The organism is Ruegeria sp. BHSC029, from assembly GCF_059613085.1.
This window is the reverse complement of record NZ_JBXWRU010000002.1, coordinates 498,167-610,039: the sequence shown is the minus strand read 5'-3', so window position 1 is coordinate 610,039 and position 111,873 is coordinate 498,167. Positions and strand designations below refer to the sequence as shown.

Below are 111,873 nucleotides of genomic sequence, written 5' to 3'. Positions count from 1 at the left end.
AACTTAGCGCGGACAGCGATCACATCGTTGGCGGATACGAGGCTTTTGCCGACGAATTCGCAACCATTCTGTCCCGCCAGTTGGACAGCTGACATGGGTGCGGCGATCCAGCAATCGTCTGGCGGCAACGGACGACGCCGAGGGCGGCGGCGCGGGCGTGCGCAGCCGATGGGTGAAATCAACGTCACACCCTTTGTCGACGTGATGCTGGTGCTGCTGATCATCTTCATGGTCGCGGCTCCGCTGATGACCGTGGGGGTCGAGGTTGATCTGCCCAAAACTGCCGCCAGCGCTCTGCCCGGCGACAACGAGGAACCGCTGACCGTCACGCTGACAGCCGAAGGGCGGGTTCAGATACAGACCACCGAGGTGTCCCGCGACGAGTTGATCGGTAAGCTGCGCGCCATTGCTGCCGAGCGCAGCAGCGACCGCGTCTACCTGCGGGCCGATGGCGCCATTCCTTATGCGCAGGTCATGCAGGTCATGGGTGCGTTGAATGCCGGCGGGTTTTCGAATGTGGGCCTTGTCACCGATACTGGCGGGCCGGCGCTGGACGCGGGCGGAGAGTGAGGCTGCGCGGTGGATACCGGCACCAAGATTTCGGCGATTGCCCATGTGACATTGATCGGATGGGCCCTGTTCGGCGGCACGTTCCGATCCGAGCCGCTGCCTTTTGCAGTGCAGGAGGTGTCGGTGGTTTCGGCTGAGCAATTCGCTGCCCTGACGGCGCAAAGCGATGCGCCCGAAGTTCCGACGCCCCCCAACGCATTGGAAGACCCGATCGTGCAACCCCCGGCACCCGAAGTGCCGGAGCCGTCGGTCGAAGAACAGCCGCGCCCCGAGCCGGTCACGCCACCTGAACCGGAGCCCGAGCCGCAACCCGAGGCAGTTGAGACTCCACCCGAACCCGACGTGATCGAGCAGCCTCCGGTACTGGATGAACCGGAACCCGAGGTTGCGGTTTTGCCGGCGCTGCCCGAGTCCCAGCCCCGCCCGGCGGACAAGGTGGCCCCCGAACCCATCGCTCCGCCGCCACTGGATGCAAAGCCGGACGATATCGAAACACCGGCGGTTTCGCTGGATGAAGGGGCTGAGATCCAGCAGGAGCAGCAAGACCAGACCGCGCCCGAGGAAGCCACGGACCAGATCGTGACCGAGGCGGAAGAGGCCAAGGACCTGTCGCCACAAAGCTCGCCGCGTCCCCGGGTTCGGCCCAATCGGCCCAAGCCCGCGGAAACCGAACAGACCGCGACCGCCGAGCCTGTCGAACAGGCTGCGGAACCCGACGAGGCCGCGATCAATGACGCGCTGGCCGAGGCCTTGGGCGGGGCGTCCGAGCCGTCCGGTCCGCCTCTCACCGGCGGTGAAAAGGATGCGATGCGTCTGGCTGTTTCGCGGTGCTGGAACGTGGGCTCGTTGTCGACCGATGCGCTCAAGACCGTTGTGGTGGTCGGTTTCTCGCTGAACCGCGACGGCTCGATCGTTCCCGGCAGCCTGCAGCTTCTGGACAGCTCCGGTGGCTCGGACGGGGCCGCAAAACAGGCATACGAGGCCGCCCGGCGTGCGATTTTGCGCTGTGGAGCAAAAGGATATGACCTTCCTGCTGACAAATACGAGCATTGGAAGGATATTGAGATCACCTTCAATCCCGAGAGGATGCGGATCAAATGATGAAACTTCTGACCAGCCTCTTCGTTGGCCTGACCCTTCTGTCGGCCCCCGTGTCTGCGCAAACCGGCCCACTTCGGCTGGAATTGGATGAAGGCATCATCGAACCTTTGCCATTTGCGGTGCCCAGCTTTGTACCGGACAGTCCGGCGGCCAGCCAGTTTGCGGCCGACATCAGCCGCGTCATCGCCGAGGACCTCACCGGAACCGGCCTGTTCCGTGAGATTTCGCCGGATGCATTCATCAGCCGTGTCAGCAGTTTCGAAGCGCCGGTCCAATTTGCGGATTGGAAGGCGATCAATGCCGATGCGCTGGTCACCGGCGCGGTGAATGTCTCGGGCAATACCCTGTCCGTCCGGTTCCGGGTCTGGGATGTATTCTCGGGTCAGGAATTGGGCAACGGCCTGCAATTTGCTGGTACAACCGAGGGCTGGCGCCGAATGGCGCACAAGGTGGCTGATCAGGTCTACAGCCGCATCACCGGTGAAGGAGGCTATTTCGACAGCCGAGTGGCTTTTGTCTCGGAAACCGGCCCAAAGGATCAGCGCCGCAAGCGGCTGGCCATCATGGATTATGACGGGGCGAATGTTCAGTACCTGACCGACAGTGCCGCGATCGTTCTGGCCCCGCGCTTTTCGCCAACGGGCGACCGGTTGCTCTACACTAGCTATGAAAGCGGCCGTCCGCGGATCTACGTTCTGGATGTTGGCCGGGTCAAGCGGCAGGAATTGCAGACTCAGGAAGGTACGATGAGTTTCTCGCCGCGCTTTTCGCCTGATGGACGCTCGATCGTCTACTCGCTGACGCAGGGCGGCAATACGGATCTGTGGAAAATGGATCTGGCATCCGGGCAAAGCGTGCGCCTGACCAATACGCCCGCAATTGAAACCGCGCCCAGCTATTCGCCTGACGGATCGCGGATCGTCTTCGAGAGCGACCGGTCAGGCAGCCCTCAGTTGTATATCATGCCGGCAAATGGCGGTGAGGCGACCCGCATCAGCTTTGGCCAAGGGCGCTATGGGACGCCCGTCTGGTCACCACGCGGAGATCTGGTGGCCTTTACCAAGCAGAACAAGGGCCGGTTCCATATCGGCGTGATGCGACTGGACGGTAGCGAGGAGCGGCTGTTGACCGCCTCGTTCCTGGACGAGGGGCCCACATGGTCGCCCAATGGCCGGGTCATAATGTTTGCGCGGGAAACCCAGGGCGCCAGCGGGCGTTCGACCCTGTACTCGGTCGACATTTCGGGCCGAAACCTGCGCCCCGTACGCACCCCGGACGGTGGCAGTGACCCGTCCTGGGGGCCACTGTTGAATTAAGAGACCGCCGGTCGCGCCGAAGTTCACAAGGCAGGCTGGCTGTGATAGACAGACGTCAATAAACAAACGGGACAAGAGGCAACAGAAATGAACGTATTGAGCAAGTTTGCGGCTCTGGGCGCGCTGGCGCTGGTGGCCGCATGTACCAACAACGATCCCTCGGCTTTGGGCGGTGGCGCCGGCGGCAACGGCGCAATCGTCCCGGGTTCTCCCAGCGACCCACGTTCGCCCGCCTATTTCCAGCAGGCGATCGGTGACCGGGTCCTGTTTGCCGTGGATCAGTCCACGCTCTCGCCCGAGGCGCAGACGATCCTTCAGGGGCAGGCCCAGTGGCTGTTGGCCAATACCGACTACGTCGCCACGATCGAAGGTCACGCGGATGAACAGGGCACGCGGGAATACAACCTTGCGCTGGGCGCCCGTCGGGCAAATGCGGCGCGTGAATACCTGATTTCCCGCGGTGTGGCCGGAAACCGTCTGCAGACGATCAGCTATGGCAAGGAGCGCCCGATCGAAATCTGCAGCACTGAGGAATGCTATTCCAAGAACCGCCGCGCGGTCACCGTGCTGACCGGTTCCACAACGGGGTAACAGGATGAGAATTGCGGGATTGGTTCTGGCGGCGGCTTTGACCCTTGCCAGCGGCGCGCAAGCGCAGGATCAGCAGACTCTGGCCGATATTCGCCAGGAGCTGACGGTGCTGCATGTCGAAATCCAACGGCTCAAGCGCGAGTTTTCCACGACAGGCTCGCCCGCGCCGAACCTGTCCGGCAGTTCGATTCTGGAACGCGTTGACGCCATTGAGGCCGAGTTGCAGAGGCTGACTCGGCAGACCGAGCAACTGAATCAGCGTGTTCAGAATGTCGTGACGGACGGAACCAACCGGATCGGAGATCTGGAATTCCGTCTCTGCGAACTGGAACCCGGTTGCGAGTTCACGGGCGAAGACACACCGACATTGGGTGGAGATAGCGACACAGCGGCCATCACCGCTCCGGTGACGACGCCCGGCGAGGCCGCCGGCGGCGACCAGGTCGAACTGGCCGTAGGTGAACAAGCCGATTTTGATGCCGCGTCGCAAGCCCTTGCGGACGGAGATTTCCAGACGGCGGCCGATCTTTTTGCGAAATTTGACAGCGCGTATCCCGGCAGCCCGCTGGCCCCCGAAGCCAACCTGAGGCGAGGACAGGCCCTGGAAGGGCTGGGTGATACCCGCGAAGCGGCCCGGGCCTTCCTTGCCAGCTTTACCGGCGATTCCGAAGGGCCGGTGGCCCCCGAGGCGTTGTACGAACTTGGGGCAGCATTGGGTCGGTTGGGCCAGGTTGAGCAGGCTTGTATCACGCTTGGAGAAGTCGGCGTCCGGTTCCCGTCGTCGGCCTTTGTGGCCACGGCAACCGAGGAAATGGCGTCGCTGAGCTGTTCTTGAACTCACCAGCCGACATCCTTCCGGAGCGCGTCAGGGCGCTGTTGCCCGAAACGCTTCCGTCGCGACTGGGCGTGGCCGTGTCCGGTGGAAGCGACTCGCTTGCATTGCTGCATCTTTTGGTCCGGATCGCCCGGGATGAAGATGTTCGGCTGTTTGCGGCCACTGTCGATCACGGCCTGAGGCCGGATGCGGCCGCCGAGGCCGCCAGTGTTTCCGAGACATGTGCACATTTGGGCGTGTCCCATGTCACTCTGAAATGGACGGGATGGGACCGGTCGGGAAACCTGCAGGATCAGGCTCGGCAGGCGCGCTACGGTTTGCTGCGGGACTGGGCGGTGTCGCAGGACATTCCTGCGGTCGCTCTGGGCCATACCGCAGATGATCAGGCGGAAACCGTGTTGATGCGTCTAGGGCGCGCCGCTGGCGTGCGCGGATTGTCGGCCATGTCTTTCGCGCGCGAACTGGAGGGTGTCACGCTTTGGCGACCTTTGCTGGGCGAAATGCGCACCGCCTTGCGGGACTACCTACAGGCTGAGGGGGTGCGATGGATCGAAGACCCTTCGAATCAGGACTTGCGCTTTGACCGGATCAAGGCCCGCGAGGCGTTGGGCCATCTGTCCGGCTTGGGGATCACGGCTGAACGTTTGTCCCGCGTTGCCGCGAACCTCGGGCGTGCGAACCGGGCGCTTGAGCATTTTGCGCAGGAATCCGCCCGCCGTGTTGCGAAAGAGAAAGCCTGTGCGGTGCGTGTGGATCGCGCCGGTTTTGGCGCGCTGCCTGAAGAAATACAGCGCCGGCTTGTTGTCGGGATCCTCCAGCGGATCACGGGTCCGGGGTACCCGCCGCGGCAAAGCAAAGTCGAGCAGGTCGTACAGGCCGTTATTGCGGGACGTTCGTCGACGCTGAGCGGTTGTCAAATCCTGACGGACGGGAATAGTTCGTGGTTTTGCAGAGAGCTGACCGCCGTTTCGGCATGCGTGGCCCGACCGGCCGAACTCTGGGATGGGCGTTGGATCGCGACAGGGCCGGACACGCCCGGAGCACAGATCCGTGCGCTTGGCGAGACCGGGTTGCCACAAGTACCCGACTGGCGCGCGACAGGGGTGCCGCGCATGGTGCTGATGGCCACGCCCGCCGTTTGGCTGGGCGACCAAATCGTGTCCGCGCCATTTGCCGGTTTTTTGAACGGATGGACGTTTGAAATGGACCCGAAATTCCCCGAGCTTTCGGCTTCTTTTTTATCGCATTGAACCTGCTTCAATCATCTCTATTTTAAGAGGCAACCCGGCAGCGCCTCATCTGCCGATGTCTTTTGGGAGAATTTTCTTGGGCAACGCTCGCAATATAGCCTTCTGGGTCGTTCTCTTCCTGTTGATCCTTGCACTGTTCAATCTGTTCAGCGGACCGGGAGGAACCCTCCAGAGCAATGAAAAAACCTATTCGGATTTCGTAAGCGCCGTCGAAGCAGGCGACGTAAAAGGCGTGACGCTGGATGGTGAGCAGATCCGTTACACAACCAGTTCCGGCGGGAATTTCGTCACGATCAAGCCCGGTGATGCCGAAGTCACCAAGCTGCTGATCGAGAAAGACATCCCCGTGCGGGCGGAAAAGCAACAGCAATCGGGTTTCCAGTCTTTCCTGATCACGCTGCTGCCGTTCCTGCTGCTGATCGGTGTCTGGGTCTATTTCATGAACCGGATGCAGGGCGGTGGCAAAGGCGGTGCCATGGGCTTTGGCAAGTCCAAGGCCAAGATGCTGACCGAAAAGCACGGCCGCGTGACCTTTGACGACGTGGCGGGCATCGACGAGGCCAAGGAAGAGTTGGAAGAGATCGTCGAATTCCTGCGCAACCCGCAGAAATTCTCGCGCCTTGGCGGCAAGATCCCGAAAGGTGCGCTGCTGGTTGGCCCTCCGGGCACCGGCAAGACGCTGCTGGCCCGTGCGATTGCAGGCGAGGCCGGCGTTCCGTTCTTCACCATTTCCGGTTCGGACTTCGTGGAAATGTTCGTGGGTGTGGGCGCGTCCCGCGTGCGCGACATGTTCGAACAGGCCAAGAAGAACGCGCCCTGCATCGTGTTCATCGACGAGATCGACGCCGTTGGCCGCCATCGTGGTGCCGGATATGGCGGGGGCAACGACGAACGCGAACAGACCCTGAACCAGCTTCTGGTCGAGATGGACGGGTTCGAGGCAAACGAGGGCGTCATCATCCTGGCTGCAACCAACCGCAAGGACGTGCTCGACCCGGCGCTGCTGCGCCCGGGCCGCTTTGACCGTCAGGTGACCGTCGGCAACCCGGACATCAAAGGTCGCGAAAAGATTCTTGGCGTTCACGCCCGCAAGACGCCTTTGGGTCCGGATGTCGATCTGCGCATCATCGCGCGCGGCACACCCGGCTTCTCGGGGGCTGACCTTGCCAACCTTGTTAACGAAGCCGCGCTGATGGCCGCACGTGTCGGTCGGCGCTTTGTCACCATGGAAGACTTCGAGAACGCCAAGGACAAGGTGATGATGGGGGCCGAGCGCCGCTCGATGGTGCTGACCCAGGACCAGAAGGAAAAGACCGCCTATCACGAGGCCGGCCATGCCGTGGTCGGCATGACCCTGCCGTTGTGCGATCCGGTCTACAAGGCCACGATCATCCCGCGCGGCGGCGCGCTGGGCATGGTGGTAAGCCTGCCTGAAATGGACCAGCTGAACTATCACAGGGACGAATGTGAGCAGAAGCTGGCCATGACCATGGCGGGCAAGGCGGCCGAGGTCATCAAATACGGTGAAGACCACGTCTCGAACGGCCCGGCCGGCGACATCATGCAGGCCAGCCAATTGGCGCGGGCCATGGTGATGCGTTGGGGCATGTCCGACAAGGTCGGCAACATCGACTATGCCGAGGCGCATGAAGGCTATCAGGGCAACACGGCCGGGTTCTCGGTTTCGGCCCATACCAAGGAACTGATCGAGGAAGAGGTCAAACGGCTGATCCAGCAGGGATATGACCGCGCCCATCAGATCCTGACCGAACACAAGGAAGAATGGGAGCGTCTGGCTCAGGGTCTGCTTGAATACGAAACTCTGACGGGTGACGAAATCAAGCGCGTCATGAATGGCGAACCGCCGAATGAGAGTGACGACGAAAGCGACAAGTCCGATCACGGCAATGCCGCGAGCGTGACGGCGATTCCCAAGACCAAGGTCAAGAAGACCCCGCCCGAGGGCGGGATGGAGCCTGAACCTTCGGCATGACGCAAGAGACCCGGCCCCAGAGCCGGGTCTTTTCTTTTCGGCCTTTTCATCAGGGCAGCGAGCGTTAGGCTGCAGCGAACTTTGATCCGCTGTCGAAAGGAAATGGCATGCCTGTCCTGCGTGAAACCGAATTCAAGGCCCGGGTCGTCTGGTTGGGCCACGTTCCCGCCGGGCAATCCCTGCGGGCTCAGCCGGTGCCGCAGCTCGACCTTGGGTTCTCGGGCGACATTGGCGCGCGTCATGAAGGACTCAATCGACCATCCTGCGTGCGGGTCAAGAACCTGTACCCGGAAGGCACCGAAATCCGTAACGTGCGACAGCTGACGATCCTGGCTGCCGAGGAAATGGCGGCCATTGCTTCTGACATGGGCGTGGACCGGCTGGATCCGGCCCTTTTGGGTGCAAGTATCGTTGTCGAGGGCATTCCGGATTTCACGCATGTTCCGCCCTCGTCTCGGCTGCAGGCGGATACGGGATTGACCCTGACCGTCGATATGGAGAACCGCCCTTGTGTCCTGCCCGGACGTGAAATCGAAGCAGAGTCACCGGGGCACGGCGCCCGCTTCAAACCGGCCGCACAGGGCCGGCGCGGGGTGACTGCTTGGATCGAACGGCCGGGGCTTCTGAGGCTCGGAGACAGTCTGACCCTTTACGTCCCCGATCAGCGCGCATGGAACCCAAAACAGACGGCGGTTTCCGATTAGATACGTCCGAACAAGTCCTACGCCGTTTCGCGGCCTGAAAATGTCGGAATCCACATCCATTCAAACCGTACACAACGGTATGGATTTGGCAGCACCGACGCGCGGCGTCGGTTTTGCACGGAATTCAATCAGGGATCTTGCCCAATGAGCTACAAATCCGACATTGAAATCGCTCGCGAGGCGAACAAGAAGCCAATCCAGGAGATTGGTGCAAAAATCGGCATCTCGAGCGACGACCTGCTGCCATACGGCCATGACAAGGCCAAGGTAAGCCAGAATTTCATCAACTCGGTCCAGGACCGCGAAGATGGCAAGCTGATCCTTGTGACTGCAATCAACCCGACGCCCGCGGGCGAGGGCAAGACCACCACAACCGTCGGTTTGGGTGATGGCCTGAACCGGATCGGCAAGAATGCGATGATCTGTATCCGCGAGGCCTCGCTTGGTCCGAACTTCGGCATGAAGGGGGGGGCCGCGGGCGGTGGCTATGCGCAGGTCGTTCCGATGGAAGAGATGAACCTGCACTTCACCGGTGACTTCCACGCCATCACCTCGGCCCACTCGCTGCTGTCGGCGATGATCGACAACCACATCTATTGGGGCAACGAGCTGGAAATCGATACCCGCCGCGTCGTTTGGCGCCGGGTCGTCGACATGAACGACCGCGCCCTGCGCCAGATCACGGCCTCTTTGGGGGGCGTGTCGAACGGTTTCCCGCGTGAAGCAGGTTTCGACATTACCGTTGCGTCCGAGGTCATGGCGATCCTGTGCCTGGCCAACGACCTGAAGGATCTTGAAAAGCGCCTGGGCGACATCATCGTGGCCTACCGCCGTGACAAGACCCCGGTTTATTGCCGCGACATCAAGGCCGAAGGCGCGATGACCGTTCTTCTGAAAGACGCGATGCAGCCCAACCTGGTGCAGACGCTGGAAAACAACCCGGCCTTCGTGCATGGCGGCCCGTTTGCCAACATCGCGCATGGCTGCAACTCGGTCATCGCGACCAAGACCGCGCTGAAGGTAGCCGACTATGTCGTGACCGAGGCCGGATTCGGGGCCGATCTGGGCGCGGAGAAGTTCATGAATATCAAGTGCCGCAAGGCAGGCATTGCGCCGTCGGCCGTGGTGCTGGTTGCAACGGTTCGCGCGATGAAGATGAATGGCGGCGTGGCCAAGGCCGATCTGGGCGCGGAAAACGTCGACGCGGTAAAGTCGGGCTGTGCCAACCTGGGCCGCCACATCGAAAACGTGAAATCCTTCGGCGTGCCGGTCGTCGTCGCGATCAACCACTTTGTCACCGATACCGATGCCGAGGTTCAGGCGGTCAAGGACTACTGCGCCGAGCATGGGGTTGAGGCGGTTCTGTCGCGGCATTGGGAACTGGGCTCGGAAGGATCTGCAGATCTGGCAAAAAAAGTCGTTGAACTGGCTGATGCCGGTACCGCGAATTTTGCGCCGATCTACCCCGACGAAATGTCCCTGTTCGAGAAGATCGAGACCATCGCCAAGCGCATCTACCGCGCCGACGAGGTTCTGGCCGATGCCAAGATCCGCAACCAGTTGAAGGAATGGGAAGCCGCCGGATACCGCAATCTGCCGGTCTGCATGGCCAAGACACAGTATTCCTTCTCGACCGATCCGTCGCTGCGCGGCGCGCCCACCGGCCACTCGGTTCCGGTGCGCGAGGTGCGCCTGTCGGCGGGTGCCGGCTTTATCGTGGTGGTCTGCGGTGAGATCATGACCATGCCCGGTCTGCCCCGCAAACCGGCGGCTGAGACAATCCGCCTCAACGACGAAGGGCAGATCGAGGGCTTGTTCTAAGCCGCTGAATAAGACATCTCGTGGTCCGGGGAATCCCCGGGCCATGAGGAGATTGCGATGCCCACTCTGACACTGCCGCAGGACTGTCATTCCATGCAGGAATTGCGGGTTCAGATCGACAAGCTGGACCGCCAACTGATCGAACTGTTGGCGACGCGCGCAACCTACATCGATCGCGCGTCCGAATTGAAACCGGGCGAGGGCCTGCCGGCCCGTATACCCGAGCGTGTCGAGGATGTGGTGCAAAAGGTGCGTTCAAACTCGGTTGAGGTGGGCATGGACCCCGATCTGACCGAAAGGCTTTGGCGCATCTTGATTGATTGGTCGATTGCGCGCGAGGAGAACGTGCTCGGCCCCGACTGAATGACCGGGCGCCCTTCGCGCCCGATCCGCTTTTTGAAAGAAGGGATCAAAGGATGGTAGCTCAAGTCATCGACGGCAAGGCCTTTGCGGCCAAGGTCCGCGCGCAAGTCGCCGACCAGGTTGCAAAACTCAAGGAAGAAAACGGCATCACCCCCGGTCTGGCAGTAGTCCTGGTCGGTGAAGATCCGGCCAGCCAGGTCTATGTCCGCTCCAAGGGCAAGATGACTGTCGAAGTGGGCATGAACTCATACGAGCACAAGCTGGATGTCGACACGTCCGAGGCAGATCTGCTGGCCTTGATCGAGAAGCTGAACAACGATCCCGCGGTGCATGGCATTCTGGTCCAGCTTCCGCTGCCCAAACATCTGAATGAGGACCTGGTAATCAACTCGATCGACCCGGCCAAGGATGTCGACGGGTTCCACATCTCGAACGTTGGTCTGTTGGGCACCGGTCAGAAGTCCATGGTTCCCTGCACGCCGTTGGGCTGCCTGATGATGTTGCGCGATCATCATGGCTCGTTGTCCGGCATGGATGCGGTGGTGATCGGCCGGTCGAACATCGTGGGTAAGCCGATGGCCCAATTATTGCTGGGCGACAGCTGCACCGTGACCATCGCGCACAGCCGTACCAAAGACTTGCCCGATGTCGTGCGTCGCGCCGATATCGTCGTGGCCGCGGTGGGCCGCCCCGAGATGGTACCTGGCGACTGGATCAAGGAGGGTGCCACCGTCATCGACGTTGGCATCAACCGGATCGAGCGTGATGGAAAAACCAAGCTGGTCGGCGACGTGGACTATGCAAGCGCGGCCGAGCGCGCAGGCGCTATTACACCGGTTCCCGGTGGTGTTGGTCCGATGACCATCGCCTGCCTGTTGGCCAACACTCTGACGGCTTGTTGCCGGTCGAACGGCCTGCCCGAGCCCGAAGGCCTGACGGCCTGACCACTGGCGGCCCTGGGGCGGAGCGTCCGCCCCGGGGCCAACGTGGGGATGAAACGACCCCCACTAGCACGCCGCAAACGTGTTTGATTGTCTGACATTTCGTGATAAGCTTGAGTTTCCAGCCGGTTACGAAGTGAATAAGTGGGCGTCTGAGGGACAAGGGCTGGGTCCCGAAAGGCTGCTCATTGATTTTGATATGTTGTCAAAACTGAGCCCATTCATTGCAGAATGCACGCCTCAGAGGGTGGTCGCCGGTATTCTGTTCGTCCCGTTGCTCGCCTATGCTTTTCCACCGTTCCGAGAAATGGATCTACCCTTTTCCGTACGTCTGGCGTTCTGGGCAGGAGTGATGATTCTGGCGGTTGTGGCAACGTGGGGGTCTCGGCAGTTGGTGAAGGATCGTCTGGACCATGTCGGACTGACGGTTCGGGACGTGGCGTTTGCCTTGGTGATCCTTGTATTGTTCACGCCTGCGTTGTGGATCCTGACGTGGATCCTGTGCGCTGCCAGTGGCCACGATGCCCCCGGTTTGCTGGCGGTTGGCACCTACGGTGCGCTGTTTAGCACAGGTCTGGTTCTGGTCAGCAAAGGCGAAGCCCCGCCTGAAAATGACGAAGTCATCAAAGCACCCCAACCCCGTTTGGTGAGCCGCCTGCCGGACGGGTTTCGTGGTGATATCCTGCGGCTTGCGGTCCGGGATCACTACGTTGATGTGGTGACCACCAGCGGAACCTATACGATCCGGTCGCGCTTTACTGACGCGATTGCTGAGATGGAGCCGATTTCGGGCCATTGTACCCACAGATCCCATTGGGTTACGGACGCGGCCATTCTGGAAATTCGGAAAAACAACGGCAAAACCTACCTGCGCCTTCGGAACGATGATCTGGTTCCCGTCAGCCGCAAATACAAACCCAAACTCGAAGAAGACGGTGTGATCTGAACCAGCTGTCGGCTAACGCGGCATCACCGTCAGCTGTGGCTGCGGGCCGGTCAGAATGGCACGGGCGTCCGGCTGCATCAACTGAGACAACGCGGTATCCGAGCTGCGCAGCCCTCCAGTATATGTCCCATAAGCCGGCATGATCACCCGACACCGGTCAAACAAAAATGCCGGGCGCGAGATCATGCGGCCCGGCGCATTGAGCCGGACCTTGGGGTGAAAATGCCCTGAAACTTCGCCTTGCGCGTCGGGTTCCGCAATATGGCGGAAGACCAGCACGTCTTGGCTCCACTCGGCCAGATGGGTGCCGCTCAGCGCGACGGGACCCGGATCATGGTTGCCCTCTATCCAGATCCACAGCCGCCCGGCCTGCAGCGCAGAAATCTCGAGCCGATCTGCATCGCTCAGCGTTTCCGAGGCTTCGAGATCATCGAAACTGTCCCCCAAGCATACCACCGTCTTGGCGCCGGTCGTGTCCAGATCGGCGGCCAGCCGGGACAGTGTCTCTCGGTTGTCATAAGGGGGAAGGGCCGGTCCGCCCCGCCGAACGATCCGAGATGACTTGCCCAAGTGCAGGTCCGAAACACAAAGAAGATCGTGCGCCGGCCACCAAAGCGCGCCCGATCCCATGGCGTGCAGCCGGGCACCCGCAAACGAAAATTCAAGGCTGTTCATGGTCCGTTCTTTGCCCGTCGGGCCGTGATTTGCAAGTCGTTTCTTCAGGCGGGTTCCAGGCCAGCGTCGCGCAACAGACGGGCGCTTTCTTCCGCCAGCAGCCGCTCTTCGGCCGCGCCCTTGACCGGAACCTTTCCCACCTCGAGCAGCAAGGGCGCCGCCAGTGGTGACACCCGGTCCAGCCGGATCAGGTCGATCCGGTCGCCGATGCGCGCGATCATGGCCTCGATCCGTCCGAAATCGACCAGCCCGCGCATGGCTTCTTCGCGGGTGATCTGCATCAGCAGGTGGTTGGGGTCGTATTTCTGCAGCGTGTCGTACAGGATGTCCGACGAAAAGGTCGCCTGCCGCCCGCTTTTGCGTTGGCCACCTGTGTTGCGCTCGATCAGCCCGGCGATGGTGGCCGAAGCGCGGAAGGTCCGTTTCATCACCGCGTTGCCCGCCAGCCAGTTGTCCAACCCGTCGCGCAGGGCCTCGATCTGGAACAGGGGGCTGGGATCGGTGACCGCGTCCAGTCCCCAGATCAGCGTGGCATAGTCGGTCGCGACAAAGCCCAGCGGGGCCAGCCCGGTTTCCTCCATACGTTTGGTCAGCAGCAGACCCAGCGTCTGTTGTGCGTTGCGTCCGGCAAAGCCGTAGACGCACAGGTTTTCGCGGCCGTCATTGGGAAAGCTCTCGATCAACAGCCGGTCACGCCCGGGCAGCCGCGACATCCGGCGCTGCAGTTCCAGCCATTCACCCGTATGTTCGGGCAGTTGCGGCCAGCCGGGCTGTGCGAACATCCGCAGGATGCGGTCGCTCAGCTGGGTCGAAGTGGCGAACTTGGTGCCCGAGAAGGTGGCGATCTTGGGCTTTTTGTCCGCACGGCGCGTGACCTCGACAACCGTTTCGCGCAGCCCTTCATAGCGCACGATCTGACCGCCGATCAGGAAGGTGTCGCCGGGGGTCAGCGATGCGGCAAAGGCCTCTTCGACCTCGCCCAAGGGTTTGCCGCCCCGGTTGCGTTTCAGCCGGACCTTCAGGGTATCGCTGTCCTGGATCGTGCCCAGGTTCATGCGGATGCGTTGCGCCGCGCGCGGGTCACGCAGCTGCCACAACCCGTCGGGGCGCTGTTGCAGGCGCTGCCAGCGGTCATAGGCCCGCAGCGCATAGCCACCAGTTGCGCAGAACTCCAGACAGGCATCGAAGGCCGCGCGGGACAGATCGGCATAGGGACCGGCCGAGGTGACCTCGGCATAAAGGGCATCGGCATCGAACGGTCCGGCGCAGGCCGCGATCAGGATGTGTTGGCACAAAGCGTCACGCGGGCCGGGGCCGCGCGGCTCGCCGTCCAGATCGTGCGCGCGCGCGGCCTCCAGCGCGGCGACGCATTCGACCACCTCGAACCTGTTGGCAGGCACCAGCAGGGCCTTGGACGGCGCGTTGTAGCGGTGGTTGGCCCGCCCGATCCGCTGGACCAGGCGCTTGACGTTTTTGGGGGCGCCGATCTGGATCACAAGGTCCACGTCGCCCCAATCGATTCCCAGATCAAGGCTGCCGGTGCAGACGATGGCGCGCAGGTCGCCACGGACCATTGCCGCCTCGACCCGTTCGCGCTGTTGCCGGTCGAGGCTGCCATGGTGGATGCCGATGGGCAGGCCTTCGTCATTGGCCAGCCACAGGTTGTGAAAGAAGATCTCGGCCTGAGCGCGGGTGTTGTGGAAAATCAGCGTCGTTTTGTGCCGCCGGACCTGCTCCAGCACCGCCGGAATGGCATAGGCCGCGCCGCCCCCGGCCCAAGGCGGCATTTCGGCCGTTTGAAGCATGGCGATATCGGGGTCGGGGCCGGGGTCGGCCAGAACGATGTCGCAAGGGTCGGGGTGGCGGGCCAGAAAGCGCGCGATGGCGTTCGGGTCCTCGACCGTCGCCGACAGGCCCACGCGCCGCAGATCGGGGCACAGGGTCTGAAGGCGGGCCAGGGCCAGCATCAACTGGTCGCCCCGCTTGCTTTCGGCCAGCGCGTGTATCTCGTCCACGATCACGCGCTGGACGCCTTGGAACATGCGCGGCGCGTCCTCGTAGGACGTCAGCAGCGCCAGGCTTTCCGGGGTCGTCAGCAGGATATGCGGCGGGTCGACGCGCTGGCGTTTCTTCTGGGTGGGGGTGGTATCGCCGGTGCGATCCTCGATCCGGATCGGCAAGCCCATCTCGTCGGCCGGGCCGCGCAGGTTGCGCTTGATGTCGGCGGCCAGCGCTTTGAGCGGCGAGACATAGATCGTGTGCAGCCCCGCGTGCCGCCCCTCGGCCAGTTCGATCAGCGAGGGCAGGAACCCGGCCATCGTCTTGCCGCCACCCGTGGGCGCGATCAACAGCGTCGCCGGGGCCCGCGCCCGGTCGATCATGGCCTGTTGATGCGGGTGGATGGACCAACCTCTGGCGGTAAACCAGGTGTCAATCCGGGCGGGAATCTGCGTCATATGCGCAGACTAGCCCGCCCGGTGACAAAGCGGAATGCGGTTTGGGCCCGTCTTACTTAACGATTTCCTCGTCCTTGACGAACATGTTCGCCCAGGCGCGGTCGATCAATTCCGGGCTCATTTGATAGGGGATGCCCTCGAATTCGCAGATCGAGATCATCTGATCGATCAGGAAGATCGGCTGATAGTTCGCATAGACATTGTTGATGGTCGGGTATTTGACCTTCAACAGATGTACCAGTGCGGCTTCGTCCAACGGAATGCCGCGCTTGCGGGCCACCATGGCGAAGATCTTCAGGAAGTTTTCCTGGTTCGGGCCGTCGATCTTGATCTTGAAGAAGATCCGGCGAAGCGCGGCCTGGTCGAAGATCTCGTTCGGGTGGAAGTTGGTCGAGAAGATGACCAGCGTGTCGAAGGGAACTTCGAACTTTTCACCCGACTGAAGGCCCAGAATGTCCTTGCCCTCTTCCAGCGGAACAATCCACCGGTTGATCAGGGCCTGCGGCGGCTCGGCCTGGCGGCCAAGGTCGTCCACGATGAAGATGCCGCCGGTCGATTTCAGCTGCAGCGGCGCCTGATAGGTGCGCGCCGTGGGGTTGTAGACCAGGTCCAGCATGCTCAGCGACAGTTCACCACCCGTGACCACCGTGGGGCGTTCACACTGGACGTACCGCGTGTCGAACCGCTTGCGGCGGCGCAGGCTGTTCGGGTCGTCAGCCTCTTGCTCGATCGCTGTGTGCACGATCGGGTCGTACACGGTAATCACCTGACCGGCATATTCGATGGCATACGGAACAAAGACGTTGTCACCCAACGCATCCCGAATTCCGTTTGAAATCGAAGACTTACCGTTACCCGGCGGGCCGTACATCAGGATCGAGCGACCGGCGCTGACCGCAGGGCCCAGGTGGTCAAGCAGGCTGTCCGGCAGGACAAGGTGCCCCATGGCGCCGGTCAGCTGATCGCGCGTGACTTGGATGTTCCGGATCGACTGTCGTTTGACCTGCTCGCGGTAGACTTCCAGCGGAACGGGCATGGCGCCAAAGTATTCGGATTGACTCAGCGCGTCCAACGCCCGTGCCTTGCCGGCGTCGGTCAGTTGATAGCCCATTTCGTTGCCGCTGTTGGCGTTCAATGTCCCAGTCGCCTCAAGCAGCTTCTGTTCGCGGGCGATGTCGACCAATTCCTGCGTCACCGAACTCGGCAGACAGATCGAGGCGGCGATCTCGCTCACCGTGTCCACATTCTTGCGGAAAACGGTCTTCAGAAGGATGTCCCGCATCATAACAAGCGGAAGCTGCATTTCCCCCAGACCCTTCGGGGCAGGAGGAGCCATAACGGATGAGGTCTGCATGTTCATGAGCGCGGCTCGTATATCCAGTTGTCAATCCTTGTGTCCCGAAAGGGACCACTTGCGGAAAATCTGGCGCAGCTTTGTGGCAGGACCAAGGCGCGGGCAAGGCGCAGACATGATGGTTTACGAGCCGTTAATTGCGCCCAAAATCAAATAGATGCCAAGACTCGCACCCAAGGCCAGCCCCATGGGGAAATTCTTGCCCTGATCCCAGCTTTCCCAGTTCGGAGCGATCTGGCGCAGGCGAGAGTATTTGGCCAGCCGATGGGTGGCAAACGCGGCCAGCGTCGTGACCATCAGAATCACCATCACCAGCAAGAAATCACCAACCCATACGAACGGAGCCGCAGCCGCGCAGAACTTGGCGTCGCCCGCACCCATGGCGCCTGCGGCATTGAGAAGAATGCCAAAAAACAGCACGACCACCAGATGGAACAGCTGCCAGGCATAGACCGGCAGAGAAAACTGCAAGGGCCCGATGCTGGCCCCAACCCATTCGCCCGACCAAGGTGGCAGCACAATCAGCCCGACCACCACAAAAACCAGCGCCAGAGCTGTGACCGCATGGTTCTTGATCTTCATTTCCCGCATGTCGGTGAACGCGACATAGAAACAGATGGGCAGCACAAATGGTAGAAACCACAGGGCTGCCACTGCAGGAATTGCCATGCCTTATGCTTCCTCGAGCGCGCGGAGCGACCGGACCGCTTCGTCGAAATGCTGCGGATGGGTGGCGATGGCTTCTCGGAACAGGTTCTTGGCAGTGTTGATGTCACCGCGCTTCACGGCCGAGATGCCCATCGTGTTCAAGAGTTCCGCACGTTCGGTCTGGGACATCGGGATCACCGGCATGGAATAATTCCCCTGCGCCGAGCGGGCAAGAACCAGATTGTTCTTTGCCGTGAACAGTGAACTGTCCTGTCGGATGGCTTCGGTGAACAGGCGCTCGGCCTCGGAATATTGGCCGCGGGTCAACTTGGAATACCCCCAGTTGTTCATCACGCCGGCCGGCCGTGTGGTCAGCCCGATTGCGGTTTCATAGAACTGGTCCGCACGCTTCCAATCCTTGCTGGCATCTGCCACCAAGGCTTCAAGCCGATAGCGTTTGAACGTCTCGTAGGTCGGGGGGATCTGGTCCAGCGCTGCCTTTGCCGCCTTCCAATCACCACTGCGGACCAACGAGTCCGCATAATCGACGCGATCCGCGTTCGTTGCACCGGACATCGCGGTCACGCGCTTCCAGGCGGCCGATGCTTCGGTGCTGCGCTTGGCGCGAGTCAGCGAAATGGCAAGGCCGCGCTGCAAATCGATCCGATCTGGATTCTTGCCGGCTGCTCCACGGAAATAGGTCACTGCCTCGTTCGGGTCAGCCGCATTGAGCATCACGTCGTTGAGGTTCGTCTCATCGATGACGTTCACTTCCTGGAACGTGCGTTCGACCTTTTCCTCTTCGGTTTCTTTTGCGCATGCAGACAGGATCAGCCCGCACACGACGACTGTCGGAATCAGGAATTGTTGGCGCATTTTTGCGTCCCTTACTGCTCTTGCCTCTGTTACTGGTTCTTCCGCAGCAGGAAAGCTCCGTTCCCTTGCTGCTCCAGCGTATATTCTTGTTCTTGTGGTGTATTATTAACAGGATTTTCCATTTTTGCGAGCGCTAAGCGAAGATTGTCACGGATTGCGTCACTTTCGCCATTGTCCAGCGCATAGGCCCTTTGGAAGACCTGCGCGGCCTCGGCATACTCACCTTTTTCCATCAGCAGAACGCCGAGATTGTTCCACGCAACCGACCAATCCGGGTCTTCCTCGACCGCTTGTCGCAAGAGGGGTTCGGCTTGTCCCAGCCGCCTGAGGCCGAGATTGGCGGTTCCGATCGAGGTCAGGATTTCCGGGGTCATCCCTTCCGTCAGGGCCGCGCGGGTGAACGATTCCATGGCCAGTTCGTATTCTCCGGCTGCCATCAATCGGTTCCCGACAGCAATTTCGTCAATCGGCCCACCTTTGGGGTCGACGCCGGGGGCGAAAGGCCCGTTCGAAAGACTTGGGTCCGTACACGAAGCCACCACGGCAAGAACCGCGGTGGCTATCATCAGGCGGTGGAGCCCGAAGCGGGCGCACCGGTTGCATGAGGGCATGGGCTTATTGGCCTCTGTTACCGAACTCCATGATGCCTTTTGCCGAGGGACCGACCAGAATGATCAGCAGCGGCGGCACCGTCAGCATCATTGTGGCAAGGGTCATTTTCGTTGGCAACTTGTTCGCGGCTTCTTCGGCGCGCATGACGCGTTTGTCGCGCATCTCGCCGGCATAAACCCGCAGGGCGTCGGCAATCGACGTACCGAATGTGGCCGATTGGATCATCACCGTCACGAAAGAGCTCACATCCTGGACACCGCAGCGCGTCCCGAAATCGCGCAGAACTTGATCTTTCTCTTTGCCGGCCTTCATCTCATAGGCGACGATCTCGAATTCCTGGGCAATATCGGGGTAGGAGGCTTTCATCTCTCCGGCCACACGCACGATCGCCTGGTCCAGAGACTGACCGGCTTCCACACAGACCAGCATCAGGTCAAGCGTGTCGGGAAAGCCCGCGGTAATGTTCTCCTTGCGCTCTTCGATCCGGCGCGTGATCCAGTATTTGGGGATGTAGTATCCAATGGCACCCGGTACCAGAACGCGGATCATCATTTGCTGGCCGGTGAATTCCTGCCCGTTTGAAAACACGGTCACCAGGAGAACACCCAAAACGATCCCGGTGATCCCCAACGCAAATTGCGCAAAGTGGAAGAACCGAACAGAGTCTTTCGAGCGGTAACCGGCCTGGCGCAGCTTGAGCTCCATGGCCGAGTATTCTTCTTCATCTTTCGGCTCGAGGAAGGTCGCGAACTTTTCAAGCTGTTCGTTCCGGCCGGAGTTGCGCAGCTGATCCTTCTTGCCGCGCTTTTCCTTTTTGGGTGCAGCATTTGCACGCTGCAGCTTTTTCAAGGGATCTTCCGGCTGGTTCAAGAGGATCGGAATGGTCACCAGAACCATGAACAATCCCAGCACGCCGACGACGATCAGCGGGCCGAACTCGCCCAATTGATCCGTCAGCATGTCGTTGATTTGGGTCAGAAATTCCATGGTCGTGCCCTCAGACCTTGATGTTGGTGAGAATGCGCATGACGATCAGGTTCAGCGTCAGCATGATCCCCACGACAAAACAGGCAGGAATGAACCATTTGTGGTCCAGAACCGAGTCATAATACCCGGGGTCCTTGACCAGAATGAAAACCAGGCAAAACAGTGGGAACCCCGACAGGAACTTGCCCGACCACTGCGCCTCGGCCGTGATCGCCTTGACCCTGCGGAACAGACGGAACCGTGCACGGATCACCTTGGCAAGCCCATCAAGGATCTCGGCCAAGTTGCCGCCCGACTGCTGCTGGATGCCAACGGCGACCGCGAGAAAGCGCAAATCCTGCATGTCCAGACGTTCGGCCATGTCCTTCAACGCCTCGCCCACGTCACGGCCATAGGCGCATTCGTCGGCAATCACGCCGAATTCGGTCGCAAGCGGATCCTGCACCTCGTTCGCGACGATCTGGATCGTCGAAACGAAAGGGTTGCCGACCCGAAGTGAGCGCACCATCAGTTCCACTGCATCGGGCAACTGCTCCTCAAGCATGCCCATCCGCTTCTTGGCCTTGTGATTGACCCAGGCATAGACAGCGCCGACACCGATTGCGATCGACAGAGCCGCACGTAGGATGGTGTCGGTTCTGGTGCCGATGCTCAGGCCCATGAACGCGACCATGGACACCAGCGCCATGATCATGACCAGTTGCCGCGGGCTGAAGGCAATCGCCGCCTTCTGGGCCTTGTCGGCCAACAGCGAGTAGAGCGGAATGCTCTGCGACTTCATGTGCTGCTGCATTTCCTTGCGCAGCTGCTCCAGAACCTGTTCGCGCCCGACGCCTTTGTCGATCATGTCCAGACGGCGATTGACGCGGCTGTTCAGGCTGATGGATTTGCCAAAAGCCACCAGATAGATACCTTCGACCAGCGCCAGAACCCCGACGAAGATCGCGACATAGATGAGCGCCTCGGTTGGCAGTTGCATGCCCTGATCTCCTACATTGTCGTCGGTTCGTAGATCGATGCGGGCAGGTCATACCCCCACAGACGGAACCGTTCGGAATAGTGGCTGCGAACGCCGGTGGCCGTGAAATGACCAATGATCTTATTGTCGGGCGTCAGGCCAACTCGTTGGAATTTAAAGATTTCCTGCATCGAGATTACGTCACCTTCCATTCCCGTGATCTCGGTGATCGAGGTCATGCGGCGCGAACCATCCTGCAGGCGGCTGGCCTGGACGATCAGGTTCACAGCGCTTGCGATCTGGCTGCGCACGGCCTTGATCGGCATTTCGATCCCGGCCATCGCGATCATGTTTTCAAGACGCGAAATACCGTCGCGGGCCGAGTTGGCGTGGATCGTGGTCATCGAGCCGTCATGGCCAGTGTTCATGGCCTGCAGCATGTCGATCACCTCGGCGCCGCGCGTTTCGCCCACGATGATGCGGTCAGGGCGCATCCGTAGAGCGTTCTTCAGACAGTCGCGCGGGCTGACTTCGCCTTTGCCTTCCACGTTGGGCGGGCGGCTTTCCATCCGACCCACATGGGTTTGCTGCAGCTGCAGTTCCGCCGTGTCCTCGATGGTCAGAATGCGTTCTGCGTCATCGATGAAGCTGGACAGCGCGTTGAGCGTGGTCGTCTTACCCGAACCCGTACCACCAGACACGATGATGTTCAGACGAGTGGAGACGGCGGCCTGAAGATACGCGGCCATTTCTTCGGTAAACGCCCCGAAATTGACCAGGTCGTCGATGCCAAGCTTGTCTTTCTTGAATTTCCGGATGGAAACCAGGGACCCGTCCACCGCGATCGGCGGAACCATGGCGTTGAAACGAGACCCGTCGCGCAGACGGGCGTCAACATAGGGGTTGGATTCATCGACCCGTCGACCAACGGCGGACACGATCTTGTCGATGATCCGCATCAGGTGCTTTTCGTCTTTGAACGATACGTCGCTCAATTCGAGCTTGCCGAAGCGTTCAACAAAGATCTGATGCGGGCCGTTGACCAGAATATCGCTGACCGAGTCGTCTTGAAGCAGTGTTTCCAGTGGACCCAGACCGGTGACTTCGTCGTACAATTCCTTGTTCAACTGGGTCCGGTCTTCGCGATTGAGAACGATGTTCTTGGCTTCCAGAACCTCGCCCGCAATCGCGCTGATTTCGGTGCGCAGTTCGGCTTCGGCCGCGTTTTCCAGAGCCGCAAGGTTCAGGTTTTCCAGAAGTTCCCGATGCAGCTCGATCTTGATTTCGCTCAGCCGTTCCTTGCGCTTGCGTTCGCGGTCGTTGCCCTTGGCTTCCGCGGCGGTTTTGGCCACCGGTTTGCGGGCAATCGCGGTGGACGGCGACGGTGCCGCTGCCGGAGCAGCTGGGGCTTCGGCGGCCTTGGGGGCTTGCGCAGGGGTCGCAACCGGCTGCGCACCTGATGGTTTTTTGTAACGTGAGAACACGGCGGTTTCTCCCCCTAATAGCCTTTGTTATGCCGCTTCGGCGCTGTTGCTGCCGAGGCTGTGCAAGGATTGAGCCAGCTTTGCGATTTCGCGGCGAAGAGGGTTTTTGCCGGCCGAGCTGGCCAAAGGCAGACCATGGTCGCCGCTTTGCATGACCGGCTTGCCGCCGTCCGGCAGTTGCAGGTCGATCGAGATTCCCAGGCTTTCACCCATGCGCTTGACGCGGCTTTTACCGCTCAGATCCGTGAACTTGGGTGCGCGGTTCAAAGCAAAGCGAAGTTTGTTGAACGGCAATTCCTCGGCTTGAAGGGCACGTTTCAGACGCAACGCGTTCTGAGCGGACCGCATATCCAGTTCGATCAGAGCAAAATAGACATGCGCAGCCTGCAAAACGGTCTCGGACCAGTGCACCAGCGTTTTCGGCATGTCGACCACGACATAGTCGTAGTGCTTGCGGGCCATGTCGATCACCCGCTGGATGTCTTCGTGCGTGAGAATATCCAGAGGCACCATGTCGGTAGGGGCCGTCAGAACATCCAGCTTCTCGTCGAATGTCTGCAGTGCTTGCCCAAACACTTCGTCATCCATGGCCACGGTGTCCGACAGCATTTCGAACACGGTTTCACGGCGGGGCAGGTCCAGATAGGTCGAAATGGTGCCGTATTGCAGATCCAGATCGATCAGGCAGACCTTTGGGGCATCCTTTTGCGATACGGTGGCCAATTCCCAGGCCAGGTTCACGGCCAGAGTCGTTGCACCGACACCACCGGCCAAGCCCTGAACAACAAACAAAGCGCCTTCTTTCGAAGCTCCTGAGGCCAGCGGGACGGAAACCTGTTGCGGAGTCACGACAGGTTCTGGCGCATTCATGCGGTCGATCGCTTCCTGCAGTTCGTTCTCGGGAAGAGGGTAGGGGACGAATTCATCGGCACCCTTTCGCAGCAACTGATGAAGAGCGGCGGGGGTCACGTCCTCGGCAATCAGGACGACTTTGATCTTCTTTTCCTTGGCCTGGGTGATGATCTCACCCATCAAGGTCAGATTGTCCTCGTCCTCACCGTCGATCGCGAGGGCCACGAATTGAAGAGACTCAGCTTCAGGCTGGCTGAAAAAGGCAAGGGCCTCGGCAAAGCCAAGGTCACCCCAGCGCTCGCCCAAAGCGGCTTCCATGTCCTCGATCAGCAGGTCGAAGTTCTGGACATCTCGGCTGATGGTACAGGCCAGAATGCCGGTGTCGTCGTTTTGCGGCGTTGCGCTCGTCATTAACACAATCCTCGTCGTGAGAGCGCAGCAAACGTCGATACAATACCAGTCCGTGTTTCAGCTTGCTGTCGCCCTAAGCGGTCAATTCTGGCCGCAGGTCACCCAATTGTTCACAATGTTGCGTGGAAGTGGGGCAAGAATTGGGCGCAAAAAAACCAATTGTAGGGAATTGGGCGACGATGTCGCCCAATTTCTGATTATTGTTCGCTGGTTTCGCCGATAGCCGTTTCGCGGCGCAGCTGGCTTTTGAATGTCGCGCTTTCGATGTACTCGCGATAAACGAAGTCAGCATACTTGCCATCCAGGATGTTGGGATGGCGATCGACCAGACCCGACACCTCGGTAACAGTGCGGCGGTTGCGGCGATCCCGATTGGGCGTGGCCACCAGTGGCTGTGTTTTGCCATACGAAACAACGGCTTCCAGACGCGAGCGGGAAATACCCTGTTGCGCGAAGAAGTTGACGACCGCTTGCGCACGGCGCAGACCCAGACTGTTGTTGTAGGACTGGGATCCGACGGCGTCGGTGTGGCCGTACACGCGGAAACGTGCTTCGGGGAACTGTTTGATCCAGTTCGCCTGATACAGCAGAATCTGGCGTGCTGCCGAATCCAGCTGCGCACTGTCGAACGCAAAGTTGATCTGGGTCGGAACCTCGGCAGCGAATCGCTGCGCCAGGATCTGGCCATAGGTCAACTCGCCATTCATGACCTGGATGTTGTTCAGCGTTGCGTTGCCGAACGCGCCCTGGTCCACTTCATAGCCGGCCTCACGGGTACAGCTGGCGACAGCGACTGTAAGACCCAGTGTGATGATCCACTTCTGCATTGGTCTGTCCTCCCTATCAATCCAGGACGTAGCCGTAGGAATTGCCAAAGTCCTGCTTGGCGACTTCCGATGCGGCTCCATTGCCAACCCGTTCCGTCCGGGCAGTTCTGCCGTTCATGAACAGGTCGAATTCGCTGGGCGGCTTCACGCGGTCGGTCGGCAGCGCCAGGGCTTCGCCACGGGTCGGGGAAACCAGATGCGCGGTGATGATGATCACCAGTTCGCTCTGCTCGCGCTGGTACTCCGCGCTGCGGAACAATGCACCCAGAACAGGTACGTCACCCAACCACGGGATTTGGTTGCTCAGGTCGGTAAAGTCGTCCTGAATCAGGCCGGCGATCGCAAAGCTCTCACCATCTCGCAGTTCGACCGTTGTGCTGGTCTGGCGCGTGATGAAGCTGGGGACCGTGTCACCGTTGATGGTGAAGTTCGAGCTGGTGTCGATGCTGGACACCGCTGCCGCCATCTCAAGGTTGATCAGGTCACCGTCGACGACGCGCGGAACGAAGTCGATTTCGACACCGAAAGCCTTGTATTCAATGGCAACCACACCGTCATCCTGAGGAACCGGAATCGGCACTTCGCCACCGGCGAGGAAGGTTGCCTCCTGCCCGGACAATGCCGACAAGTTGGGCTCGGCCAGGCTACGGGCCAGGCCCTTGGCTTCCAGCGCTTCCAGCAGCAGCCGGACCTGGGTGGAGCCTGCGCCAAAGCCGAACAGAATCGCGCCAGTATTCGACTGAACCGCCGGGATGTTGTTGGCCAACGCGTTGCTCAGGGACAACTGGTTGTTCAGCGTGTTGATACCACCGGTCGCGTCACCGCCGGAAAAACCAAGCGAGGCGGACAGGTTCTTGGCGACCGACCGGTTCATCTCGGCAAAGCGGACCTTCAGCATGACCTGCTGTACGCCGCCGACATTCATCAGGTTCGACACACGCTCGGGAGCATAGCGCTCGGCCAGTTCCAGAGCACGTGCCAGTTTGGCTGCGCTGGAGACCGTGCCCGAGAGAACGATGCCGTCATTGGCGGTACGCACTTCGATTCGCTCATTTGGCAGAATCTGGCGCAGGCGCTCTTTGAATTCGGTCACATCGGGCGCAACGCGAACGCGGACGTTCGTGATCAGGTTTCCGGCGCCGTCAAACAATGTCAGCGTCGTCATGCCTGGTGCCTTGCCCAAGACGTAGATTGTGCGGTCCGAGAGCGACGAGATGTCCGCAATGCCTGCATTCGCGATGCTGAGCTCTGCAAACGGCTGTTCGCTTTCAACCACGATGGCGCGGTTCATGGGCACATCCAGCGTTTCCGCCGTGCCTTTTTTGACCACGCGAAGATTTTGGGCCCAGGCGGAATCGCCGACCGGGCTCAGAACTAGGGCCAACCCCAAAAGGGTCGAACCAATCAAGGAACGTATTGTCATGTGACCTGCCTCTCCGATCACCACTCTATTTTTTTGGGTCTTATGCCCTATGGTGACGAACTCTGCGCGAATTCCGGATTTATTGCAATAATCAAGGGTTTCTGGAATTTTCCTTATGTGGACAATGCGCAACAACCCAAACGAAACGAGCCGCGCATTATGCGCGGCTCGGGCATGGTAACGCTCTGAATGGGCGTCAGTTTGTGCAGGGGATCGGGGTCTCGACGATCTGGTCGCCGCGGCGAGTCCGGATGGTGCAGACCTTCTCTGCCTCTTTCTTCGGTGCGGGGGCTGCTTCTTCGATTCCCAACAGTTTGCGTTGGTCAACTTCAATCGCACTTGCGATGGTTTCATCCTGAACCCCGACCAAGGCCAGAGACAGGCGTCCGGTGTTTTGCGCCTGCGCCAGGGCCGCGATCTGTTCCGGCGTGGCGGCAACGGTGACGGTCCGGGCAATGGTCGTGCCGGTCACATCCGATCCTGCCGTCTGATCGACGGCGATCAACTCGATATTGGTCTGGATCAAGCGGGTGATTTCGCCGTTTGCCCCCTCGACCGCGCTGCGCAGCGATCCGGTCCAGTACACATCAACAACGTCGCCGGGGCGAAGAAAGCCCGAAACGCCCGAGGCAACATCAACACTGATGGCGAACGCGCGCATACCTTTTTCAAGACGCGAGGTCAGGCCGGCCAGCTCACCCGGTCGGGTGATCTTGACCTCCATGATGGCCTCGTCCTTTTCCATGGTGCGCAGAACAAAGCGTTCATTGTTGCCGGTTTCCGGGAACAGAACCGTCATATCGGTGAACGAACCTTCCGGAACCGCATTCTCAGGCCATTCCACGACGCGCACATCCTCCTGGGTCAGGCGTTCGCCGTATTTCAGCGGACGTTCAGATACGATCACGCCGACGGTCGGAACGACGTCGACCTTGGCGTTGGCAAGGGCCTCTTCGGCCATTTGCCGTTCACGCGCCAGGGCGTTCTGATACTCGGCAATATAGTTGCGGGCCATATAGACCGCACCGCCAGCCAGGGCGACCCCGACGATCAGGACAAGACCAAATACAGCTCGCATGCGTATACCTCTTTATTGCTCTGGCCGGACCTGTATCGGTCCGGGCAGGACATTGAAACAGCATATTTCGTAAATCGGAATTGTGTCGAAATGTGGGACAAATGGATATTTTTCGTTGTTTTATTGGCACAGAGCGTTGCGAACGAGCATCTCGTGACGTGGCGTCTGCTGTATCCCAGCATGGGTTGCGCGGTGCGGAGAAGGCAGGGGGCAAACGTGAACAACCGCGCCCGGCTGGCGCGGTTGTCATGTGGCCGGTCGGCCAAGTTCCCGAAAATCAGTTGCCGCCGGATCCGTTCGATCCACCGGTGATGATCCCACCAACGGCCGTGTTGCTGTCGCCGGTGCTGATGCTGATTGCCGAGTCGGAAAGGGCCGCCTCAACATCGTCAGCCAAGCCCTCGGTCCCACCTTGGATCAAAGCGTAGGCAATCGCTGCCAGGCCGGTGACGGCTGCGGTCAGGACCACCCAGTCGACGGTGATCGCACCGCTATCATCTTTTTTGAAGTTCCTGATGAACTTGATCATTTCGCGTCCCTCCTGACAGAGTGATTCCGCCCAGTTCCGGTTTCTGATGGCGACCAGAATTCTCGCGGGCACCTAAATACTAGTTATCAAAGACTTAAACGCGGTCTCCGTGGCGGAAATTGGGCCAAACGTGGGCCATGCTTGGCCCGGCGCCCGAAATCCGATGCGCAGCGTCTGTCTTGCTTAAAAGGAAAAGGCCGCGCCCTCAGGCGCGGCCTTGTATCCCGATTGGGATGAAGTCAGCTTAGTTGCTGCCAGCGGTGGTGATACCACCAGCTGCCGTGTTCGAACCGGTGCTGATCGTTGCGCTGGTCAGGGCGCTGGAAACGTCGGTTGCCAGGCCGGTCGCGCCGCCTTCGATCTGCTGGTAAGCAACGGCTGCCAGGCCAACAACGGCTGCGGTCAGAACGACCCAGTCAACAGTTACGGCGCCGTCTTCGTCTTTGCGGAAGTTCTTGATGAACTTGATCATGTTACGTCCCTCCTAAAGGATCAAAAAGTCAATAAAACCTCGGGGTCTTTCAGAGCTTCATCTCTCAGTCGGCTCATGACCGTCTCGGTATGGCACTATGTTTGCCCCTCGTGCGTGGCAGGAATTGGGCCAAACAACGAATTTTTTGCCTCAGGCTTAACTTTTTGGTCACTAATCTGGTAACCTATTGAAATAAAAAATAAAAAATTTTTGACACTAACCCGCCACGCTGTTTCGGCGGTGCAAAATTGCGCCAAATGAGGCAAAACCGCCCCAATTCGCTTTGTTTTTCTGGCCTTGCGGGAAGATTCGCGTATCAAATCAACTCAAAAGAACAGATGAGGCAGGCAGAAATGGTTTTCCGGGACGCACTGACATGCGCCGGCGTTTTGGCGTTGCTGGTTGCCGTGGCGGCTCCGGCACCTGCTGCGGACATCGAGCCACGCGGCGTTTACAAACGGATCAAGGCTCCCAAAGCGGGGGAACGCCCGCGAGTGACGGTACAGATCAGTCCGCAAGAACACGCATCAACACCTTCAGCGCCCAGCACGGGCCCCGATTTGGTCGTGCCCGATATCATAGCCCGGACCAAAGTCCCTCCGGCGGCCTTTCCGGACATAATGAAGAAAAAGACCCCCGTGGGCGCGTACAAGGCGTTCTGGGACAAGGTATCGCCAGATATGACCCGAGCCGGCCCAGGCCGCCTTGACGAAGCCCTGCAGGCTTTGGCGGCGACCCAGATTTCATCTCCGCGGCTGCAGAACCTTCAGAAGATCGTCGAGCAGCGCGGGGTCGATATTCTCCGTACGACTGTAGGAACAAAAGTGTCGCCAGCGCTGGTCCTTGCGGTCATGTCCGTTGAATCAGGTGGTCGCCCCACTGCCGTCAGCTCCGCTGGAGCACAGGGTTTGATGCAACTGATGCCTGCCACGGCCAAGCGGTTCGGCGTGACCGACAGCATGTTGCCGGAACAGAATATCGCCGGCGGCGTGAAATACCTGGACTGGCTGATGGGTGAGTTCAACGACGACCCGATTCTCGTCCTGGCGGGATACAACGCCGGTGAAGGCGCGGTGCGAAAGCACAATGGCGTTCCGCCTTATGCTGAAACGCGCGACTATGTCCCCAAGGTTCTTGCCGCCTTCCAGGTGGCCCGAGCGTTGTGTGCCACTCCGCCTATGCTGATTTCCGACGGGTGCGTCTTTCAGTCCATGAATTAAAAAAGGCCCGCCGATTGGCGGGCCTTTCGGTTTCTGTGTTTGCTCAGAAGTCAGCCGGCGATGGTCGCCTCAGTCGCCGCGCGCATCTCTTCTTCGCTGACGCCATCGGCCAGTTCGACGATCTTCAACCCGCCTTCGACCACGTCCAGCACGCCCAGGTTGGTGATGATGCGGTCAACCACGCCCTTGCCGGTCAGCGGCAGGGTGCATTCCTTCAGCAGCTTGCTGTCGCCGTGCTTGTTGGTGTGGTCCATCACCACGATGACCCGTCCGACGCCGGCCACCAGGTCCATCGCGCCGCCCATGCCCTTGACCAGCTTGCCCGGAATCATCCAGTTGGCCAGATCGCCTTTCTCGTCGACCTCCATCGCGCCAAGGATCGCCGCCGCGATCTTGCCGCCGCGGATCATGGCAAAGGACGTGGCGCTGTCGAAATAGGCGGTGCGGGGCAGTTCGGTGATGGTCTGCTTGCCGGCGTTGATCAGGTCGGGGTCCTCTTCGCCCTCATAGGGGAAGGGGCCCATGCCCAGCATGCCGTTTTCCGATTGCAGGGTGATGTCCTTGTCGCCCACATAGTTCGCCACCAGCGTCGGAATCCCGATGCCGAGGTTCACATACATGCCGTCTTCCAGTTCCTCGGCCGCACGCGCGGCCATCTGATTGCGGTCCCAGGGCATTACGCTTCCTCCTTCTTGCGGGTGGTGCGCTGTTCGATGCGCTTCTCGTGCTGACCTTGAATGACCCGGTGCACATAGATGCCGGGCAGGTGGATGCAGTCGGGGTCCAGCGAACCGCGCGGCACGATCTCTTCGACCTCGGCCACACAGATCTTACCGCAGGTCGCGGCCGGCACGTTGAAGTTGCGGGCGGTCTTGCGGAACACCAGGTTGCCGGTGTCGTCGGCCTTCCATGCCTTGACGATGGCCAGATCGGCAAAGATCCCTTCCTCGAGGATGTGGGTCTCGCCGTTGAACTCCTTGTGCTCTTTGCCCTCGGCGATCACGGTGCCGACGCCGGTCTTGGTGTAGAAGCCCGGGATGCCCGCGCCGCCGGCGCGCATGCGCTCGGCCAGGGTGCCTTGCGGGGTGAATTCCAGCTCAAGCTCGCCCGACAGGTACTGGCGCATGAACTCGGCGTTCTCGCCGACATACGAGCTGATCATCTTCTTGACCTGCCGCGTCTGCAGCAGGATGCCGATGCCGAAATCGTCGACGCCTGCGTTGTTCGAGGCAAAGGTCAGATCCTTCACGCCAGATTCCTTGATCGCCTGCAGCAGCAATTCGGGAATGCCGCACAGGCCGAACCCGCCGGCCGCGATCAGCATGCCATCCCGAAGTATCCCATCGAGGGCCTCGGTGGCATTGGCATAGACTTTCTTCATGGAAAACTCCCCCAATGACATGGTGATGGGCAGGTTGTGCCGCCGCGTCATTGGGAAGTCAATGAAACCTGCGGGCAGGTGGTATTTCTACCTAACCGCCCGCGGGGGCCGGGATCAGCCGGCTTTCTTCTTGGTGGCTTTCTTCTTGGGCGCGGCCTTTTTGCGGGTGCCTTTCTGGGCCGCCTTCTCATTGACAAGTTCCACCGCCATTTCGGGCGTCACGTCCTCGGGCTTGATGTCCTTGGGCAGGGTCGCGTTGATCTTTTCCCACTTCACATAAGGCCCATAGCGCCCGTCCAGAACCTGGATCGCGCCGCCGTCGGGATGCTCGCCCAGTTCCTTCAGCGGTTTGGCCGCAGCCCGTCCGCGCCGCCCGGGATTGGCGCGTTTTTCCGCCAACAGTTCGACGGCGCGGTTCATGCCGATCTCGAACACGTCGTTGGGATCCTTGAGGTTGGCATAGACCGGCTTTGCCTCATCCGGCAGCTGATGCATGATATAGGGACCGAAGCGCCCGAAATTGGCGCTGATCATACCGCCCTCGGGGTGTTCGCCAATCTCGCGCGGCAGGCTCAGAAGGGTCAGCGCCTTCTCAAGGTCCATGTCATCCTTGCTCCAACCCTTGGGCAAAGAGGCGCGCGGCGGTTTCTTGTTCTCGGGCGTGGCTTCGCCGCGCTGGACATAGGGGCCGAAGCGTCCGGATTTCAGCCAGATCTCATCCTCGCCACCCATGCCCAGCATGCGTTCCTCGCCCTCGGCGCCTTCACCGGCGATGGGGCGGGTATAGGTGCATTCGGGATAGTTCCCGCAGCCCACGAATCCGCCGGTCCGCGAGGTTTTCAGGTGCAGCCGTCCGACCCCGCATTTGGGGCAGATGCGCGGATCCGAGCCATCCTCGCGCGGGGGGTACAACTGCGGGGCCAGTGCCTCGTCCAGTTTGTCGAGCACTTCCGAAATCCGCAGCTCTGACGTCTCGGCGATCGCGGCCGAGAAATCGCGCCAGAACTTGGAAAGCAGGTCCTTGTAGTCGCGGGCGCCGGCGCTCACCTCGTCCAGCTGCTCTTCGAGGTTGGCAGTGAATTCGTATCCCACATACTGGCGGAAGAAATTCAGCAAGAAGATCGTGACGATCCGGCCCTTTTCCTCGGGGATCAGGCGGTTCTTGTCCTTGCGGACGTAACCGCGGTCCTGAATCGTGGTGACGATCGAGGCATAGGTCGAGGGTCGCCCGATGCCCAACTCCTCCATCCGTTTGACCAGGGTCGCCTCGGTATAGCGCGGCGGCGGCTGGGTGTGGTGTTGCAGCGCCAGAACCGCCTGGTTTTCCGACAGGATGGCCTTCTTGTCCGCGCCGTCGGCGGTGGCCTTGTCAAACTGATCCTTCAGCGTGGTCTTGGCAAAGCGCGCCGGATCACCCTGCATGATCTGGGGCAGGCGCTTGTCATCTTCGTCCTCGACATCGTCGCGGCCTTCCTCGTAGACGCGCATGAATCCGTCGAACAGCACGACCTGACCGGTGGCGCGCAGCCCCACCTGACCGTCATCGCTGCCGATTTCGACGGTCGTGCGTTCCAGCCGCGCAGCGGCCATCTGGCAGGCGATCGTACGTTTCCAGATCAGATCGTACAGCTTGCGCTGATCGTCATCCGACAGTTTCAGGGCGGCCGCATCCTTGGTCATGTCCGTGGGCCGGATGCATTCGTGCGCTTCCTGCGCATTCTTGGCCTTGTTCTTGTACATGCGCGGGCTGTCCGGCACGTATTCGGTACCGAACCGGTCCTTGATCGCGTCCCGCGTGGCGGCGACGGCCTCGGGGGCCATGTCGATGCCGTCGGTTCGCATGTATGTTATGTGCCCGGCCTCGTACAAACGCTGCGCCACCTGCATCGCGTGGCGGGCGCCCATGCCGAATTTGCGGCTGGCTTCCTGCTGCAGGGTCGAGGTCATGAACGGGGCGCTGGGATTGCGCGCGGCTGGCTTCGCTTCGACCGAGGTCACGCTCAGTGCGCGGCTGGTGATGGCCTGCACCGCCAGTTCGGCCTGGGTGGCGTTGGCGATGTCATGCTTGTCCAGCTTCTTGCCGGCCAGCGTGACCAGCCGCGCCTCATAGGTCTGGCCGCGCGGCGTTTCGAACAGCGCCTTGACCGACCAGTATTCCACGGGCTTGAAGGCCTCGATCTCCATCTCGCGCTCGACGATCAGGCGCAGGCAGACCGATTGCACGCGGCCGGCCGATTTCGCGCCGGGCAGCTTGCGCCACAGAACCGGCGACAGGTTGAAGCCGACCAGGTAATCCAATGCGCGCCGGGCCAGATACGCCTCGACCAGCGGCATGTCCACCTCGCGCGGGTTCTGCATGGCCTTGGTCACCGCATCCTTGGTGATGGCGTTGAACGTCACGCGGCTGACGGCCGTATCCTTCTTGATCGAGCGGCGTTTGGTCAGCGCCTCCTGCAGGTGCCAACTGATCGCCTCGCCCTCGCGGTCGGGGTCGGTTGCCAGGATCAGCGCGTTGTCATCCTTGAGCGCGTCGGCGATGGCCTTGACGTGTTTGCGGCTGTCCGTGCCGACCTCCCAAGTCATCGAAAACTCGTGGTCGGGATCCACCGATCCATCCTTCGGAGGAAGGTCGCGAACGTGGCCGTAAGAGGCCAAGACCGTGTAGTCGGGGCCAAGGTATTTATTGATTGTTTTTGCTTTGGCCGGGGATTCTACAACAACTACAGGCATTTAGTTAAAAACCTCGCTCGACGGATTGGGCGCCTTCTATGGCCGTGCAAAATGTGTAGGGCAAGATGGATTTGTCAATGCACAGTCTGAAAGGCCCGAAATCCGGCCTAATTGAGACCGTTTGCCCGGGTTGGAACCACCTCGGCAGATCAGACGGCGAGGCTCAGCAACCCGCCCGGCTGGCGACGGATCAATCCATCCAGCTCCAGATCGGTCAAAGCGGGGCCGATCACGCTGGCAGGCGCATCGACATCCCGGATCAACTGGTCCTCGGCCAAGGGCGAAGGCCCCAATCGTTCCAGGATTCGGGCGTGGAGCGTCTCGGGATGAGTGATTGTCTGCGCGACGGGCGCCGTGTCGGGGGCAGGTTCGGGCGCTCTGCGCGGCTGCGGTGGCAGGGCGTCGATTACATCCTGCACGCAGCGCACAAGTGTGGCGCCTTCGCGGATCAGAAGATTGCAGCCGGCGGCGCGGGCGTCGAACGGATGGCCGGGCACGGCAAGAACCTCGCGTCCCTGGTCCAGTGCGTCGCGCGCCGTGATGAGGCTGCCGGACTTGGCGGCAGCCTCGACGACGACGACGGCCTGAGACAGACCCGATATGATCCGGTTGCGGCGAGGAAAGTGGCGGGCCTGCGGGGTCACGCCCAGTGGTTGTTCGGAGATGCGCAATCCTCTGGTCGCGATGTCGCGCGCCAGTTCCTTGTTTTCCGCCGGATAGATGATGTCGACGCCACCTGCCATGACCGCAACGGTTCCCGTTTGCAGCGTGGCCAGATGCGCGGCAGTGTCGACACCGCGGGCCATGCCGGAGACGACTACATATCCACTCTCACCCAACCCCCCTGCCAGAACCCGCGCCATCCTGGTTCCCAAGGACGAACAGTTGCGGGCACCAACAAGCGAGATCATAGGGCGCTGAAGCATCGAAACGTCGCCTATTGCCCAAAGCATAGGAGGGGCATCGTTCAGATCGGTCAGTGCCATTGGATAGTCGGCGGCCCCAAGGCACAAAAGCCGCGCTTTGGCGGTTTTTGCGGCCTTGAGTTCCGCCTCGATGACGCCGGGCGGGCATATTTCATACCCTTCAATTCCGGCAGCGCGTGCCAATTCCGGCAACGCGGCCAGCGCATTCTGCGCCGAGCCATGTTCGTGCATCAGGCGCCGGAACGTTGCCGGGCCAACCTTGCGCGAGCGCAACAGGCGAAGCCAGGAAAACCGGTCCTCTTCCGTGGTGGGTGGGAGTGGGGGGTGATTGGAAGAAAGCTGCTCTTCGGTCATCCGTCGCTCCGCCTGATTGCAGAACTGGTTTACGGCGTGACGGGTTAACAGCTTGTGAATCGCAGAAAATTTTAGCGTGTTCCAGTGTGGGTTTCGCGGAATGGGCGCGCAAATATTTGAAAGTAATAACTTTTCTCAGGCCGCCTATTTCGATGCGCTACGGTTCATTCCTTTTGTGGCCGGCAGCACGGATTAACCATGATGCCGGCCGAAGGCGCGCGATTCGCATCAGGCGGCCGATCCTCCGACCGTCAGCCCCTCCATCAGCACTGTGGGTTGACCCACACCCACGGGCACCCACTGACCGTCCTTGCCGCAGGTTCCCAGGCCGGGATCCAGGGCCATGTCGTTGCCCAGACCCCGGATACGTTTCAACGCTGAAGGACCGTCGCCGATCAGCGTTGCGCCCTTGACCGGCGCGCCGATTTTGCCGTTCACGACCCGGTAGGCCTCGGTACAGCTGAACACGAATTTGCCGTTGGTGATGTCGACCTGGCCGCCGCCGAAACCCACGGCCCAGATGCCGTCCTTGATCTCGGCCACCAGATCCGCCGGGTTGGCATCGCCGCCCAGCATGATCGTGTTGGTCATGCGTGGCATCGGTTTGTGCGCATAGCTTTGCCGGCGCCCGTTGCCGGTGGGGGACACGCCCATCAGGCGCGCATTCTGCCGGTCCTGCATGTAGCCAGTCAGGATGCCGTCTTCGATCAGCACGGTGCGCGAGCTCGGTGTCCCCTCGTCATCCACGGTGATCGATCCGCGACGATCCGGGATCGTCCCGTCATCCACCACGGTCACGCCCTTGGAGGCGATCCGCTGCCCCATCAGCCCGGCAAAGGCCGAACTCCCCTTGCGGTTAAAGTCTCCTTCCAACCCATGCCCGATGGCCTCGTGCAGCAGGATGCCGGGCCAGCCGGGGCCCAGTGCGACTTCCATCACGCCGGCCGGAGCGGCAACGGCGTCAAGGTTGACCAAAGCAATGCGCAGCGCCTCTCGGACCTTGTCCTGCCAATCGGACGGGTCAATCAGGCCGTCCAGACCAACGCGGCCACCACCTCCGGCCGATCCGCTTTCGCGCCGGCCGTTCTGTTCGACGATGACCGACACGTTCAGGCGGGTCATCGGACGAACGTCGCGTACCATGGTGCCATCGGGGCGGAGTATCTCGACCTCTTGCACGGACGCGGCGATCACGGCGCTGACTTGAACCACCCTGGGGTCCAGATCGCGCGCAAATCCGTCGATTTCGCGCAGAGTCTCGACCTTGACCGGAAAGCTGGCGGATTCGATCGGGTCTGCATCCGTATAAAGCTGTTTGTTTGTGCGCCTTGGCGCGTCGGCCAAAGTGCCTCCTCCGTCACCAACCGCCAGCCGGGCGGTTTCCGCAGCACGTTTCAGCGAGGGCATTGATACATCTGTCGAGTGGGCATAACCGGCCACATCACCCTGCACGGCACGCAGCCCGAATCCCTCGGACGCATCGTAAGATGCGGTGCGCAGGCGTCCATCGTCAAATGCAAGTGTTTCGGATTTCCGACGCTCTACAAACAGCTCGCCGTCTTCGGCCCCGGCGGTGGCCGAGCGCAGTACGGCCAGTGCCTCGTCATGCGGCAATGCGGTCTCGAACGGGCGAAACGGGGCTTGAGTCATGGGTTGCGGCCTTTCGCGTTTGATCCAGATCAAAAATAGCGTCTGTTTGACGCAAGCATTTTGCTTTATCTACCTCCCGGAATATGGTTTTTAACGCGGCCAAAGACAACGGGAGAGGTGTGACCGATTCACACCTGTTCGCCAGAGACGCAAAGATCAAACGATCAGGACAGAAAATGAAGAATGCTTTGATGCTTTCGGGGGTGTTCGCAGCCCTCTCCAGCCTTCCCGCCATGGCTCAGGATCTTGAGATCATCGGCAAGCCGGTCGACGGCGGCATGGGCTTCCAGCCGGCGGCCACCAGCCTGGCCGAAGGGATTCACCGCCTTGATGGTATGATTCTGGTTATCATCACTGCGATCTGTCTGCTGGTCGCAGGCCTGCTGGTATACTGCATCGTGCGCTACAACCAGCGTGTAAACCCGACCCCGGCGCGGTTCTCGCACTACACCCCGGTCGAAATTGCCTGGACCATCGGCCCGATCCTGATCCTGGTCTTCATCGGTGCGTTCTCGCTGCCGGTGCTGTTCAAACAGCAGGAAATCCCCGAGGGTGATGTCGTCATCAAGGTGACCGGCAACCAGTGGTACTGGACCTATGAGTATGTCGATCACAACTTTGCGTTCGACAGCTACCTGCTGGGTCACCCGGCCACCCTGGACGAAGGTGCACGCCCCGCCGATGCGGATGTGACCCCGTTCGTTCTGGACGATGCGATGCGCGCCAAGCTGGCCGATGCCGGCTACAGCGAGGATGAGTGGCTGCTGGCCACCGACACCGCCGTCGTGGTTCCCGTCAACAAGGTGGTTGTGATGCAGGTCACCGCGGCCGACGTGATACACTCGTGGACGATCCCGGCGTTTGGCGTCAAACAGGACGGCGTTCCGGGCCGTCTGGCCGAGCTGTGGTTCCAGGCCGACAAGGAAGGTATCTACTTCGGGCAGTGCTCCGAGCTGTGCGGCAAGGACCACGCCTACATGCCGATTACCGTCAAAGTCGTCAGCGAAGAAGCCTATCAGGAATGGCTGCAGGGCGCGTTGGACGAATACGCCGGCCAGCCGGCGTCGTTCCAGATCGCCTCGAACTGACGATCCCGGGGCCTGAGGCCCGATCGAAACCAGGGACAGGCTGCGCGGGTTTCGCGCAGCTTTCGCACCACAAGGACCTGACATGACCGACGCGAGCATCAATGCCAGCACACTTGCCGCACAATCCCGTGCGGACGAGGCCGGCTTTGGCGACTATTTCGCCCTGCTCAAGCCGCGGGTGATGTCGCTTGTCGTATTCACCGCGTTGGTGGGTCTGCTGGCCGCCCCTGTGCCGGTACATCCGTTCGTCGGCTTTTGCGCCATCCTGTTCATCGCCATAGGTGGCGGCGCCTCGGGCGCGCTGAACATGTGGTGGGACGCGGATATCGACAAGGTTATGAAGCGCACCAAGGGCCGTCCGATCCCGTCGGGCAAGGTCGAGCCCGGCGAGGCGATGGCACTGGGCCTGGCCCTGTCGGGTCTGTCGGTGATCATGCTGGGCTTGGCGACCAACTGGTTCGCGGGCGCGTTTCTGGCCTTTACCATCTTTTTCTATGTCGTGATCTACACGATGTGGCTCAAGCGCCTGACGCCGCAGAACATCGTGATCGGAGGCGCCGCGGGCGCTTTCCCGCCGGTAATCGGCTGGGTTGCCGCGACGGGTTCGATGACGCTCGAGCCGTGGCTGATGTTTGCCCTGACCTTCATGTGGACCCCGCCGCATTTCTGGGCGCTGGCGCTGTTCATGCGCTCGGATTATGACGACGCCGGCGTGCCGATGCTGACCGTAACGCATGGACGCCGCGCCACGCGGACCCATATTCTGGTCTATACCGCATTGCTGGCTCTGCTGGCCGTGGGCACGGCGTTCTCGGGCATCGGTGGGCCGATTTACCTCGCTGTTGCCGTGGTGTTGAACGCTCTGTTCCTGCGGGGGGCATGGGCCATCTCGCGCCGCACCGAAGACGACGCGGAGGCGGACAATTTCAAGGTCGAGCGCAGCTTTTTCAAGCTGTCGCTGCTGTACCTGTTCCTGCATTTCGGCGCGATCCTCGCCGAGGCGCTGCTGAAACCCTACGGGTTGGGAGGCTGGTCATGAGCCTGCGCAAAAGCCATGAGCTGCACCAGCGTCGCTTCGGCCGCAACCTGGGTGTCGGGCTGACGTTGGCGGCGTTCATCGTGATCATCTTCGGCCTGACCATCGTCAAGGTCTCGGGCAGCGATTTCGGCGTGCCCAGCGAGGAGGTTCAGAACTGATGGCTTTGAGCGGACCGCAGAAGACCGTTGCACAGACCGTTGGTCTGGTTGTTCTGATGGGCAGCCTGGCCTGGGCGGCCGTGCCGTTCTACGACTGGTTCTGTCGGGTCACCGGGTTCGGGGGCACCACCGGCGTTGCCGAGGCCACGCCCGACGATATCCTCGACCGGGTGGTGACCGTTCGCTTCGACGCCTCCAAGGCCAAGGACATGCCGTGGGAATTCAAACCCGTCGAGCGAGAGATGAAGGTGCGTATCGGTGAGACCGGTCTGGCCTTTTACGAAGCATACAATCCGACCGACAAGCCGGTTGCGGGACAGGCATCGTACAACGTGACGCCCTATTCCGCCGGCGGATACTTCCAGAAGATCGCATGTTTCTGTTTTGAGGAGCAGGTTCTGGAGCCCGGCGAACGCGTCGAGATGCCCGTAACTTTCTTCGTCGACCCCGAAATGGTGGAAGACCCCGAAGCACAGTATGTTCATACGATCACGCTGTCGTATACATTCTATGAAATAGACCTGCCCGAGGGCTATGCCGCCCTGGATGCGCAGGCAGAAACAAACACGAACTAACGCCTGTAGGTGAGGGACGCTGATGGCACACGCAAAAAACCACGATTACCACATTCTGGCACCTTCGATCTGGCCGCTGATCGGCGCGATCGGTGGCTTCGTCATGCTGTTCGGAGCCGTCTTGTGGATGCACGGCATGACCTCCTTCGTGTTCTGGGGTGGTCTTGTGGCAGTTCTCTACACGATGTTTGCCTGGTGGTCCGAGGTCGTGGCCGAAAGCCGCGCGGGTGATCACACTCCGGTCGTCCGGATCGGGCTGCGCTACGGGTTCATCCTGTTCGTCATGTCCGAGGTGATGTTCTTCTTCGCCTGGTTCTGGTCGTTCTTCAAACATCGCATGTATCCGATGTACGACTATGCCGGCACCGAATACATCCAGCCTGACATCCACGCGGTGGACCCGTTCCACCTGCCGCTGATCAACACTCTGGTTCTGTTGCTGTCGGGCTGTGCGATCACTTGGGCGCACCACGCGCTGGTCCACGACAACGACCGCAAGGCGCTGATTCAGGGTCTCGCGATCGGTATCGTCCTGGGTATCGCCTTCACCTTCCTGCAGGCCTTCGAATACTATGAACTGCTGGCCCACGAAGGCTGGGAGTTCGGCGGCGATCAGTTCTACTCGAACTTCTTCATGGCAACCGGCTTCCACGGCGCACATGTGATCATCGGCACCATCTTCCTGACTGTCTGTCTGATCCGCGCGCTTCGTGGCGACTTTACCCCGGAGAAACACGTCGGGTTCGAGGCGGCCGCATGGTACTGGCACTTTGTCGACGTTGTCTGGCTGTTCCTGTTCTTCGCAGTCTACATCTGGGGTCAGGCACCGCTGATGTAACGCCCCGCGAGGCTGCCGAATTGCAAAAGCCGCCCCTCGGGGCGGCTTTTTCTCGATCAGGGGCGCAAGGGATTGCGCCCCGTACAATTGCAAGGTTGCATTTCCTTGCGCACAGACCGTAACAAGACGCCGGCTTGACCCCGAGCCGCTATGATACGCAACAAGGGCCAGACATGCGCCGCATCCTGTTTCTGCTGATTTTTGGACTCGCCGGGCTGGCGGTTCTTGTGTCTCTGGGCACTTGGCAGGTTCAGCGTCTGGCCTGGAAAGAGGGCATTCTGGCCGACATCGAAGCCCGGATCGCCACCGATCCGGTGCCGCTGCCCGAGGCGGTCGACCCTGAAGCCGATCGCTATCTGCCCATAGAGGTATCGGGCGAGATGCTGCCCGGCGAAATCCATGTACTGGTTTCCGTCAAACAGGTCGGGCCGGGCTATCGGATCATCGCGCCGTTCCGAACCGGTGACCGCATGATCCTGGTGGATCGGGGCTTTGTGCCCACAACGGCCAAACAGGCCGAACGCCAGATCGGCCCCATGAAGGTTGTCGGCAATCTGCATTGGCCGGACGAGATCGACGGCTATACCCCCGAACCGGACCCGGCGGGCAACATCTGGTTTGCCCGCGACGTGCCCGCGCTGGCCGATGCGCTTGGGGCCGAACCGATCCTACTGGTTGCCCGCAGCCAGACCGATCCCGCCATCACGCCGCTGCCGGTGGATACGGCGGGTATTCCCAACGACCATCTGCAATACGCGGTGACATGGTTCGGCCTGGCGCTGGTCTGGGCCGCAATGACCGGATATTTCCTGTGGCGCGGCCGCGCCCCATCAGAAAGTGACGCGCAATGAAATATATCTCGACCCGCGGGCAGGCGCCCGAACTGAGCTTTGAAGAGGCGATGCTGACCGGTCTGGCCCGCGACGGCGGCCTGTACCTGCCTGCCGAGATTCCGGTTCTGAGTCAGGACGAGATCGCCGCGCTTGCCGGGCTGCCCTATGAAGAGATCGCGTTCCGCGTCATGTGGCCGTATGTCAGCGGCTCGTTCGCCGGGGACGAATTCAAAGAGATCATCGCCCGCGCCTATGCCGGGTTCGGCCATAATGCTCGCGCGCCTTTGAAGCAGCTGAACGAGAACCACTTTTTGCTGGAGCTGTTCCACGGGCCCACGCTGGCCTTCAAGGATTTCGCCATGCAGTTGATCGGCCAGCTGTTCCAGGTGGCGCTGAAGCGGCGGGGCGAACGTGTTACCATCGTGGGCGCCACCAGCGGCGACACCGGATCGGCCGCGATCGAGGCTTTCCGGGGGCTGGATGCGGTCGATGTGTTCATCCTTTTCCCGCATGGCCGCGTCTCCGAGGTGCAGCGCCGCCAGATGACCACCCCCGCCGACAGCAACGTGCACGCGCTGGCCGTCGATGGCGATTTCGACGACTGTCAGGCCGCCGTGAAGGACATGTTCAACGATTTCGACTTCCGCGACGGGGTCAAGCTGGCGGGGGTGAACTCGATCAACTTTGCCCGGGTGCTGGCGCAGGTGGTCTATTACTTTTCGGCCGCGACCAGCCTGGGCGCGCCACACCGCAAGGTCAGCTTCACGGTGCCCACCGGCAATTTCGGCGACATCTTCGCCGGCTATATCGCCAAGCGGATGGGTCTGCCCATCGACCGTCTGGTGGTGGCGACCAACCAGAACGACATCCTGCATCGCTGCCTGTCCGGGCAGGGCTATTTCAAGGGCGACACCATCCCCTCGATCAGCCCGTCGATGGATATTCAGGTCAGCTCGAACTTCGAGCGCGCGCTGTACTATGCCTATGGCGAGGACGGGCGGGCCGTGGCGCAGTTGATGGACGAGCTGAAACAGGGCGGCTTCTACGTCAGCCAGGGCGCGATGGAGGCCCTGCGCGAAAGCTTCGACTCGGGCCGTGTGTCAGAAGAGGAAACGCTGGCCACGATCAAATCCACGCTGGAACACAGCGCCGAGCTGGTCTGCCCGCATACCGCCGTGGGCATCAAGGTGGCCGAAGACACCCGCGCCGCCGATGTGCCCATGGTTACTCTGGCCACCGCGCACCCGGCGAAATTCCCCGCCTCGGTCGAGCAGGCCAGCGGTGTGCATCCGCCTCTTCCCTCGCGCATGTCCGATCTGTATGAACGTCCGGAACGGGTGACCCGCATCGCCAACGATCTGGGCGCCATCGAGGATCATATCAAAAGGCATATTGCTGAGTGACTGTCAGACTGGACCAACTAACAAACGGCTTTCGGATCGTCAGCGAACAGATGCCGGGGCTGCAATCGGCCGCCATCGGCATCTGGGTGACCGCCGGCGGGCGGCACGAGCGGATCGAACAGAACGGCATCGCGCATTTCCTCGAGCATATGGCCTTCAAGGGCACCGAGCGGCGCTCTGCTTTGCAGATCGCCGAGGCGATCGAGGATGTGGGCGGCTATATCAACGCCTATACCTCGCGCGAGGTGACGGCCTATTACGCCCGGGTGCTGAAGGATGACGTGGCGCTGGCGATGGACGTGATCGGCGACATTGTCCTGAACCCCGTCTTCGACCCGCGCGAGATCGAGGTTGAGCGCGGCGTGATCCTGCAGGAAATCGGACAGGCGCATGACACGCCCGACGATGTGATCTTTGACTGGCTGCAGGAACAGAGCTATCGCGACCAGCCGCTGGGCCGCACCATTCTGGGGCCGACCGAACGGGTCAGCGCCTTTTCGCGCGACGACCTGTCGGCCTTCGTGGCCGAGCACTATGCGCCCGATCAGATGATCCTGTCGGCGGCGGGCGCGGTCGATCATGACCAGTTGATGAAACTGGCCGAAGAGATGTTCGGCCATCTGCAACCCCGCAAGGGGCTGCTACCGGAACCTGCGCGGTTCACCGGCGGCGAGGCGCGGCGGGACAAGGCGCTGGAGCAGGCGCATTTTGCCCTGGCGCTGGAAAGCCCGGGCTATCGCAATGACGAGATCTATACCGCGCAGATCTATTCGACCGCGCTGGGCGGCGGCATGTCCTCGCGCCTGTTTCAGGAAGTGCGTGAGACCCGCGGGCTGTGCTATACGATCTTTGCCCAGACCGGCGCCTATGCCGACACGGGAACGACCACGATCTATGCCGGCACTTCGGCCGATCAGGTGGGCGAGCTGGCCACCATCACCATCGACGAGATGAAGCGCGCCGCCGAGGACATGAGCCCCGAGGAGGTTGCCCGCGCCCGCGCACAGATGAAGGCCGGGATGCTGATGGGGCTGGAAAGCCCCTCGAACCGGGCCGAACGTCTGGCCCGGCTGGTGCAGATATGGGGCCGTGTTCCGCCGCTCGAGGAAACCGTGGCCAAGATCGACGCGGTCAGCACCGCCGACGTCCGGGCCTTTGCCGAAAAGATGGCGGTTCAGGCCCCGGCAGCACTGGCGCTCTACGGACCTGTGGGTGGTGCGCCGACACTGGCGAGGCTGCAGGAGAGGCGCGCGGCGTGATGCTGTTGGGCAGACGCAGGCTGAAACTCGAGACCGAGCGGTTGAGCTTGCGCCCGCCCGTGCATTCCGACTTCAACGACTGGGCCGCGCTGCGGCTGGCCTCGCGCGAGTATCTGACCCCGTGGGAGCCGATCTGGGCCAAGGATCATCTGACCCGCAAATCGTTCACCAACCGTGTCTACTGGGCGCAACGCTCGGTGGCCAATGGCACGGCGGTTCCGCTGTTCCTCTTCCGCAGAACGGATGACATGCTGGTGGGCGCCATTACGCTGGACAACATCCGCCGGGGGCCGGCGCAGGCCGGAACGCTGGGCTATTGGACCGGGCAGGCCTTTGCCCGGCAGGGTTACATGCGCGAGGCCATCGGCGCCGTGGTGCATTACGCCTTTACCCGACTGGACCTGAGCCGGATCGAGGCCGCCTGCCTGCCGGAAAACGCCGCCTCTCGCGGGCTGTTGGAAAGCTCGGGGTTCAAATACGAGGGCGTGGCGCAATCCTATCTGCAGATCAACGGGCGGTGGCGGACGCATGTGCTCTATGCGTCGCTGCGCTCGGACCGGCGCGGGCGGACGGACGCGGGCTAGGGCGCCCGTTCGGACCTGATGTGGGCGGGACTGTTTCCGAAATTTGGGCCCAGTGACGTGACTCGAGGCGCCGATGCGCTAGACTTCCGATCATGCGGAGTGTTTTGGCGGGTCTGATCTTGCTGGCAGGGACGGCGGCGGCGCAGGAGCGTCGGCCGAGCCATTGCATCGCCATCGCCCAGAACACCCCTGGAATCCAGTATCTGCACAAGGCGGCGTGGCAGGATCCGGTGCCCGAATTCTCGGTCCGGATCAGCTATGTCGCGCATGCGTCCTTTCTGATCCAGACACCCGGCGGGCTGAATGCGGTGACCGACTATACCGGCTTCATCGGCGGCGCGGATCTGATCCCCGACATCGTGACGATGAACCACGCCCATGACACCCATTGGACCGCCTATCCCGATCCGGCCATCCCGCATGTGCTGCCGGGGTGGGGCGAGTTCGGGCAGGGCATCGAACACCACCTCGACCTGGGCGAATTGCTGGTGCGCAACGTATCGACCGACATCCGGTCCGCTTATGGCGGGGTGGAAGAGCGCGGAAACTCGATCTTCGTGTTCGAGGTCGAAGGTCTTTGCATCGGCCATCTGGGGCATCTGCACCACATCCCCAGCGACGAGCAGTTCGCGGCCCTTGGGCGGCTGGACGTGGTCATGGCGGCGGTGGACGGTGGCACGACCATGCCCTTGCCCGAGATGATCTCGGTGCTGCAGCGGCTGAAAAGTTCGGTCATCATTCCGATGCATTGGTTCTCGGGATATTCGCTGGACCGGTTCCTGGCCGATATCCGATCCGATTTCCCGGTGCGCCGGGACGGGGTTTCGGAAATTGAAGTATCGCTGCGGACCCTGCCGGACCGCCCGACGGTGGTGGTGCTCGAGCCGCGATACCTCATGGAATTGGAATAAGCCTTGCCGTGCGCCTCGGGCTTGGGCATGCAGAGGGTATGCATTTGAACCCTGCCGATGAAACCTTTGCCGAAACCATCCGCGCCCGCCTGGGTGACGATGTTCTGCGCCCGGTCGAGCCGCGCTATCTGGAAGAGCCGCGCCGCCGCTTCGCCGGGCAGGCGGGTCTGCTGGCCTTGCCCCGCACGGTTGAGGAGGTCGCAGCCTTGGTGCGTTTGGCGTCCGAGGCCCGTGTGCCGGTGGTGCCATACGGCGGCGGCACCGGTCTTGTGGGCGGACAGGTCATGGCCAATGGCCCCGCGCCCCTGATCCTGTCGCTTGAGCGGATGCGCGCGATCCGGGCCGTCTACCCGACCGAAAACATCCTGATCGCCGAGGCCGGTGCTGTGCTGGCCGACATTCAGGCCTCGGCCGAGACGGCCAACCGGCTGTTTCCGCTGTCGCTCGCGGCGCAGGGGTCCTGCCGGATCGGGGGGAACCTCGCTACCAATGCCGGGGGCGTGAACGTCCTGCGTTATGGCAATGCACGGGATCTGTGCCTGGGGCTTGAGGCGGTTCTGCCCAACGGGGAGATCTGGCACGGGCTGGGGCGGTTGCGCAAGGACAATACCGGCTATGATCTGCGCAACCTGCTGATCGGGTCCGAGGGCACGCTGGGGGTCATCACCGCCGCCTCGCTCAAGCTGTTCCCCCGTCCTGCCGGGCTGGGCACGGCGATCTTTCAGGTCACCAGCCCCGAAGCGGCGATCGACCTGCTGGCCCTGGCCCGCGACCATTTGGGCGAAACCGTCAGCGCGTTCGAACTGATCCACAAGCAGGGGCTGGATTTTCTGGCCGAGGTCTTGCCGGACGTGCGGCAACCCTTTGACACACCGCCGGACTGGTCGGTCCTGATCGAGCTGGGATTGCCGGCCGGGCACGAGCCCGAGGCGGCGCTGGAGTCCTTGTTCGTCGCTGCCGAAGCCCGTGGTCAGGTGTCGGACGGCGTCATCGCCCAAAGCGCCGCGCAGCGCGACGGGCTGTGGTCAGTGCGCGAACGCATCCCCGAGGCGAACCGGCTGATCGGTTCAGTGTCCAGCCACGATATCTCGGTTCCGATTTCGCGTATCCCCGATTTCATCCGGCAAGGCGGCGAGGCGATTGCGGCCCTTGGGCCATTCCGGGTGAACTGCTTTGGTCATCTGGGGGACGGCAACCTGCACTACAACGTCTTTCCGCCCAAAGGCCACGACCGGGGCGAGTTCGACGACCGACGCGGCGAGATCAAGCGCGCGGTTCATGACCTGGTGCATGAATTTGAAGGATCGGTCAGTGCCGAGCATGGGGTGGGCCGTCTCAAGACCGGTGATCTGGAACGCTACGGTGATCCGGCCAAACTGACGGCCATGCGCGCCATCAAGTCTGCCTTGGACCCGCTCGGGATCATGAACCCGGGCGCCGTCCTGTCAGGTGAGTGAGTGCGGCCCGGACGCTCCGGGCCGCAGCTGCGCGTCGTTTACGACGCCGGCAGGATAACCTTGTCGATGACGTGGATCACGCCATTACTGGTTTCGATATCTGCCTGAACGACATTTGCGTCATTGACCATGACACCATTGTCGAGATCGATTGTGATCTCTCCACCCTGAACGGTGGCGGCGGTCATGTCGTCGGACAGATCACCCGACATCACTTTGCCCGGAACCACGTGATAGGTGAGGATCGCAACAAGCTGATCCTTGTTCTCGGGCTTCAGCAGCGTTTCCACGGTGCCTTCGGGCAGAGCAGCAAAGGCTTCATCCGTGGGCGCGAAAACGGTGAATGGGCCTTCGCCCTTCAGCGTGTCAACCAACTCGGCAGCCTGCACGGCTGCGACCAGAGTGTTGAAGCTGCCGGCTCCGACAGCGGTGTCCACAATGTCCTTGCCGTGGCCGTCGGCCATGGCAGCGGTCGAAAACAGGATACTGGCGACACCGGCAACAGCGAATTTGCGAAACATGATCTACTTCCCTTGTTGAGGATGTCATCGGCGACATCAGGGGCGATACGGTGACATGCCGGAAGGAGATCATGCGTCGGGGGCAAAAAACCGACTGGAAAACGAACAACGCCGCGCTAAGCGCGCGGCGTTTCCAGCGGCAAGTCACGAAATCGTGACCGTTGTCTGTTCACAGCCCTTCGAATTCGCACAGGACATGGACGTCCATGCCCATCTCCTCCAGCACCTTCCGGCCACCCAGCTCGGGCAGGTCGATGATGAAGGCGCAGCTGACGATCTCGCCGCCCAGACGTTCGATCAGCTTGATGCCTGCCGCGGCAGTGCCGCCGGTGGCCAGCAGGTCATCGACGACCAGAACCTTTTCACCGGGCTGGATCGCGTCATCGTGGATCTCGACGATGGCCTCGCCATATTCCAGCTTGTATTCCTCGCTGATCGTGGTGCCCGGCAGCTTGCCCTTCTTGCGGATCGGAACGAAGCCCACGCTCAGCTGGTGAGCGATCGCGCCGCCCAGGATGAAACCGCGCGCCTCAAGCCCCACGACCTTGTCGATGCGCTCGCCGGCATAGGGGTGCAGCATCTGGTCGATGGCCATGCGAAACCCGCGGGGATCCGCAAACAGGGTCGTCACGTCGCGGAACATGATCCCTTCGTGGGGAAAATCGACGATGGTCCGAATGTAATCCTTGACCGTTTTGCTTCTGGACATGGGGCAACCCTTCTTGCGTCAAAACACGGCGGTGTTTGGCGTATCACGGCCAGTCATGCAAGCCACGGCTGCCTTCCTGCGCGTATTTGCTGCGGAACAGATGCGCCCGGACCACCCGCCCTTGGAGGGCTGCGGGTATCGACAAGCGATGCGCTTTGTCTATACAAGGTGCCACGCGCTGATGCAGGCCCAGAACAAGGATGACAGCAGTGGCCAAGGCCGACCTCAAGGGATCCACCAAAAAGAACAGCCAGCTGGTTCTGCGCCTGGACAAGGACGAACGCGACGCGTTCGTTGCGCTGTGCCGCGATCTCGACACCTCGGCCGCGCGCGAGATCCGCAAGTTCATTCGCGCGTTCATGGCCGAGAACGCCGGGACCTGACTGCCTTCAGGCCGGGCGGCGCAGTACCGCCGTGGCCACGCCCATTCCGATCAGGGTCAACCCTCCGAAACGGGTCATGCCGGTGATGATGCCGGGGCGGCCGATTACGCGGCGCAGCCGGTCGGCCAACAGCGCATAGGCCAGCGCGTTCAGCCCGGCCAACCCAACGAAAGTGGCGATCAATATGGCGAACTGCGGGCCCAACGGCTCGGCCGGGCGCAGGAATTGCGGCACGAAGGCAATGAAGAAGGCGATGGATTTCGGGTTCAGGGCAGTAACGGCGGCCGCATGGCCGAACACGCCGCGCGCGGTGACGTCGCGCCCGGTGGCCACCGCCTGCATCCCGCCGGACGGCGCACTGCGCAGCAGCTTGATGCCCAGCCAAACCAGATAGGCGGCTCCCACCCACTTCAGCACCGAAAACAGCGTGGCCGACGCCAGCACCAGCGCCCCAAGCCCCAGCAGCGAAGCGGTCATGGCGATCAGGTCCCCCAGCGCAACCCCCGTGGCCGAGGCCACGGCCACGCTGCGCCCTTTGGACAGTGCATAGCTGAGCACCAGCAGAACCGTCGGTCCCGGGATCAGCAGAAGGGCGGTCGAGGCTGCGACAAAGGCCAGCCAAAGTTCAAAATCCATCATCCAACTCCGTCAAATCCGCAGCAGCTAGCCTAAGAAAACACGTGGCCGTCAAGGCCGCCTACAATACCCGGCCCGCCACCGTATCCAGCTTGGCCAGCACTTGCGGGTCGCGCTTTTCCGGGGCCGTCAAAATCGCGTGGTCCAGCGCACGGTCGCAGCCATGCGGGCAGGGCGCGCGGTCCGCTCCCAGCATGGCGGGCAGGCCTTTGACCAAGGCGCGCGCCTTCTCGGCGTTGCCGGTCAGCGTCGCGATGATCGCGGTCACGTCCACTTCGCCGTGATCGGGGTGCCAGCTGTCATAGTCGGTGACCATCGCCACCGAGGCATAGCAAAGCTCGGCCTCGCGGGCCAGTTTGGCCTCGGGCATGTTGGTCATGCCGATCACGTCGCAGCCCCACTGCTCGCGGTACATCTTCGATTCCGCCAGCGTCGAGAATTGCGGCCCTTCCATCGCCAGATAGGTGCCGCCACGGTGCACGGTGATGCCGGCCGCCCGGGCGGCGGATTCACAGGCATCGCCCACGCGCGGGCAGGTCGGATGGGCCACGCTGACATGGGCGACGCAGCCGGTGCCGAAAAAGCTTTTCTCGCGGGCGAAGGTGCGATCGATGAACTGATCGACGACCACGAAATCGCCCGGCGCCATGTGTTCGCGGAAGGAGCCGCAGGCCGAAACCGAGATCACATCGGTCACCCCCAGCCGTTTCAGCGCGTCAATATTGGCGCGATAGGGCACCTCGGTCGGCGAATGCACATGCCCGCGCCCGTGGCGGGGTAGAAAGGCCATCTCGATGCCGTCCAGTGTCCCGGTCAGGATCTGGTCGGAAGGCGCGCCCCAAGGCGTTTCCACGGTGACCCATTGCGGCGATTCCAGCCCGTCGATGTCATAAATTCCCGATCCGCCGATGACGGCAATTTTTGTCTGGGCCACGTTCGTTCTCCGCTGCGATACCTGCCTGAGGGAATATCTGCGGGCTTGTCGGGCATTTGGCAAGGCTTGCCGGTGTTATTGCGCCGCACAGGCGCCACAAGGGGCGTCGCCTTGCAGTTTTTGCATGACAGCCTGCCATCGATGGGCTAGCAGACAGCGCCGAAGGCGGGTATACGACCGCCTTCGCGCGAACATTCTGACCCACAGGACCAATTCATGCCCCGAGCCTTGCTGGCAAGCTTTGCCAATCGCCTCGCCATTCCCGATCTGAGCTGGATGCCGGACGAAAAGCTGACCCCCGCCCGCCTGCGGATCGAGCTTTTGTCGGGCCTGACCGTCGCCCTGGCCCTGGTGCCCGAAGCGGTGGCCTTTGCTTTCGTCGCCGGGGTTCACCCGCTGGTAGGCCTGTATGCGGCGTTCCTCGTGGGGCTGATCACCGCGCTGATCGGGGGTCGTCCGGGTATGATCTCGGGCGCAACCGGTGCGCTGGCGGTCGTCATGGTGGCGCTGGTGGCGCAGCACGGGGTCGAATACCTGTTCGCCACAGTGGTTTTGATGGGCATCCTGCAGATTATCGCGGGGGCCATGCATTGGGGCCGGTTCATCCGCCTGGTGCCGCATCCGGTGATGCTGGGCTTTGTCAACGGCCTGGCGATCGTGATCTTTCTGGCGCAACTGGGCCAGTTCAAGGTGCCGGGCACCATGGAAAACACCGGCCACGGCATGAGCGGTGGTGAATGGCTGTCCGGGATGCAACTCTATACGATGCTGGGGCTGGTCGCGCTGACCATGGCGGTGATCTGGGTGATGCCGCGCATCACGCGCATTGTGCCAGCGCCGCTGGCGGGCATCGTCGTGGTGGCTGCGCTGGTGATCGGCATGGGGCTGGATGTCCCGCGCGTCGGAGACCTGGCCTCGATCGAGGGCGGCCTGCCGAAATTCCACATCCCCATGGTTCCGCTGACCTGGGAGACGTTTGAGATCATTCTGCCCTACGCCGTCATCCTGGCCGCCATCGGCCTGATCGAATCTCTGCTTACGCTGAACCTGGTGGGCGAGATCACCGGCAAGCGCGGTGGTGCGTCGCAGGAATGCATCGCGCAGGGCACCGCCAACGTCGTGACCGGGTTCTTTGGCGGCATGGGCGGCTGTGCGATGATCGGTCAGTCGATGATCAACGTGAAGTCCGGCGGCCGCACGCGCATCGCGGGGATCGCTGCCGCGCTGTTCCTGCTGGTGTTCATCCTTGTCGGCTCACCCCTGATCGAACAGATTCCGCTGGCCGCGCTGGTTGGCGTGATGTTCATGGTGGTGATCGGCACGTTCGCCTGGAATTCGTTCAACATCCTGCGCAAGGTGCCGCTGACGGATGCCTTCGTCATCGTTCTGGTCACCGTCGTCACCGTGATGGAAGACCTCGCTGTGGCCGTCGTGGTCGGCGTGATCGTTTCGGCGCTGGCCTATGCCTGGAACAACGCCAAGCGCATCCACGCGGTCACCCGCGACTCGGAAACCGAGAAAGGCGCCAAGGTCTACGAGATCAAGGGGCCGCTGTTCTTCGGCTCGTCTGAGGGGTTTGTCGAACTGTTCGATGTCCAGAACGACCCGGAAACGGTGATCGTGGACTTCGCCGACAGCCGTGTGGTCGACCAATCGGCCCTGCAGGCCATCGAAAACATCGCCGCGAAATACGAGGCGGCAGGAAAGCGCGTCATGCTGCGCCATCTCAGCCGGGATTGCCACAAGCTGCTCAAGAAAGCAGGTCACCTGATGGTCGACAGCGACGATGACCCGGATTACGGCCTTGCGGTCGACTATTCTGTTCGAACCGGCGTTCTGGGCGGCCATTGAGCCCCCAAACCCGGCTCAATCGTCTGGACGATTGAGGGAAAACAACTCCGTCACCACCGAGTAGTCGCGATACCCAAGCCGCGACAAGGGTTGAAAGGTGGTGACGTCGAACTTGCCGTCCTTCAGGCAGTCATCGCGCAGGTGCACGCCGACGACTTCTCCGAAAACCACCCGGTTGGCCTGGCCGGGCAGCGTGACGATCTGGGTCAGTTTGCATTCCAGCGCGGCGGGGGCGCCTTCGATGCGAGCGCATGGGATGGTTTCGCATTCCACAGGTGTCAGGCCGGCGTGGGCGAACTCGTCCACCTCTTTCGGAAGGCTGGCCGAGCTTGCGTTCATCGCGTCCCGATGGGCGTGGGCCACCACGTTGACGCAAAAGACGCCGGTCGCCTCGATATTGGCGATGCTGTCCTTTCCGCGGTCCTGGTCGTGTTTCGTGCCGGTGGAGGCAAACATCACCTGCGGCGGCGTATAGGCGACCCCGTTGAAGAATGAATAGGGCGCCAGATTGTTGATCCCATCGGCGCTGCGGGTCGAGATCCATCCGATCGGGCGCGGCGTGATGATGGCGTTGAACGGGTTGTGCGGCAAACCGTGACCGTCTTCGGGGCGATAGAACATCTGATCTCCAAGCGTTTGCTCAAGGCCTAGCGAAGTGCTAGGGCGATTGCCAGAGTCGAAAAGAGGGCCGCGGTGCAGCAGTTCGGGATCAGGCCGGAAGAGCCGGAGGATTGGTGGGAAGTCGAAGCCCTCTACGACCTGTGTTTTGCACCGGGGCGCGAGGCGCTGTCGTCTTACCGCTTGCGCGACGATGTTCCGCCAGTGCCGGGCCTGTCGATGACTGCCCGTGACGGGCAGGGCATCTTGGCTGGGGCCATCCGATTCTGGCCGGTTCATGTTGGCGCACACGACGCGCTTTTGCTGGGGCCCGTTGCCGTCCACCCGACCCACCAGGGGGAAGGTTTGGGTGGTTTTCTGATCCACGAAGGTATCGAAGCCGGGCGGGCCAAAGGGTGGGACCGGGTCATGCTGGTCGGTGACGCGCCCTATTATTCACGCTTTGGGTTTGCCCGGCTCGAGGGTGTTGAGATGCCCCCACCAACCAACCCGGATCGGGTTCTCGGGCTGGATTTGACCACCGGCGCATGGCACGGAGTGAGTGGTTCGGTGACCCGCTGGACGCGCTGATCTATTGAAACGGCGTTGTGAAATGCCAATGTTTCAGGGTCAGGAGGACACCGAATGAATGACGTCGTTCTCGTCGGAGAAATCGACCCCGACGCTGAGTTGGACCGGCTGGCAAGCCACTACCGCAGCGCGGGCGGCAGCGGTATCAGGTTGCTCAATCGTCTGGGTGGATCGGCTGAGTCGCTGCTGGAACAGCTGCCCGGTTCGGTGCGCGATGGGCTGACCGGTGCAACCGAGCAGGCCTTGTGGCTTGCAGTTCGTGCCGCTGACGGATCGCGCCGCGCGGTTCCCGACCAGAAGCCGTGGGTCAACACCGCCATATCGACCACGATGGGCGCCGCGGGTGGGGCTGGCGGCCTGACGACGGCGTTGATCGAGCTTCCGGCGACCACGGCCATGTTGTTGCGCTCAATACAGGGTGCCGCATCGCGTGAAGGTTTTGACCCCTCGGCAAGGAACGTGCAGTTCGATTGCATCCGCGTTTTGTCGGCGGCAGGTCCCTTGGCGCATGACGACGGCGCAGACATGGGGTTCTTTTCAGTCCGACTGACCGTGACGGGCCCCGCTCTGCAAAAGATCATTGCCGCCGTCGCGCCGAGATTGTCGGTCGTTTTGGGGCAGAAACTGGCGGCTCAGACCGTTCCGGTATTGGGGGCCTTGGCCGGAGGTGGCGCGAACTACCTCTACGCCCGGTACTATCAGCAGATTGCCCGTGTGCATTTCGGCCTGCGGCGTCTGGCGATCGATGCCGATATTCCGCATGACGAGCTTGTGCAGCGTCTGCAACGTCGCATGTTGGCCTGACCCACAGTTTCAAAATTGGACAGAACCGCAGGATGTGGTATCCTGCACCTAATTGGCCCGCAAGATAAGTGGCCGAAAACAGGCAAGAAGAACAAAACAAGAGGCGGGGCAGCGTGAAAAGCGCAGGGCTGTCACCAGACATTCTGTCCGAAACCGGGGCATTTCCGGTTCTGCCGCAGTCTGCGGCTCTATGCTACCGGCTTCGGCGCGGGGTGCCTGAGATATTGTTGATCACGACCCGGGGGTCGGGGCGGTGGATCATCCCCAAAGGCCGCATGATCGACGGCCTTAGCGGGTCTGAGACCGCAGCGCAGGAAGCTTGGGAAGAAGCCGGTGTGACAGGCCGTTGTGAGACGCGCAGTATCGGGCAGTTCTCTTTCGACAAACACCACCGGGATCTGGGGCGGGTGACATGCGTCGTTGATGTCTACCCGTTGCTTGTTACCAAGACGGCGGATCGGTTCCCCGAAGTCGCAGAACGGCGGCGTAGATGGATGCTGCCGGAAAAAGCAGCACAAGCGGTTTCGATCGGCGGGCTTTCCGGGCTGTTGCGGTCAAATGCGCTCAATCCTCATTGAACCGCCTCTGTAAAGACTTGATATTGCCATGTCTGTCAGTATCTATTGGACCACCGACATTTTGGGCGACAGATGATTCAATATTCACTGAAATGCTGCAATGGTCACGCGTTTGACAGTTGGTTCCAGTCTGCGGACGCTTACGACAAGCTGTCCAAGGCTGGAATGGTCTCTTGCGCGACTTGCGGCAGCACCCAGGTCGAAAAGGCGATCATGACGCCGCGGGTCCAGTCTGCGCGCTCATCTGCTGCAATGCCGCGCGCGGAGAACAGTGATCGACCCGAAGTCCAGCGCCAACCGACCAAGGCCGAGATTGAGCGTGTTCTCAACGCCCTGCGCGCCAAGGTCGAGGCGAATTCCGATTATGTCGGCCGCGAATTTGCGCGCGAGGCCCGCAAGATACATCTGGGCGAGGCCCCGGAGCGCGCCATCTACGGCGAGGCCAAGCCGGAAGAGGCCAAGGCCCTGATCGAAGATGGGGTTCCGGTGGCCCCTCTACCGTTCATTCCAAGCCGAAAGACGAACTGAACCGTGCATCTTGTTATCACCGGCGCCAATCGCGGCATTGGGCGCGCTCTTGCTGAGTGCTATCGTGGCCGAGGCGATACTGTCACCGGCACCGCACGGGACGATTCCGCCGATATTCGTCTGGACGTTACCGACCCGGCGCAACAGGCGCAGATGGCGCGCAAGTTGGATGGCCAGCCCGTAGATCTGTTGATCTGCAACGCTGGTGTCTACTTGGACAAAGGCCAGACAATCGACGGCTACCCGGCCGAGATGTGGGACCAGACTTTTGCGGCCAACGTCACCGGGGTGTTTCTGACCATTCAGGCCTTGTTGCCCAATCTGCGTGCGGCGCGCGGAAAGATCGCGATCATCTCGTCGCAGATGGCCTCGCACACGCGGGCGCCCGGGGGAAGCTATATCTATCGGGCCTCCAAGGCGGCTGTGCTGAACCTTGGTCGCAACCTGGCGGTGGATCTCAAGGACGATGGCATCGCCGTCGGCATCTATCACCCGGGATGGGTGCAGACGGACATGGGCGGCCGGGCCGCCGACATCACCGTGTCACAGGCCGTTGCCGGGTTGACCGAGCGTTTCGATGCACTGAGCCTGGACTCCACCGGCTGCTTTGAAACCTGGGACGGGCAGGCACATCCTTACTGAGCGGCAAGCGCTGCCTTGGGGATCTCGTAGACTTCACCGGGATCGATGAAGATCACCAGAATTTCGCCCCGCGTTTCCGAAGTGATCTTCGACGTCGAGCTGCTGGAATCCGGCTTTCCATCGGTGAAATAGATGCGGCGTACTTCCCCAGTATCCAACTGAACCGCCAGGGTTGCAGTGCCATCGTCCTTGCGCCTCAACTCGGCAGGGCAATTTTTCAATGGCTGACCCGCCAACGCGGCGCAGGGGACCGTTCCCAACGCGTTCTGGCCGTCCGTTCCGGACAGTGAAGCCACCTGGGCCAGAGCCGGGCCGGACATCAGCGCACAGGCGAAAACAAAACGCAGCATGGTATTCCTCATGGTTTAAATCCTTGACGATACGCTGACATTGCTGCCGGTCCTTGTAAAGCGTTGCGCTGCAGTGTCCTGCCGTTCTATGTGCCCTTGCTCTTGTGTGTTGCCTCGCATAAGACGCTCGGGACCGGAAATCCAAGGCGCGGAGACATTTGCCCCCATGCCCGTACTCGTGATGAAATTCGGCGGCACATCCGTCGCCAACCTCGACCGCATCCGCCGCGCGGCCAAGCGCATCGGCGTCGAAGTGGCCAAGGGCTATGACGTCATCGTCATCGTGTCGGCCATGTCGGGCAAGACCAACGAATTGGTGGGCTGGGTCGACGAGATCTCGCCGCTGTATGACGCGCGCGAATATGATGCCGTGGTATCCTCGGGCGAGAATGTCACCGCCGGTCTGATGGCGCTGACGCTGCAGGAAATGGAGATCCCCGCCCGCAGCTGGCAGGGCTGGCAGGTGCCGCTGCTGACCGATGGCGCCCATTCGGCGGCGCGGATCCTTGATATTCCGACCGACAACATCAACCAGAAGTTCGGCGAGGGCATGAAGGTCGCGGTGGTGGCAGGCTTTCAGGGTCTCAGCCCCGAGGGGCGGATCACCACGTTGGGCCGGGGCGGTTCGGACACCACTGCCGTGGCTTTTGCCGCCGCCTTCGACGCCGAACGCTGCGACATCTTCACGGATGTGGACGGCGTCTATACCACCGATCCGCGCATCTGCGAGAAGGCGCGCAAGCTGGACAAGATCTCGTTCGAGGAAATGCTCGAACTGGCCTCGTTGGGGGCCAAGGTGCTGCAGACCCGCTCGGTCGAGCTGGCGATGCGGTACAAGGTGAAACTGCGTGTTCTCTCAAGCTTCGAGGAACAGTCCGACGAGGCCGGAACCCTGGTCGTCGACGAGGAGGAAATCATGGAATCCAATGTAGTCTCGGGTGTGGCCTATTCGCGGGACGAGGCCAAGATGACCGTCGTGTCGGTCGCCGACCGCCCCGGCATCGCCGCGATCATCTTCAACGCGCTCAGCGATGAGGGGATCAACGTCGACATGATCGTGCAAAACATCTCGGACGAGGGGCGCACGGACATGACCTTTTCCTGCCCCACCAACCAGGTGGCGCGCGCCGAAAAGGCGCTGTTGGCAGTCAAGGAGCGTGGCGAGTTGAACTATGCCGAGCTGGTCGCCGACACCGATGTGGCCAAGGTTTCGGTGGTGGGCATCGGCATGCGCTCGCAGTCGGGCGTGGCGGCCAAGATGTTCAAGGTACTCTCGGATGAGGGGATCAACATCAAGGTCATTACAACCTCCGAGATCAAAATTTCCGTCCTCGTCGACCGGAAATACATGGAACTTGCCGTTCAGGCGCTGCATGATGCCTTTGAACTGGAAAAGGCGGCCTGAGCATCTCGGCCAAGGTCCCGCCTGACACCGCAGAGTAGATCGGGCGATGGCAGACGGAATGGAAACAGAATCCCGCAAGCTGCTGGGGCGGCTGCGCGAGGAGATGGCAAGCGAGGCTGCCGGTCAGGAGCGTCTTGACCGGATCACTCACCTGATCGCCGACAGCATGCGGTGCGAGGTGTGCTCGATCTATCTGTTCCGCGACGACGAAACCCTAGAGCTGTGTGCCACCGAAGGTCTTGCCCCCGAGGCCGTGCACCAGACCCGCATGCGTCTGGGGGAAGGTCTCGTTGGCCGGGTGGCCAAGTTCGGCAAGGTCGTCAACGCCGCCGATGCGCCCTCCGAGAAAGGTTTCCGGTACATGCCGGAAACAGGCGAGGAGCGTTTTTCGTCGTTCCTGGGCGTGCCCATTCAGCGGCTGGGGCAGAAGCTTGGGGTTCTTGTGGTCCAGTCCCGCGCTCAACGCGAATTTTCCGCGGATGAGGTCTATGCGCTTGAAGTCGTGGCAATGGTCCTTGCTGAAATGGCCGAATTGGGTGCGTTTGTGGGCGAAGGTGCCGCCCTTTCACCTTTGCATCAGCAATCCATATTGCTGCGCGGTGGCCCGGCACAGGAGGGCTCGGCCGAGGGGCATGTCTGGCTGCATGAGCCGCGTGTCGTCGTCACCAACCCGATCGCCGACGATCCACATCGCGAGCTGGAGCGGCTGAACGAGGCGGTCGAAGAGCTGCGCGTGGGCGTCGACAAGATGCTTGAAATCTCGCGGGGCGGCGACACGGAACAGCTGCAGGTTCTGGAAGCCTACCGGATGTTCGCCAATTCCAAGGGCTGGATGCGCCGGATGGAAGAGGACATCGCCCGCGGTCTCAGCGCCGAGGCGGCGGTGGAAAAGGAGCAGTCGCAGGCCCGCGCCCGGATGAGCCAGGTCACCGACCCTTATCTGCGCGAGCGTCTGGCGGATCTGGACGATCTGTCCAACCGTCTGCTGCGCATTCTGACAGGGCAGGGCGGGTCGAACGGTAAAGAACTGCCGCCCGATCCGATCCTGGTGGCGAGGAATATCGGCCCGGGTGACCTGCTGGAATATGGCCGTTCGCTGAAAGGTGTCGTGCTCGAGGAGGGCTCGGTCGGCAGTCATGCCACCATCGTCGCCCGCGCTCTGGCCATCCCGCTGGTGGTACATGTCGGACGGATTACGACCGAGGCTTTGAACGGCGACCATATTCTGGTCGACGGGGATGAGGGCGTCGTGCATCTGCGCCCCGAGGATACCGTCGTCAGCGCCTTCCGCGACAAGATGGCCATGCAGGCCGAGGCGCAGAAACGCTATGCCTCGATCCGCGAAACCCCGACCGTGACCAAGGATGGCGAGCGGATCAATCTGGTGATGAATGCCGGCCTGATGGCCGACTTGCCGTCGCTCAAGACGTCCGGGGCCGAGGGCGTAGGCCTGTTCCGCACCGAATTGCAGTTTCTGATCCGCAACCAGATGCCCAAACGGTCGGAACTGGTGGCGCAGTACAAGCGCGTTCTGGATTCGGCCGATGGCAAGCGCGTGGTATTCCGCACGCTGGATATCGGGTCGGACAAGGTGCTGCCCTACATGAAACATGTCGCCGAGCCCAACCCGGCGCTGGGTTGGCGCGCCATTCGCGTGGGCCTGGACAAGCGCGGCGTGATGCGGATGCAGCTGCAGGCCCTGTTGCGCGCGGCGGATGGCCGTCCTCTGACGGTCATGTTCCCGTTTGTCGCCCAGGCCGACGAATACCGCGAGGCCCGTTGGGAAGTGAACAAGACGCTGGAGCGCGAAAAGCGCTTGGGTCATGTGCTGCCGGAAACGCTGGAAGTTGGGGCGATGCTGGAAACACCATCATTGGCCTTCGCCCCCCAGAAGTTCTTTGACGAGGTCGATTTCATCTCGATCGGCGGCAACGACCTGAAACAGTTCTTCTTCGCCGCCGACCGTGAAAACGAGCTGGTGCGCCGCCGCTATGACACGCTGAATGTCAGCTTCCTCAGCCTGATCGAGCGCATCGTCGAACGGTGCGGAATTTCCGACACGCCGCTGAGTTTCTGCGGCGAGGATGCCGGCCGCCCGATCGAGGCACTGTGCCTGGCGGCGATGGGCATCCGCACCCTGTCGATGCGCCCGGCCTCGATCGGCCCGGTCAAAAGCCTGTTGTTGCGGTCCAACCTGCAGGATGTCCGCAAGATCATCGCCGACGCCCGCCATCGCGGCGAACAATCGGTGCGCCCGGCGATCATGGAGTATCTGCGCGACAACGGCTGAGGCCATGATGACCGCGAAAAAAGGCCCGATTCCGAAATCCGGGCTTGCTTTTTGGGCTTGGTCTTTCTATCCAAGCCACGAATGTTAGCGGTAACAGGGTGTCTGGCTGCAGACCGCGCCGGATTGTCCGAAGAAGGGAGCCAGCCATGGTTTCACGCGTAATCCCGGTAGATCCGTTCGATCTGGTCCTGTTCGGCGCGACCGGAGATCTGGCCCAGCGCAAGATCCTGCCGGGCCTCTACCATCGGTTCGAAGTGGGGCAGATGCCCGAAGATGCGCGCATCATCGGGACCGCGCGGTCGGATATGGACAATGACGGGTTCCGCGCGCAGGTGCGAAAGTCGATGAAGGAATTCGCGCCGTCGTTCAAAAAGGACGTGCTGGATCGGTTTCTGGCCCGGGTCGAATACGTGCCGGTCGATGCGCTTGGCGAAAACGGCTGGGACAAGCTGGCCAAGTCGCTGCGCCCTGACGTGGTGCGCGCCTATTACCTGTCGGTCGGTCCGAAACTGTTTCCCGGCATCGCGCAGCGCCTGCATGATCACGGGCTGGCCACGCCCGACAGCCGCATCGTGGTCGAGAAACCTTTCGGCCATGATCTGGCCTCGGCCAAGGCGCTGAACGAAGGTCTCGGCGCCTGTTTCGAAGAACATCAGATCTATCGGATCGACCATTACCTGGGCAAGGAAACGGTGCAGAACCTGATGGCGCTGCGCTTTGCCAACTCGCTTTTCGAACCGCTGTGGAACGCGACCCATGTGGATCATGTCCAGATCACCGTGGCCGAAACCGTCGGGGTCGAAGGACGTGGTGCCTATTACGACCAGTCCGGCGCGATGCGGGACATGGTGCAGAACCACCTGGTGCAGCTTTTGTGCCTGACCGCGATGGAGCCGCCCTCGACCTTCTCTCCCAACGCGGTGCGCAGTGAAAAGGTCAAGGTGATCGAGGCACTGGAACCTGTCGCCCCGACCGACATCGCCCGCGGCCAGTACCGGGCGGACAAGGGCGGCGACGGCTATGTCGATCATGTGGGCAACCCCCACAGCCTGACCGAAAGCTACATCGCGCTGAAGGTGCGCGTGGGCAACTGGCGCTGGTCGGGGGTTCCGTTCTATCTGCGTACGGGCAAGCGTCTGCGCGCGCGGGAATCCGAAATCGCGGTGTTTTTCCGCGACCCGCCGCACACGATCTTTCCCAATGTCGGCCCGCTGCAAGGCAACGTTCTGGTGATCCGCCTGCAGCCTGACGAGGGCATCACCCTGCGCACCACGATCAAGGATCCCGGCCCGGGCGGCTTCCGCCTGACGGACGTGGCGCTGGACATGAGCTTTGCCGAGGCGCTGGGTGCCGATGTGCGCGCGCAGGACGCCTATGAGCGGCTGGTGATGGACGTGATCCGTGGCGACCAGACCCTGTTCATGCGCGGCGACGAGGTCGAGGCCGCCTGGGCCTGGGTCGATCCCATCATCAAGGGCTGGGAAGAGCGCGGCGACCGTCCCTCGCGCTATGATCAGGGCAGTTCCGGCCCGGAAGACGCATTGATGCTGATGCATCGCGACGGGCGCCGCTGGCGCCAGATCGGAGGTTGAGATGGTTCACAACGTCATCACCGACGTCACCCAAAGAATAATCGAGCGCAGCGCCGATCCCCGCCGTACCTATCTGCAGCGGATGGAGCAGGCCCGGTCCGAAGGGCCGGCGCGCGCGCACTTGTCGTGCAGCGGACAGGCCCATGCCTATGCCGGGGCAGGGGCCGATCAGCAGACGATGGCCACGACCAGCGTGGGCAATCTCGGCATCGTCACCGCCTATAACGACATGCTGTCGGCGCATCAGCCGTTCGAGCGCTATCCCGAACTGATCCGCCGCGCGGCCCGTGCCGCGGGCGGCACCGCGCAGGTCGCGGGCGGGGTTCCGGCCATGTGCGACGGGGTCACGCAAGGCGAGGCCGGGATGGAGCTGTCGCTGTTCTCGCGCGACGTGATCGCGCTGGCAGCGGCGGTGGCGCTCAGCCACAATACCTTTGACGCGGCGGTGTTTTTGGGGGTCTGCGACAAGATCGTGCCGGGGCTGGTGATCGCGGCGCAGAGCTTTGGCCACCTGCCGGCGGTGTTCCTGCCCGCCGGCCCGATGACCAGCGGCCTGTCCAACGACGAAAAGGCCAAGGTGCGCCAGAAATTCGCCGCCGGCGAAGCCACGCGCGAAGAACTGATGGCCGCCGAGATGGCCGCCTATCATGGGCCGGGCACCTGCACCTTCTACGGCACCGCCAACACCAACCAGATGTTGATGGAGTTCATGGGCCTGCACCTGCCGGGCTCCAGCTTCGTCAACCCCAACACGCCGCTGCGCGATGCGTTGACCGAGGAGGGCGCCCGCCGTGCCCTGTCGCTCAGCGCGCTGGGTAACAATTACACGCCAGTGTGCCAGATCCTCGACGAACGCGCCTTCGTGAACGGTATCGTGGGGCTGATGGCCACGGGCGGGTCGACCAACCTGCTGATCCACCTGATCGCCATGGCCCGTGCCGGGGGCATTGTGCTGGACTGGCAGGATTTCTCGGATATCTCGGGCGTCGTGCCCCTGGTCGCGCGGGTCTATCCCAACGGTCTGGCCGACGTGAACCATTTCCATGCGGCGGGAGGACTGGGCTACACCATCGGCACGTTGCTGGATGAAGGCCTGCTGCATCCCGACACGCTGACCGTGGCGGGGCAGGGGCTGCATCATTACACGCAAGAACCCAAGCTGATCGATGGCGCGCTGATCTGGGAGGACGGCGCAGGCCACAGCCTGAACGAAAAGATCCTGCGCCCGGCCAATGACCCGTTCCAGCCCACCGGCGGCCTGTCGCGCCTGAGCGGAAATCTGGGCACCGGAGTGATGAAGGTCTCGGCCGTGGCCCCCGAACACCAGGTGGTCGAGGCCCCGGTTCGCGTCTTCCACGACCAGGACGAGGTCAAGGCCGCGTTCAAGGCGGGCGAGTTCACCGATGATGTCATCGTCGTGGTCCGCTTTCAGGGGCCCAAGGCCAATGGTATGCCCGAACTGCACTCGCTGACCCCGATCCTGTCGATCCTGCAGGGGCGCGGGCAGAAGGTGGCGCTGGTGACCGATGGCCGCATGTCTGGGGCCTCGGGCAAAGTGCCCGCGGCGATCCATGTCTGCCCCGAGGCGCTGGATGGTGGCCCGGTCGCCAAGCTGCGCGATGGCGACCTGCTGCGGGTCGATGCGGTGCGGGGCCAGCTTGAAATCCTGACCCCCGGCGTGCTGGAGCGCCCCGTCGCCACCGCCGATCTTTCGGCGCATCAATACGGGGTGGGCCGCGACCTGTTCACCACGTTCCGCAACGCCGTCGGCTCGGCCGATGCCGGTGCCAGCATTTTCGGAGCCTGAACCTATGTCCGCAAAAACCCAACGTACCCGCGAGATCTGCGCATTGGCGCCCATCGTCCCGGTTCTGGTCGTCGATGACGCCGCCCATGCCCGCCCGCTGGCCGAGGCACTGGTGGCCGGTGGCCTGCCTGCGCTCGAGGTGACCTTGCGCACGCCCGCGGCGCTGGACGCGATCCGCGCCATGGTGCAGGTGCCCGGCGGGGTCGTGGGGGCCGGCACGCTGGTCACGCCCGACGATGTCCGCGCCGCAAAAGAGGCGGGCGCGCAGTTCGGCGTATCGCCCGGGGCCACCGATGCCCTGATCGCCGCCTGCGAGGCCGAGGGCCTGCCGCTGCTGCCCGGCGCGGCCACCGCGACCGAGGCGATGCGCCTGCTCGAGCAGGGCTATGACATGCTGAAGTTCTTCCCGGCCGAAGCCTCGGGCGGGGCGCCTGCGCTCAAGGCGATCGGCGCGCCGCTGCCGCAGATCACCTTCTGCCCGACGGGCGGCGTGTCGCCCGCCAACGCGCGCGACTACCTGTCCCTGCCCAACGTGATCTGCGCGGGCGGCAGTTGGGTCGCGCCGAAACAGATGGTGGCGCAGGGCGACTGGGCGGGGATCGGAGCCCTTGCGCGTGAGGCGGCCGCCCTGATGGATTGACCTTGCCGGGCCGGGCGCTAGGGTGGGCGCCATTGCAGGCAGGTTGATCCACATGACAGACAGTATTTCCTTCGCCCAAGGGCGAAATTATCTGGCCATTCCGGGCCCTTCCGTGATTCCGGACGCGGTGCTGCAGGCGATGCACCGCCCGTCGCCCAATATCTATGCCGGTGAGCTGGTCGAGATGATGCCCGACCTGACGGCCGACCTGCGCCGCGTGGCTCGTACCCGGCACGAAGTGGCGATCTACATCGCCAACGGCCACGGCGCGTGGGAGGCGGCGCTGTCCAACGTTCTGGCGCCGGGGGAAACCGTGCTGGCTCCGGCTTCGGGGCGGTTCACCCATGGCTGGGCGGAAATGGCCGAGCGTCTGGGCGTCAAGGTCGAGCTGATCGATTTCGGTCCGTCCGACCCTTGGGACTTGGACCGGATCGCGCAGGCCCTGCGGGCTGATGCCGGCCACCGGATCAAGGCGGTTCTTGCGGTGCATGTGGACACGTCCAGCTCGATCCGCAACGACATTCCGGCGCTGCGGGCGCTATTGGACGACCTGAACCACCCGGCATTGCTGATGGCGGATTGCATCGCTTCTCTGGGCTGCGACCGGTTCGAAATGGATGACTGGGGCGTCGATGTCATGGTCACCGCCTGCCAAAAGGGGCTGATGACCCCGGCGGGCATGTCCTTCGTGTTCTTCAACGACCGGGCCAAGGCCAAACGGGCCGCGATGCCGCGCGTTTCGGGCTATTGGGACTGGCAGCCGCGATCAGAGCCCGACTGGTTCTATCAATATTTCGGCGGCACCGCGCCGACGCACCACCTGTACGGCCTGCGCGCCGCCCTTGATCTGATCCATGCCGAGGGGATTGAGCAGGTCTGGGCCCGCCATGCGCAGCTGGCCCATGCCGTCTGGGCCGCCTGTGAGAAGTGGGCCGAGGCCGGGGCGCTGCACCTGAACGTCGGCGATCGCACGCATCGCAGCCATGCCGTCACCGCTCTGCGCTTGACCGAGGGTCGCGGCACGCCCCTGCGCAGCTATACCGAGCGGCACCTGGGCTTGACCCTTGGCATCGGGCTGGGCATGGCGGACGAGGAGTCATGTTTCCGGCTGGGCCACATGGGCCATCTGAACGGGCACATGGTCATGGGTCTGCTGGGCGGCATCGAAACCGCCATGGCCGCGTTGGAGATCCCACGCGGGTCCGGCGCGCTCGAGGCTGCGGCGGGGGTTTTGGCGGGTTAGGCGCTGCGCGCGGCCGCCAGCGCCTGCGGCAGGGCGGCGGCAAAGGCGTTCAGGTCGGCTTCGGTGCCGCAACTGACGCGGATGCAGCGGTTCTGCGGGGCTGCAAATGGCATCCGCACGAAGATCCCCTGCGCCACCAGCGCATCCAGCACCGCCTTGGCAAATGCTCCGTCGCGCCCGCAGTCGATCGCCACGAAATTGGTGGCCGAGGGCAGCGGGGCCAACCCGTTGTCACGCGCGATCGCGCCGATCCGGTCGCAGGCCGAGGCGATCTGTGCTTGTACCTGCGTCAGCCAGTCCTGATCGTGCAGGGCGGCCAGCGCCCCGGCCTGCGCCATGCGGTTCATGCCGAAATGGTTGCGCACCTTGTTGAAGGCCGAGATCAACCCGGGCGCTCCGATCGCATAGCCGACCCGTGCGCCGGCCATGCCGTAGACCTTGGAAAAGGTGCGCATCCGGATCACGCGCGGATCATCCGCCGCGACCGGCGCGGCGGTGCCGACGGGCGCGCATTCCACGTAAGCCTCGTCCAAAACCAGCAGAGAGCCGTCCGGCAGAGCGTCCATCGCCGCGACGATGTCCGTGCCGCGATGCCAACTGCCCATCGGGTTGTCCGGGTTGGCCAGATAGACCAGCTTGGCGCCGACCTCGGCTGCCTTGGCGAACAGGGCGGCCGGGTCCTCGTGATCGTTGGCATAAGGCACCTTGTGGATCGTCCCGCCATAGCCCGCGACGTGGTAGTTGAAGGTGGGATAGGCCCCGTCCGAGGTCACGACCGCATCGCCCGGACCGACCATCAGGCGCACCAGATAGCCCAGCAGCCCGTCGATGCCTTCGCCGACCACGATGTTGTCGGGGCTGATCCCGTGATGATCGGCCAGCGCATGGCGCAGATCGTGGTTCTCTGGGTCGCCATACATCCAGATGCCGTCAGCGGCCTGCCGCATCGCCTCGATCGCGCGGGGCGAGGGGCCGAACACGCTCTCGTTCGCGCCCAGCCGGGCCACGAAGGGGGCGCTGCGCTGGCGCTCCTGCGTCTCGGGGCCGACGAAGGGCACGGTTGCGGGCAGGGATTGGGCAAGCGGGGTGTATCTGGGTCCGGTCATGGGCGCAGATAATCCCAAGGGCATGGCCGGGGCAAGCCTTGCATGGGGCCGGGGCGTCCGCACCGATCTGCCCTCACGTCGGGCTGGCGTCGGCTGCGGGTTTCGGGGCATGGTTTGCCCGGAACACCAAACCCGGAGGCCCAGATGGCGCGCGTATCAGTCGAATACAGGAACCACATCGCCCATGTCACCCTGACCCGCGGCGACAAGATGAACGCGCTGGATGATGCGATGGTCAAGGCGATCCTGGCAGCGGGGCAAGAGGTCGCCGCCTCGGACGCACGTGCCGTGGTGCTGTCGGGCGAGGGCAAAAGCTTCTGCGCGGGGCTCGACATGGCCAGTTTTGCGGCCATGGCGCACAAGGACCCGACCGAGTGGTTGATGACCCGCAGCCATGACGACGCCAACGAGATGCAGGAACTGGCGCTGATCTGGCGCCGCGTGCCGGTGCCGGTGATCTGCGCCATTCAGGGCGTGGCCTATGGCGGTGGTCTGCAGATCGCGCTGGGCGCCGATATCCGGATCGCCCATCCCGACGCCAAGCTGGCGGTGATGGAGATGAAATGGGGCATCATCCCCGACATGGGCGGCATGGTCCTGTTGCCGAAACTGGTACGGTCCGACGTGCTGCGCATGCTGACCTATACCGCGCGGCCCATCGGTGCCGCTCAGGCCGCCGACTGGGGGTTGGTCACCAGCCTGTCGGATGATCCGCTGACCGAAGCCATCGCGCTGGCTGAGGATATTGCGGGCAAGAGCCCCTCGGCCATCCGCGCCGCGAAACGCCTGATCGAGGTGGCCGAAACCAAGTCGCGCGCCGAGGTTCTGCTGGCCGAATCCGCCGAACAGGTCGAGCTGATCGGCAAACCCGACCAGATGGAAGTGGTGATGGCCCAGATGCAGGGTCGCAAGCCCGAGTTCAAGTAAACTCGCGGGCCGCGGCCAGGTGGGCCTCAGCCCCGCAGGCGCGTCGTCACCCAATAGGCGATGCCGCCTGCCAGCAGACCCCAGACCGCCGCGCCCAGGCCAAACACGGTGATGCCCGAGGCGGTGATGGCAAAGGTCAGGATCGCGGCTTCGCGCTCGGCCGGAACCTCGAGCGCGGCGAAGGTGGCATTGGCCATGACCCCGATCAGCGCCACGCCGGTCAACGTGCCCATCAGCATCGGATCGGCATGGGCGGCAAACCCGGTTATGGCCACGGCGAACATCCCGAATAGGCAATAGAACACCCCGGCCATGACAGCCGACCAATAGCGCTGATCCCGGTCGGGGTGGCTGTCCTCGTTCGAGCACATGGCGGCGGTGATGGCCGCGAGGCAGGTCGCCGGCGCGCCGAAGGGGGCCGACAGGATGCTGGCCCCGCCCACGGCCGAGAATAGCCGCCCTGCCACCGGGGCATAGCCAAAGCTGCGCATGACCGCGATGCCGGGGATGTTCTGCGTGGCCATCGTGACCACGAACAGCGGCACCCCGATGCCGATCATCGACGCCACCGAGAATGTGGGCGTGGTCCAGACCGGCGCGGCCAGCAGGTGGTCGGGGCGGACCGACGGTCCGTCAGAGAACAGAACTACGACCAGCGCGGCGGCCAGCACGGCGGCGGGGACCGCCAGCAGTCTGTGCACACGTCCGGCGATGAACCAGGTCAGGATCACCGGCAGGGCCTGCCAGGGGATCTCGACCGCGGCCTGAAACGGGACGATGCACAGCGGCAGCAGCACTCCGCCCAGCATCGCCTGCGCCAAGGAGGTGGGAATCGCCGCCGCCAACCGTCCCAGCGGGCGCCACATTCCGGCCAGCACGGTCAGCGCCCCCGCAAACAGGAACGCGCCGATGGCACCCGAGAAACCCGCGGCCGGCGCGGCCGAAACCGCCAGCAGCGCCGCACCGGGCGTAGACCAGGCCACGCTGATCGGTTGGCGGTACCACAGGCTGAGCGCGATCGCCGCCAGCCCCATGGCAAGGGCGGCCATCATCAGCCCCGATGCCGCCTGCGGCCCCGAGGCGCCCATGGCATCGAGCCCTTGCAGGACAATCGGAAAGGAACTGAAAAAGCCGACTACGGCCACGACCAGCCCGGTTGAAACGGTCTGCATCGGCGGAAAGGGTCTGGACATGGGGGCCTCGGTGGATTGGTCCCGAGATTGCTAGCAACCGTTTGGCCCGGTGAACAGGGTCGGGTGCAAAAAACCCCGCCGGGCGTGCGCGGCGGGGCTTCTGCAAGCGTGTGCGAGGGGCTGACGGATCAGGCGATCTCGGCCAGTCGGGCCAGCGCCTCGTTTATGCGGGCCTCTTCCTCTTCGCGGGCGGCGAGGTTGGCCTTGGCCTCTTCCACCACCTCTTCCGGGGCCGAGGCCACGAATTTAGGGTTGTTGAGACGCCCGCGCAGACCGCCCAGTTCCTTGGCCAGTTTGCCCTTGGCTTTTTCCAGCCGTTCCTTTTCGGCGCCGATGTCGATGATGTCGGCCAGCGGCAGACCAAAGGACGCGCCGGGCGCGGCGATCGAGATCGTGCCCTTGGGCAGCGTATCGGCCTTGGTCAGGCTGTCGATCCGAGCCAGCCGTTTGATCAGCGCCTCGTTCCGGTCCCAGGCGGCCTGGCCGTGGGCGTCGATCTCGGTCACCAGCATCGGCACGTACAGGCCCGCCGGAACGCGCATCTGGGCGCGGGCCGAGCGGGTGTTATCGATTACCGAGATCACCCAGTTCATCTCGCGATCCGCGTCGGCATCGACCAGATAGGCGGCGGCATAGCTGGGCCAGTCGGCATGCACCAGCATCTTGGGCCGCGCGCCGGTCAGGCCCCACAGCTCTTCGGTGATGAAGGGCATGATCGGGTGCAGCAGGACCAGGCACTGATCCAGAACCCAGCGCATGGTGGCGCGGGTCTCGGCCTGGGCCTCGGCATCGTCGCCCTGCAGCAGCGGTTTGGACAGTTCCACGTACCAGTCACAGACCTTGCCCCAGACAAAGGCATAAAGCGCATTGGCGGCATCGTTGAAGCGATAGCTCTCGAGCGCCGCGTCGACCTCTTCCCGCACCCGGGCGGTTTCGCCGATGATCCAGCGGTTTACGGCGGCCTTGGGCTGCAACTCGGCCACGTCCAGTTGCGGGACGGCGTCGGTAAAGACCTCGTTCATCTCGGCAAAGCGGACGGCGTTCCACAGCTTGGTGCCAAAGTTGCGATAGCCGGTGATGCGCTCGCGCGACAGTTTCAGCACGCCGCCGATGGCCGCCATCGACGCGTTGGTAAAGCGCAGCGCGTCGGCGCCGAACTCGTCCACGATTTCCAGCGGGTCGATGACGTTGCCGGTGGTCTTGGACATCTTCTTGCCCTTCTCGTCGCGGACGAGCTGGTGCAGATAGACGGTGTGGAACGGAATTTCGTTCACCACGGCCAGCTGCATCATCATCATCCGGGCGACCCAGAAGAACAGGATGTCGAACCCGGTGATCAGGACATCGGTGGGGAAGTAGCGCTGCAACTCCTCGGTCTGTTCGGGCCAGCCCAGCGTGCCGATGGGCCACAGGCCGGACGAGAACCAGGTGTCCAGCACATCCGGATCGCGCCAGACCGGATAAACCAGCTTGGTCGGATCGCGGTCGATGGCGTATTGCGCCAGGCTCTCGGCGAACCGGTGGATCGCCTCGTACTTGTCGGCCACCTCGATCACCGTGGCGTGGCTGAGCGGGCTGGGAATGTCGGCATTGTCATCCAGGAATTTCCCGGTGATGTCCTCGAAGCTGGCGGCGCACTCCATGACCGCGCCCCGGTGCAGCATGCCGCCTTCGTTCAGCAGCCGGCCCAGTTCGACCAGATCCAGCTCGCCGTCGTTTTCGTCATCCTTGAAATCCTCGGCCGACAGGTCCAGCCCGTACCAGACCGGAATCTGATGCCCCCACCACAGCTGGCGGCTGATGCACCAGGGTTCGATGTTCTCGAGCCAGTGGTAATAGGTCTTTTCGCCCGATTCCGGGATGATCTTGACCCGGCCGTCGCGCACCGCGTCCAGCGCGGGGCCCACGATCTTTGAGGTTTCGACGAACCACTGGTCGGTCAGCATCGGCTCGATCACCACTTTCGAGCGGTCGCCGAAGGGCTGCATGATCGGTTTGCTCTCGACCAGCGGCACCAGCGCGTCGGCGCCCTCGGCATCGGGTTTCAGCGCGGTCGATCCCAGGCGCGGATCATCCGCACGGGCCATCACGGTCAGGCCTTCGGCGGTGATTTCTTCGACCACCTTGGCGCGCGCCTCGAACCGGTCCAGGCCGCGCAGATGGTCGGGCACCAGGTTGATCGCGTCGATCTCGTTCTCGGTGAATTCGCGCCCACGGGCATATTCCTGGGCCTTGGCGGCTTCGTCCGCGTAGGGCGCGCCGTCGGCCCGCATGTGGCCGCGCGTGTCCATCAGGCGGTACATCGGGATCTTGCCGCGCTTGGCCACCTGATAGTCGTTGAAGTCATGCGCGCCAGTGATCTTCACCGCGCCCGAGCCGAAATTCGGGTCGGGGTATTCGTCGGTGATGATCGGGATATGGCGGCGATGCTCTTTCGGGCCCACCGGGATTTCGCACAGCTTGCCGACGATGGGCGCATAGCGTTCGTCCGACGGGTGCACCGCAACCGCGCCGTCGCCCAGCATGGTTTCGGGGCGGGTCGTGGCGATCGAGATATAATCGCGCTCTTCCTCGAGCACGATGTTCCCGTCCTCGTCCTTTTCGACATAGGTGTAGGTCTCGCCCCCGGCCAGCGGGTACTTGAAGTGCCACATATGGCCGGCGACCTCGGTATTCTCGACCTCGAGGTCCGAGATCGCGGTCTCGAAATGCGGGTCCCAGTTGACCAGCCGCTTGCCGCGGTAGATCAGGCCCTTGTCGTACATGTCGACAAAGACCTTGATGACCGCGTCATGGAAGTTGGGGCTGTTTTCGTGGCCCGTGCGCGGGTCGCCGGCCGCACCGGCCATGGTGAAGGCGTTGCGCGACCAGTCGCACGAAGAGCCGAGGCGTTTCAGCTGCTCGATGATGGTGCCGCCGTATTCGCCCTTCCACTCCCAGACCTTCTCAAGGAACTTCTCACGGCCCAGTTCGTTCCGGCTGGGTTGTTGCGTGGCGGCGAGCATCTTCTCGACCTGCATCTGCGTGGCGATGCCGGCATGGTCCTGCCCGGGCTGCCACAACGTGTCGAACCCGCGCATCCGGTGCCAGCGGGTCAGAATGTCCTGCAGGGTGTTGTTGAACGCATGGCCCACATGCAGCGCGCCGGTCACGTTCGGCGGCGGGATCATGATGCAAAAGCTCTCGTCGCGCGACTTGTTCGCGCCTGCCTTGAAGGCTCCGGCCTGTTCCCAGGCCTTGTAGATCCGGGCCTCGGCCTCGGCCGCGTTGAATGTCTTGTCCATCGCCATCGGGTGCGTCCTGCGTCATCGATCTTGGGTCAGCGCCTGCAATAGCGAATGGCGGCGGGAAGGGAAAGGGCCAAGCACCTCGCGCACTGGACATCCGCCGCATCAAGGCTAGGGTCGCGGTCTGAGGCAGTGAAAGAGGCGCGTCATGGAAAAGTTTGGCAAGAGCCAACCGGTCACCCGGACCGAGGATCAGCGGTTCCTGACCGGGCAGGGGCGCTATATGGACGATACGGTGCCACCCGGCGCGCTGCACGCGGTGTTCTTTCGCAGCCCTGTGGCGCATGGCGACATCACCGGGCTGGACCTCGACACCGCCCGCGCCGCGCCCGGCGTGCGTCTGGTGCTGACCATCGACGACCTGATCGCCGTCGGAATCGACCCGGTGCTGAGCGCCACGATCCTTGTCAACCGCGACGGCAGCCGCGCCGCCAATCCCCCGCGCCACATGCTGGCCCGCGACCGGGTGCGCTTTGTCGGCGAGCCGGTGGCGATGGTCGTGGCCGAGACCCCGGCGCAGGCCCGCGACGCCGCCGAGCTGATCTGGATGGACACCGCCGACCGCCCCGCCAAGCTGGACCTTGCGCCGGGCGGTGAGCCGCTGCACCCCGAGGCCCCCGACAACCGCGCCTTAGACTGGGCGGTGGGCGACGAGGCCGCGACCCAGGCCGCCTTTGACGCCGCCGCCCATGTCGTGTCGCTGCAGGTGGCCGACAACCGGGTGATCGTGAACTCGATCGAGCCGCGCGGCTGCAATGCGGTCTGGTCCGACGGGCGGCTGCATTTCAGCTATGGTGGGCAGGGTGTCTGGGGGATGAAGGCGCAGCTGGCCGACAAGCTGCGGCTGGACCCTCAGGCGGTCCATGTCACCACGCCAGACGTCGGCGGCGGGTTCGGCATGAAGGCGATGCCGTATCCCGAGTATTTCTCGGTCGCGGTGGCGGCGATGCAACTGGGCCAGCCCGTGCACTGGATGTCGGACCGGACCGAGGCGATGTTGTCCGACCACCACGGGCGCGACCTGACCTCGCTGGCCGAGCTGGCCTTTGACGAGGATCTTCGCATCACCGCCTACCGGGTCCACAGCCGCTGCAACCTGGGCGCCTACAACAGCCATTTCGGTCAGGCGATCCAGACCAACCTGTTCAAATGCGTGCTGCCCGGCGTCTATGACGTGCAGAAAACCTATCTGCGGGTCGAGGGGTTTTATACCAACACCACTCAGGTCGATGCCTATCGCGGTGCCGGCCGACCCGAGGCGATCTATGTGCTGGAACGCGCGATGGACCGCGCCGCGCGGGAACTGGGCGTCGACCCGTGGGAACTGCGCCGCCGTAACTTCATCCGGCCCGAGGCTTTTCCCTATGTCTCGGCCACCGGTGAAACCTATGATGTGGGCGATTTCGGATTGGTTCTGTCCCGCGCCGCCGAACAGACCGCCGGTTTCGCCGCGCGCAAGGCCGCCGACGCCGAACGTGGTCTGATCCGGGGGCAGGGGCTTTGTTACTATATCGAAAGCATTCTGGGTGACCCTTCCGAAGGCGCAAAAGTCGAATTTTGTCAGGACGGAACAGTGAACCTTTATGTCGGGACGCAATCGAACGGGCAGGGCCATGAGACGGTCTATGCCCAGTTCCTGTCGGATCAGACGGGGATTCCGGCCGACCGGATCCGGGTCGTGCAAGGTGACAGCGACCGCATGGCGCAGGGCGGCGGCACCGGCGGGTCGCGCTCGGTCACGGTGCAAAGCGCGGCGACGCTGGTCACGATTGACCAGATGATCGCCGCATTCACGCCCTATCTGGCGGATAAAATGGGGGTCGAGGAAAGTGATGTGACCTTCGACCATGAAACCTTTCGCGCGCCGGGGTCGAACCTGACGCCGACGCTGATCGAAGCGGCCGAAATGGCCCGCGCGGATGGCCGCACCGACCTGCTGCAGCACGAGGCCCGCACGCGGCTCGAGGCGCGCAGCTATCCCAACGGCGCCCATGTTGCCGAGATCGTGATCGACCCGGAAACCGGCACGACGACGGTCGACCGCTATACGGTCGTCGATGATTTCGGCAATCTCATCAACCCCATGCTGGCCGAAGGGCAGGTGCACGGAGGGGTGGCCCAGGGCATCGGTCAGGCGCTGTGCGAGCACGTGGTGCATGATGGTGAGGGGCAGTTGCTCACGGCAACGTTCATGGATTACGCCTTGCCGCGCGCCACTGACATACCCATGATTAGGTTTACCTCGGCGCCGGTTCCGTCGACCGCCAACCCCATGGGAATGAAAGGATGCGGCGAGGCAGGCACCGTTGGCGCATTGGCCGCGGTTGCAAATGCGGTGCAGGATGCGCTCTGGGATCATGGGGTGCGGCAGGCGGACATGCCGTTCACTCCGGTCAAGGTTTGGGAATTGTTGTCGAATGGTACTGTCGCGGTTCGGTAAGAAGATACTTGGATGGCTCGGCCGCCCCCTGCGGTCCGAGCATTCCGCCGAAACGCGCCATCGCGAACCCATCAGTCATGTCATCATCTTGGACGGAACGATGTCTACCCTGGAGCCCGGCTTCGAGACCCATGCCGGCCAGACCTTTCGGCTGTGCTGTGAAATGGGCAATCAGGTCTCGGTCTTCTATGAAGCGGGCGTGCAATGGGAGAGCTGGAAATCCACGCTGGACGTGATGATGGGGCGGGGGATCAATCGCCAGATCCGCAGGGCCTACGGCTATCTTGCCTCGCGGTACAAGCCCGGCGATCGGATCTACTTCATCGGCTATTCCCGCGGCGCCTATGGTGTGCGCAGCCTTGCCGGCGTCATCGATATGATCGGGCTGCTGCAGGCCGAGCATGCGACCGAGCGCAACATCAAGCAGGCCTACCGGCATTATGAGTGCAACCCGGGCGGGCAGGCCGCGCAGGACTTTCGCCGGAATTTCTGCCACGACGGCGTCGAAATTGAGATGATCGGCGTCTGGGACACGGTCAAGGCATTGGGACTGCGCCTGCCGCTGCTGTGGCGCATGGCCGAAGAGCGGCATTCATTTCACAACCACCACCTCGGGCCGTCCACCCGGCACGGGTATCATGCGCTGGCGTTGGATGAAACGCGAGAGGTCTTCACGCCAGTTCTTTGGGCGACCGCGCCGGATTTCCGCGGCCACTGCGAACAGGTCTGGTTCCGCGGCACGCATGGTGACGTCGGGGGGCAACTCAGCGGGTTCGAGCCCGCGCGTCCGCTGGCCAACATTTCGTTGGTGTGGATGCTCGACAAGGCCGAGTTGCATGGTCTGCCGCTTCCTGAAGACTGGCGCAACCGCTTTCCCACTGATCCCCATGCACCGTCGGTCGGGACGTGGCGGGGGTGGGGCAAGATCTTCCTGCTGCGCAAGCATCGCACCGTAGGTCAGGACCCGTCCGAACGCCTGCATGTCTCGGTTTCGCCCGACGAACTGCCCAAATGGGTGCACCTGCCGGCAGGACCACATTCGCACCCGGCGCAGTAACGGTCAGTCAAACGTCGCCGGGCTGGATGACTTGCCGTTCGCTTGAAACGCATCGTGGATGTCTTTTTCCAGATTGCGTGTCAGGGACAGGTCCGGCAACGCATCCGGGGCGAAAAACGCCGCTTCGCTGGTTTCGGGGCCCGGTATCGGGGTGGCGGCATCGAAAGGGCTACACAGGAAGAACAGTTTGTAGAAATCCCGTGGATCTGCCGAGTAGGGATGCCGTGCCTTGTGGCGTACGGCATAGAGTGTCTGCGCCGTGACACGCAGACCGGCTTCTTCCAAGACTTCGCGTTCGATGTTCTCCGACGGAGAGCTGCCGATATCGGCAAAACCGCCAGGCATCGCCCACAACCCGTCGCTGCGTTCCCGTACCAGCAGGATACCGCCGTTGCGAATTACGGCGGCGCGGATGTCGATGCTGGGTGTTGAGTATCCGCCCGAGTGGGCAGGCATCGCCATTTCGATCTGTGACAAAGGCACCCGACCCAGGTCGGCCAGCATCGCGTGGGCCATTCCGGCGATCTCGTCATAACGTTCGCGGTCGAACGGATCGGTGGTGAAATGCTGGCCGGTTTCGGCCAGCGCTAAAAGCCGTTTGGCCCGGGCCAGCCAGGTATCCTCCATCGCTGTCGGATCCTGGCGCATGGGCCTCAGCGCCGCCGGTCGCGGCGCGAGCTCATGGGTTGGAAGGCGACGCCCACATGTGCCTCGCAATAGGGTTTGCCCGGCTCGGCCGGCAGACCGCAGAACCAGAAATCATCCGTGGCCGGATCGCCCACGGGCCATTTGCAGGTCTTTTCGGTCAGTTCCATCAGGGTCAGCTTCTTGGCCTTCTTCTCGACCTCGTTGACCTTGGCCAGTGCCTCGGGGCTGATTTCATTGGCCGAAGGCTGCGGCGGCAGCGGCTGGCCGGCCGGAATGATCTGGCGGCGCGGCGGCGTGGCCGGTTTGGCCTCGGCGGTCGGCGCGGCTGCCGCGGGGCGGGCCGGCTCGGTCTTGGGGGCGGGTTTGGGCTTGGTTTCGGCCTTGGGCGTGGGGGCTGGTTTTTCCTTGGGCTCGGCCTTGGCCGGTGCGGCGCCGGTGGTCCGGTTCGACAGGCCCAGGCGATGGACCTTGCCGATCACCGCATTGCGGGTGACCCCGCCCAGTTCCTTGGCGATCTGGCTGGCCGACTGGCCTTCGCCCCACATTTTCTTGAGCAGTTCAACGCGCTCGTCTGTCCAGGACATGGGTAGCCTTTCAAAAGCGGGAAAGCGGCCTCGGTCACGGGCCGCCTTCGGAATTCGTCTCAGCGCCCTATTCTAATCACTGCGGGCCGAGTTACAAGCGGTCATCGAATCAGATTGGGGGCAGGAATGCAGAATCTCGCGGATCAGGACATGCGCCGTTTCGGAGCGGTCAACTGGATGGGGTTGTGGACACTAGCCCAGCGCGAAACCCTGCGCTTCCTGGCGGTCTGGACGCAGACCCTGCTGGCGCCTCTGGTCACAGCGGGGCTGTTCCTGCTGATCTTCAACATCGCCGTCGGCCCGGGGCGACCGGATATCATGGGCGTGCCCTTCCTGACATTCCTGGCGCCCGGGATCATGATGATGACGGTGATTCAGAACGCCTTTGCCAACACTTCGTCCTCTATGGTGATCTCGAAAGTGCAGGGCAACATCGTCGATACCCTGATGCCGCCGCTGTCCCCGCTCGAGATTTTGCTGGGCTATCTGGCGGGCGGCATCGCACGGGGTGTGCTGATCGCGTTGATGCTGGCCGCTGCGCTGGCGCTTGGCTTGGGGCTGATGCCGCAGCATCCCGCGCTGGCCTTGGTTTTCGTCATTCTTGGGGGTGCGTTCATGGGCGCGCTGGGCCTACTGGCAGGGGTCTTCGCCAACAAGTTCGATCAGATGGCCGCCATCACCAACTTCATCGTTACTCCGTTGGCGTTTCTGTCTGGCACCTTCTACTCGGTCGACGCGTTGCCGCCGTTGCTGAACAGGATCAGCCACGTGAACCCCGTTTTCTACCTGATCGACGGATTGCGATATGGCATGATCGGAGTGTCGGACAGCAACCCGATGTTGGGGATGGCCGTCTGTTTGCTGTCGACCCTGCTGATCTGCGCCGTCATCTGGCAAATGCTGCGGACCGGTTACCGTTTGAAGGCCTAGGCAGCTTCGGACAACGAACCGGGCTGTAGCGGCACGCGGGGGCGCCCCAGCCGCGGATGCAGTCGCGCGGCCACGGACCAGGCGCCCAGCAGTGCAAACCCACCTGCTGCAAAAACACCAGCCACCGGTGTCGCCAGCAACACCAAGGCGGCAACGCCCGGTGTCAGAATTCCCGAAACGTCGCGATAGCTGGAATAGATTGCGGACATCTCTGTCCGCTCGGACGGCTTCACCGCCATCAGGAATGGCAGACCGGCACAAATGTCCAGCACGATCAACCAGATTGACCCCATGACCAGTGCGACGACCGATGCCACCGGCCAGCCCGAGAGAAATGCAGCCAACAGAAAACATGTGGCGCAGGCGGCAAAGCCCGTTCGCACGGCGCTGCGCAGAGACCGGCTCTGGACCCAGCGCAGAATCAGGGGGGCAGCAAACAGCATGGCGTTCGTGGCTGACAAAAGCGTGCCGCCCAATTGCTCACCCAACCCGTTTTCGATGGCGAAAATCGGAAGGTAGACCACATAGATCCACCAGCCACAGGACCGGATCATGGCAAACAGATACCCGGCCACCAGCCGTGGTTGGGCAAAGAACCGTGGTAGAAAAGACAGCGGATTTTTCGTTGCCCTCCTGGCCTTGGTAATCAGTTTGCCGTTCCCCAGGCGCATGGCCCAGAACATGATCAGCATACCAATGGCGGCGGCCGCGCTGATGATGAAAGGGGCCGGCGCCCATAATTCCATCAACATCACACCTGCCATCGGCCCCGCTGTCCAACCCAGCGCGCTGTAGAACATCCGGCTTGTTTCGCAGCGGCCGAGCTCGATCTTGCTGATGTAGTCCAAAACGTAGGCGTTGAAGCAGATGAAAGTAACCACCGCGGCCACGGTGTTCAGCGCAAGTGCCCCGATCACGGCCTCGGGGCTGCCGTCGATGGCCAGCAGAGCGCCGGTGATGAACATAACGCAGCCGGCTGTGTAGGCCCATCGTCGCGGGACATAACGGATCAGGAACGGCACCATCAGTCCAGCCAATAACGAAACGAGGCCTACCAGAAAGTAAACGAGCGAGACGGACCCGGCGTCGCCCATGGCTCGGTACATCACCAAGGGGAATACGGAAATCAGGATGCCGCGAACCACGGCCTCGAACCCGGCAAGTAGGCCGAACTTGCGAACGGAGGGCGCGGGCGCATGACGGACCCATTCCGGGATTCGGCGTTCGTGCATCGGGCAATCTCTCTAACCAACCGCATTCAGGGTGCGTCATGCGGTGTCGGTTTCATGAGAGTTTGCGACATCGGGGTCGCCTGCGGACAAGGCCGTAGAAAAAAATTCTAGCGGCGTCTGGCTCGGGCCTCGCGCCAGACAAGGATCAGCGCTCCGGTCAGAATGACCCCTGAGCCCAGCAAACTGACCCAATCCGGAACGACCCGGAACACCGCAAAGTCATAAAGCGCGGCGAATATCAGCGTTGCATAGCTGATTGGCGCTACGAACGAGGCATCTGCCCGGGCCATTCCATTGACGAAGCAGGCCTGCGCGCAAGCCATCAGAAAACCAATGCCGGCCAAAGCCGCCCACTGAGCGGGCGATGGTGGCTGCCAGACGGTTGCGACCGCGATGCTGGCAATCGTCAAGCCCATGGCATTGTTGATGAGCAGGATCTGGATGGGGCTCTCGCGGCCAGACAGCTTTTTGATGAAGATCAGTTCCATCCCGATCACTGCCGCCGCCGCCAAGGCCAGCAGAGCCGCGGGTTGAAAGCTGTCGGGGGTCGGGCGCAGCAGGATGATGGCCCCCGTCAAAGCCACCGCCGCCGCCAACCAGCGCCAAGGCCCCACGGTCTCTTTCAGCAGAGGAATGGCCAGAACCATCGCGAAAACAGGGTTCAGAAACGATATCGCCGTGGCATCGGCTATGGGGATATAGGCGACCGACGCGAACATCAGAGTAATGCCAGTCCACCCGAAGCTGGTGCGTCCGACATGCAGGCCCCAGTGGGGACGCCGTAGTTGGGGACGCAGAACGCCAACCGCTGCCACGATGACCACAAATGCGAACAGGAACCGGCCATGGCTGATCTGCATCGGGTGCAGGGGCGGGCCCAGTGTCTCGGTGCCCAGTGCTTTGGCCAGCAATGTCGTGCCCGCGATGAAAGCGCTGGCGCAGAAGATAAGTACGGCTGCCAGGGCAGGGTTGTGGGCTTGTGGTGAGAACATGGGCCATCGGTGCGCCAGGGTAAGAGAAATGACAAGCCCGAATTGCAAGGCGCCCGACCCGCGCCTGCAAAAAATCCATGGGCGGATACATTTTGCCTTTCCACACTGGGCTGGCCCCGCTATACCGGCGCCCATGATCAAACTCGTGCATATCCTGCCGCTCCGACGCCGACGCATCATTGCGTAACCGGCCCGTTTGATCCTGCGCGCGCGAACCAAATCCGCGCATCTCTCACCAAATCTGTTGACGAACCCGGTCTCAGTGTTTCAGTCACTGGGTTCAAGTTTTCCAAAAAGGATGATCCGATGATCCCGTCCGTTCTGCCGACCTACAATCGTGCTCCGCTGACCTTCGTGAAGGGCGAAGGCGCCTGGCTGACCGAGGCGGACGGCCGACGTTTCCTTGATCTGGGCGCGGGGATCGCGGTGAATGCGCTGGGCCATGCCCACCCGGCACTGGTCAATGCCCTGACCGACCAGGCGCACGCGCTGTGGCACGTGTCGAACCTGTACCATATTCCGCAGCAGCAGGCGCTGGCCGACAAGCTGGTGGATCTGACCTTTGCCGACACGGTGTTCTTCACCAATTCGGGCACCGAGTCCTGCGAATTGGCGGTCAAGATGGCCCGCAAATACTTCTACGATCAGGGGCAACCCGAGCGGGTGGAGATCATCACGTTTGATGGGTCTTTCCATGGGCGTTCTTCAGCGGGCATCGCCGCTGCCGGGTCCGAGAAAATGACCAAGGGGTTCGGCCCGCTGCTGCCGGGGTTCGTGCATGTCGCCTTCGGCGATCTGGACGGTGTGACCAACGCGATCAGCGACAAGACCGCCGCGATCATGATCGAGCCGATCCAGGGCGAGGGCGGCATCCGCCCCGTCCCCGATGTCGAGCTCAAGGCCCTGCGCCAGATCTGCGACGACAACGGCTTGCTGCTGATCCTCGACGAGGTGCAGTGCGGCGTCGGCCGGACCGGGAAACTCTTTGCCCATGAATGGGCGGGCATCACGCCCGACATCATGATGGTGGCCAAGGGTATCGGTGGCGGCTTTCCGCTGGGTGCGGTGCTGGCTACCGAAGCGGCCGCCAGCGGCATGACCGCGGGCACCCATGGGTCGACCTATGGCGGCAACCCGCTAGGCTGCGCGGTGGGCTGCGCGGTGCTGGAGCATGTCGCAACCCCGGCCTTCTTCGACGGCGTCAACCGCAAGGCGGGGCTGTTGCGCCAAAAGCTCGAGGGCCTTGTAGCCGATCACCCCGGCGTGTTCGAGGAAGTCCGCGGATCCGGCCTGATGCTGGGCCTGAAATGCAAGGCGCCCAATGCCGATGTGGTCGCGGCCGGTTATGACAACGAAGTCATCACCGTGCCCGCGGCCGACAACGTGATCCGCCTGCTGCCGCCGCTGACCCTGACCGAGGATGACATCGCCCAGGCCCAGATCCGCCTCGAGAAAGCCGCCAGGCAGGTTCAAGGCCAACTCGCCTCGGCCTGACGCCTCCTATTCCCGAATGCGCTGGGGGCGACGCCCCCCGGCAACCGACAGTGAAAAAGCGAACCGACATGAACCATTTCCTTGATATCCACAAAACCGACGCCGCCGCGCTGCGGTCGATGATCGACCAGGCCGGCGCGATGAAGCTGGCCCGGTTGGGCCGTCCCAAGGCCGCGCCCGACGACGAACAGCCGCTGGCCGGCCGCATGGTGGCGCTGATCTTCGAAAAGCCCTCGACCCGGACCCGCGTGTCCTTCGACGTGGGCGTGCGCCAGATGGGTGGGCAGACCATGGTGCTGTCGGGCAAGGACATGCAGCTGGGCCATGGCGAAACCATCGCCGACACCGCTCGCGTGCTGTCGCGCTATGTCGACATGATCATGATCCGCACATTCGACGAAACCATCCTGACCGAGATGGCCGAATACTCGGACGTGCCCGTGATCAACGGCCTGACCGACCGCACCCATCCCTGCCAGATCATGGCCGACGTGCTGACCTATGAAGAACACCGCGGCCCCATCGCCGGGAAAAAGGTGGTCTGGACGGGGGACGGCAACAATGTCTGCGCCTCGTTCCTGCACGCGGCGGGCCAGTTCGGGTTTGACCTGACCTTCACCGGCCCCGCCCAGTTCGACCCCGAGGAAGAGTTCATGGGTTTCGCCCGCCAGAAGGGCTCGAAGATCGTGATCGAGCGCGATCCGTACAAGGCCGTCGACGGCGCCGATCTGGTTGTGGCCGACACCTGGGTTTCAATGCACGATTCCCAATCCGCGAAGGAACGTCGGCACAACCTGCTGCGGCCCTATCAGGTCAACGCAGAACTCATGTCCCATGCCAAACCCGACGCCCTGTTCATGCACTGCCTGCCCGCCCATCGCGAGGAGGAAGCGACCTCCGAGGTGATGGACGGGCCGAACTCGGTGATCTTTGACGAGGCCGAAAACCGCCTGCACGCGCAGAAGGCGGTGATGCGCTGGTGTTTGGGGGTCTGAAGCCCCCTCTGACATTCAATGGGAGCCGCTGGTTCTCTTTCAATCCCGGAGGCTCCCATGCCGCACGTCGTCTTGGAATTTTCAGCCGGACTTGAGCAATCGCATGATTTTCAAGCCATATGCAAAAAACTCTATGCGGTCCTCGCCGCGCATCAGGAGTTTGACGCACCAACGCTGAAAATTCGCGCGATGCCGATCCCGTATTCCTTCATCGGGACCGAGCCGCAGACCTTCATCCATGCCTCACTGTTGCTGATGCAGGGACGGGATGAACGGACGCGAGCCGAGCTGAACGCGATCATTCTGGATGTTCTGGCCGCCGCGGCGCCGAAGGTCGGCAGCATTACCGTACGGGATGTAGAGATGAACCGCGCCACCTATGCCAAGCGCCTGGCGACCTGACGTGCGCCCGTCGCTTAACCCCGCGGTTTCACGTCCCAGACCTGCAATCTGATCAACGCTCGGACGCAGGCGAATAATACAAGCCCGCACAATGTGGCCTTGGTGACGGTTTCCATTGCGCCCTCGATCAGCAGGGCATGAACGACCGTGCCTAGGATGGTCACAAGCGCAAGACTGGCATGGGCCAACCGCCAAAGGCGGAACCGCCATCCCAGCCGGCTGCGCAACGCGGCCAACACCACGGCGGCGAACGCTGCCCACATGGCCGCCACGCCCCAAGCCGAGAACGGGGTGGGGGACCGGAACAGCAGGGCATCCACCACGTCCGGGGGGCTGGTGATCCACAACCCGCCCACATGCAGGGCAATCATGGCGATCAGGGCGATGCCGACCCAGCGGTGCACCATTCGGCTGTTCATCGCGGTCTGCCCCGGCAACATGCGCGCAGCCAGCAGCGGCTGCACCAGAAGCAATCCCAACCCGATGACCCCGGCAAAGCCCGCAGCGATATAGATCGAGCTGCGCCAGGCCAGATACGGGCTGAACCCCGCCACCACCACAGGCACCGCAATGGCGGCGATCAGCGCCAGCCAGACCGCAAGGACGCCCGGGCGCGGCACGTGGTTCAGACCGGTTGCAGAACGAAATGCGCGGCCAGGGTCTTGTCGCGCGCACTGGACATGATCGGCCGCAGGAAGACGGTCTGGAATTCGCCGCTGTCATAGGCCAGATGTCCATGCGGCTGACCAAAGGCCGGCACGATCTGCGGCATCTCCAGCCGGAATTCTCCGTTCGCATCGGTCAGGGTGGCGCCGTGGCTCTGAGGGTCGCGCTCGTGGCCTTCTGTGGTATGCGCCCAGACCTGGATGCGCTGACCGGGCAGGGGCGCGCCGTCGCCGGCCCGCCGTACTGTGCCGGTCATCCAGAAACCGCCGCCGCCGATCCGGTCGACGATTGGCGCGCCCGGGCGGTAGTTGTTCGATCCGCCCCGCATCGACGGGGTCGGCGCCAACCCACTGGCCCGCGCAGGCATGATGAGGCCGCTGCCGGCCGAGGCGACCAGAGCGGTGCCGGCCACCAGCATGGTTCTTCGGTTCAGTGAATCTCCGGGCATCGAAACCTCTCCTGTGCTGACCCGGCAGCTGTTCCAACCGCCACAGTGGAAGAATAGCACGATCACGACTCATTCCGAGCGTTCCGGGCAAAATCCGGCCGACCTGCAGACAAAAGCGCGTGGAATGGACCGAGACGGCAATAATCTTTGACGCCTGCGCCATTCGGGTGCGATCCTTTTCCTTGCGTCACCAAGGGGGAAGCCGATGACAGATGTCAACCTGCTGACCAAGGATGAAATCACCGCCTTCCGCCGCGATGGCGCGGTGGTGCTGCGCCAGAAATTCAGCGCGGACTGGCTGGAGTTGCTGCGCGCGGGCATCGACGCCGATCTGCAGACCCCGACCGAGAACTTCACCCGCCACACCAAGGACCCGGACGCGCCCGCCTATCTCGAGGATTTCTGGGCCTGGAGCAAGATCCCCCAGTTCGAGGAATTCGTCCGCAGCTCGCCCTGTGCGCCGATCGCGTCCGAATTGCTGGGCGCTGCGCCGATCAATCTGGTGATGGACAACTGGTTCCTGCGCGAGGCCGGATCGACCTCGCGCCCGCCATTCCATCAGGACCTGTCCTATTTCGATTTCGAAGGCTCGATGTGCGTGCTGTGGCTGCCGCTTGAACCGGTCAGCAAGGACAACGGGATCGCTTTCGTGCGCGGCTCGCACCTGTGGGACAAGCTGTTCATGCGGGTGCGTTTCGCCGACGGGCACCCCAGCTATGAACCCACGCAGGTTGCAGGCCGCACCTATCACCCGCCACCGGACGTGAATGCCGATCCCGGCGCTTATGACCTGCTGCAATGGGACCTGGATCTGGGCGATTGCATCTATTTCGACATGCGCACGCTGCACGGGGGGCTGTCCTCGGTCACGCCCACGGAAACCGTGCGCCGCTTCACCCTGCGCATGACCGGGCCGGACGGGGTGATCCGGTATCGCGGCGATTGGGCCAAGGAGGAGCGGGCGCAGTTTGAGGCCGCCGGCTATGCCGAGGGCGACCGGATCGCCGGCCCGTTTTTTCCGCAACTCTGGCCCCGCGCACAGGACTGATCCGGGGCGCAGCTTGTCTGTGCGTAGATGCACTTTGTCCGCTGGTATTTTGCGCTAGATTGGCAAGGGTGAACATCCTGCCGCACCGGATTGGAGACCGACATGAGCTGGAACCCCACCCACAGCCCCGAATGCGTCAGCGAAGGTTCGGCGCTGGAGACCCTGATCATCCCGCGCGCCCGCGATCTGGGCGGGTTCGAGGTGCGCCGCGCGCTGCCCTCGGTCAAGCGCCAGTTGGTGGGGCCCTTCATCTTCTTCGACCAGATGGGACCGGCCGAGTTCATCACCGATGGCGGCATCGACGTACGCCCGCATCCGCATATCGGGCTGGGCACGGTCACCTACCTGTACCAGGGCGAATTTGAGCATCGCGACAGCCTCGGAACCCATCAGATGATCTATCCCGGCGAGGTCAACTGGATGGTCGCGGGCCGTGGCGTTACCCATTCCGAGCGCACCAGCGCCGAAACCCGTGCCAAACGGCACAGCCTGTTCGGCATCCAGACCTGGATCGCGCTGCCCGAAGCGCACGAAGACATGGCCCCCGATTTCGAACATCACAAGCAGGCCGCGTTGCCGCATATTCAGGATGCCGGTGTCAGCGCGCGGCTGATACTTGGCTCGGCCTATGGGGAAACCAGCCCGGTCACGATGCTGTCGGAAACCTTCTATCTGGACGTGCAGCTGGACCCCGGCGCTGCCTTTCCGCTGCCCGACGATCACGAGGATCGGGGCGTCTACGTCACCCAGGGCTCGGTCGAGATCGCGGGTGACCGGTTCGACGAAGGCCGCATGATGGTCTTCCGCCCGGGTGATCGGCTGTCGGTGACGGCCGGGCCGGCGGGGGCGCGGCTGATGCTGCTGGGCGGGGCCACGATGAATGAGGATCGGTATATCTGGTGGAACTTCGTCTCGTCTTCGAAGGACAAGATCGAAACGGCGATCCGCGAATGGAAATCCGCCGATTGGGCCAACGGCGCCTTCCACCTGCCGCCAGGGGACGAAGACGAGTTCATTCCGATCACCCCGGAACTGGAACGCACCAAACCCCGGCGCGCGCGCTGAACGTCACGTCAGCGCTCGCCCGGCTTGCCTGCCCGAGGGATCCCGGCGATCCTTGGCGGCAAACGGGAAGGGGACGGCATGAAACTTGTGATCGCGGGCGCGGGCAGCATCGGATGCTATTGCGGGGGCCTGCTGGCCGATGCCGGGCATGACGTTACGCTGCTGGGCCGGGCGCGGGTGCTGGATCCGATCCGGCAGAATGGGCTGACCGCGACCGACTATTCGGGCCTGCGCAAAACGATCCCCGCCGACCGTCTGACCCTGTCCGATGACCCTGCCTGCCTGTCCGACGCCGATCTGGTTCTGGTCACGGTGAAAACCGGCGCCACCGCCGAGATGGCCCGCCTGATCGCCGCGCACGCCCCGGCCGCGGCCCCGGTCATTTCGTGGCAGAACGGGATGGAAAACGCCCGCACCCTGCGCACCGCGCTGCCCGGGCGGGACGTGCGCGCCGGGATGGTGCCGTTCAACGTGGTGCCTGCCGGTCCGGCCACCTGGCATCGCGCGACATCCGGCGACATCGTGATCCAGTCCGGCCCCGGCGCGCTGGCCCGCCGCCTGTCCTCGCCCGATCTGCCCGTCACCGAAACCGATGGGATCGAGGCGGTGCAATGGGGCAAGCTGGTCATCAACCTCAACAACGCGCTGAACGCGCTGTCGGGCCTGACCCTGCGCGACCAGCTTTTGAACCGCGACTGGCGCCGTCTGATGGCCGATCAAATGGCCGAGGCGCTGGCGGTTTTTGCGGATTCCGGGCGCCCCGTAGCCTCGACCACGCCGCTGCCGGTCTGGATGACGCCGCATATCCTGCGCCTGCCCACGCCGCTGTTTTCGCGCATCGCGGCGCGGATGCTGACGATCGACCCCGCCGCGCGCACCTCGATGGCCTATGATCTGGATGCCGGTCGCCCAACCGAAATCGACAGCCTGCAGGGCGAGATCATCCGGCTGGGCCGCGAAACCGGCACACCGACCCCGATCTGCGACCGGGTGGCCAGGCTGATCACGCAGGGCGAGACCGGTCCGCTGACCCCGGATCAGATCCGGGCAGGGCTGAGCGGTGCCGGCGGTTAGATCCGCAACAGCAGCTTTTTCAGCTCTGGTTCGTGGACGCGTTCAGACGCCTCTTGCGGCGAGACCCACTCGCGGGTGCGTTCCTGCATTTCGGGAAATTCGTCGGCCAGGTCGGTGACTCGCAGCCGGTAGACCGTGGTGCAGACCGGATCGATCGCGCCGCTTTTGCGGACCTTGCCGTAGCAGTAGCTGCCGACCGGCTCTGGATCGACCTCGGCGGTGCGCACGCCGGCCTCTTCCCAGGCCTCCTGCGCCGCCGCCTCGGCCCCGTTCAGTCCGTCAATCGGCCAGCCCTTGGGGATGATCCATCGCCCGGTGTCGCGGCTGGTAACCAGCAGCACCTGCGTATCGGGGCCATCGCCACGGGTACACAACGCCGCGAACTGCAAGAGGCGCGGACGCTGAAACAGGGGTTTCAGAACCCCCTCCCATAATTTGTGCAGCCATGTCATTGCGGGTGCCTGCCGTTTTTTGTTGTTCTGCCTTCCAGACGGCGAGAGATATCAATCTGACAGACGGTATTCAAGCACCCCTGCGTTTGGCCCGCAGGGTCGGGTCGGCCTGGGTCGGGTCCTCGGGCCAGGGGTGCTTGGGGTATTGCGCGCGCATGTCCTTGCGCACATCGGCATAGGACCCGGCCCAGAACCCCGGCAAGTCGCGGGTGATCTGGATCGGGCGTTGCGCAGGGGACAGAAGGGTGATCTTCAGCGGCTCGCCGCCCACCATCGGGTGCTGGGTGACCCCGAACATCTCCTGCAGGCGAACCGCGATCTCGGGCACCGCCTTGCCATAGTCGATCGGAACCTTGCGCCCCAGCGGCGTGACGAAGGCCGGGGGCGCGCGGCGGTCCAGCTCCTGCATCTGGTCCCAACTCAGCCGCGCCTGAAGGGCGGGCAGCAGGTCGAACCGCTTCCAATCCTCAGCGGTGCGAACGCCGGTCAGCATCGGCAGCAGCCAGTCCTCAAGCGTGTCCATCAGCCCGTTTTCCGAAAAGTCCGGCAGGTCGACGCCCGCCGCCCGCACCAGCTCAACCCGCGCGGCCAGTCGCGCGGCCTTGCCCTCCAGCCGCAGGCCCAGATCGCGCACGCCGTCCAGCATCGCGTGGGCCACGGACTCGTCGGGCACGCCCTTCCAGATGCGGTCATCCAGCACCAGCGCCCCGAACCGTTCCTGCCGCCGGGCCACCACCCGGCGGTCCCGTTTCGACCAGGCGCAGGTCTCGACCCATTCGATCTGGTCGGCGAACAGCGCGCTGATCTCGGCCTCTGAGATCTGCGCGGCCATGCGAAGCCGGGCCTCGCGCGGGTTGCCGTCCGTGTCGATGGCCACCAGATACGGCGCCGCGGCCAGCGGGTCGCCGGGGTCCATCACCACACCCTTGCCGCTCGACAGCACATAGCGCGGCGCGTCGCCCTTTCGCCGCTGTCCGACCCGGTCGGGATAGGCCAGCGCGGCCATCGCCGCCGGGCTCAGCGGGTCGCCTTCGGTCTTGATCTGGCCGCGTAGCCGTTTCGCCTCGGACCGGATCCGGTCCAGAACGCCGGGATTGGCGGGCCAAACCCGGTTGCGCTGATAGGCGCGCGGATCGCGCAGCGCCTCGAGCCGCAGCGACAGGTCCACCGGCGCGCCCTTCAACGGGTCGCGCTCGGCCATCAGGGCGGCAAGCGGGGCGGCCTGCGCGCCTGCCGTGACCAGCATGTGCCCCAGCCGCGGATGCAGCGGCAGACCAGCCAGTGCGCGGCCATGTTCGGTGATCCGGCCCTTGCCGTCCAGCGCGCCCAGCATCCGCAGCAGCGCGCGCGCCTCGGCCAGCGCCCCCTCGGGCGGGGGTGTCAGAAAGGCCAGATCCTGCGGCTCGGCCCCCCACAGCGCCAGTTCCAGCGCAAGGCCGGTCAGGTCGGAGGCCTCGATCTCGGCGGGCGGAAAGGCGGGCAGGGCGCCGTCCTCACCCTTTGACCACAGGCGATAGCACAGCCCTTCGGCCACGCGGCCCGCGCGGCCCGCGCGTTGGGTCGCCTCGGCGCGGGTGACGCGCTCGGTCACCAGCCGCGACATGCCCGAGCCCGGATCGAACCGCGCGCGGCGGGCCTGGCCCATGTCCACCACCACCCGGATATCCGGAATGGTCAGCGAGGTCTCGGCGATCGAGGTGGCCAGCACCACCTTGCGCCCGGTCTCGGCCGGCGCAAGGGCGGCGCGCTGGGCGGCAAAGGGCAGGGCGCCGAACAAGGGCCGGATTGCGCAATCGCCGGGCAGCCGCCCGGCCAGCGCGGCCTCGGCGCGGCGGATCTCACCCTCGCCGGGCAGGAACACCAGAATGCCGCCGCCGGTGGCGCGGGTCTCGCGCTCGGCCTGACCCACCAGATCGACCAACGCGTCCAGCCGCCGCGCCTGCGGGCCCAGCGGGCGGTCCAGCCAGCGGGTCCGGACCGGGAAACTGCGGCCCTCGGATGTCACCAGCGGCGCGTCCATCAACCGCGCCACCGGATCGGCATCCAGCGTGGCCGACATCGCCAGCAGGATCAGGTCGTCGCGCAGCGCGCCGGCGACCTCAAGGCACAGGGCCAGCCCCAGATCGGCGTTCAAAGAGCGTTCGTGGAATTCGTCGAAGATCACCGCCCCAACACCGGGCAGGTCGGGTTCGGATTGCAGCATCCGGGTCAGGATGCCTTCGGTCACCACCTCGATCCGGGTGGCTTTCGACACTTTCGCCTCGCCCCGCACGCGATAGCCGACGGTCTGGCCCGCGCGTTCGCCCAGTGTCTCGGCCATGCGTTCGGCGGCGGCGCGGGCGGCCAGCCGCCGCGGCTCCAGCATCACGATGCGCCCGTCGCACAGGCCGGCGTCGCGCATCGCGAGCGGCACGCGCGTGGTCTTGCCGGCGCCGGGCGGAGCCTGCAGCACGGCACGGCCACGCGTGCGCAGCGCTGCGATCAGGTCGGGCAGGGCATCGTCGATCGGTAGGCGGGTCATGCCGCCTTATCGCCAAAGCCTCGGCCAAGGTCCAGAACGCCTGCGTCAAATCCCGCGACCGGCGGTACTGGACAAACCCGGCCCATCCCCGTCATCTAGGGCAGATTTCGACGAAGGACCCCACCCATGACCACAGCCGAGCTTGCCGACAGGATCCTCAAGGGCGACCGCCGGGCGCTGGCCCGCGCGATCACCCTTGTCGAAAGCACCCGCGCCGATCACCGCGCCCAGACGGCGCAACTGCTGGAGGCGCTGTCCGGCGCCGGGCGGCAGGCGCTACGCATCGGCCTGTCGGGAACGCCGGGGGTGGGCAAATCCACCTTCATCGAAAGTTTCGGCATGATGCTGATCGGGCAGGGGTTGCGGGTGGCGGTTCTGGCGGTCGATCCCAGCTCGGCCCGGTCGGGCGGCTCGATCCTGGGCGACAAGACCCGGATGGAACGTCTCAGCCGCGAGCCGAACGCCTTCATCCGCCCCTCGCCCAGCCAGAGCCATCTGGGCGGCGTCGCCCGCCGCACGCGCGAGGCCATCGCCCTGTGCGAGGCGGCCGGGTTCGACGTGGTGCTGATCGAAACGGTGGGCGTGGGTCAGTCGGAAACCGTGGTGTCGGAAATGTCCGACCTGTTCCTGCTGCTGCTGGCCCCGGCCGGCGGGGATGAATTGCAGGGCGTCAAGCGCGGCATCATGGAGATGGCCGACATGATCCTTGTGAACAAGGCCGACGGCGACCTGAAAGCCACCGCCACCCGAACCTGCGCCGACTATGCCGGGGCGCTGCGCCTGCTGCGCAAACGTCCGCAGGACCCCGAGGGCTTTCCAAAGGCGATGACCGTTTCAGCGGTCGAGGAGCACGGCCTGGACCAGGCCTGGGCCGAGATGCAGGCCCTGGCCGACTGGCGCAAACAGAACGGTCATTGGGACGCCAACCGCGCCGAACAGGCCCGCTACTGGTTCGACCAGGAAGTGCGTCATGCGCTGCTCGCCAAGCTGGAGACCCCGCTGGCCCGGTCCGAGATGGACCGGCTGGGCGCCGAGGTCGGGTCGGGGCGGCTCAGCCCCTCGGTGGCGGCCGAGCGGATGCTGAGGACTCTTGCATCCGGGTAACACCGTTGCCCGCGCGGACAGGAAAACTTGGCGCAACGCCGAGGAGTTCTGTAGCCTGAGTGCAGGTGAAATCCTTGGTTGTGGCGCCCAGCACATAGAAAAACTGGGGCGCAACTGGCTGGCCGTGACCAAGCGGAGAAACAGGACTCGCCTCTTATGCCCGATATCTTTGGGACAAACGGCGACGACGATATCGATGTCACCAATGACAACGGTACGCTGAATGGCACTCCTCAGGGTACGCCGATTGATGATATCCGCGCGCGCGGAGGCAACGACATCATCACTGTCACCAACAGTACCATCTCTGGCAGTGTCCGTGGAAATGCCGGGATCGATACGATCACGGTGAACGGCAGCACGATCGGCGGTCAGGTAAGGGCCGGATCAGATGACGACACGGTCACGCTGCAAGGCTCGGTCATTGGCAATATCCGTTTGGGCGGTGGAAATGATGTTCTGAACTTCCGCAGCACCAGCGTGTCCGGCGACGTGCGCGGTGGCAGTGGTACCGACACGCTGAACCTGCCTGCTGGAACCGTGGTCAACGGCAGCTCATTCGGGACATTTACCGTGTCTGCCGGCACCAGCTATTCGTTGACCAGCGGCAGTTTCACCCTGCCGTCGGGTATTACAGTCACCTATTCCGCATTTGAAAACGGATCCGGTGTTCCCTGCTTTACCGCTGGCACGAGCATTCTGACTGACCGCGGCCCGGTACAGGTGCAAGACCTGCGCACCGGTGACCTGATCTGTACGGCCGAGAGCGGCAACCAATCCATACGCTGGATCGGTCGGCGCAGGTTTGATGCGGTTGATCTGAGGGCCAATCCGAAACTGCGCCCCGTCCGTATTTGCGCCGGGGCTTTGGGTGCAGGGCTGCCCACGCGGGACCTGTTGGTTTCCCGCCAGCACCGTATGATGGTCGGTTCTCGCATCGCGCAACGCATGTTCGGCCAGTCTCAAGTTCTGATTCCCGCGATCAAGCTGACGGCGCTGCCGGGGATATTCGTAGATTGCACGGTCGACAGCATCGAGTATTTCCATCTGCTGTTCGACCGGCACGAGATCCTGTTTGCCGAATCCGCGCCGACCGAAAGCCTGTATACCGGCCCTGAGGCGCTGAAATCTCTGGGACCCGCGGCAAGGACTGAAATCCTTGCGATTTTTCCGGAACTGGCTGATGAGAACCACGAATCCGAACCCGCAAGGTTGATCCCGATAAACCATCAGCAGACCCGTCTGATTGCTCGTCACCTCAAAAATCACAGGCCTTTGCTTGTTGATGTCTGAGCCGTTTCAGGACCATTTATTGGCAAGGAAAGATTTCGCAGCTGCTGTCTTGACCCTTCCGGCGATTCCCACTAAACGCATCCAACCAGTTTTCGGGCGCGACTTCGGGTTGTGCCCCTTGTGATTTGGCTGCGGATTGATGCCCGGCCTCCAGAAACAAAGGAAGAAACCATGTCGCGCCGTTGCGAACTGACCGGAAAAGGCCCGATGACTGGCAACAATGTCAGCCACGCCAAAAACAGAACTCGTCGTCGTTTTCTGCCCAACCTGAACGACGTGACCCTGCAGTCGGAAACCCTGGGTCGTGGCGTCAAGCTGCGCATCTCGGCCGCCGCGCTGCGCTCGGTCGATCACCGTGGTGGTCTGGACGCGTTCCTGGCAAAAGCCAAAGACGAAGAGCTGTCCGCCAACGCGCTGAAAGTGAAAAAGGAAATCGCCAAGGCTCAAGCCTCGGCCTGATTTTCCCAAAGACTGTTTCGTGGCCCCTGTACCCGTTGGTGCAGGGGCTTGTAGTTTGTCTGTGGGTCCTCAACCTGTCTCAAGCCTGTATTTCAGGAACTGCGCGCCGGAATGGGTCACCGGACCGACGTAACGCGCGCCGATGCGCCGTAGCGCAGAGAGATTGCGGCGGGACGGTGGAAGCAGAAAAGTGACATGGGGAATACGTTCATCAGCTCGGGCGAATGCGATGGCCTTGCGGGTGATGCGCGTGCCCAGACCGAAGGCATCCGCCGTCAGGACCAGGCCGAAATCCCATTCGCTGCCTTCACGCTGGAACCCGCCCCAGCCGACATAGCAACCGCCGGACGTGATCGCCCAGTGCCCAAGCCCGTTGCGCTCCCAGCAGGCCTCTTTTGCGTCTATGAAAGCCCGCGCCATCGCGATGTCCCAGGGCCCCGTCAGCAAAGGCAGATGCCGAGCGACGCGGGGATCAGACATGTGCCGTGCGATTTCAGCCGGCTCAATCTGCGGCAGCCTGAGGAACTGAATTTCTGTGTGCGCTTTGAGTGGCATGACCACGATCTACGCCTGAATTTCCGCCCAAACCAGACCGTCCCGATCACTTTGCCGTTGGACTGGTGTCGCACGCGGTGTCGGTGCGGAACGCAGAAGGACGCGACTGCGTGACTTTGTTCACATACAGGGTTTTGAATCTGTTTTATGTATGCGGTTATTCTACGGCGGAGTGTGGTAATGTCTGCGAATACTTCAATTATTATTTCCTTCCTTTCGACTCTTCTGGTCGGGTCACTTTCCAGCTGTGCGCGGATGCAGCGGCGGGTGAACCGGCTGCATACCGGTCTCAACACCGGTCCGGATGATCGCGGAATTCTTTGAAGGTCTCGATCAAGACAAATTCAGGGGTCGGCCAGTCAGGCCGGCCCTTTTCCTTGGTTCGCGCCAATCTGTCTCAGTGTTCACGAAGGCACTTGCAGTCTGTTTCCGATCGGGCCTAAACCTCTGCCAAGATGACCCGATCCTATCGCCTCGTGTTGCCATTGCTGCTGTCGCTGATGCTGGTTCTGACAGGCCAGGGTTTTGCGGCGTCACGGGGATTGAATGCAGCGGTCGGTCAAATGGTGCTTTGCACCGGGAACGGACCCGTCGTCGTCTATATGGACGAGCACGGCCAGCCCACCAAACCACCTCATTTCTGTCCCGACTATGCGCTCAACTTGCTGGGTGCGGTTCTGGATGCCCCTCCGCCGGCACCGAAAGGGCCCGAGCGGGCAAAGTCTGACATACCGTTGCGTTCCGACAGCCTTGTTGCGGCTCCGATCCCGCAGCGACCGGCGCGCGCGCCGCCGGCCCCTGTCTGAGACCCTTCGCAATACAATCAGACAGTCAAAAAGGAGAGGCGAGATGCCCTTCAAATCAATCCTGCCCGCTATTTTCGTCGCTGCAATCATGTCCACCGCCGCCCATGCGGAAAGTGTGATCTCGGTTGAGGATGCCTACGCCCGATCCTCGGGGGCCAATGCCAAGGCTGGTGCGGCCTTCATGATGATCCGCAATTCAGGCGACACCGATGATCAACTCGTCGCTGTCAAATCCGATATCGCTGCACGAGTCGAGCTGCATACGCACAAGATCGACGACAACGGCGTGGCCAAGATGATGGAAGTCGAGGAAGGTTTTTCGATCGCCGCTGGCGAGGCGCATATGCTGCAGCGGGGCGGGGACCATGTGATGTTCATGGGGCTCAAGCAGCCGTTTGAGCAGGGCGCAACCATACCCGTCACTTTGGTTTTTGAGCAGGCCGGTGAGGTCGTTGTCGAGATTCCCGTGGACCTGGAACGGAAAGACGGCCACGGGCAAATGAAGCACTCGAACTAACAGAACGCCTGTCTTCGGGCCGCGATGCGGCCGTCATCCATGCGCCAGGCCGGGTCAAGCTCCGGCCTGTTCGCGTTTCAACTGCCGATCAGCGTTGTTCTTCACTTGTTGACCACGCGCATCGAAACCCGTTCTCCGGCCCGTTTAAAACGTGCGGCCATGAACAGCATGACGCCCGCAAAGGCCAAGGCGGAGAACGCGATTGCCCAGCCCAGTGCGACAACGCCGCTTCCGGGCCAGAAGATCAACACCAGCCCGATGATAAGGGCCACGATGCCCGAGTTCCGAACGGTCGCGCGTTCTGGGTCAAGCTGATGCATCTGGCCCAGCGAAATCAGCGAGCCGATCCCGATGATCAGCGCCCACGCGCCCAGCAGGAAGAACGTCAGACGTGCTGTGCCTTCCGGCCAGATCAAAAGGACCAGCCCAATCAAGACCGCCCCGATACCCGCGCCTCCGATCAGTCCGCGCCGACCGAAGCCAAGCAAGGTCAGACCGCCATCGAGGATCAGCAGCACCCCTACCAGCTGCAGCAGCAGTGCGATGCTGCCGGTCGGCCAGAACAGCGCGGCAATACCAACGGCCCCCGCAAGTAATCCGCGCAGCAGGAACGTCCACCACAGATCCGCAAGGGTGTCGCCCAGCGCTTCGCGGCTGTCGATGCCTTCGTCGTCAACGATTTCACCACGGGGGGCTTCAGGCTCGGTCATCTGTTTCTCCTGGTTCAGGTTCTTTCAGCTTAGCCCAGCAGAATGATCCGTGTCACCTGCGGCCCAGCAAGTCATCGACCCAGCGTGGCACGATCTGGGTGGCGGGGCCAAGCAGCGTCTGATCGAAGCTGGATGCACCAACCGAAGGCTCGAGGTTCAATTCGACCGTCTGTGCGCCCGCAGCTATGGCTTCGTGCACGAAGGCCGCAGCCGGGTAGACTTGGCCAGAGGTTCCGATGGCGGCGAATATCCCGGCCTGTGCCAGATGGTCGTAAATCTGATCCATGTGGTAAGGCATTTCGCCGAACCACACGATGTCGGGTCGGGCGGTTGCCGCGCGGCAGGCGGGGCACGGTTCGCCCACGGACATTTCCGCTGGCGCAGTCCAGCGATGCCCGCAAGAGGCGCAAAGCGCGCCGGACAGGATGCCGTGCATGTGGATAACCCTGGTCGCACCTCCGGCTTCGTGCAGGCTGTCCACGTTCTGCGTTACGATCACCACTTCTCCCGGCCAGTCGCGCTGAAGCCGGGCCAGTGCTGTGTGGGCTGCATTTGGGTCGGCGCCACCCGCCTGCACCCGGCGCGCGTTGTAGAAGCCATGAACAAGGGCAGGGTTTCGGGCAAAACCTTCGGGTGTCGCCACGTCTTCGATCCGGTGCTGTGCCCACAATCCGCCTTCATCGCGAAAGGTGCCCAATCCGCTTTCCGCCGAAATCCCGGCTCCGGTCAAAATCACGATCTTTTCCATTCGCCCTCCACACGTTAAACCCGAGCCATGTCACAGCGTATCCTGTTTGTCTGCCTCGGCAACATCTGCCGTTCCCCTGCTGCCGAAGGTGTTTTCCGTGTCAGGGCGCCTCATCATGCCTGTGACAGTGCCGGAACGTCCGACTGGCATGTCGGGGATCCACCCTATGCGCCGATGCAACACGCGGCTCGCAACCGAGGGGTGGAGCTGAGCGATCTGCGCGCGCGCCAGTTTGCGGTGTCTGATTTCGACAGGTTTGACCTGATCATCGGTATGGACAGCGAAAACATCGCCAAGATCGAGGCTTTGCGTCCGGCCGACAATCCTACACCCGTACGCTTGTTGACCGATTTTGCGCCCCACACCGGCGCCGATCATGTGCCCGACCCCTACTATACCCGTGATTTCGACGGGGCGCTGGACCTCATCGAAGCCGCCGTGGATGGGTTGGTGGCATATCTGGACGGCTAGCCGCCGATCACCTTCAACTGACCGGACAACCAGGGCAGGCGGGAAAGGGCTGGTTCGATCATCTGGCTTTGCATCAAACGGCGCGTCATGCCCGCGACTTCGCGCGGAACCTGATCTGACCAGTCAGACCGAGTGAACAGGGAAATAGTGCGCGAGAACTCTCCGAACGGAGCCGGGTAGACATCCATGCCTTCGTGGAAGCGGGCTGCCCGCATGTATCCCAACGGCGTGGTGATTGCCCAGCCAAGGCCGCGCGCCACCATGGCCATCAGGGCCAAGTGCGACCCGATCTCGAACCGCTCTTCGAACTGCAGCTGTTGCCGCGCCAGGTGGCTTTCGATTTGCCTGCTGATCAACTGTTCCCGCGCATAGCGCAGAAAGGGCAGGGTCTGCAAAGCAGCCTCTACGCCCCCATTGGCCACACCGCCCTTCGGCGCGACCAGAATGAAAGGATCCTGTACCAAAGGGTACTCCACCACGCCTTCCAGTACCTCGCCGCTATGGGCCGAGACCGCCAGATGCAGACGTTGCGAAGCCAGCGCCTCAAAGATTTCGAGGCTGGGGAGAGTTATGAGTTTGAACTTGGAACGGGTCAGGCTGTCGGCCAGCAACGTGGCAAGACGCGGGGTCAGGTCATTGTCGAAATCGTCGATCAGGCCGATCGAAAGCGTGCTCAGATGACCCAGGTCCATGACCGACAGCTCGCTTTGGGCCATCTGCAACTCGGCCAGTACGGATTCGGCCCGCGCCAGAAAGCTGCGCCCGGCTTGGGTCAGGCGCATGGGTCTGCGCCCGTGATCCACCAGGTCCGTGCCCAGAGCATTCTCGAGATTGCGCAACTGCTGGCTGACCGATGGCTGGCTGAGTCCGGTAATCTCGGCAGCCTGTGCCACCGAACCGGTCCGCGCCAAGGCCTCGAACACTTCGAGACCGCGCAGGGTCAACCCTTTCGTCACCATATGATTTCCCTTTCACTGCGCCATTACTGAGGCGCAGGGCGGGTCAGGTCAAGGATCGCGGTCAGCGTCAGCTGCAGATCGCCTGCGCCATGCGGCCAAAGTTCTGATACCGCTCCCACAGCGCGTCATCGCGGGCGGATTTCGACATCTTCAGCTCTTGGGCCTGATGCGGGTCCGTGAACCATTTGGCCACGGTTTTCTGGTCTTTGTTGGTCAAAGCCTGATCTGCCACCCGCTGGATGCACTTACACCTATCGCGTGTCGCAGCCGAACGGTCGGACGCCAAACATGCACGTTTGATCTGCGCCGCTTCGGTCGTGGCCGGGGCCAAAGTGGTCAGCGACGTGGCGCATAGCGCGATAATGAGGAACTGTTTCATGCTCATGCCTCGTTTTGCCTGCCCGGAGGAGTCTTGTGTCCCTCTCGGCTTGCGGCGCAGTATCGTCCAAGTTTTCCTGCCGTTCAACAATTTGCTTTCAGAAACTCCGTACCTGAGTCGAAAGTGCCGCGGTTGGCGCGGCGGTCGGCCGTGGCATGCCCTTCGATCCCCGTTTTGGACGGTGCAACACGGCCTTGTTCTGTCTACGTACGGTCGCCTGAATGCAGCTGAGGGCTTGGAACGGAGCCAGCCGCGGCGTCGTGGCCTCATCGCGCTGAAATATGGGGCGTCCGCCGTGCTGTCTCACCTTGACCAGCGCCCGATTTCGAACCATATCCCGACGCTATGACAGACCTCGCTCATATCCGCAATTTCTCCATCGTCGCGCATATCGACCATGGCAAATCCACCCTTGCCGACCGGCTCATCCAAGAGACCGGGACGGTGCAGGATCGCGACATGAAGGAACAGCTGCTCGACAGCATGGATATCGAGCGCGAACGCGGCATTACCATCAAGGCCAACACGGTCCGCATCGACTATTCCGCCGACAATGGCGAAAAGTACGTGCTGAACCTGATCGACACCCCCGGCCACGTGGACTTCGCCTATGAAGTCTCGCGCTCCATGCGCGCGGTCGAAGGCTCGCTGCTGGTGGTGGACTCGACGCAAGGGGTCGAGGCGCAGACCCTGGCCAACGTCTATCAGGCCATCGACGCCGACCACGAGATCGTGCCGGTGCTGAACAAGATCGACCTGCCGGCCTCCGACTGCGACCGCGTGGCCGAACAGATCGAGGACGTGATCGGTATCGACGCCACCGACGCCATCCGCGTCTCGGCCAAGACGGGAGAGGGCATACACGAAACGCTCGAGGCGATCGTGCACAAGCTGCCCGCGCCCAAGGGCGAGCGCGACGCGCCGCTCAAGGCGATGCTGGTCGACAGCTGGTACGACGCCTATCTGGGCGTGATCGTTCTGGTCCGCATCATGGACGGCGTTCTGAAAAAGGGCATGCGGGTCAAGTTCATGTCGAACGGCACCCTGCACCATGTCGACCGCGTGGGCGTGTTCCGCCCCGAGATGCAGATGGTCGACCAGCTGGGTCCGGGTGAGATCGGCTTCCTCACCGCATCCATCAAGCAGGTGCGCGACACCCGTGTGGGCGACACCATCACCAATGACCGCAACGGTGCCGAAACCGCTCTGCCGGGCTTCAAACCCGCGCAGCCGGTGGTGTTCTGCGGCCTGTTCCCCGTGGACAGCGCCGAATTCGAAGACCTGCGCGACGCGATCGAGAAACTGGCTCTGAACGACGCCAGCTTCTCGTTCGAGATGGAAACCTCGGCCGCGCTGGGCTTTGGCTTCCGCTGCGGCTTCCTCGGCCTGCTGCACCTCGAGGTCATCCGCGACCGCATCGAACGCGAGTACGATATCGAGCTCATCACCACCGCGCCGTCGGTGATCTATCACGTCTACATGAAAGACGGCGAGATGATCGAGCTGCACAACCCCGCCGACATGCCCGACATGTCCAAGGTTGACCACCTCGAGGAACCGCGCATCAAGGCCACCATCCTGGTGCCGGATGAATACCTGGGCGACGTGCTGAAACTCTGCCAGGACCGCCGCGGCATCCAGATGGACCTGACCTATGCGGGCAGCCGCGCGATGGTCGTCTATGACCTGCCGCTGAACGAGGTCGTCTTCGACTTCTACGACCGCCTGAAATCGGTGACCAAGGGCTATGCCAGCTTCGACTACCAGATGACCGGCTACCGCGAGGACAGCCTGGTCAAGATGTCGATCCTTGTGAATGACGAGCCGGTGGACGCGCTGTCGGTCATGGTCCACCGCGACCGCGCCGAGACCCGCGGCCGCGCCATGTGCGAAAAGCTGAAAGAGCTGATCCCGCGCCACATGTTCAAGATCCCGATCCAGGCGGCCATCGGCGGCAAGGTCATCGCCCGCGAGACCCTATCCGCGCTGCGCAAGGACGTGACCGCGAAATGCTATGGCGGGGATGCCACGCGGAAGCGGAAGCTGCTGGAAAAGCAGAAAGCCGGCAAAAAGAAGATGCGCCAGTTCGGCAAGGTGGATATCCCGCAGGAGGCGTTTATTTCGGCGTTGAAGATGGATGGGTGAGGCTTCGCAGGAATTTCGTTGCCTAAGAGATATCAGTTGCCCGAAGGTCGGCGCGGTTCAGATGATTTCATACCTTGGCGCGAATGATATGGAAATCACACTCTACTAACCCGTTGGATTGATAGTCCAATGGTTTTGAGAAATTGATTCTTCTAAGTTGCCGGTCGGCCACCCGAACATTTCGCATCTGGAAATCGTCGTGAACGACAAACCCATCGGTTGGCATCAGTCCGCCAATCGCAATGGCTTCCCGAAGGTGTGTGTCCTTTGAGCCGTCAAGATGAAGAAAATCAACAGTCGCATCCGGGTTCTCAAGCTGGAACCGGGGTGTTTCGATCAAAGAGTTCCCCTTAATTAGTTCGACCCGATCGCTAAATTTGTACCTGAGCCAGTTGAAAGCCGCCGGTACGTAAATATCCACGCGCGCCCAACGCTGGTTCAGACGTTCGCAAACGTCCAAACCTACGCATTTCAGCTCGGGGTTAGCCATAAGCGCCAGCAACATGCTGTGGCCAGCATTCACTCCAATTTCGAACAGGCAAGTCGATCGCCGGGCCAGTTCGAAGAAGTTTCTGCGTTTGGATTCGAATTCTGTATTCAACGGCAGGTTATGAAAGTCCCTTTCCAAGTGTTTATAAAACAAATTCCCGTTAATAACTGCAGGTTCCCCGGCTCGAGCCAGATTATCCACGATATAGTCGTTGAGATCCTGAAGAGTGTCTTTCCAGCTGGATGAGGTGATGAGGTCGTTGTAGTCAGCGGCCCGGTTGCTGGAGTCCATGGTCTGTACCCTCGTGTGTGTGGCTCCGTCGACAAATAACCAATCCAGCCAGCTGGTGAAACTTCAAAAAATTCAAGTCACCCTCGGGGGCAAGGCCGGGCCGAAAAAACCTGTGATATAGCTTCGGGCCAGTCGCCTCGTGCCTCCCCGCTGAACGACCGCCGCAGCAGCGGTTGCGCACTGGAGCTCCGTCTGTTCAGCCCAAAAACGCTCCACAGGACCGTTTCCGACACGGGCGTCGCCTCGTAAAGTAACCCACTTCACAGCCCCACCGACCCGCACCTGCTAAGGTTGACCCTACGGAAACCAGCGGCGGAGGCCCCATGTCCATGATCCCCATCATCGCGCTTGGATCGGCGGGTCTCTATTCCGTGGCCATGATCTCGATGAAGTTCTGGTGGAAACTCCCCGGCCTCGGGTTGGGTCTGCTGATCGTTGCCACTTTGCTGGCCGCCGCCACGCTGGAACTCGCCGCGCTGCGCGACGAACGGCTGGGCATCATCTATACCGGCATTCTGGGGGCCGAGGTCGTGCTGATCGCCATCGCCTCGTTCTTCCTGTTCGGCGAGTCCTTTTCCTACCGCGAGGGGCTGGGCATCGCCCTCGTCATCGCGGGCACCGCGTTGGCATGGGCCTGAGCCCGTCGGTGAGCGCCGCATGAACCCTTCATGAAGTTTCCCTTAGGTAAGTTGTAGCGGCCGCGCGCCCTCCCAATCTGTTCAGCAGGCCAGCAAGGCCCGCCGATCACAGGGAGAGAGCCCATGACCAGATACATGACCGCCAGCGCCGCCGCCGTGGCCGCGACATTGACGATGGGCTCTGCCGCCCTGGCCGATGCCATGCCCGACCTGCGCGGCACGTGGACGGCCAGCCAGACAACGGTGTCGCCCTCGAACGCCAACACCGCCACCGCGCCGCGGTTCAACACCTCGGAATGGGTGCTCGAGATCCAGGCGCAGCACGAAAACGTGTTCTGGGGGCCCAGCATGTGGCGGCGCAATGCCATGGATGACTGGACGATGTACGAGGCCACCGGCTCGATCAGCCAGGATGGCTCGGGCAAGATCGGCATTGTTGAAACCGCTGCTGACCCGACCTCCGGCGTCAATGCGCTGATCGATGCGCGGTATGAGGACGGCAAGATCTATGCGGATTTCCGTAGCCTGCGCACCGGAACCACCTACAGCACGGTTCTGGAACGACAGGTGAACTGAAGCGTTTCCGGCCCAGGCGGTTGTAGGGGGTAGTTGCCGTTGCCCGATTTTGCGGGAGACGGAGAGTAGTAGGTTGCCTCGTCCGGGTCGGAACGCTTCTCAATTCGTGGGCTGCACGTTCGTTCACCGTTGCGTGTGGCGACTCATCGATGTCGATTCGAGCGATATGCCCGTATGCGTCAGGTTAGGTCCGCCATGAGGGCCGAGATTTTCCCTTTGCACCCGCAGAAATCGCCCAATTGAACGGAGAGAAATCGGCCTTCGGCTTTTCCCAGCGCAACCCAGCCGGATTTCATCATTTCCCGACTTATCCACATCGTCTTCCAGTCGGATATCAACATCTTATCCCCGGCTAATTTTCATGCTGCAGTGCTATTTTCTTGCCGGATGTGAGGGCGAGTGCCATCGTTCAGACATCGCCAAGGTTCATCACGATCCAAGGCGGGACGCAAAGGTCAGGGGGTCCTGGCACCGCAGGCAGATCTTAGGATTTTCGTCGGGTTGCAAGGGCTTACCGGTAGGTGACCAGTCAGGAGGGGCGCAAGCCCGGCTTGAGCGGTCAGCTTCTCAGAAGGCCAAAGCGGGCGGCAGAGCGCCATCAGGTGCTTTGCGGCAGCGAGGTCCCCTCGGGGGCTGAAGCAACTGGATCGGGGCGTCCCTCGGGCGTGTCGACCCGGCAAGGCGTCAGGGGTGTCCGCAAGGGCACATGCAAAGACCGCGTCTGCGCACCTGGCGCCTTTTCCTTTTGCCGATTTCGGTTTCGTACAGGCTTCCACTCACCGCCCGTCAGAACGGGAACGGGGTTCTTGCGCAATTGCACAAGAACCCCGCAGTCGTGTCAGTAATGCATTACCGCGTCTATGCACCTGTGGCAGGGACAATAATCCGGTCGCCCGGAACTTTCAACCATATGTTGGTAGTGCTGCGCCGCTGTCCGCTAGATGCTGACGGGTGTCAGAGGCTTTCCTGAACGTCCGTCGCCGCGCCCTGGATGGCGTCGCCGGCTTTTTCGATGTCTTTGCCCGCGCCTTTTGCGGTTTCACAGGCCGTCAGGGCCAAAAGGCTCAGCCCGATCAGAATAGTGCGGATCATCGATATCTCCTTGGTTGGTCGACTACCAATCGGTAGCACCATTCAGGCAATGCAGACAAACCTTTTTGGGTGATCAGCCTTTGCGGAAGATGGGACCAAGGATGGCCGTCGCGACAAAGATCACCGCGGCCGCGCAAACGATGCTTGGTCCAGCGGGTGTATCCGCCCAATATGCACCGCCCAGTCCGCCCAACGCCGCCGTCGAGCCGATAATCGCAGCGGTGAAAGCCATGCTTTCTGGGGTGCGGGCCAAAGGGCGGGCTCCGGCCGCTGGAATGACCAGCAGGGCCGCGATCAGAAGAATTCCGACAACTTTGATGGCGACCGCAACGGCCAGTGCCATCGCCAGAGTCAGCCATAGTTCTTCTCGTTTAGGATCGATCCCGGATGCCTGAGCCAGGTCCGGGTTGAGTGTCGAAACCAGAAGGGCTGACCAGCGCCAGACCATCAGCGCCAAAATCGTGGCGCCACCGATCCAGATCGTGGCCAGATCGGATTTTGTTACGGCAAGGATATCGCCGAACAAAAAGGCATTCAGGTCCAGTCGGACATCGGACAGCAACGCCACGGTTACCAAGCCGGCGGCCAGTGCGGTGTGTGCAATCACACCCAGAAGCGTGTCCATGGCGTAACCGCGACCGCGCAGCAGGCTGACCGACAAGCCCATGGCAAGCGCAGCGGCAATGATTGCGGGCAGCAGCGGCAGAGAAAAGCTGAGCGCCAGCGCTACACCCAATACGGCCGCATGTGCGGTGGCCTCTCCGAGATAGGCCATGCGCCGCCAGACGACAAAACATCCCAGCGGTGCCGCGGCGATCGAAACACCGAGTCCTGCCAGGGCGGCGCGAACCATGAAATCGTCCAGCATCAGTGTGACGTATCCTGCGCGTGATTGTGATCGTGGGTATGACTGTGCTTGTGTTGGTACAAGGCCATCGTGCCCCGCGTTCCGCTGCCGAACAACGCCCGATATTCCGGCGCGTCTGCGACCATGTGGGGTGCCCCTTCACAGCAGACATGCCCGTTCAGGCACAGAACCCGATCCGACGCGGCCATGACGACGTGCAAGTCATGGCTGACCATGACTATGGCGCAGCCGAGGTCCGTGCGAACCTGTTCAATGCGTTCATAGAAGGCAGCTGCGCCGGGCTGATCAAGCCCCTGGGTTGCTTCGTCCAGCAGCAGCACCTGAGGCTCTTCCAGCAGCGCGCGGGCCAGAAGGACGCGTTGAAACTGACCGCCGGACAGTCGGGTCATCTGTCTGTCACGCAAGTCCGGCACGCCGGCCAGTTCAAGCGCGGTTTTGGCCTTGCTGGCCGAAACCCGTTTCGGCAGACCAAGGAATCGTTGCACCGTCATCGGCAGGGCGGCGTCCAGCGCAAGTTTCTGGGGGACATAGCCGATCCGCAAACCCGGGGCGCGCCGAACAGTGCCCTGAGCCGCGGGAACAGCTCCGATCATGGCGCGCAGCAGTGTCGATTTTCCCGAACCGTTCGGGCCGACAATGGTGACGATTTCACCAGCGGCGATCTGTGCTGATACGTTGTCCAGAATGAGCCGGCCATCCAGGCGCACCGACAGGTTCTGTAGAGAAATGAGGGGGGTCGTCATGGCTGCGTTCCAATGCAATCCGGGCAAAGACCTTCGGCCTCGACCACGATCCTTTCTATGGTGAAACCTGATGTGTCAGCGGCAGCACCAAGCCGGCCCTGAGTCAGCTCGGTTTCGGTTTCGGCCACGGCCTTGCACGCCCGGCAAATCAGAAACGCAGGCACGTGGTCGTGCGTGGGGTGGGCGCAGGCCGCATAGGCGTTCATCTGCTCGATACGGTGCACGAACCCATGCTGCACCAGGAAGTCCAGTGCACGATAAGCCACCGGAGGTTGCGACCCCATGCCTTCGGCCGACAGAATAGCCAGAATGTCATAAGCTCCCATTGCCTTGTGCTGCTCCAACAATATCTCCAACACGCGGCGGCGCACCGCCGTGAACTGAAGCTTTTGGTTGGCGCATTTTTCCTCGGCCTTGCTCAGCGCGGTTTTCATGCAGTGGTTATGATTGTGGTGCCTGAAGCCTACTGTGCTCATGTGCGCTCCGAAATTTTTGACTTGATATGTTATAACGTGGGCAATATCAAGCCGACCAGCAATGTAATAACATATCATTTCAGGAGGTGACATGTCCCGAAAATTCTTGTTGCTGGCCGGCGTCGTGCTGGCCGGAAAGGCGGCGGCCGATGCGCCCAACGTTGCCGTCGATATCGCACCGGTTCACGCGTTGGTTGCCCAAGTCATGGACGGTGTTGCCGAGCCTTCCCTGATCATCCCGCCCGGAGCCTCACCTCATGACCACGCCATGCGCCCGTCCGAGGCGCGAGCGTTGCAATCTGCGGACGTGGTTTTTTGGGTAGGCCCGGAACTGACCCCGTGGATGACGGGACCACTTGGTGCCCTGTCCGAGGGAGCGACGCAGGTTGATTTGCTGGAGGTGGCAGGGACTGTGCAGCACGATTTCCGCGACGTGGCCGATCATCATGAGGGAGAAGAGGAGCATGCAGACCACGACGAGCACGACGATCATTCGGACCATGATGACCATGCGACACACGATGAACACGAGGATCATGCAGGTCACGACGACCATGCGGACCACGATGAACATGAAAAACATGAAGAGCACGCCGGTCACGATGCACATGACCATGACCACGGGCATGACCACGACGGTGTAGACCCGCATGCTTGGCTGGACCCGGAAAACGCGCGCGTCTGGGTGCAGGCAATTGCCGAAACTCTGTCGGAGAAGGACCCGGATAACGCTGCGCGGTACCAAGCCAACGCGGACAAGGCGGTTGAAGGCCTGAGCGCTTTGGAAGCCGAGATCCGGGCGGATCTGGCGCAGTCAGAGCTGCGGTTTGTCACCTTTCACGACGCCTACCAGTATTTCGAACGCCGGTTCGATCTGGCATCTTCGGGCACAGTGAGCCTTGGCGATGCGTCTGCCCCCGGACCGGCCCGTCTGGCCGAGCTCAGGGCCCGGATTGAAGAAGAGGGCATTGATTGCGCTTTTTCCGAGCCGCAATACGATACCCGTCTGATCTCCGCCGCGACGGAGGGGATGGATGTGCAAATCCTCGTGCTTGACCCGATCGGGGTTGCGCTCGAGCCGGGTCCAACCCTGTATCCGGACCTGTTGCGCGCAATGGCCGCAAGTTTTCAGGCCTGCAGCGGCACCTCGTGAACAAAGAAGGGCGCAACGATCTGTTGCGCCCTTCGCCATTCTATGGGCTTTCTGACTTATTCCTCGTCGCAGAACAACTCGTACACCGTTTCCAGCATTTTGCGAGGCCTGTCGTCTGCAAGGCGATAGTAGATCGCCTTGCCTTCGCGCCGGGGCGTGACCAGCCCCTCAAGGCGCAGCCGCGACAGTTGCTGTGAAACGGCGGCCTGTCGGGCGGACAGCAGTGACTCGAGTTCGGTCACCGATTTTTCGCCGGATACCAGATGACAGAGGATCATCAACCGGCCCTCGTGGCTGATCGCTTTCAGAAAATTCGAAGCGCGGGTTGCGTTAGCGGCCATCCGGTCCATGTCGTCGCGCGAGATGTCTTCGGAAAGTTGGGGAAGTGCCATCTTCTTGTCCTTGTTGGCCCCTTGGTGAGTGTGGGGCAGGTGTTCCCTTTGTTAGTTTCGCCTGAGCGAATTGGGTCTCTATACAGAATGATCAGATATTTCCATATGCATGGATCAAAATGGCGTGATGAAAGCGCTGTGAATGGCGGCGAGGCCCAAAAACAGCCGGGTATTTGCGTTCTGCGCGGTTGTTCGCTCTGTCTTGCGGCATCCCGATGATGCGGCCTGACCCGTATTTCTCAATCGATGTCGCGTGTCCGCTGCCCCTTGCAGGCCCCCGAAGGCAACACTAAGACTCGTGTAACTTCTCATCGGGTATGGTCCCGGTTCACACCAAAGCAGGCAGGTTCCGAATGTTCGATCCAGTTGACACCTACATGAATACGCTCGTCCCGATGGTCGTTGAGCAGACCAGCCGCGGCGAAAGGGCCTATGACATCTTCTCGCGCCTGCTGAAGGAGCGGATCATCTTCATCAATGGCCCGATCCATGACGGGATGAGCCACCTGATCGTAGCGCAGCTTCTGCATCTGGAAGCCGAGAATCCCAACAAGGAAATCTCGATCTACATCAACTCGCCCGGCGGTGTCGTGACCAGCGGTCTGTCGATCTACGACACAATGCAGTACATCAAGCCAAAATGTTCGACATTGGTGATCGGCCAGGCGGCCTCGATGGGGTCGGTCCTGCTGGCGGGCGGAGAGAAGGGGATGCGCTTCTCGCTGCCGAACAGCCGCATCATGGTGCACCAGCCCAGCGGCGGTTACCAGGGTCAAGCCAGCGACATCATGATTCACGCGGCCGAAACGCAGAAGCTGAAGGATCGTTTGTACGATATCTATGCCAAGCATACCGGACAGTCGAAAAAGGCCATTGAAAAGGCTTTGGACCGTGACAATTTCATGAGCCCGGAAGAAGCAAAAGAGTGGGGCCATATCGACGAGATCGTCGAAAGCCGCTCCAAATCCGAACCGACCGAAGCGTGATGCGGAAACCCCGCACCCACGGGTGCGGGGTGCGATTTTGACATTGTAGCTGCCCCGGTGCTGGCCTAAGCTGCACGGACAGGCGGCAAGCGCGGTCCGGATCCGGGCCGCAGGGATGGAGCCCGAAAGGTAGAACATGGCGACGAATTCAGGCGGCGACAGCAAGAACACGCTCTACTGCAGCTTCTGTGGAAAAAGCCAGCATGAGGTGCGTAAGCTTATTGCTGGACCGACCGTGTTCATCTGTGATGAATGCGTCGAACTGTGCATGGACATCATCCGCGAGGAAACCAAAGCCAGCGGGCTGAAATCCTCGGACGGTGTGCCCACCCCCAAAGATATCTGCGAGGTGCTGGACGACTATGTCATCGGCCAGGCTCGGGCCAAGCGTGTCCTGTCGGTTGCGGTGCACAACCACTACAAACGCCTGAACCACGCGCAGAAGGCCGGTGGTGACATCGAGTTGGCCAAGTCGAACATTCTGTTGATTGGTCCCACCGGGTGCGGCAAGACCTTGCTGGCGCAGACGCTGGCGCGGATTCTGGACGTGCCGTTCACGATGGCTGACGCGACCACGCTGACCGAGGCCGGTTACGTGGGCGAGGATGTCGAGAACATCATCCTCAAGCTGTTGCAGGCCAGCGAATACAATGTCGAGCGCGCCCAGCGCGGCATCGTCTATATCGACGAGGTCGACAAGATCACCCGCAAGTCGGAAAACCCCTCGATCACCCGCGACGTGTCGGGCGAGGGTGTGCAGCAGGCCCTGCTGAAGCTGATGGAAGGCACCGTGGCCAGCGTTCCGCCGCAGGGCGGGCGCAAGCACCCGCAGCAGGAATTCCTGCAGGTGGACACCACCAACATCCTGTTCATCTGCGGCGGCGCTTTTGCAGGTCTGGACAAGATCATCGCGCAGCGCGGCAAAGGCTCGGCCATGGGCTTTGGCGCCGATGTGCGTGACAATGACGAACGCGGCGTGGGCGAGATCTTCCAGGATCTCGAGCCCGAGGATCTGCTGAAATTCGGGTTGATCCCGGAATTCGTTGGACGTCTGCCGGTGCTGGCAACGCTTGAGGACCTGGATGAGGATGCGCTTGTCACCATTCTGACCAAGCCCAAGAACGCGCTGGTCAAGCAGTATCAGCGCCTGTTCGAGCTGGAAAACGTCGAACTGGACTTTACCGACGACGCCCTTGCCGCGATTGCCAAAAAGGCGATCGAACGCAAGACCGGTGCCCGCGGCCTGCGTTCCATCCTGGAAGACATTCTTTTGGACACGATGTTCGAGCTGCCGGGCATGAAGAACGTGACCAAGGTGGTCGTGAACGAAGAGGCCGTGACGTCGGAAGCGCAGCCGCTTATCATCTATGCGGATGCCGCGCCGGAATCGGCATCTGCCGGCTGAACTGTTTGAAATTTAATGCAGATACGGCGCGGCAAAGTCCGCGCCGTTTTCATGTGAGGGTGTCATGACGATCCAACGTATTTCCTCGGGGGGTGAGTTCGAAGCCAGGGTCGGCTACTGCCGGGCAGTTGTCGCGGGTGGGTGGGTCCATGTTGCCGGAACGGTCGGGCAGGGCGAAGGCGTCGTCGACCAATGCCGCTCGGCGCTGACGATCATAGGCAACGCCTTGGCAGAGGCGGGCGCCTCTTTTGCCGACGTGGTGCGCGTGACTTATATGCTGCCCGATCGCCGCGAATTTGAAGCGTGCTGGCCGGTCCTGGCCGAGACGTTCGGTGCCAACCCGCCTGTTGCGACGATGATCGAATGCGGCTTGATTGATCCAAAATACCGAATCGAAATCGAGGTCACCGCATTCTTGCCCAAGTAATGGGTGCGCTCTTTGTGGCTCTGGACCTCTGCTCGGCTTTGGTCCATATCTGCATGGACAGAAATGCCGGAGGCAGCCGATGGGAATCCTGAACACTCTTTTGCGGGCCGTGACCTGGTGGAACGGGGCCACTCTGAACACGCAGATTTACACTGCGCGCAAAGGTATCAAGGTGGGTGAGGACGATCAGGGCAACGTGTTTTATCGCAACGCCGATGACAGCAAACGGTGGGTAATTTTCAATGGAGAGGCCGAGGCCAGCCGGATCGACCCGGAATGGCACGGCTGGTTGCACCGCACCTGGGATGAACCGCCGACCGACAAGCCACTGCCACACAAGGCGTGGGAAAAGCCGCATCAGGAAAATCTGACGGGCACCGCGATGGCCTATGTGCCGGCGGGGTCCCTGCGCCGTCCCGACCCGATCGAGCGCAAGGACTACGAAGCCTGGAGCCCGGAATAAGCGAGATCCACATGTCGACCCACAACATGACCGAAGTTCTTGTCGGCGGTGTCGTGCTGGCCAGTGCATTGGCGTTTGGCGTGTATGCCAGCCAGTCCACGGGCTGGTCGCGCGAAAACGGGGGCTATCATCTTGAGGCGTCCTTTCGGTCGCTTGAGGGTGTGGCGGTGGGCACGGATGTGCGCCTCGCGGGTGTAAAGATCGGCACCGTGACCGATGTCGAGTTGAACCCTGAAACCTACCGTGCCGATACGACGATTTCGGTTGCCGAGAACATCCAGATCCCGGACGACAGCGCGATCGTGATCTCGTCCGAAGGCCTTCTGGGGGGCAACTTCGTCGAGGTCATGCCCGGCGGCTCTCCGTTCTATTTTGAGCCGGGCGATCAGATTGAAGACACGCAAGGAGCCGTCAGCCTGATCTCGTTGCTGGTCAAGTTTGTGGCCGGGGATGGCAGCGAATGATGCGTGCCGCCCTGATGGCGCTGCTGTTGGCCGCGACGACGGCCGGCGCGCAGCAGAAGGTTTCCTCGGGACCGGGGGCCATGCTGCGCGGGCTGGACAAGGTCAGCGGTCAGACGGTGGACGTGCAGGTGCCGACCGGTGATACGGTCGAAGTTTTCGGCTTGGATGTCGCCTTGGGTGATTGCCGGTATCCGTCTGAAAACCCGACCGGTGACGCGTTTGCCTATCTTACGATTTGGGAAAAGGGAAAGGCCGACCAGCTGTTCGACGGCTGGATGATCGCCACGTCCCCGGCGCTCAACGCCCTGGATCACTCGCGCTACGATGTCTGGGTAATCCGTTGTATCACCCCCTGAGGGGTCTGACACACCTCGGCGGTGAAATCTGCGCTGGCAGCAGTGGCCTGATCCAGAAGTTGGCGGTATTGCTGTCTGGGGATTTCGATCGCCCCCAACGAAGCCAAATGTGCCGTCAGAAATTGTGTGTCGAACAGTTGAAAACCTGTCTGGCGCAATCGGTCGACCAGATAGGCGAGCGCAATTTTTGACGCATCGGTACGGCGCGAAAACATGCTTTCCCCGAAAAATGCCGCACCCAAGGCAACTCCATAGACGCCACCGACAAGCTCCTCGCCCTCCCAAACCTCAAGTGAATGGGCGCGGCCCGAGTGGTGCAGTTGGGCATAGAGTCTGCGCAGTTCGTCATTGATCCAGGTGTCCGCCCGGTCCGCGCATCCGTCCACGACGGCTGCAAAATCCCGGTTTATGGTCACGGAGAACCCGCAGTTCCGGATGCGTCGCGCAAGGCTGCGGGAGATGTGAAACCCGTCCAACGGGAATACACCCCGCAGCTTTGGATCAACCCAGAAAAGATCCGGGTCGTTCCTGTGTTCGGCCATCGGGAAGATTCCGATGGAATAGCCGTGCAACAGCAGATCAGGCGTCAGGCCCATGGCTCACACCGCGGCGACAAGCCCGAGAGCGCGTGCTCTCGCGGCTTGGTCGATACTAGGCCATGTTCTCCGCAAGCCAGTGCTCCAGCCAGTGGATGTTGTAATCGCCGCTGTGGATGTCGGGTTCCTGCAGAAGTGCGTGAAACAGGGGGACTGTCGTGTCCACACCGTCCACGATCAATTCACCCAAGGCCCGATTCAACCGCGCCAGCGCTTCGGGGCGGTCGCGCCCGTGCACGATCAGCTTGCCGATCAACGAGTCGTAGTAGGGTGGGATCGAATACCCGTTGTACAGCGCCGAATCCATCCGGACACCCAGGCCGCCCGGCGCGTGATACGCCGTGATCTTGCCCGGACAGGGCGCGAAGTTCGGCAGCTTTTCGGCGTTGATACGCACTTCGATCGCGTGGCCGTTGATCTCCAGATCATCCTGGCCGAACGACATCGGTTCTCCGGCCGCAACAAGGATCTGTTCGCGAACAAGGTCGACGCCGAAAATGCCTTCGGTCACAGGGTGTTCGACCTGCAGGCGGGTGTTCATCTCAATGAAATAGAACTCGCCATTTTCATACAGGAACTCGATCGTGCCCGCGCCGATATAGTTGATCTTGGCGACCGCATCCGCGCAGACCTTGCCGATTTGGGCGCGTTCCTCAGGAGTGATGCAGGGGCCCGGAGCCTCTTCGAATACTTTCTGGTGACGGCGCTGCAGCGAACAGTCGCGCTCAGCCAGGTGGACCGCATTGCCCTTGCCGTCGCCGAAGACCTGAATCTCGATGTGGCGGGGCGTGGTCAGGTATTTCTCGATATAGACTTCGTCATTGCCGAACGCGGCTTTGCCCTCGGCCCGCGCAGTCATGAAGGCGCTTTCCATTTCGGCCGCGGTCTGCGCGACTTTCATGCCGCGTCCACCACCACCTGCGGTGGCCTTGATGATGACCGGATAGCCGATCTCTTCACCGATGCGCTTGGCCGACTCAAGATCCGGAACGCCGCCGTCTGAGCCCGGTACGCAGGGAACGCCCAGCTCTTTCATGGTGTCTTTGGCGGTGATCTTGTCGCCCATGATGCGGATGTGTTCCGCGGTAGGGCCGATGAACGTGATGCCGTGGTCTTCGACGATCTGAACGAACTCGGCATTTTCGGACAGAAAGCCATAGCCGGGGTGGA

The 111,873-nt window shown here is 62.3% G+C and carries 114 protein-coding genes (2 of these 114 only partly in view); 64 read left to right on the top strand and 50 right to left on the bottom strand.

Annotation, left to right across the window (positions count from 1 at the left end):
* The 13 genes from tolQ to AC2FML_RS06655 form a co-directional block, all read left to right on the top strand.
* A protein-coding gene (tolQ, locus tag AC2FML_RS06715) for a protein TolQ (protein ID WP_170337879.1) crosses the window boundary here: on the top strand, positions 1-92 show its 3' portion. Its footprint begins 604 nt before the window's first position; 92 of the gene's 696 nt are visible here — the last part of the coding sequence; its start codon lies beyond the left edge, outside the window; it ends in the stop codon at positions 90-92.
* Between the two features lies 1 nt (position 93).
* Positions 94-570, top strand: coding sequence for a protein TolR (gene tolR / locus AC2FML_RS06710; RefSeq protein ID WP_170337881.1), 477 nt, complete (start codon positions 94-96; stop codon positions 568-570).
* Between the two features lie 9 nt (positions 571-579).
* Positions 580-1,671, top strand: coding sequence for a cell envelope integrity protein TolA (gene tolA / locus AC2FML_RS06705; RefSeq protein ID WP_496782475.1), 1,092 nt, complete (start codon positions 580-582; stop codon positions 1,669-1,671).
* Positions 1,668-2,987: a Tol-Pal system beta propeller repeat protein TolB gene (gene tolB, locus AC2FML_RS06700; protein WP_093962775.1), complete on the top strand. Its 1,320-nt coding sequence runs from the start codon at positions 1,668-1,670 to the stop codon at positions 2,985-2,987. The genes tolA and tolB overlap by 4 nt, the downstream gene beginning before the upstream one ends.
* An 87-nt stretch (positions 2,988-3,074) precedes the next feature.
* Positions 3,075-3,578, top strand: a complete 504-nt coding sequence (gene pal / locus AC2FML_RS06695; protein ID WP_093962774.1) for a peptidoglycan-associated lipoprotein Pal — start codon at positions 3,075-3,077, stop codon at positions 3,576-3,578.
* Positions 3,579-3,582: 4 nt separating this feature from the next.
* A complete protein-coding gene (gene ybgF, locus AC2FML_RS06690; protein ID WP_496782473.1) occupies positions 3,583-4,413 on the top strand; it encodes a tol-pal system protein YbgF in 831 nt (276 codons plus the stop codon).
* Positions 4,410-5,663, top strand: coding sequence for a tRNA lysidine(34) synthetase TilS (gene tilS / locus AC2FML_RS06685; protein WP_496782471.1), 1,254 nt, complete (start codon positions 4,410-4,412; stop codon positions 5,661-5,663). The genes ybgF and tilS overlap by 4 nt, the downstream gene beginning before the upstream one ends.
* Before the next feature lie 76 nt (positions 5,664-5,739).
* Positions 5,740-7,656, top strand: a complete 1,917-nt coding sequence (gene ftsH, locus AC2FML_RS06680) for an ATP-dependent zinc metalloprotease FtsH (protein WP_093962771.1) — start codon at positions 5,740-5,742, stop codon at positions 7,654-7,656.
* Positions 7,657-7,763: 107 nt separating this feature from the next.
* Positions 7,764-8,360 carry an MOSC domain-containing protein gene (locus AC2FML_RS06675; RefSeq protein WP_170358168.1) on the top strand — a complete coding sequence of 199 codons (597 nt, stop codon included), beginning with the start codon at positions 7,764-7,766 and terminating at the stop codon, positions 8,358-8,360.
* A 144-nt stretch (positions 8,361-8,504) separates the two neighbouring features.
* Positions 8,505-10,181, top strand: coding sequence for a formate--tetrahydrofolate ligase (locus AC2FML_RS06670; protein WP_170390652.1), 1,677 nt, complete (start codon positions 8,505-8,507; stop codon positions 10,179-10,181).
* Between the two features lie 57 nt (positions 10,182-10,238).
* The gene (locus AC2FML_RS06665; protein ID WP_170337522.1) at positions 10,239-10,544 is read left to right on the top strand and encodes a chorismate mutase; all 306 of its coding nucleotides are present in this window, start codon (positions 10,239-10,241) and stop codon (positions 10,542-10,544) included.
* Positions 10,545-10,597: 53 nt separating this feature from the next.
* On the top strand, positions 10,598-11,488 hold the full coding sequence (gene folD, locus AC2FML_RS06660; protein WP_170337523.1) for a bifunctional methylenetetrahydrofolate dehydrogenase/methenyltetrahydrofolate cyclohydrolase FolD: 891 nt from the start codon (positions 10,598-10,600) through the stop codon (positions 11,486-11,488).
* 79 nt (positions 11,489-11,567) lie between these two features.
* Positions 11,568-12,431 (top strand): LytTR family DNA-binding domain-containing protein, encoded by an 864-nt coding sequence (locus AC2FML_RS06655; protein ID WP_496782468.1) that lies wholly within the window; start codon positions 11,568-11,570, stop codon positions 12,429-12,431.
* A gap of 12 nt (positions 12,432-12,443) precedes the next feature.
* On the opposite strand, the gene pdeM is transcribed toward AC2FML_RS06655, so the two are convergent.
* From pdeM to AC2FML_RS06580, 15 genes are all read right to left on the bottom strand, one after another.
* Complete coding sequence (gene pdeM, locus AC2FML_RS06650; protein WP_170435313.1) at positions 12,444-13,106, bottom strand: ligase-associated DNA damage response endonuclease PdeM; 663 nt, start codon at positions 13,104-13,106, stop codon at positions 12,444-12,446.
* A 44-nt stretch (positions 13,107-13,150) separates the two neighbouring features.
* A complete protein-coding gene (locus AC2FML_RS06645; RefSeq protein ID WP_496782466.1) occupies positions 13,151-15,562 on the bottom strand; it encodes a ligase-associated DNA damage response DEXH box helicase in 2,412 nt (803 codons plus the stop codon).
* Positions 15,563-15,614: 52 nt separating this feature from the next.
* Entirely contained in the window at positions 15,615-16,922 is a 1,308-nt protein-coding gene (locus tag AC2FML_RS06640; RefSeq protein ID WP_093962764.1) for a DUF8689 domain-containing protein, read from the bottom strand.
* A gap of 117 nt (positions 16,923-17,039) precedes the next feature.
* Positions 17,040-17,585 (bottom strand): prepilin peptidase, encoded by a 546-nt coding sequence (locus AC2FML_RS06635; protein ID WP_496782464.1) that lies wholly within the window; start codon positions 17,583-17,585, stop codon positions 17,040-17,042.
* A gap of 3 nt (positions 17,586-17,588) precedes the next feature.
* Positions 17,589-18,440 carry a tetratricopeptide repeat protein gene (locus AC2FML_RS06630; RefSeq protein ID WP_170358176.1) on the bottom strand — a complete coding sequence of 284 codons (852 nt, stop codon included), beginning with the start codon at positions 18,438-18,440 and terminating at the stop codon, positions 17,589-17,591.
* A gap of 29 nt (positions 18,441-18,469) precedes the next feature.
* Positions 18,470-19,051, bottom strand: coding sequence for a tetratricopeptide repeat protein (locus AC2FML_RS06625; protein ID WP_170370881.1), 582 nt, complete (start codon positions 19,049-19,051; stop codon positions 18,470-18,472).
* Positions 19,052-19,055: 4 nt separating this feature from the next.
* Positions 19,056-20,039 carry a type II secretion system F family protein gene (locus AC2FML_RS06620; protein WP_170337908.1) on the bottom strand — a complete coding sequence of 328 codons (984 nt, stop codon included), beginning with the start codon at positions 20,037-20,039 and terminating at the stop codon, positions 19,056-19,058.
* A gap of 10 nt (positions 20,040-20,049) precedes the next feature.
* Positions 20,050-21,018 carry a type II secretion system F family protein gene (locus AC2FML_RS06615; RefSeq protein WP_170362931.1) on the bottom strand — a complete coding sequence of 323 codons (969 nt, stop codon included), beginning with the start codon at positions 21,016-21,018 and terminating at the stop codon, positions 20,050-20,052.
* An 11-nt stretch (positions 21,019-21,029) separates the two neighbouring features.
* Positions 21,030-22,481, bottom strand: a complete 1,452-nt coding sequence (locus AC2FML_RS06610; protein ID WP_170599157.1) for a TadA family conjugal transfer-associated ATPase — start codon at positions 22,479-22,481, stop codon at positions 21,030-21,032.
* Between the two features lie 27 nt (positions 22,482-22,508).
* Positions 22,509-23,744, bottom strand: a complete 1,236-nt coding sequence (locus AC2FML_RS06605; protein ID WP_093962757.1) for a CpaE/TadZ family protein — start codon at positions 23,742-23,744, stop codon at positions 22,509-22,511.
* Between the two features lie 197 nt (positions 23,745-23,941).
* Positions 23,942-24,571: an OmpA family protein gene (locus tag AC2FML_RS06600; RefSeq protein WP_170358185.1), complete on the bottom strand. Its 630-nt coding sequence runs from the start codon at positions 24,569-24,571 to the stop codon at positions 23,942-23,944.
* Positions 24,572-24,587: 16 nt separating this feature from the next.
* Positions 24,588-25,994, bottom strand: coding sequence for a type II and III secretion system protein family protein (locus AC2FML_RS06595; protein ID WP_093963039.1), 1,407 nt, complete (start codon positions 25,992-25,994; stop codon positions 24,588-24,590).
* 196 nt (positions 25,995-26,190) lie between these two features.
* Positions 26,191-27,072, bottom strand: a complete 882-nt coding sequence (gene cpaB, locus AC2FML_RS06590) for a Flp pilus assembly protein CpaB (RefSeq protein WP_170358187.1) — start codon at positions 27,070-27,072, stop codon at positions 26,191-26,193.
* A gap of 277 nt (positions 27,073-27,349) precedes the next feature.
* On the bottom strand, positions 27,350-27,601 hold the full coding sequence (locus tag AC2FML_RS06585) for a hypothetical protein (protein ID WP_170337531.1): 252 nt from the start codon (positions 27,599-27,601) through the stop codon (positions 27,350-27,352).
* 244 nt (positions 27,602-27,845) lie between these two features.
* Positions 27,846-28,073 (bottom strand): Flp family type IVb pilin, encoded by a 228-nt coding sequence (locus AC2FML_RS06580; protein ID WP_170358189.1) that lies wholly within the window; start codon positions 28,071-28,073, stop codon positions 27,846-27,848.
* 353 nt (positions 28,074-28,426) lie between these two features.
* On the opposite strand from AC2FML_RS06580, the gene AC2FML_RS06575 reads away from it, so the two are divergent.
* Positions 28,427-29,293 (top strand): lytic transglycosylase domain-containing protein, encoded by an 867-nt coding sequence (locus AC2FML_RS06575; protein WP_496782550.1) that lies wholly within the window; start codon positions 28,427-28,429, stop codon positions 29,291-29,293.
* 50 nt (positions 29,294-29,343) lie between these two features.
* On the opposite strand, the gene AC2FML_RS06570 is transcribed toward AC2FML_RS06575, so the two are convergent.
* From AC2FML_RS06570 to tldD, 5 genes are all read right to left on the bottom strand, one after another.
* A complete protein-coding gene (locus AC2FML_RS06570) occupies positions 29,344-29,970 on the bottom strand; it encodes a CoA transferase subunit B (RefSeq protein ID WP_496782461.1) in 627 nt (208 codons plus the stop codon).
* Positions 29,970-30,674, bottom strand: coding sequence for a CoA transferase subunit A (locus tag AC2FML_RS06565; RefSeq protein WP_480633441.1), 705 nt, complete (start codon positions 30,672-30,674; stop codon positions 29,970-29,972). The genes AC2FML_RS06570 and AC2FML_RS06565 overlap by 1 nt, the downstream gene beginning before the upstream one ends.
* Before the next feature lie 114 nt (positions 30,675-30,788).
* Entirely contained in the window at positions 30,789-33,404 is a 2,616-nt protein-coding gene (gene topA / locus AC2FML_RS06560; RefSeq protein WP_496782460.1) for a type I DNA topoisomerase, read from the bottom strand.
* A 149-nt stretch (positions 33,405-33,553) separates the two neighbouring features.
* Entirely contained in the window at positions 33,554-34,684 is a 1,131-nt protein-coding gene (dprA, locus tag AC2FML_RS06555; protein WP_496782459.1) for a DNA-processing protein DprA, read from the bottom strand.
* A 228-nt stretch (positions 34,685-34,912) separates the two neighbouring features.
* The gene (tldD, locus tag AC2FML_RS06550) at positions 34,913-36,334 is read right to left on the bottom strand and encodes a metalloprotease TldD (RefSeq protein ID WP_170443515.1); all 1,422 of its coding nucleotides are present in this window, start codon (positions 36,332-36,334) and stop codon (positions 34,913-34,915) included.
* Between the two features lie 176 nt (positions 36,335-36,510).
* On the opposite strand from tldD, the gene coxB reads away from it, so the two are divergent.
* The 11 genes from coxB to AC2FML_RS06495 all read left to right on the top strand — a co-directional run bounded on the left by coxB (position 36,511) and on the right by AC2FML_RS06495 (position 46,479).
* The gene (coxB, locus tag AC2FML_RS06545) at positions 36,511-37,422 is read left to right on the top strand and encodes a cytochrome c oxidase subunit II (protein WP_170358200.1); all 912 of its coding nucleotides are present in this window, start codon (positions 36,511-36,513) and stop codon (positions 37,420-37,422) included.
* 82 nt (positions 37,423-37,504) lie between these two features.
* On the top strand, positions 37,505-38,461 hold the full coding sequence (gene cyoE, locus AC2FML_RS06540; RefSeq protein WP_093962749.1) for a heme o synthase: 957 nt from the start codon (positions 37,505-37,507) through the stop codon (positions 38,459-38,461).
* Positions 38,458-38,619, top strand: a complete 162-nt coding sequence (locus AC2FML_RS06535; RefSeq protein WP_170337538.1) for a cytochrome c oxidase system small membrane protein — start codon at positions 38,458-38,460, stop codon at positions 38,617-38,619. Before cyoE ends, AC2FML_RS06535 begins: the two co-directional genes overlap by 4 nt.
* On the top strand, positions 38,619-39,194 hold the full coding sequence (locus AC2FML_RS06530; protein ID WP_093962748.1) for a cytochrome c oxidase assembly protein: 576 nt from the start codon (positions 38,619-38,621) through the stop codon (positions 39,192-39,194). The genes AC2FML_RS06535 and AC2FML_RS06530 overlap by 1 nt, the downstream gene beginning before the upstream one ends.
* Before the next feature lie 22 nt (positions 39,195-39,216).
* Positions 39,217-40,032 carry a cytochrome c oxidase subunit 3 gene (locus AC2FML_RS06525; protein WP_093962747.1) on the top strand — a complete coding sequence of 272 codons (816 nt, stop codon included), beginning with the start codon at positions 39,217-39,219 and terminating at the stop codon, positions 40,030-40,032.
* A 173-nt stretch (positions 40,033-40,205) separates the two neighbouring features.
* Positions 40,206-40,883 carry an SURF1 family protein gene (locus AC2FML_RS06520; protein WP_480633437.1) on the top strand — a complete coding sequence of 226 codons (678 nt, stop codon included), beginning with the start codon at positions 40,206-40,208 and terminating at the stop codon, positions 40,881-40,883.
* Positions 40,880-42,268 carry a threonine synthase gene (thrC, locus tag AC2FML_RS06515; RefSeq protein ID WP_496782456.1) on the top strand — a complete coding sequence of 463 codons (1,389 nt, stop codon included), beginning with the start codon at positions 40,880-40,882 and terminating at the stop codon, positions 42,266-42,268. The genes AC2FML_RS06520 and thrC overlap by 4 nt, the downstream gene beginning before the upstream one ends.
* Positions 42,265-43,527: a M16 family metallopeptidase gene (locus AC2FML_RS06510; RefSeq protein WP_496782454.1), complete on the top strand. Its 1,263-nt coding sequence runs from the start codon at positions 42,265-42,267 to the stop codon at positions 43,525-43,527. The genes thrC and AC2FML_RS06510 overlap by 4 nt, the downstream gene beginning before the upstream one ends.
* A complete protein-coding gene (locus AC2FML_RS06505; protein ID WP_093962743.1) occupies positions 43,527-44,111 on the top strand; it encodes a GNAT family N-acetyltransferase in 585 nt (194 codons plus the stop codon). Before AC2FML_RS06510 ends, AC2FML_RS06505 begins: the two co-directional genes overlap by 1 nt.
* Before the next feature lie 92 nt (positions 44,112-44,203).
* A complete protein-coding gene (locus AC2FML_RS06500) occupies positions 44,204-45,022 on the top strand; it encodes an MBL fold metallo-hydrolase (protein ID WP_170438231.1) in 819 nt (272 codons plus the stop codon).
* 38 nt (positions 45,023-45,060) lie between these two features.
* Entirely contained in the window at positions 45,061-46,479 is a 1,419-nt protein-coding gene (locus AC2FML_RS06495; RefSeq protein WP_496782452.1) for an FAD-binding oxidoreductase, read from the top strand.
* Between the two features lie 38 nt (positions 46,480-46,517).
* Here the strand turns inward: AC2FML_RS06495 and AC2FML_RS06490 are convergent, their stop codons facing one another.
* Together AC2FML_RS06490 and AC2FML_RS06485 are read right to left on the bottom strand one after the other, a co-directional pair.
* Positions 46,518-47,000: a fasciclin domain-containing protein gene (locus AC2FML_RS06490; protein WP_170337939.1), complete on the bottom strand. Its 483-nt coding sequence runs from the start codon at positions 46,998-47,000 to the stop codon at positions 46,518-46,520.
* 169 nt (positions 47,001-47,169) lie between these two features.
* Entirely contained in the window at positions 47,170-47,709 is a 540-nt protein-coding gene (locus AC2FML_RS06485; protein ID WP_170337941.1) for an adenine phosphoribosyltransferase, read from the bottom strand.
* A 209-nt stretch (positions 47,710-47,918) separates the two neighbouring features.
* On the opposite strand from AC2FML_RS06485, the gene AC2FML_RS06480 reads away from it, so the two are divergent.
* Entirely contained in the window at positions 47,919-48,092 is a 174-nt protein-coding gene (locus AC2FML_RS06480) for a hypothetical protein (RefSeq protein ID WP_222457049.1), read from the top strand.
* Positions 48,093-48,098: 6 nt separating this feature from the next.
* On the opposite strand, the gene AC2FML_RS06475 is transcribed toward AC2FML_RS06480, so the two are convergent.
* Both AC2FML_RS06475 and AC2FML_RS06470 read right to left on the bottom strand, forming a co-directional pair.
* Positions 48,099-48,728, bottom strand: a complete 630-nt coding sequence (locus tag AC2FML_RS06475) for a LysE family translocator (RefSeq protein WP_040634229.1) — start codon at positions 48,726-48,728, stop codon at positions 48,099-48,101.
* A 61-nt stretch (positions 48,729-48,789) separates the two neighbouring features.
* Positions 48,790-49,662 carry an S-methyl-5'-thioadenosine phosphorylase gene (locus tag AC2FML_RS06470; RefSeq protein ID WP_496782450.1) on the bottom strand — a complete coding sequence of 291 codons (873 nt, stop codon included), beginning with the start codon at positions 49,660-49,662 and terminating at the stop codon, positions 48,790-48,792.
* 216 nt (positions 49,663-49,878) lie between these two features.
* Here AC2FML_RS06470 and AC2FML_RS06465 point away from each other — a divergent pair, with 216 nt between their 5' ends.
* Complete coding sequence (locus AC2FML_RS06465) at positions 49,879-51,513, top strand: SulP family inorganic anion transporter (protein ID WP_170358217.1); 1,635 nt, start codon at positions 49,879-49,881, stop codon at positions 51,511-51,513.
* 15 nt (positions 51,514-51,528) lie between these two features.
* Here AC2FML_RS06465 and AC2FML_RS06460 read toward each other — a convergent pair whose 3' ends face one another.
* Positions 51,529-52,134, bottom strand: a complete 606-nt coding sequence (locus tag AC2FML_RS06460) for a flavin reductase family protein (RefSeq protein WP_170358218.1) — start codon at positions 52,132-52,134, stop codon at positions 51,529-51,531.
* A 72-nt stretch (positions 52,135-52,206) separates the two neighbouring features.
* On the opposite strand from AC2FML_RS06460, the gene AC2FML_RS06455 reads away from it, so the two are divergent.
* The 5 genes from AC2FML_RS06455 to AC2FML_RS06435 all read left to right on the top strand — a co-directional run bounded on the left by AC2FML_RS06455 (position 52,207) and on the right by AC2FML_RS06435 (position 55,253).
* Entirely contained in the window at positions 52,207-52,701 is a 495-nt protein-coding gene (locus tag AC2FML_RS06455; protein ID WP_496782448.1) for a GNAT family N-acetyltransferase, read from the top strand.
* A gap of 54 nt (positions 52,702-52,755) precedes the next feature.
* Positions 52,756-53,505 carry an EcsC family protein gene (locus AC2FML_RS06450; protein WP_170337952.1) on the top strand — a complete coding sequence of 250 codons (750 nt, stop codon included), beginning with the start codon at positions 52,756-52,758 and terminating at the stop codon, positions 53,503-53,505.
* Positions 53,506-53,618: 113 nt separating this feature from the next.
* Positions 53,619-54,083 (top strand): NUDIX hydrolase, encoded by a 465-nt coding sequence (locus tag AC2FML_RS06445; protein WP_170337953.1) that lies wholly within the window; start codon positions 53,619-53,621, stop codon positions 54,081-54,083.
* 72 nt (positions 54,084-54,155) lie between these two features.
* Positions 54,156-54,611 (top strand): DUF1178 family protein, encoded by a 456-nt coding sequence (locus AC2FML_RS06440; protein ID WP_170401798.1) that lies wholly within the window; start codon positions 54,156-54,158, stop codon positions 54,609-54,611.
* Positions 54,612-54,614: 3 nt separating this feature from the next.
* Positions 54,615-55,253: an SDR family oxidoreductase gene (locus AC2FML_RS06435; RefSeq protein ID WP_170435270.1), complete on the top strand. Its 639-nt coding sequence runs from the start codon at positions 54,615-54,617 to the stop codon at positions 55,251-55,253.
* Here AC2FML_RS06435 and AC2FML_RS06430 read toward each other — a convergent pair.
* On the bottom strand, positions 55,247-55,603 hold the full coding sequence (locus tag AC2FML_RS06430) for a hypothetical protein (RefSeq protein ID WP_170337553.1): 357 nt from the start codon (positions 55,601-55,603) through the stop codon (positions 55,247-55,249). The genes AC2FML_RS06435 and AC2FML_RS06430 overlap by 7 nt on opposite strands.
* 166 nt (positions 55,604-55,769) lie before the next feature.
* Here AC2FML_RS06430 and AC2FML_RS06425 point away from each other — a divergent pair, with 166 nt between their 5' ends.
* The 6 genes from AC2FML_RS06425 (at position 55,770) to AC2FML_RS06400 (ending at position 64,580) form a co-directional block, all read left to right on the top strand.
* Complete coding sequence (locus tag AC2FML_RS06425; RefSeq protein WP_496782445.1) at positions 55,770-57,008, top strand: aspartate kinase; 1,239 nt, start codon at positions 55,770-55,772, stop codon at positions 57,006-57,008.
* A gap of 46 nt (positions 57,009-57,054) precedes the next feature.
* Positions 57,055-59,298 (top strand): phosphoenolpyruvate--protein phosphotransferase, encoded by a 2,244-nt coding sequence (gene ptsP / locus AC2FML_RS06420; protein WP_093962727.1) that lies wholly within the window; start codon positions 57,055-57,057, stop codon positions 59,296-59,298.
* A gap of 146 nt (positions 59,299-59,444) precedes the next feature.
* Entirely contained in the window at positions 59,445-60,890 is a 1,446-nt protein-coding gene (gene zwf / locus AC2FML_RS06415) for a glucose-6-phosphate dehydrogenase (protein ID WP_496782443.1), read from the top strand.
* Between the two features lies 1 nt (position 60,891).
* Entirely contained in the window at positions 60,892-62,697 is a 1,806-nt protein-coding gene (gene edd, locus AC2FML_RS06410; protein WP_170358238.1) for a phosphogluconate dehydratase, read from the top strand.
* 4 nt (positions 62,698-62,701) lie between these two features.
* Positions 62,702-63,337: a bifunctional 4-hydroxy-2-oxoglutarate aldolase/2-dehydro-3-deoxy-phosphogluconate aldolase gene (locus AC2FML_RS06405; RefSeq protein ID WP_496782441.1), complete on the top strand. Its 636-nt coding sequence runs from the start codon at positions 62,702-62,704 to the stop codon at positions 63,335-63,337.
* A 52-nt stretch (positions 63,338-63,389) separates the two neighbouring features.
* On the top strand, positions 63,390-64,580 hold the full coding sequence (locus AC2FML_RS06400) for a pyridoxal-phosphate-dependent aminotransferase family protein (RefSeq protein ID WP_496782439.1): 1,191 nt from the start codon (positions 63,390-63,392) through the stop codon (positions 64,578-64,580).
* Here the strand turns inward: AC2FML_RS06400 and AC2FML_RS06395 are convergent.
* Positions 64,577-65,686, bottom strand: a complete 1,110-nt coding sequence (locus tag AC2FML_RS06395) for a pyridoxal phosphate-dependent aminotransferase (RefSeq protein WP_496782438.1) — start codon at positions 65,684-65,686, stop codon at positions 64,577-64,579. The two genes, AC2FML_RS06400 and AC2FML_RS06395, sit on opposite strands and share 4 nt — an antisense overlap.
* Before the next feature lie 144 nt (positions 65,687-65,830).
* Between AC2FML_RS06395 and AC2FML_RS06390 the strand changes: the two genes are divergently transcribed.
* Positions 65,831-66,613 (top strand): crotonase/enoyl-CoA hydratase family protein, encoded by a 783-nt coding sequence (locus AC2FML_RS06390; protein ID WP_170358246.1) that lies wholly within the window; start codon positions 65,831-65,833, stop codon positions 66,611-66,613.
* Between the two features lie 26 nt (positions 66,614-66,639).
* Here AC2FML_RS06390 and AC2FML_RS06385 read toward each other — a convergent pair whose 3' ends face one another.
* Positions 66,640-67,806, bottom strand: coding sequence for a benzoate/H(+) symporter BenE family transporter (locus AC2FML_RS06385; RefSeq protein ID WP_170443487.1), 1,167 nt, complete (start codon positions 67,804-67,806; stop codon positions 66,640-66,642).
* A 128-nt stretch (positions 67,807-67,934) separates the two neighbouring features.
* Entirely contained in the window at positions 67,935-71,096 is a 3,162-nt protein-coding gene (locus AC2FML_RS06380) for a valine--tRNA ligase (RefSeq protein WP_496782435.1), read from the bottom strand.
* Positions 71,097-71,241: 145 nt separating this feature from the next.
* Between AC2FML_RS06380 and AC2FML_RS06375 the strand changes: the two genes are divergently transcribed.
* Both AC2FML_RS06375 and AC2FML_RS06370 read left to right on the top strand, forming a co-directional pair.
* Positions 71,242-73,533 carry a xanthine dehydrogenase family protein molybdopterin-binding subunit gene (locus tag AC2FML_RS06375; protein ID WP_496782433.1) on the top strand — a complete coding sequence of 764 codons (2,292 nt, stop codon included), beginning with the start codon at positions 71,242-71,244 and terminating at the stop codon, positions 73,531-73,533.
* Positions 73,511-74,590 (top strand): T6SS phospholipase effector Tle1-like catalytic domain-containing protein, encoded by a 1,080-nt coding sequence (locus AC2FML_RS06370; protein ID WP_170417633.1) that lies wholly within the window; start codon positions 73,511-73,513, stop codon positions 74,588-74,590. Before AC2FML_RS06375 ends, AC2FML_RS06370 begins: the two co-directional genes overlap by 23 nt.
* Positions 74,591-74,593: 3 nt before the next feature.
* Here the strand turns inward: AC2FML_RS06370 and AC2FML_RS06365 are convergent, their stop codons facing one another.
* Both AC2FML_RS06365 and AC2FML_RS06360 read right to left on the bottom strand, forming a co-directional pair.
* Positions 74,594-75,238 carry an NUDIX hydrolase gene (locus AC2FML_RS06365; protein ID WP_496782431.1) on the bottom strand — a complete coding sequence of 215 codons (645 nt, stop codon included), beginning with the start codon at positions 75,236-75,238 and terminating at the stop codon, positions 74,594-74,596.
* A gap of 5 nt (positions 75,239-75,243) precedes the next feature.
* The gene (locus AC2FML_RS06360) at positions 75,244-75,822 is read right to left on the bottom strand and encodes a GcrA family cell cycle regulator (protein WP_496782429.1); all 579 of its coding nucleotides are present in this window, start codon (positions 75,820-75,822) and stop codon (positions 75,244-75,246) included.
* Between the two features lie 126 nt (positions 75,823-75,948).
* On the opposite strand from AC2FML_RS06360, the gene AC2FML_RS06355 reads away from it, so the two are divergent.
* Positions 75,949-76,752, top strand: coding sequence for an ABC transporter permease (locus AC2FML_RS06355; protein WP_170358255.1), 804 nt, complete (start codon positions 75,949-75,951; stop codon positions 76,750-76,752).
* Here the strand turns inward: AC2FML_RS06355 and AC2FML_RS06350 are convergent.
* Both AC2FML_RS06350 and AC2FML_RS06345 read right to left on the bottom strand, forming a co-directional pair.
* A complete protein-coding gene (locus tag AC2FML_RS06350; RefSeq protein ID WP_496782427.1) occupies positions 76,749-77,984 on the bottom strand; it encodes an MFS transporter in 1,236 nt (411 codons plus the stop codon). The two genes, AC2FML_RS06355 and AC2FML_RS06350, sit on opposite strands and share 4 nt — an antisense overlap.
* 107 nt (positions 77,985-78,091) lie before the next feature.
* Entirely contained in the window at positions 78,092-78,976 is an 885-nt protein-coding gene (locus AC2FML_RS06345; protein ID WP_170337989.1) for a DMT family transporter, read from the bottom strand.
* A gap of 306 nt (positions 78,977-79,282) precedes the next feature.
* Here AC2FML_RS06345 and AC2FML_RS06340 point away from each other — a divergent pair, with 306 nt between their 5' ends.
* The 3 genes from AC2FML_RS06340 to AC2FML_RS06330 all read left to right on the top strand — a co-directional run bounded on the left by AC2FML_RS06340 (position 79,283) and on the right by AC2FML_RS06330 (position 81,867).
* Positions 79,283-80,470, top strand: a complete 1,188-nt coding sequence (locus AC2FML_RS06340; protein WP_496782426.1) for an aspartate aminotransferase family protein — start codon at positions 79,283-79,285, stop codon at positions 80,468-80,470.
* Positions 80,471-80,538: 68 nt separating this feature from the next.
* Positions 80,539-81,465, top strand: coding sequence for an ornithine carbamoyltransferase (argF, locus tag AC2FML_RS06335; RefSeq protein WP_496782424.1), 927 nt, complete (start codon positions 80,539-80,541; stop codon positions 81,463-81,465).
* 57 nt (positions 81,466-81,522) lie between these two features.
* Complete coding sequence (locus AC2FML_RS06330) at positions 81,523-81,867, top strand: 5-carboxymethyl-2-hydroxymuconate Delta-isomerase (protein WP_170449246.1); 345 nt, start codon at positions 81,523-81,525, stop codon at positions 81,865-81,867.
* A gap of 14 nt (positions 81,868-81,881) precedes the next feature.
* Here the strand turns inward: AC2FML_RS06330 and AC2FML_RS06325 are convergent, their stop codons facing one another.
* Positions 81,882-82,487, bottom strand: coding sequence for a ferric reductase-like transmembrane domain-containing protein (locus AC2FML_RS06325; protein ID WP_496782422.1), 606 nt, complete (start codon positions 82,485-82,487; stop codon positions 81,882-81,884).
* 5 nt (positions 82,488-82,492) lie between these two features.
* On the bottom strand, positions 82,493-82,981 hold the full coding sequence (locus AC2FML_RS06320) for a peptidase associated/transthyretin-like domain-containing protein (RefSeq protein WP_170337570.1): 489 nt from the start codon (positions 82,979-82,981) through the stop codon (positions 82,493-82,495).
* Between the two features lie 205 nt (positions 82,982-83,186).
* On the opposite strand from AC2FML_RS06320, the gene AC2FML_RS06315 reads away from it, so the two are divergent.
* The 3 genes from AC2FML_RS06315 (at position 83,187) to AC2FML_RS06305 (ending at position 86,168) form a co-directional block, all read left to right on the top strand.
* Entirely contained in the window at positions 83,187-84,029 is an 843-nt protein-coding gene (locus AC2FML_RS06315) for a phytanoyl-CoA dioxygenase family protein (RefSeq protein WP_496782420.1), read from the top strand.
* Positions 84,030-84,131: 102 nt separating this feature from the next.
* Positions 84,132-85,094 carry a pirin family protein gene (locus AC2FML_RS06310; RefSeq protein WP_170599199.1) on the top strand — a complete coding sequence of 321 codons (963 nt, stop codon included), beginning with the start codon at positions 84,132-84,134 and terminating at the stop codon, positions 85,092-85,094.
* A 78-nt stretch (positions 85,095-85,172) separates the two neighbouring features.
* Positions 85,173-86,168, top strand: a complete 996-nt coding sequence (locus tag AC2FML_RS06305) for a 2-dehydropantoate 2-reductase (RefSeq protein ID WP_496782419.1) — start codon at positions 85,173-85,175, stop codon at positions 86,166-86,168.
* On the opposite strand, the gene AC2FML_RS06300 is transcribed toward AC2FML_RS06305, so the two are convergent.
* Positions 86,165-86,620, bottom strand: a complete 456-nt coding sequence (locus AC2FML_RS06300; protein WP_496733829.1) for an NUDIX hydrolase — start codon at positions 86,618-86,620, stop codon at positions 86,165-86,167. The genes AC2FML_RS06305 and AC2FML_RS06300 overlap by 4 nt on opposite strands.
* Positions 86,621-86,690: 70 nt before the next feature.
* On the bottom strand, positions 86,691-89,141 hold the full coding sequence (gene hrpB, locus AC2FML_RS06295) for an ATP-dependent helicase HrpB (protein WP_496782417.1): 2,451 nt from the start codon (positions 89,139-89,141) through the stop codon (positions 86,691-86,693).
* 126 nt (positions 89,142-89,267) lie between these two features.
* Between hrpB and meaB the strand changes: the two genes are divergently transcribed.
* From meaB to rpmB, 3 genes are all read left to right on the top strand, one after another.
* Positions 89,268-90,245, top strand: a complete 978-nt coding sequence (gene meaB / locus AC2FML_RS06290; protein WP_170449253.1) for a methylmalonyl Co-A mutase-associated GTPase MeaB — start codon at positions 89,268-89,270, stop codon at positions 90,243-90,245.
* Between the two features lie 156 nt (positions 90,246-90,401).
* The gene (locus AC2FML_RS06285; protein WP_496782415.1) at positions 90,402-91,538 is read left to right on the top strand and encodes a Hint domain-containing protein; all 1,137 of its coding nucleotides are present in this window, start codon (positions 90,402-90,404) and stop codon (positions 91,536-91,538) included.
* A gap of 171 nt (positions 91,539-91,709) precedes the next feature.
* Positions 91,710-91,997 carry a 50S ribosomal protein L28 gene (gene rpmB / locus AC2FML_RS06280; RefSeq protein WP_039532366.1) on the top strand — a complete coding sequence of 96 codons (288 nt, stop codon included), beginning with the start codon at positions 91,710-91,712 and terminating at the stop codon, positions 91,995-91,997.
* 69 nt (positions 91,998-92,066) lie between these two features.
* Here rpmB and AC2FML_RS06275 read toward each other — a convergent pair whose 3' ends face one another.
* The gene (locus AC2FML_RS06275; protein WP_170362992.1) at positions 92,067-92,552 is read right to left on the bottom strand and encodes a GNAT family N-acetyltransferase; all 486 of its coding nucleotides are present in this window, start codon (positions 92,550-92,552) and stop codon (positions 92,067-92,069) included.
* Between the two features lie 455 nt (positions 92,553-93,007).
* Here AC2FML_RS06275 and AC2FML_RS06270 point away from each other — a divergent pair, with 455 nt between their 5' ends.
* The gene (locus AC2FML_RS06270) at positions 93,008-93,358 is read left to right on the top strand and encodes a hypothetical protein (RefSeq protein WP_170417678.1); all 351 of its coding nucleotides are present in this window, start codon (positions 93,008-93,010) and stop codon (positions 93,356-93,358) included.
* Positions 93,359-93,401: 43 nt separating this feature from the next.
* A complete protein-coding gene (locus AC2FML_RS06265; protein WP_170370850.1) occupies positions 93,402-93,875 on the top strand; it encodes a copper chaperone PCu(A)C in 474 nt (157 codons plus the stop codon).
* 101 nt (positions 93,876-93,976) lie between these two features.
* On the opposite strand, the gene AC2FML_RS06260 is transcribed toward AC2FML_RS06265, so the two are convergent.
* Positions 93,977-94,585: an HdeD family acid-resistance protein gene (locus AC2FML_RS06260; RefSeq protein ID WP_093962700.1), complete on the bottom strand. Its 609-nt coding sequence runs from the start codon at positions 94,583-94,585 to the stop codon at positions 93,977-93,979.
* Between the two features lie 52 nt (positions 94,586-94,637).
* A complete protein-coding gene (locus AC2FML_RS06255; protein WP_170358291.1) occupies positions 94,638-95,333 on the bottom strand; it encodes an NAD-dependent deacylase in 696 nt (231 codons plus the stop codon).
* A gap of 27 nt (positions 95,334-95,360) precedes the next feature.
* Here AC2FML_RS06255 and AC2FML_RS06250 point away from each other — a divergent pair, with 27 nt between their 5' ends.
* On the top strand, positions 95,361-95,804 hold the full coding sequence (locus tag AC2FML_RS06250) for a low molecular weight protein-tyrosine-phosphatase (RefSeq protein ID WP_496782413.1): 444 nt from the start codon (positions 95,361-95,363) through the stop codon (positions 95,802-95,804).
* Here AC2FML_RS06250 and AC2FML_RS06245 read toward each other — a convergent pair.
* Complete coding sequence (locus AC2FML_RS06245) at positions 95,801-96,763, bottom strand: LysR family transcriptional regulator (RefSeq protein ID WP_170338025.1); 963 nt, start codon at positions 96,761-96,763, stop codon at positions 95,801-95,803. The genes AC2FML_RS06250 and AC2FML_RS06245 overlap by 4 nt on opposite strands.
* 67 nt (positions 96,764-96,830) lie before the next feature.
* On the bottom strand, positions 96,831-97,142 hold the full coding sequence (locus tag AC2FML_RS06240) for a hypothetical protein (RefSeq protein WP_170362998.1): 312 nt from the start codon (positions 97,140-97,142) through the stop codon (positions 96,831-96,833).
* 345 nt (positions 97,143-97,487) lie between these two features.
* On the opposite strand from AC2FML_RS06240, the gene lepA reads away from it, so the two are divergent.
* Positions 97,488-99,287: a translation elongation factor 4 gene (gene lepA / locus AC2FML_RS06235; RefSeq protein ID WP_496782410.1), complete on the top strand. Its 1,800-nt coding sequence runs from the start codon at positions 97,488-97,490 to the stop codon at positions 99,285-99,287.
* A gap of 67 nt (positions 99,288-99,354) precedes the next feature.
* Here the strand turns inward: lepA and AC2FML_RS06230 are convergent, their stop codons facing one another.
* A complete protein-coding gene (locus AC2FML_RS06230) occupies positions 99,355-100,068 on the bottom strand; it encodes a class I SAM-dependent methyltransferase (protein WP_170338030.1) in 714 nt (237 codons plus the stop codon).
* A gap of 323 nt (positions 100,069-100,391) precedes the next feature.
* Between AC2FML_RS06230 and AC2FML_RS06225 the strand changes: the two genes are divergently transcribed.
* On the top strand, positions 100,392-100,706 hold the full coding sequence (locus AC2FML_RS06225) for a hypothetical protein (protein ID WP_110644555.1): 315 nt from the start codon (positions 100,392-100,394) through the stop codon (positions 100,704-100,706).
* Positions 100,707-100,829: 123 nt separating this feature from the next.
* Positions 100,830-101,282: a hypothetical protein gene (locus AC2FML_RS06220; protein ID WP_170358302.1), complete on the top strand. Its 453-nt coding sequence runs from the start codon at positions 100,830-100,832 to the stop codon at positions 101,280-101,282.
* Between the two features lie 954 nt (positions 101,283-102,236).
* Here the strand turns inward: AC2FML_RS06220 and AC2FML_RS06215 are convergent.
* From AC2FML_RS06215 to AC2FML_RS06200, 4 genes are all read right to left on the bottom strand, one after another.
* Complete coding sequence (locus AC2FML_RS06215; protein ID WP_093962692.1) at positions 102,237-102,374, bottom strand: entericidin A/B family lipoprotein; 138 nt, start codon at positions 102,372-102,374, stop codon at positions 102,237-102,239.
* Between the two features lie 73 nt (positions 102,375-102,447).
* Positions 102,448-103,242: an iron chelate uptake ABC transporter family permease subunit gene (locus tag AC2FML_RS06210; RefSeq protein ID WP_496782409.1), complete on the bottom strand. Its 795-nt coding sequence runs from the start codon at positions 103,240-103,242 to the stop codon at positions 102,448-102,450.
* On the bottom strand, positions 103,242-103,985 hold the full coding sequence (locus AC2FML_RS06205; RefSeq protein WP_170337588.1) for a metal ABC transporter ATP-binding protein: 744 nt from the start codon (positions 103,983-103,985) through the stop codon (positions 103,242-103,244). Before AC2FML_RS06205 ends, AC2FML_RS06210 begins: the two co-directional genes overlap by 1 nt.
* A complete protein-coding gene (locus AC2FML_RS06200; protein WP_170368787.1) occupies positions 103,982-104,461 on the bottom strand; it encodes a Fur family transcriptional regulator in 480 nt (159 codons plus the stop codon). Before AC2FML_RS06200 ends, AC2FML_RS06205 begins: the two co-directional genes overlap by 4 nt.
* Positions 104,462-104,552: 91 nt before the next feature.
* On the opposite strand from AC2FML_RS06200, the gene AC2FML_RS06195 reads away from it, so the two are divergent.
* Positions 104,553-105,614 carry a zinc ABC transporter substrate-binding protein gene (locus tag AC2FML_RS06195; protein WP_496782407.1) on the top strand — a complete coding sequence of 354 codons (1,062 nt, stop codon included), beginning with the start codon at positions 104,553-104,555 and terminating at the stop codon, positions 105,612-105,614.
* A 56-nt stretch (positions 105,615-105,670) separates the two neighbouring features.
* Here the strand turns inward: AC2FML_RS06195 and AC2FML_RS06190 are convergent, their stop codons facing one another.
* Positions 105,671-106,006 carry an ArsR/SmtB family transcription factor gene (locus AC2FML_RS06190; protein ID WP_093962687.1) on the bottom strand — a complete coding sequence of 112 codons (336 nt, stop codon included), beginning with the start codon at positions 106,004-106,006 and terminating at the stop codon, positions 105,671-105,673.
* A gap of 353 nt (positions 106,007-106,359) precedes the next feature.
* On the opposite strand from AC2FML_RS06190, the gene AC2FML_RS06185 reads away from it, so the two are divergent.
* The 6 genes from AC2FML_RS06185 (at position 106,360) to AC2FML_RS06160 (ending at position 110,107) form a co-directional block, all read left to right on the top strand.
* Positions 106,360-106,992 (top strand): ATP-dependent Clp protease proteolytic subunit, encoded by a 633-nt coding sequence (locus tag AC2FML_RS06185; protein ID WP_093962686.1) that lies wholly within the window; start codon positions 106,360-106,362, stop codon positions 106,990-106,992.
* Between the two features lie 136 nt (positions 106,993-107,128).
* Positions 107,129-108,397, top strand: coding sequence for an ATP-dependent Clp protease ATP-binding subunit ClpX (gene clpX / locus AC2FML_RS06180; RefSeq protein WP_093962685.1), 1,269 nt, complete (start codon positions 107,129-107,131; stop codon positions 108,395-108,397).
* 64 nt (positions 108,398-108,461) lie between these two features.
* Positions 108,462-108,824, top strand: coding sequence for a RidA family protein (locus AC2FML_RS06175; protein ID WP_170435205.1), 363 nt, complete (start codon positions 108,462-108,464; stop codon positions 108,822-108,824).
* A gap of 79 nt (positions 108,825-108,903) precedes the next feature.
* Entirely contained in the window at positions 108,904-109,287 is a 384-nt protein-coding gene (locus AC2FML_RS06170) for an NADH:ubiquinone oxidoreductase subunit NDUFA12 (protein ID WP_093962683.1), read from the top strand.
* An 11-nt stretch (positions 109,288-109,298) separates the two neighbouring features.
* The gene (gene mlaD, locus AC2FML_RS06165; protein WP_093962682.1) at positions 109,299-109,751 is read left to right on the top strand and encodes an outer membrane lipid asymmetry maintenance protein MlaD; all 453 of its coding nucleotides are present in this window, start codon (positions 109,299-109,301) and stop codon (positions 109,749-109,751) included.
* Complete coding sequence (locus AC2FML_RS06160; RefSeq protein ID WP_170358308.1) at positions 109,748-110,107, top strand: DUF2155 domain-containing protein; 360 nt, start codon at positions 109,748-109,750, stop codon at positions 110,105-110,107. The genes mlaD and AC2FML_RS06160 overlap by 4 nt, the downstream gene beginning before the upstream one ends.
* Here AC2FML_RS06160 and aat read toward each other — a convergent pair.
* Both aat and accC read right to left on the bottom strand, forming a co-directional pair.
* Positions 110,071-110,703: a leucyl/phenylalanyl-tRNA--protein transferase gene (gene aat, locus AC2FML_RS06155; RefSeq protein ID WP_170358310.1), complete on the bottom strand. Its 633-nt coding sequence runs from the start codon at positions 110,701-110,703 to the stop codon at positions 110,071-110,073. The two genes, AC2FML_RS06160 and aat, sit on opposite strands and share 37 nt — an antisense overlap.
* A 55-nt stretch (positions 110,704-110,758) precedes the next feature.
* Positions 110,759-111,873 carry the 3' portion of an acetyl-CoA carboxylase biotin carboxylase subunit gene (accC, locus tag AC2FML_RS06150; RefSeq protein ID WP_170358311.1) on the bottom strand. Its footprint extends 232 nt past the window's final position, so the window shows 1,115 of its 1,347 coding nt (coding positions 233-1,347); its start codon lies beyond the right edge, outside the window — the gene reads right to left on this strand; it ends in the stop codon at positions 110,759-110,761.

Bases quoted from the DNA above. Each gene is read 5' to 3' on its own strand.
- tolR (WP_170337881.1), top strand. From the start codon at position 94: ATGGGTGCGGCGATCCAGCAATCGTCTGGCGGCAACGGACGACGCCGA.
- tolB (WP_093962775.1), top strand. From the start codon at position 1,668: ATGATGAAACTTCTGACCAGCCTCTTCGTTGGCCTGACCCTTCTGTCG.
- pal (WP_093962774.1), top strand. From the start codon at position 3,075: ATGAACGTATTGAGCAAGTTTGCGGCTCTGGGCGCGCTGGCGCTGGTG.
- ybgF (WP_496782473.1), top strand. From the start codon at position 3,583: ATGAGAATTGCGGGATTGGTTCTGGCGGCGGCTTTGACCCTTGCCAGC.
- AC2FML_RS06675 (WP_170358168.1), top strand. From the start codon at position 7,764: ATGCCTGTCCTGCGTGAAACCGAATTCAAGGCCCGGGTCGTCTGGTTG.
- AC2FML_RS06670 (WP_170390652.1), top strand. From the start codon at position 8,505: ATGAGCTACAAATCCGACATTGAAATCGCTCGCGAGGCGAACAAGAAG.
- AC2FML_RS06665 (WP_170337522.1), top strand. From the start codon at position 10,239: ATGCCCACTCTGACACTGCCGCAGGACTGTCATTCCATGCAGGAATTG.
- folD (WP_170337523.1), top strand. From the start codon at position 10,598: ATGGTAGCTCAAGTCATCGACGGCAAGGCCTTTGCGGCCAAGGTCCGC.
- pdeM (WP_170435313.1), bottom strand. From the start codon at position 13,106: ATGAACAGCCTTGAATTTTCGTTTGCGGGTGCCCGGCTGCACGCCATG.
- AC2FML_RS06645 (WP_496782466.1), bottom strand. From the start codon at position 15,562: ATGACGCAGATTCCCGCCCGGATTGACACCTGGTTTACCGCCAGAGGT.
- AC2FML_RS06640 (WP_093962764.1), bottom strand. From the start codon at position 16,922: ATGAACATGCAGACCTCATCCGTTATGGCTCCTCCTGCCCCGAAGGGT.
- AC2FML_RS06635 (WP_496782464.1), bottom strand. From the start codon at position 17,585: ATGGCAATTCCTGCAGTGGCAGCCCTGTGGTTTCTACCATTTGTGCTG.
- AC2FML_RS06630 (WP_170358176.1), bottom strand. From the start codon at position 18,440: ATGCGCCAACAATTCCTGATTCCGACAGTCGTCGTGTGCGGGCTGATC.
- AC2FML_RS06625 (WP_170370881.1), bottom strand. From the start codon at position 19,051: ATGCCCTCATGCAACCGGTGCGCCCGCTTCGGGCTCCACCGCCTGATG.
- AC2FML_RS06620 (WP_170337908.1), bottom strand. From the start codon at position 20,039: ATGGAATTTCTGACCCAAATCAACGACATGCTGACGGATCAATTGGGC.
- AC2FML_RS06615 (WP_170362931.1), bottom strand. From the start codon at position 21,018: ATGCAACTGCCAACCGAGGCGCTCATCTATGTCGCGATCTTCGTCGGG.
- AC2FML_RS06605 (WP_093962757.1), bottom strand. From the start codon at position 23,744: ATGACGAGCGCAACGCCGCAAAACGACGACACCGGCATTCTGGCCTGT.
- AC2FML_RS06600 (WP_170358185.1), bottom strand. From the start codon at position 24,571: ATGCAGAAGTGGATCATCACACTGGGTCTTACAGTCGCTGTCGCCAGC.
- AC2FML_RS06595 (WP_093963039.1), bottom strand. From the start codon at position 25,994: ATGACAATACGTTCCTTGATTGGTTCGACCCTTTTGGGGTTGGCCCTA.
- cpaB (WP_170358187.1), bottom strand. From the start codon at position 27,072: ATGCGAGCTGTATTTGGTCTTGTCCTGATCGTCGGGGTCGCCCTGGCT.
- AC2FML_RS06585 (WP_170337531.1), bottom strand. From the start codon at position 27,601: ATGATCAAGTTCATCAGGAACTTCAAAAAAGATGATAGCGGTGCGATC.
- AC2FML_RS06580 (WP_170358189.1), bottom strand. From the start codon at position 28,073: ATGATCAAGTTCATCAAGAACTTCCGCAAAGACGAAGACGGCGCCGTA.
- AC2FML_RS06575 (WP_496782550.1), top strand. From the start codon at position 28,427: ATGGTTTTCCGGGACGCACTGACATGCGCCGGCGTTTTGGCGTTGCTG.
- AC2FML_RS06570 (WP_496782461.1), bottom strand. From the start codon at position 29,970: ATGCCCTGGGACCGCAATCAGATGGCCGCGCGTGCGGCCGAGGAACTG.
- AC2FML_RS06565 (WP_480633441.1), bottom strand. From the start codon at position 30,674: ATGAAGAAAGTCTATGCCAATGCCACCGAGGCCCTCGATGGGATACTT.
- topA (WP_496782460.1), bottom strand. From the start codon at position 33,404: ATGCCTGTAGTTGTTGTAGAATCCCCGGCCAAAGCAAAAACAATCAAT.
- dprA (WP_496782459.1), bottom strand. From the start codon at position 34,684: ATGACCGAAGAGCAGCTTTCTTCCAATCACCCCCCACTCCCACCCACC.
- tldD (WP_170443515.1), bottom strand. From the start codon at position 36,334: ATGACTCAAGCCCCGTTTCGCCCGTTCGAGACCGCATTGCCGCATGAC.
- coxB (WP_170358200.1), top strand. From the start codon at position 36,511: ATGAAGAATGCTTTGATGCTTTCGGGGGTGTTCGCAGCCCTCTCCAGC.
- cyoE (WP_093962749.1), top strand. From the start codon at position 37,505: ATGACCGACGCGAGCATCAATGCCAGCACACTTGCCGCACAATCCCGT.
- AC2FML_RS06535 (WP_170337538.1), top strand. From the start codon at position 38,458: ATGAGCCTGCGCAAAAGCCATGAGCTGCACCAGCGTCGCTTCGGCCGC.
- AC2FML_RS06530 (WP_093962748.1), top strand. From the start codon at position 38,619: ATGGCTTTGAGCGGACCGCAGAAGACCGTTGCACAGACCGTTGGTCTG.
- AC2FML_RS06525 (WP_093962747.1), top strand. From the start codon at position 39,217: ATGGCACACGCAAAAAACCACGATTACCACATTCTGGCACCTTCGATC.
- AC2FML_RS06520 (WP_480633437.1), top strand. From the start codon at position 40,206: ATGCGCCGCATCCTGTTTCTGCTGATTTTTGGACTCGCCGGGCTGGCG.
- thrC (WP_496782456.1), top strand. From the start codon at position 40,880: ATGAAATATATCTCGACCCGCGGGCAGGCGCCCGAACTGAGCTTTGAA.
- AC2FML_RS06505 (WP_093962743.1), top strand. From the start codon at position 43,527: ATGCTGTTGGGCAGACGCAGGCTGAAACTCGAGACCGAGCGGTTGAGC.
- AC2FML_RS06500 (WP_170438231.1), top strand. From the start codon at position 44,204: ATGCGGAGTGTTTTGGCGGGTCTGATCTTGCTGGCAGGGACGGCGGCG.
- AC2FML_RS06495 (WP_496782452.1), top strand. From the start codon at position 45,061: ATGCATTTGAACCCTGCCGATGAAACCTTTGCCGAAACCATCCGCGCC.
- AC2FML_RS06490 (WP_170337939.1), bottom strand. From the start codon at position 47,000: ATGTTTCGCAAATTCGCTGTTGCCGGTGTCGCCAGTATCCTGTTTTCG.
- AC2FML_RS06485 (WP_170337941.1), bottom strand. From the start codon at position 47,709: ATGTCCAGAAGCAAAACGGTCAAGGATTACATTCGGACCATCGTCGAT.
- AC2FML_RS06475 (WP_040634229.1), bottom strand. From the start codon at position 48,728: ATGGATTTTGAACTTTGGCTGGCCTTTGTCGCAGCCTCGACCGCCCTT.
- AC2FML_RS06465 (WP_170358217.1), top strand. From the start codon at position 49,879: ATGCCCCGAGCCTTGCTGGCAAGCTTTGCCAATCGCCTCGCCATTCCC.
- AC2FML_RS06460 (WP_170358218.1), bottom strand. From the start codon at position 52,134: ATGTTCTATCGCCCCGAAGACGGTCACGGTTTGCCGCACAACCCGTTC.
- AC2FML_RS06450 (WP_170337952.1), top strand. From the start codon at position 52,756: ATGAATGACGTCGTTCTCGTCGGAGAAATCGACCCCGACGCTGAGTTG.
- AC2FML_RS06440 (WP_170401798.1), top strand. From the start codon at position 54,156: ATGATTCAATATTCACTGAAATGCTGCAATGGTCACGCGTTTGACAGT.
- AC2FML_RS06430 (WP_170337553.1), bottom strand. From the start codon at position 55,603: ATGCTGCGTTTTGTTTTCGCCTGTGCGCTGATGTCCGGCCCGGCTCTG.
- AC2FML_RS06425 (WP_496782445.1), top strand. From the start codon at position 55,770: ATGCCCGTACTCGTGATGAAATTCGGCGGCACATCCGTCGCCAACCTC.
- ptsP (WP_093962727.1), top strand. From the start codon at position 57,055: ATGGCAGACGGAATGGAAACAGAATCCCGCAAGCTGCTGGGGCGGCTG.
- zwf (WP_496782443.1), top strand. From the start codon at position 59,445: ATGGTTTCACGCGTAATCCCGGTAGATCCGTTCGATCTGGTCCTGTTC.
- edd (WP_170358238.1), top strand. From the start codon at position 60,892: ATGGTTCACAACGTCATCACCGACGTCACCCAAAGAATAATCGAGCGC.
- AC2FML_RS06405 (WP_496782441.1), top strand. From the start codon at position 62,702: ATGTCCGCAAAAACCCAACGTACCCGCGAGATCTGCGCATTGGCGCCC.
- AC2FML_RS06400 (WP_496782439.1), top strand. From the start codon at position 63,390: ATGACAGACAGTATTTCCTTCGCCCAAGGGCGAAATTATCTGGCCATT.
- AC2FML_RS06395 (WP_496782438.1), bottom strand. From the start codon at position 65,686: ATGACCGGACCCAGATACACCCCGCTTGCCCAATCCCTGCCCGCAACC.
- AC2FML_RS06390 (WP_170358246.1), top strand. From the start codon at position 65,831: ATGGCGCGCGTATCAGTCGAATACAGGAACCACATCGCCCATGTCACC.
- AC2FML_RS06385 (WP_170443487.1), bottom strand. From the start codon at position 67,806: ATGTCCAGACCCTTTCCGCCGATGCAGACCGTTTCAACCGGGCTGGTC.
- AC2FML_RS06380 (WP_496782435.1), bottom strand. From the start codon at position 71,096: ATGGCGATGGACAAGACATTCAACGCGGCCGAGGCCGAGGCCCGGATC.
- AC2FML_RS06375 (WP_496782433.1), top strand. From the start codon at position 71,242: ATGGAAAAGTTTGGCAAGAGCCAACCGGTCACCCGGACCGAGGATCAG.
- AC2FML_RS06370 (WP_170417633.1), top strand. From the start codon at position 73,511: ATGGTACTGTCGCGGTTCGGTAAGAAGATACTTGGATGGCTCGGCCGC.
- AC2FML_RS06365 (WP_496782431.1), bottom strand. From the start codon at position 75,238: ATGCGCCAGGATCCGACAGCGATGGAGGATACCTGGCTGGCCCGGGCC.
- AC2FML_RS06360 (WP_496782429.1), bottom strand. From the start codon at position 75,822: ATGTCCTGGACAGACGAGCGCGTTGAACTGCTCAAGAAAATGTGGGGC.
- AC2FML_RS06355 (WP_170358255.1), top strand. From the start codon at position 75,949: ATGCAGAATCTCGCGGATCAGGACATGCGCCGTTTCGGAGCGGTCAAC.
- AC2FML_RS06350 (WP_496782427.1), bottom strand. From the start codon at position 77,984: ATGCACGAACGCCGAATCCCGGAATGGGTCCGTCATGCGCCCGCGCCC.
- AC2FML_RS06345 (WP_170337989.1), bottom strand. From the start codon at position 78,976: ATGTTCTCACCACAAGCCCACAACCCTGCCCTGGCAGCCGTACTTATC.
- AC2FML_RS06340 (WP_496782426.1), top strand. From the start codon at position 79,283: ATGATCCCGTCCGTTCTGCCGACCTACAATCGTGCTCCGCTGACCTTC.
- argF (WP_496782424.1), top strand. From the start codon at position 80,539: ATGAACCATTTCCTTGATATCCACAAAACCGACGCCGCCGCGCTGCGG.
- AC2FML_RS06330 (WP_170449246.1), top strand. From the start codon at position 81,523: ATGCCGCACGTCGTCTTGGAATTTTCAGCCGGACTTGAGCAATCGCAT.
- AC2FML_RS06320 (WP_170337570.1), bottom strand. From the start codon at position 82,981: ATGCCCGGAGATTCACTGAACCGAAGAACCATGCTGGTGGCCGGCACC.
- AC2FML_RS06315 (WP_496782420.1), top strand. From the start codon at position 83,187: ATGACAGATGTCAACCTGCTGACCAAGGATGAAATCACCGCCTTCCGC.
- AC2FML_RS06310 (WP_170599199.1), top strand. From the start codon at position 84,132: ATGAGCTGGAACCCCACCCACAGCCCCGAATGCGTCAGCGAAGGTTCG.
- AC2FML_RS06305 (WP_496782419.1), top strand. From the start codon at position 85,173: ATGAAACTTGTGATCGCGGGCGCGGGCAGCATCGGATGCTATTGCGGG.
- AC2FML_RS06300 (WP_496733829.1), bottom strand. From the start codon at position 86,620: ATGACATGGCTGCACAAATTATGGGAGGGGGTTCTGAAACCCCTGTTT.
- hrpB (WP_496782417.1), bottom strand. From the start codon at position 89,141: ATGACCCGCCTACCGATCGACGATGCCCTGCCCGACCTGATCGCAGCG.
- meaB (WP_170449253.1), top strand. From the start codon at position 89,268: ATGACCACAGCCGAGCTTGCCGACAGGATCCTCAAGGGCGACCGCCGG.
- AC2FML_RS06285 (WP_496782415.1), top strand. From the start codon at position 90,402: ATGCCCGATATCTTTGGGACAAACGGCGACGACGATATCGATGTCACC.
- rpmB (WP_039532366.1), top strand. From the start codon at position 91,710: ATGTCGCGCCGTTGCGAACTGACCGGAAAAGGCCCGATGACTGGCAAC.
- AC2FML_RS06275 (WP_170362992.1), bottom strand. From the start codon at position 92,552: ATGCCACTCAAAGCGCACACAGAAATTCAGTTCCTCAGGCTGCCGCAG.
- AC2FML_RS06270 (WP_170417678.1), top strand. From the start codon at position 93,008: ATGACCCGATCCTATCGCCTCGTGTTGCCATTGCTGCTGTCGCTGATG.
- AC2FML_RS06265 (WP_170370850.1), top strand. From the start codon at position 93,402: ATGCCCTTCAAATCAATCCTGCCCGCTATTTTCGTCGCTGCAATCATG.
- AC2FML_RS06260 (WP_093962700.1), bottom strand. From the start codon at position 94,585: ATGACCGAGCCTGAAGCCCCCCGTGGTGAAATCGTTGACGACGAAGGC.
- AC2FML_RS06255 (WP_170358291.1), bottom strand. From the start codon at position 95,333: ATGGAAAAGATCGTGATTTTGACCGGAGCCGGGATTTCGGCGGAAAGC.
- AC2FML_RS06250 (WP_496782413.1), top strand. From the start codon at position 95,361: ATGTCACAGCGTATCCTGTTTGTCTGCCTCGGCAACATCTGCCGTTCC.
- AC2FML_RS06245 (WP_170338025.1), bottom strand. From the start codon at position 96,763: ATGGTGACGAAAGGGTTGACCCTGCGCGGTCTCGAAGTGTTCGAGGCC.
- AC2FML_RS06240 (WP_170362998.1), bottom strand. From the start codon at position 97,142: ATGAAACAGTTCCTCATTATCGCGCTATGCGCCACGTCGCTGACCACT.
- lepA (WP_496782410.1), top strand. From the start codon at position 97,488: ATGACAGACCTCGCTCATATCCGCAATTTCTCCATCGTCGCGCATATC.
- AC2FML_RS06230 (WP_170338030.1), bottom strand. From the start codon at position 100,068: ATGGACTCCAGCAACCGGGCCGCTGACTACAACGACCTCATCACCTCA.
- AC2FML_RS06225 (WP_110644555.1), top strand. From the start codon at position 100,392: ATGTCCATGATCCCCATCATCGCGCTTGGATCGGCGGGTCTCTATTCC.
- AC2FML_RS06220 (WP_170358302.1), top strand. From the start codon at position 100,830: ATGACCAGATACATGACCGCCAGCGCCGCCGCCGTGGCCGCGACATTG.
- AC2FML_RS06215 (WP_093962692.1), bottom strand. From the start codon at position 102,374: ATGATCCGCACTATTCTGATCGGGCTGAGCCTTTTGGCCCTGACGGCC.
- AC2FML_RS06210 (WP_496782409.1), bottom strand. From the start codon at position 103,242: ATGCTGGACGATTTCATGGTTCGCGCCGCCCTGGCAGGACTCGGTGTT.
- AC2FML_RS06205 (WP_170337588.1), bottom strand. From the start codon at position 103,985: ATGACGACCCCCCTCATTTCTCTACAGAACCTGTCGGTGCGCCTGGAT.
- AC2FML_RS06200 (WP_170368787.1), bottom strand. From the start codon at position 104,461: ATGAGCACAGTAGGCTTCAGGCACCACAATCATAACCACTGCATGAAA.
- AC2FML_RS06195 (WP_496782407.1), top strand. From the start codon at position 104,553: ATGTCCCGAAAATTCTTGTTGCTGGCCGGCGTCGTGCTGGCCGGAAAG.
- AC2FML_RS06190 (WP_093962687.1), bottom strand. From the start codon at position 106,006: ATGGCACTTCCCCAACTTTCCGAAGACATCTCGCGCGACGACATGGAC.
- AC2FML_RS06185 (WP_093962686.1), top strand. From the start codon at position 106,360: ATGTTCGATCCAGTTGACACCTACATGAATACGCTCGTCCCGATGGTC.
- clpX (WP_093962685.1), top strand. From the start codon at position 107,129: ATGGCGACGAATTCAGGCGGCGACAGCAAGAACACGCTCTACTGCAGC.
- AC2FML_RS06175 (WP_170435205.1), top strand. From the start codon at position 108,462: ATGACGATCCAACGTATTTCCTCGGGGGGTGAGTTCGAAGCCAGGGTC.
- AC2FML_RS06170 (WP_093962683.1), top strand. From the start codon at position 108,904: ATGGGAATCCTGAACACTCTTTTGCGGGCCGTGACCTGGTGGAACGGG.
- mlaD (WP_093962682.1), top strand. From the start codon at position 109,299: ATGTCGACCCACAACATGACCGAAGTTCTTGTCGGCGGTGTCGTGCTG.
- AC2FML_RS06160 (WP_170358308.1), top strand. From the start codon at position 109,748: ATGATGCGTGCCGCCCTGATGGCGCTGCTGTTGGCCGCGACGACGGCC.
- aat (WP_170358310.1), bottom strand. From the start codon at position 110,703: ATGGGCCTGACGCCTGATCTGCTGTTGCACGGCTATTCCATCGGAATC.